Below are 111,093 nucleotides of genomic sequence, written 5' to 3'. Positions count from 1 at the left end.
ATTATAGCGTTTGCTAATAAAACTTAAATCTTGAACATAAAATACATTCTTCGTCTTTAATATAACACTTGAAGGTAACCGTAAGTCGAGGCTTTCATGCTCAAGGCTGACATACTGTTTAAAACGCCAAACCACTTTAACTGCAAACGGCGATGTCGTTGCGGTTTTAAATGAGCAATTGCTTCACATTTTAAGTGGCTGATTCGTAAAATGGATTGCGGTCTGCCATGACAATAGGCAAGGTGTTGAATAATACGAATCACTCATATAAGGCCATCCATGACAACAACTGGTCACGTGCATTTTTATATTGGCACTTACACCAACCCACCGAGTACGAGCACGGGCATTGCGCGTGTATCGCTGAACACTGAAACGGGTGAACTGACTCGGCTTGACGATGTTGTAGTTCAACGTAATCCGTCCTATCTCACGACCACCGAACACGGGCTGTATACGTTTAGCGAAATGGATAGAAATGAAGGTGCAGAGCTTGCGTTTTTTCGCGGTAGTGAATCCGTCTCTTTGCCGATTAATGGCGATTATCCGTGTCATTTGGATATCAAAGAACCGTTGTTGGCGGTTGCTAATTATGGCTCTGGAAATGTTAGCGTATTTCAATTGGATCGCGATGGTAAACCGCTTGGTTTATTGGCGGATTTATACGTTGATGGATGCGGGCCGAATTTAGAGCGCCAAACTTCTCCTCACGCTCATCAAGTCACGTTTTTAAAGCACAGTCATCAATTGGTTGTCGTAGACTTAGGCAGTGATAGCGTCCTTATTTATGATCACGATGCCCAGCCGCCGGATTTTTCACTGTCGCAAGTTATTCATTTGCCCGCAGGTTCGGGACCGCGCCATGTGGTGTTTAACCAACAAGAGTCGACAGCGTATGTGGTTTGCGAACTGTCAGAAACCATGATTGTGCTGGTTAAGCACCAAGATAAATGGCTTATCTCGAATCAAACAGAATTATTAGAAGGGGAAGAGAATCAGCAAGCGGCGGCGGCGATTCGTCTTTCGCAAGATGAAACGTTTTTGTATGTCTCTTGCCGAGCTCAGAACAAAATCAGTGTGTTTGATGTGTCTGGCGATACGCCGAAAAGGCGAGCAGCCATTCACTGTGAAGGGTTTTTTCCACGAGATTTTGTGTTGTCTCATGATCAAAAGTGGTTGTTGGTTGCCAATCAACATTCCAACAATGTGGTGAGCTTTCGTCGAAATCCTCAAACCGGTGAAATTACCCCAACGGGTTATGACTGTGAGATAGGCTCTCCAGTGTGTATTGTCGAACAACCTTTGTAACGAATAACGCAGAAGCAGCAGGAAATAGAAAAGCCTAGCGGGCGGCTAGGCTTTCAGGATAAAAACAGTTAACGCCAATCTTCAACGTACAGTTAGACGTAAATTTTGCCTTTCATATACAACACACCATCACCAGATACATTGACGCAATCCTCCTTGACTTTGCAGTACAGAACGCCACCTCGCGCTGATGCTTGATACGCCACTAAAGATGCTTTGCCGAGCTCTCGCGCCCAATATGGTGCTAAGCCTGCGTGGATTGATCCTGTGACAGGGTCTTCATCTCCGCCGTTCGCTGGCCAAAAGTAGCGAGATACAAAGTCGTATTGACTGCCTTTTGATGTGACGACGACATCGTAAGGAGCGAGTTGTTTCAGTTGGTCGGATCGATATTGAACATCGAAAACGGTTTGCTCATCTTCCACGATGACGAAGTAAGCTTGTGGGCTAAGCAGTACGTGTGTTACTTCGCAGTTTAATCCCTCAATCAATTGCGTAGGAATGGCGTCGACGGGCTGTGGTGCTCTTGTCGGAAATGTCATTTCAATCTTGCCAAGTGCGTTCTTAATTACGGTTAAGGTGCCCACTTTTAATGTGTGAAACTCAATACTTCCTGTAACGCCGAGTTGGTCGAACAACACCATGGAAGCGGCGAGCGTTGCGTGTCCACAAAAGTCGATTTCTGTAAGTGGTGAAAACCAGCGTATTTCATATTGATTCGTCCCAATCGTTTTAACAAACGCGGTTTCAGAGAGGTTGTTTTCTGTTGCAATGTTTTGCATCAGCTCTGGTTCTAACCACTCTTGCAAGGGTACGACTGCTGCTGAGTTGCCTTTAAATTGCGTGTCTGTAAATGCGTCAACGACGTAGATATCCAGTTCCATTTTGTCTTCCTTGTTCTCTGAGCAATTAGTTAGCATAAACCAGATGCAACTCAGAGAATAAGAAATTTATGCCTGAATCTTAAAGTTTCAAAATAGACGATGATTTTATATTTTGTGATACTTATTGATATGCCTTGGCTTGGTTTGATGAATAGACTTGAATTGAACTCACTGAAAGGAAGAAACACATGAAAGCGATTCACAATTCTGTTTTGGCCCTTAGCGTTTTGGTTATCGGCTCTGCCCATGCTTTTGAACTAACGAGCAAAGATATTCAAGAAGGTCATCCAATGGCGAAGACATTTGAATATTCAGGTTGGGGATGTGATGGTGCGAACCAGTCTCCACAATTAATGTGGAAAGACGTTCCAAAGGGTACAAAAAGCTTTGCGATTACCGCGTACGATCCTGATGCACCAACAGGCAGTGGTTTTTGGCATTGGATAGCGTTTGATATTCCAGCCTCAGTTAATGAATTGCCTCGTGGCGTTGATATTAGCAAGCTCGGCGGTAAGGAGTCTCGTATCGATTACGGTATTACTGGTTTTGGCGGCGCATGTCCTCCAGAAAAAGATGGTATGCACCGCTACCAGTTTACCGTTTGGGCCTTGCCAAGTGACAAGTTGAACTTGGATGAGAACACGCCAGCGGCGGTTGTGGGATTCACGTTGAATAGTGTCGCATTGGACAAAGCGAAGTTAACCGCCACTTACACACGATAATTGAATAAGAAAGGGGAGAAGATGAGCCACCAATATCAAGTCACGTTATTTCGTGCGGAGCAGCAGCAAAAGTTGCGTAACGTTCGGATTCATTCCCCGAGTATTATCCAGATCATTAAAGGGAGTAAGCGTCTGTTTTGGAAAGACGAAGCGTTCGATATTCTTCATCCTAATATCATGCTTTGTGAAGCAAACGCTTCGCTGAATTTTGAAAACCTTCCTCAGCAAGGGCGTTTTCTCTCTCGAATGTTCAGCTTTCACTGTGTACCGAGTGATGACATGCTGGAGCTGAGTATGAGCAATGTGCTTGGCGAAAATGTACCCGCGGTGGAGACAGATAAAGCGTTGCAAGCAACGCTGAATGCGCTGTTTTCTTTTGAGCAAGAGAGCTTGAGTGAAGCGACGCAACGTTATTGGGTGTTGGGGTTGTATCAGCAGTTAGCGGAAAGGGGATTATTGCATCGACTTTTTACCAGCTCGAACACCTCATTTAGCGAAAAACTCAGTCGCTATTTGTCACGCTCTCCGGGCGATGATCATCCTTTGGAACGGGTGGCTGAGCGTTTTGCTATGAGCCGAGCAACGTTGATACGCAAACTCAAGCAAGAGGGTACTCAGTATCGGGAAGTGCTGGCAGAAGTGCGCTTAAATCACGCACTCTACCTGATGCAAAATGGTTCATACAACGTTGCGTTGCTCGCGCAGTTGTGTGGTTATCAATCGGAAGGGCGTTTTAGCCAACGCTTTAAAGGCAAGTTTGGTTTAACGCCCAGCGAGTACATCAAAACCGTTGCCAGTTAGTACCTAGCATTGCTATTTGGCTCGGTCTCAATGTTTCCCATTTTAGCTTTTGTATTTGGTTTTCATCCGCAGTGCGACGTTAACCAAAGCAATCAGAACCGGAACTTCGATCAACGGGCCAATTACGCCAGCGAATGCCTGGTCGGAATTCAGGCCAAATACAGCAATGGAAACCGCAATGGCCAACTCAAAGTTGTTACCCGTTGCCGTAAATGCGATGGAGGCATTTTTATCGTAGGGGATGCCCATTCTCTTCCCGATAACGAAGCTGGCAAAAAACATCAATACGAAGTAGATCGCTAGTGGGACTGCCATGCGGAACACATCCATTGGCAGTTGTAAAATCATCTCTCCTTTGAGGCTGAACATCAGCACGATGGTGGCGAGCAAAGCGATCAAAGTAATGGGTGAAATTCGAGGAATAAACACATCGTTGTACCACTTCTCACCCTTTGCAGCGACTAACCACTTGCGACTGAGAAAACCAGTAAGGAAAGGAATTCCTAAGTAAATCAATACGCTTTCTGCAATGTCACCCATGGAAATATCAACCACAAAACCTTCGTAACCAAAGAACGGTGGAAGTACGGTGATAAAGAGCCAAGCCATAACGCTGTAAGTCAGAATTTGAAATGCGCTATTTAATGCCACTAAGGCCGCGCCATATTCTTTGTTGCCGCCGCCAATATCATTCCACACTAAAACCATAGCGATGCAGCGTGCAAGGCCAATCAAAATAATGCCAACCATGTAACCCGGATGATCACCAAGAAAGGTTAAGGCAAGAACGAACATCAGGATTGGACCGACGATCCAGTTCATAACCAAAGACAGTGTGATGGCCTTTTTATCTCTCGTTACCGTGCCCAATAGACCGTAGTTCACCTTGGCGAGTGGTGGGTACATCATCAAAATCAAACCAATGGCGAGCGGTACGTTCGTACTACCAACGGACATTGCTTCGTTCCATTCTGCTACTTGCGGGTAGACTGCGCCTATCCCCACGCCGATGGCCATTGCGACAAAAATCCAGACCGTTAAGTAGCGGTCAAGAAAGCTCATTTTTTCACTGGCACTATTTAAAACTTCAGTCGTCATAGTGGTCTCTATTCGTTTATCGTCGAAAGGCGATGTATTAAGTTATAGTTTATCTTTGCGCGCGTGGAAAGCGCGCAACGTGTCTTAGCTAAATAAACCGGAAAACTGAGCGTTAAACGCGTTCAGTTTTTCACGTTGAATACGGTAACAAACCTTTGGCGGGTTGGGTTCTGCACTGATAAACCCGGCCTGTTTTAGAATGCGTAAGTGTTCTGATACAGTCGATTGCGCTAAACCTAACTCAGAGACTAAATCGCTGTTTAAGCATCCACCCATGGTGTCTAAAGTGTGAAGAATATGCAGAATGCGTAAGCGAGCAGGATGAGACAGCGCTTTCGCTTGAGCGGCGAGTGCTTGTTCTTTATCGAGTTGTTGTTGCGTGGTTTCAAAAGCAATTTGGCACGTTTCGTTGCATTTGTTGCTCATGAGCAGACCTTTATAGTTAATCGTCGAATTGCGATTAAGTGTACGTGTGCTTTTTCTAAGGCGCAACTGTTGAAAGGAGAATTGAAGATAAGAGACGTCAAAAAATGGGAAGGGATGATGTCTCGCAAATATTTGGCGGACTAACAAAGAATTCGGTCAAATGGCAGCAAGTAAAAAAGCAGAACTTAAAGATACGACGAATTGGGGGTGTGGTATCAGGAGCTAAGTTCTGCTTGGGGGGTTAGGTTGTGAGCAATTTTCTATATTTCCTGCTAGCCAAATCAGTATGGTGAAAAAAGGGGAGGTAAAAAAGAGAGTAGATTTCTTCGCTTTATTCCTGATAAGACCAAATAGGTGGGTTTTCCCTACAATATAGGGACGAAATGCTAGTAAAAGGGGAACAAAGTGTTTGGAAGTTTTCTTATTTTATTGCCGCCAAGTTCAGTAAAATATGCCTATTCAATGACCTCCTAGAGTTAAGGTACGTGCGGTGTCTGATCTCAACTTATTTCGTTATTACCAACGCTTGCTCTCTTTTGGTGTTGGTAATGAAGCAAAAACTACGCTGCAAGAAATCGCCGATTTGTTGTTTACTTCGCCTCGTCATGCGCGCAGTTTGCTGGCGCAGATGCAAGAGATAGCGTGGTTAAGTTGGCGACCAAAACCAGGACGGAACCAACGTTCAACATTGTTGTTAAACGTTGAACTCAGCGCGCTGAAAGAAAGCCTTGCACTAGAGCGGATCAAGCTTGGTAAGTACGAGAAAGCGCTGTCGATTCTGGATGAAGATGAAGCCGCATTTGGGCGACTCCTCAAAACAACGTCGGGCGCATCGGTAAAAGAGGGGCGGCTCAATATTCAGCTGACCTACAAACGCATGTTCGAGCGTGTTGTTCCTCATCAATTGCAGCGAAGCAGTGAGCGCTTTTTGCTACGCCAAATTTATTGCTGTTTAGTATCAAGTGATTATTACGGGCGCGTAAAACCAGAGCTGGCGCACCATTGGCGATACGATGAGCAAAAATTCGAATGGACGTTTTACCTTCGCCCCGGGCTTACCTTCCATAATGGCAACCCAATCGATGCCGACACGGTGGTGAGTTTGTTTGCCAAATTGAGCTCACTAGAATACTACGAGAAAGAACTCGCGCATGTGGCAAACGTGACTGCGCCAAACCCTCTCAAAGTGGTGTTTACACTTAACCGACCTGACTTGGGTTTTGCTGGGCTTATTTCTGGCGTGAAATATGGCATTCAGCCCGTAAGTCAGGTGAACGTTGCGAACAACAAGTTGGTGGTAGGGAGTGGGCCATTTTCCGTCGTTGAGCACAGTGAAAACCGTTTGAAACTGCAAGCGTTTGATGGTTATTACGCGTGTCGAGTATTAACGGATTTGGTGACGATCTGGATCGTCAACGATGAAAAGATGGAGAACCCATCGCTCGCTGCGAATACTCTGCAACCACAGCCAGTCCTTGTTGATGACATGTGCGGTCACTACATGTCGACACCGAACAGTGAAACGTCCCCAGCGAGCAAACGCAGTCGAACGGAAGACGGTTGTTTGTTCGCACTGTTTAACCATCATGCGAAGCACGCTTTGTCTCAGGCTCAGCGCCGATACATCAGTGATTTGATTCGACCGGAGCAGTTAGCCGAAGTGATGAAGAGCGAAAAGATCAATTTTGGTAGCGTCGCTGCTTATAACTTGTTGCCAAACTGGAAACCAGTGTTGCGCCCCTTTGGAGATGTGGTCAAGTTGCCAAAGCTGATCACCATCGCAGGGTACAATTACACGGCGCTACGCCGGTGCGCGCGAGCGATTTCTTCGCGTTTAGAGCGTGCGGGCAGCCGAGTGGAGATCGTTATGTACTCCTACCGAGAACTGAGCGAGAAAGCCAAAAACGGCACGCTTGATGAGACTCTGGTTGTCACCAATATCAACTTGGACGATAACCGTCATGCGTCTGCGTTTAGCAACTTCTTTAGCAATGCTGTGCTTTACCACACCTTAGGGGCGCAAAATGCGGCGTGGTTGGATGCTCAAATGGAAAATGTCCGTGCATTCTCACCGCTTGAAGATTACTTGAGCGCGTTAGAGCCGATCGCGTCCACATTGATTAGCGAATATTGGATTGCACCGATGTTCCACCATACTCAGACGCTACGTTTTCAAGGGGTCTTGGAAGATGTCGCACTCACAAACTGGGGATGGCCAGACATTCGATCCGTTTGGTCTGCGGACTGATCAAAACCGCCTGAATGGCGGTTTTTTTGTGTCTGCAATTTGGTGAAAGCCAGTGACGTTTTTATTTCTTCTAGCCAACAAATGTGATGTTTATCTACGTTTGAGTGCGAGCCATCAAGAAATAGCTCGAAATGAACTTTGAAATTAATCACGAATTATATCGAGTCAATAGGTCTAATGTGATCTGGTTTAAATAATGTAATTTTAAGAATATTGTCGAGAAAGCGATTTTATTCAAAATTCGTCTATTGACTTGTTGCTCAAATAAAATTTGTAGATTTTTTACGTGTGGGATTTTTGAGCTCTGTCCATTTAAACAAATTGACAGGCTTTAAAGTGTGATTCGAAGCGTAAAAGTAGCTCGGTTGCGCGGTTGGGACTCTGTTATTGATAATTAACCCATCAGATGACGAACTGTTGATAGGGTTAAATATGCTGTACGAGTTAATCGACCACGAACTAGTAGATGTAATTAATGATCGCGCTTACCAATGGCAAGATGCGGTTAAAAAGACCACTCAATACCTAGAAAATAAAGGTTACGTCTCCCAGCACTATGCTGATGCGATCATCCGTTCAACGGAAGAAAACGGTCCTTACTATGTGTTATGCCCTGGATTGGCTATGCCTCATGCCCGACCTGAAACTGGCGTTTTAAAAACAGGCTTAGGCATCCATATTTTCCCATCACCTGTTGATTTTGGATCGGATCTCGGTCCGGCCAATATTCTTATTACCTTAGCTGCGAAAGACTCTGATACCCACATTGAGGTGATTCAAGCGTTGAGCGAGATGTTTGTGGATGAAGAGAACATTGCAAAACTGGCACAGGCCTCTTCCAAAGAACAAGTGCTAGACATAATAAAAGCATACTAAAAGGAACATAACGTGAAAGCAAACATGCGAGCCAATGTGCAAGCCTTCGGAGGTCATTTGACCGCCATGGTGCTGCCAAATATCGGAGCCTTTATCGCTTGGGGCTTTATTACTGCACTCTTTATTCCTACGGGCTGGATGCCAAACGAAGCCTTTGGCGAACTCGTGGGGCCAATGATCACTTACTTGCTGCCACTTTTGATTGGTTACACTGGTGGTCAGATTGTTGGTGAAAAACGCGGCGCGGTAGCGGGGGCTATCGGTACGATGGGCGTGATTGTCGGGGCTGACATACCGATGTTTGTTGGCGCAATGATCATGGGCCCACTGAGCGCTTGGGTTGTGGTGCAAGTGGATAAACGTATTCAACACCGCATACCTTCTGGTTTTGAAATGGTGGTCAACAACTTCTCGTTGGGTATCGTCGGTATGTTGTTGTGTTTGTTCGCCTACGAGATTGTTGGCCCTTCAGTCACCGCAGCAAACTTGTTTGTGAAATCAGGCATTGAAGCGTTGGTTGCAACGGGTTTCCTGCCTTTGTTAGCGATCATTAACGAACCAGCAAAAGTGCTGTTCCTCAACAATGCCATTGACCAAGGCATTTACTACCCACTAGGCCTGCAAGCGGCCGCAGAAACAGGCAAGTCCATCTTCTTTATGGTGGCGTCTAACCCAGGCCCTGGTCTTGGTATGCTGCTGGCCTACGCGAAGTTTGGTCAGGGTTTGTCTAAACGTTCTGCGCCAAGTGCCATCATCATTCACTTCTTTGGTGGTATTCATGAGTTGTACTTCCCATACGTACTCATGAAACCAATCATGATTGTGGCAATGATTGCTGGTGCGGCGACAGGCATCGCAACCTTCAACCTATTCGATGCCGGTTTGGTCGCGGGTCCAAGTCCAGGCTCTATCTTCTCTTACCTTGCTCTTACTCCGAAAGGTAGTTTCATCGCGACCATCGCAGGTGTGACAAGTGCAACGATTGTCTCTTTCTTAGTAGCAAGTGCGATTTTGAAAGTGAGCAAATCAGAAGAAAAAGAAAGCGAGTTTGAGAAATCAGTTTCTGACATGAAAGAGATGAAAGCGGAAGGCGCAGTTAAGCCAGTTGCAGCTGCGACGACGCAAGAACCGAGCAAGCCAATTTCATTTGTCGCATTCGCATGTGATGCGGGTATGGGCTCTAGTGCAATGGGCGCATCGACCTTCAAACGCAAGCTGGTACAAGCTGGGATAGATATTGAAGTGAAGAACTTTGCCATCGAGAAAGTCCCGAGTGAAGCCGATATCGTCGTGACACACGAGAGCTTAGAAAGCCGTGCAGTCAACGCGACAGGTTTACCAGTCGTAACGATCAAGAACTTCCTCAACGACCCAGCGCTTGACGAGCTGATGGATAAGATTAAGCAACAAACGGTCGCGACTGAGCAACCAGCCTAACAATGCAGTTTGGGGCGGCAGGTATCGCCCCAATTAGGAGAGAAATCATGGTACAAACAACGGCAGCGGTTATCTGTGGTGAGAAAAACGTTCAATTAAGAACCTTTGATTTACCAAACATTTCAGCCGACGAACTTCTGGTTAAAAACATTTCAAATAGCATTTGTCTATCCACTTACAAAGCAGCATTGTTAGGTAGCAAACACAAACGCGTTCCTGAAAACACTGACGAAGTGCCAGTGATGACAGGTCATGAATACGCAGGTGTGATTGTTGAAGTCGGTGAGAATCTAAAAGATCAATTCAAAGCTGGTGACTACTTTGTTTTGCAACCTGCCATGGGCTTGCCAACAGGTTACTCAGCGGGCTACAGCTATGAGACATTTGGTGGCAACGCGACGTATTCCATTATTCCTAAAATCGCTATCGACCTAGGCTGCGTGCTGCCTTACCACGGCGATTACTTTGCTGATGCGTCGCTTGCTGAGCCAATGTCTTGCATTATTGGTGCGTACCATGCGAGCTACCACACCACGCAATACGTGTACGAGCACGATATGGGCATCAAAGAAGGTGGTGCGTTAGCGCTTTTGGCGTGTGCTGGCCCAATGGGGATTGGTGCAATTGACTATGCGATTAACGGCCCTGTAAAGCCAAAACTGATCGTGGTGACGGACATCGACGCTGCGCGTTTAGACCGAGCTGAAAGCCTCATTCCGGTTGCAAAAGCTAAAGAGCAGGGCGTAGAACTGCACTACGTGAATACCGCTCAAATAGACGATCTGGTCGCGTATCTCAAAGCACTCAACGGTGGCAATGGTTATGACGATGTAATGGTCTACGCGGCGGTTGCTCAAGTGCTAGAACAAGCCGATGAGCTACTTGGCAATGATGGCTGCCTCAACTTCTTTGCTGGCCCAACGGATAAGAATTTCAAAGTGCCGTTTAACTTCTACAACGTGCATTACGAATCAACCCATATTGTAGGGACGTCTGGTGGTTCAAAGGGTGACATGGTGGAATCTATAGAGCTTTCCTCGCAAGGCAAGATCAACCCGTCTTTCATGATCACACATGTTGGTGGCTTACAAGCTGCGCCACATACAATTCTGAATCAGTTGGATATTCCGGGCGGTAAGAAGTTGATTTACCCACATATTGACCTGCCATTGACGGCGATTGATGACTTTTTATCGCTGGCAGACCAAGACCCGTTCTTTGCGGAACTCGATGCGATTTTGTGCGCGAACAACTATGTGTGGAACGCGCATGCAGAAAAAGCGTTACTTGAGTTTTATGACGTGAGCTTAACGGTTTAGTTGCAACGAACATGTGTGGTAGCCTTTGCGCTGCCACATAATGGAGAGGTCATAAGACGTTGTCACGTGAAGACGAATTACTGGAGAAATTGGATGAGTGTGAAAATGCCACTGCGTTTCTTCAGGTTTCTAACAAAATAATTAACCTCAAGTTAAAAGCATTACTTCCGAGTGTGTTCGTCCAAGACGACTTAGTGAAGGAGTATGCTGTGGATCCTTTATTGAGAGAAGATGGGCCATTGGTCACGACCGATGTTGTCTCCAAGTTGATGTTTGCGATGGGAAAAATCTCATTACAAACTTATGCAGACATTGGCTTGTACGATCAGGTATTGGAGTATGTGGTTACTCAGCCTGAAAAGATCGCGTTTACAGATGATGTGATTTATGACTTCATCAAAAACCAAGCGGTACTCTCTTCTCAGCAAGACTGCTTTTATCTTGAGTCGATCAATCAGCTAAAGTTCTCTTCGTTTGAGTCCTTTTCGCAGATGAGATACGAATCTCTCATCAAAACAGTGCTCAAGCTGTCGTGTGAAATGTTGATAGAAAGAATCGAAGAGGAAATCAATCAGTAAGGGTTCACCATGAAAGTGAATTTAAACGTCAGTGGCTTTGAAACCGAAGCAACCTTTCCCGATGCTGACGTAAAACGAATCCATCAGCCTCTTATCGAAAAATTTACTCGCCTCTATCATGAGAAGCAGGAACGCATAGTGGTGTTCTTGTGCGCACCTCCGGGCAGCGGTAAGTCGACACTCGCTGCATTCTGGGAATACCTGTCGGAACAAGATGAAAGCCAAGAGCCTTTACAAGTGCTGCCGTTTGATGGCTTCCATTATCCAAATGAGATCCTCGACAACAATACGATTGAACGAGATGGCGAGCTCGTGCCTCTGCGCAGTATTAAGGGGGCCTATCAAACATTTAATCTGACGGAGCTTATCGACAAGCTCAAACAGCTCAAAATGAAAGATACAAAATGGCCATACTACGACCGCAATTTGCATGATCCAGTCGACGACGCCATTTTGGTAAATCGGAATGTGGTTGTCGTTGAGGGGAATTGGTTACTGCTTAATGAACCAGTGTGGAATGAACTGCATCGTTTGGCAGACTTTACCGTCTTCGTCAATACACAGCCTGAGTTTCTGCAAGAGCGTTTAGTCAATCGTAAGATTCGTGGTGGTACAGAGCCAGAAGCTGCATTGGAGTTTTATTTGAACTCAGATGCCGTAAATGTAGATAAGGTTTTAAATCACTCAATTCCAGCGGATCTCACGCTGTTTCTCAATCAAAACGGTTCGTTCGAAATTCGATAACTCGTCCACAATTTAGGAGGTCACCATGGATATCGTCGTTGATAGCCACACCCATACTATTGCCAGTGGACATGCCTACAGCACCATTTTAGAGAACGCATTGGCAGCCAAGAATAAGGGGCTAAAACTTCTTTGTACCACCGATCATGCTCCCGAAATGCCAGGAGCCCCTCACTACTGGCACTTCAATAATCAAAGAATTTTGCCCCGCTTTTTGCATGAGGTTGGTATTCTCCGTGGCGTTGAAGCTAACACTTTAAACGTCAAAGGCGAGATCGATCTTCCGCTTTCCTCTGATCAACATCTTGATTGGGTAATTGCTAGCTTTCATGAGCCCGTTTTTAGACCCGCAACCGAAGCGGAGCACACTGCCGCGCTAATTAACGTCATTAAAAGTGGCAGAGTGGACGTGTTAGGGCACTTAGGTAATCCCAATTACCCATTTGATATGGAGCAAGTGTTGCGTTGCGCTAAATCCCACAATGTGGCGATTGAGGTGAACAATACGTCTCTCACAGGCAAGAGCCGAAAGGGCAGTGATGCGCGCTGTGATCAAATTGTTGCCTTAGGAAAAGAGATTGGCGTGTATTTCAGTACCGGCTCTGATGCGCACTTTTGCGAAGAGATTTCAAAACTGGATCTTGCCATCGAATTGCTGGAAAAACATGGCGTGGAGAAGGACAAAATCCTAACGACTTCAACCCGTCGTTTCTTGAAGTTCTTACTACTCAGAGGTAAACCACGCATTCCTGAGTTCGACGCGTTTTACTGATGTATGTGCATGAATAATCAAAAGTAGACCCCGCCAATCGGCGGGGTTTGTATTAGTTATGTACAAACTTGCTTACTTACAAAGGTGACTCAACGACTACATATTTACGATCTGCCCTAAGTGGCGCAAACCATGTGTCTTGGTATTTGAAATAGCTTTGCCCGTCTATCACTATCGTCTGCTTGGTGTGGGGAAGTGAGTCAACAATTTCGCCAAGCTTATAAGGATTTGGGGTTTTCTTAGTGATCGTTTTGCTTGTCTCTGTTGTCGTGGCGCTCACTTGGTTAGGAGAGGCAGAATCAGAGTTGGGTGAGGTTGTCACAGTACTTAAGCTCGTTGTTGTTGACGCTGAGTTAGGTAAAACATCACTACCACTGATGACCGTGTAATTTCCGGCTGGTGGGTTTTGGACATACACGTAACGACTGCCGCGCTGTTGATAATAGGCGTCTTGCACAATGGCATAGGTCACTCCAGCGAAAATCGCAAACGTAGCGATGCCAACCAGATCGTTATGGTAATAGTAATAACGACCACGATAAGGTGGATACCAATAACCAGGTCGCACATAAATGAAAGAGGAATGGTATCGCGGCGGTCTTATTACGACGGGTGGACGATGGTAGTAAGGCGGTCTGTAGTCGTGTGAAGGGCGATGGTGATGCGGCGGCCGAATCGGTCGCTCCGGACGATTTACAGGATGACTGTGGTGCTTATTGCCCGGTTGAGTAATGGGTTTCACCGAATGTTGCGGATGAGGTTTTGCCTGTAATGTTGTTGTGCCAAGTATCATGACAAACACACTGGTCGCAAGCCCTCTGAAAATTGATATGTAGTTCATAAAACGCCTCCCCTTGATATTGGAGAGTAGGGTGCTCAAAACATAAGTATAACAGAGCGAAACAATTAGGAAGCGTTAGGATCTGAGCGTTGTTCAAGTACTAGAGATAAGAGGCGCACCAGTAGGGACTGTGCTTCAGGTGATAGCAGCCGAGCAACCGTCACCAAATCTTCTGCGGTTACGTGTTCTATCCCTCTAATATCGAGCGCGATATCGAGGTCAGTCAGATTTAGAGAGCGCAAAATAGAGCGGTATTGCGAAAGTTTGAGATCCGATTCACCTCGCTCGATGCGTTGGTAAGTTTTGACGCTCATCCCCGCGATATTTGCCATTTGTTCACGCGACAAACCGTGCTCTTTCCGTCTAATTATGAGCGCTTCAACGATAGGGTCTACGTGCATGGCTTCTCCAGATAGGACAGTTTTGACCTAATCAACGCAAGAAGTGGACCACTTTAACCACCCTATCTTTACCCGATTTTAAAAAGGGTATAAGAATGGCGTTCTAATTAAATGTGCAATTATTTCAGTCAGTTCTTATAAAAATGGAAAAGCATCAGTCATATAAATCAATTACAGCAAAAGTTTCTATTCGCAAAATGCAACGCATTTTAGATCAGCTGCTGAATGAAATTGATGATAAACACCGCGCTTCAAAAGAGAATGTTGTGACATTGACTCGGCAGTCACAGCATCGTCTGATGAGCTATAAAGAGCTTTATCTTCACCGTGAGGCTATAGCCGAAAGTGAACTGCTGTTGGCGTATGAAAGCATGAGTGATACCGAGAAACAGATAGCTGATATGGGGCTATCAGAACTAACTTATGCCATTGAAGCGCTAGATAGAGCGTGCTAACGCATTGCACAATATCTTCAACGATTGGATTGTGTTGAATAAAGGGAATAATAAACAAAGAAGGGATGCAAATGCTGGGGAACCACACCCAGCATTCGGACACTCATTTACCTAAATTTTCGAACCGTAAATCAGTGTTTAGAGGTATGTGAACCGAAGCGAGTCGGTACGCAGCGAATAATAGCGATATTGTCTGATCTAGGCTACGTCCTTGGAATCTAATACCTTAACCTAAACTGTAAATTAATTTGTACACACTCCAATAATTGAGCGCTCCAGCACGTTCTTTTTCTCATTAAGCGATAAAAGACTAACTAGCGATGAAAATAGCAACATATCTATTGCTCCAGTAAAGGGTTGTTAAAATATATCGCTGTAAGACTGACCTTTTGCTTTTCAATCGTCCTAGTTATGCCTTACAATCTTTTTCGAACCAAATCCATTCATAAAGAATGGGGTTGATGATTCCAGATGAACGATTTTGCTTCGAACCCAAAGTTGTCACATCTCATCAGCCATTAACATCGCCCAAAACGACTCCCGATTCATTCATGTGCAATTGAACTAACCACCTTTTGCTGCATGTTTCTTGTGACAGGGGTTCTTGTATCCATTTTCTGGCTAAGAGAGAAGTAGGGTCGTTTTGTATCTGTGCTCTGGATGCAGCACAGCAGGCGAGAGATAAACGGATTGAATTTAGAGGTATTAACCGTGAACCTAAAACTTGTCGGCAGCTCCCTGATCGTTGCAGGTACTGCTCTTGGCGCTGGTATGCTTGCCATACCTATGGTGCTTGCTCAATTTGGCCTCCTTTGGGGCACTCTTCTTATGTTGTTCATCTGGGCTGGAACCACTTATGCCGCTTTGCTTCTACTCGAAGCGAGTTGCAAAGTCGGTGGTGGCGTAAGTATGAACGCAATCGCCCGCGAAACACTGGGTAAAGGCGGTCAGCTAGTGACCAATGGTCTGCTTTACGCGTTGCTTGTTTGTCTATTGATGGCTTACATCATTGGCGCTGGCGATCTAGTGCAAAAAATCACGGCATCAGTCGGCCTTTCTGTTTCCACTGTTTCTAGCCAAGTTGGCTTTACCATCTTAGTGGGTCTGATTGTTTCTGCTGGCACTGGTGTGGTCGACAAGCTTAACCGTGGTCTGTTTATCGGTATGATTGTTGCGCTTGTTTTAACGCTGTTTGCTCTTGCTCCTAGTGTTTCATTCGAAGGCCTAAACGAAGTCGTGAGTAGCGACAAAATGGCACTGATCAAAACCAGCTCTGTGCTATTCACCAGTTTTGGCTTTATGGTCGTCATTCCTTCGTTGGTGACTTACAACAAAGAAGCGAGCAAAACTCAGCTGCGCAACATGATCGTTGTCGGCTCTACGATTCCTTTGGTTTGTTACCTATTGTGGTTGTTTGCGGTTGTGGGTAACTTGCCGCCACATGAGCTGGTGCAGTACTCAAACGTCACTGAACTTATCTCGGTTCTTGGTCAACAGTACAATGGCTTGGAGTTTATTCTGTCCATGTTTACTGGTTTGGCGTTGCTAACTTCATTCTTGGGTGTGGCAATGGCGCTTTACGACCAAAACGCGGACTTGCTCAAAACCAGCAAGCCAGTGGTATTCGTCACCACATTTATTCTGCCGCTACTTGGTGCTGTATTTGCTCCGGAACATTTCTTAGCAATTTTAAGCTACGCAGGCATTATTCTTGTGTTCTTGGCAGTTTTTGTTCCATTGTCGATGACAATGAAAGTGCGCCGTGTACCTGTCGAAGACAACAGCGTTTACGAAGCTGGTGGCGGTGTGATGGGCATGAGTATGATCTTCCTGTTTGGCTGCTTCCTACTATTTGCACAAGCTGTGTAATACAAGCACATTGAATACATGAGCCGCCCGTTGAAAAACGAGCGGCTTTTTTAATGGCAATGACATAAGTTTTACGAGAGATGACGGCTTTGACGTCGTGCTGATAATTGTTCATAAGCTCTGACCGAGAGGTGATACTCCTTAGCGAACAACTGACATGTAGTAAGCAGATGCTGACTAATATAGTGATAGTTATATCGATAAGGGGAATCGTTGTGTCAAAGCAATTATCTGTTGCCATGGTTGGCGTTATGCTGTCTTTGGGTGTGTTCAGTGCGGAAGCGATGGCAGATCCAAAACACAGACACGGTCATAAACACGAGCATCATCATGACCATCACCACCATAAACGTAAGCACAAGCATAAACACCGACATCATGATGTGATTGTGGTGAACCCAAGGCCGCCAAGGCACCAATACTACTATTATGACCGCATTCCTCGTAATAGCACTTATATTCAAATTGGTAACTTTACGTATTTAAAAGTGGATGACCATTATTATCGTCGTTCAAGTGACCGATATATCCATGTAAAACTATAGATACAAAAACAGCGAGCTAGGCTCGCTGTTTTTGTTGATGAAAGGCCTAAACCGTAAAGCGATTTAGGATTTCATCCTGCTTGCGTACATTGTCGTGTTGAGATTGCATCGCTTCGTTAGTGCGGTTTGCAGAATCAGCAACTTGAGTGGAGAGGTCTTTAATGTTGACCGTGTTGTTGTTGATTTCTTCCGCGACAAGGCTTTGTTCTTCTGCCGCAGAGGCGATTTGTAAGTTCATGTCTGAGATCCGTTGAATCGCATCACGAATGCGTTGTAGCGCATCATTCGCCAAATCGGCTTTTTCTACCGCTTCTACAGCACTGCCTTTGCTTTGATGCATCGCGCTTGCCACTGAAGACGCGCCAGATTGTAGCTGTTCAATCATGCTGCGAATTTCTGTTGTCGATTCCTGTGTACGTTGTGCCAGTGTGCGAACTTCATCGGCCACTACAGCAAAACCACGACCAGATTCACCTGCGCGTGCAGCCTCGATTGCAGCATTCAATGCAAGTAGGTTGGTTTGGTCTGCAATATCGTTGATAACTTTAAGAATCGTTTCGATGTTTGCTGTTGCTGACTCTAACACCTGAACTTCTTCAACCGCCAAATCAATGCTGTCTGAGAGCATATTAATGGTTTGTGTTGATTCGCTCACGACTGATGAGCCTTCAATGGTTGCTTGATCGGCTTCTTTCGCAGCGCTTGCGGCGCCTTGTGCGTTGTTCGCAACTTCTGTCGCGGTGACAGACATTTCGTGCATTGCGGTTGCCAGTTGCTCCAATTCTTGAAGCTGAGTTTGAATGGCACCAGCGGAGTCGCGTGCGCCTTCTGCCGTGATTTGAGTGCCAGTAAGAATCTGATCAGAGATCGATTTCGATTCAATGATCTGCTGCTGAAGATTTTCCATGAAGGTGTTGAAGTTTTTCGCTAGCTCAGAAAACTCCTGATCGGTGTCAGTTTCTAGGCGTTGCGTCAAATCACCTTTGCCAGATGCGACGTCTTTAATTGCCGTGTTTAGTGTATCTAGCGGGCGCATTAGGGTTCTGATCAGAAGTGTTAATGCGATAACTGAAGCAAGTACAGCGATGATTGAGTAAATGATCGCGCTATTACGTAGCTCTCCAACCACTGAGTAAGCTGCTGTTTCATCAATGATTGCACCCACGTACCAGTTCTCACTTGGGATATGAGTAAGGCTAACCATGTAAGGATTGTTATCAACTTCGATGTGTTGAGTCGCCTTATTTAAGTCAACTTGCGGTAGGTAGCTATTGAGCTTTTCACCGTTGTACTTACTTTGCGGGTGCGCAATCGTCGTGCCATCGTCAGTGACTAAGAACAAGTAACCAGCATCAAACAGGTTCACTTGGTTAACTAGGTCGGAAAGGGTAGTTAGCTCTAGGTCGTAAAACATGCCCGCTAAGAACCGGCCGTTTTGTTTTACTGGCGTACCAACAGAGATGATCACATTCTTAGATGAAGCATCAACATAAGGGTCGGTAACCACCAAATCGCCTTTGTTTTTGGCTGCGATAAACCAAGGGCGTTGGCGAGGATCATAATCAGGCCCTGCATCCCAACCGTCGTCGTTTTCAATCACGAAGCCATTACTTTCGTAACCAAAACCAATCGCTAGGAAGCTCGATTTCGGAGTTGGCTTCTCAAGAATGTCTTTTACGTATGTGCGGTCGTTTGGCGATAGTTCTATGATCTCTGTGATCGAGCGTGCGAGATCTTTCTTCGCGTTCATTTCGGATTGAACGGTGTTGCTCACACTGGTCAAAATCTCTTTAACGCTTGAATTGATGTGCTCCTGAGTTTGAGAACGAATCGTCATAACTTGTTGCGTCGATAGTAGCGACACAGTAATTAGCAGCAAAATTGAAGAGGCGGTGACAACCTTATGTCTGAATTTCATGAGTTTTCCTCTAAGTCTCCCGGATAGTTTTCTTCTGCTTCCACCTCTTTTTTGGTTCGGGTGAATTCGGCAGAAAAAGAAACCTGTTGTGTTTGATTACTTTCTTATCGACATCTTTATCAAAAACATGAATCCATTTGTTGTCTTTTTTAACCAAAATTAAACAAAACGGTGATTTGAGTTAAAACTTGTGAGTTTGATCTGATTAGTGAGCCATCTTAATGAAAGCGTCATAATGAAAGGAATTGCTTAAAGAGTACTGTTGTTAACAGGTTTGATTGAGGAGTTTAGTAAAGTTTTATGTATTATAAATAAGCATTTATTGAGGTTTTTTCTTTGTAAATTATAGAGTTTACGTTGGGGGGCGAAGTTAAGTGGGGAACTAAGCCAAATTTTAGTTGTAAAAAAGGCCCCGACGGAGCGGAGCCTTTGTGTATGCTTTGATTTTAGAAAATCAGATGCGCAACACCAGCAATCACAGGAAGTGTAATCAGCGTACGCAGAATGAAGATAACAAACAGTTCTACGATGTTAACTGGAATCTTGCTACCTAGTAGTAGTGCGCCAACTTCTGACATGTAAATCAACTGAGTAACAGACATTGCTGCGATAACAAAACGAGTCATTTCATTGTCGATAGATGCCGCTAGAATCGCAGGGATAAACATATCTGCAAAGCCAACCACGATAGTTTGCGATGCTTGTACCGCTTCAGGAATTTGTAGCAACTCTAAGTAAGGAATGAATGGCTGACCAAGGATCTCAAACACTGACGTGTATTCAGCAATCACTAGTGCAACGGTACCCAAACCCATAACCACAGGCAGTACGCCAAACACCATATCGATAGCGTTGTGCACACCTTCTTTGAATACGGACTGAACAGATTTTACTTCTGCAGCGCGTTTTAGAGCTAAGTCCATGCCCCAAGAGAATGTCGTGTGACCTTCTGGCACTGCATCTACATCTTCTGCTGGCTTGCTGCCGTCAATGTAGCGGTCTTTTTTCAGGCTTAGAGGCGGCAAACGAGGAATGATAACCGCAGCCACGATACCTGCTAAACAGATAGCTCCGTAGAAAGGTAGGAACAGGTGTTCAAGTTGAACCTGAGCAATAACAACTAAGCTGAATGTGATCGATACCGCTGAGAACGTTGTACCAACAACTGCCGCTTCACGTTGAGTGTAGAACTTGTTTTCGTACTGCTTGCTTGTCAGTAGGATGCCCACACTGCCATCACCCAACCATGATGCCATACAGTCGATCGCACTACGGCCAGGTAGGTTAAATACTGGACGCATTACTTTACTTAATAGCGCGCCAAATAGCTCTAGAAGACCGAAGTTAAGTAGTAGAGGAAGCAGAAGGCCAGCAAAAATGAATACTGCGAATAGCGTTGGTAGAAGACCAGTTAAAACAAGGCCGCCGGTGTTTTCTTCCCAAATCGCTTTTGGACCTACTTGGAAGAACGTCATCAATACCGCAGCACCACCGATTAGGCGAACAACAAGCCAAAGTGGAGACGGGTTGAAAAGTCCGTTTAAGAAACCGTTACGAAGGATCGCTGCTGGCTTGAAAATTTTACAAAGAACAGAAGCGACAGCCATGAAAGCGATAATAGCGGTAACGATAGCAATAAGTGCATCGCCAAGTAAGGCAGGAATGACTTTTGCCATGACTGCAACAGGGATAGTGAGGTCGCCATTGTAAGAAATAGGCGCCATAAACAGTAGAAGACCGATTAGGGATGGAATGAAGAACATCCAAAAGTTGCCCTTAGGTGCTTCAGTAGCATTGGTGTTGTTATGCATAGTTTTCTCGTGTTACTACTAGTCAATACTCGCCATATTCCATGACATAAATATTCACTAAACATCCGTATTTAATCACAGTGATGCGGAGGGTACCCGCAAACTGCATCCATTGCAATACTATTCATTAAATACATGTAGTTATTCAGCCGATTTATCGGATAAATTGCCAAATAACGCCATTGTGTATATGAAAATGTTGCGTGTGTTAGAAAATTGTAGCACGAGAGGCGTGCTGTGCAGATTCTTATGGGGCGCAGTGTGACTGGAATAATAAAAAGACGGGCAAATGTGATTACGATCTCACGTAAATTACCTTGGTTTTTAGGCTTAACCTTAATAGAACTAAGGGCTATAGAAGGCTGTATTGAGTGTTATATAAAGAAAGTTGAGACAGTCGAAGGTGGATTGGAATGAAGCAGAGTCGCAACGGATTCATGCATTGATGGCTGAATCCGTTGCTTGAAATTAAGCGTTTTGGTTGCGACTGATGGAGTAAAGGTAAGCCCAGTAAATTAGCGCGATACCAAAGGCTAAAATTGCAGGAAATACCAGAGCATACAAGCCATAAGCCATAAATAAGGCAGCGCCGACGCTCCCGCCTAGTAAAAAACCAAAGAAGATGAATAGAAACAACTTAGCTTTACGGCGGTCAAATTGACGTCCTCGTAAGCTCTCACCAATCATAATGCCAAGGTCGGTAATGATCCCCGTCATGTGTGTCGTTCGGACAACTGCGCCACTAAAAGTGGTGATCATCGCATTCTGCAAACCACATGCTGCTGACGCTAAGTATTGGCCGTAGGAGTCGCCCTCGACCAAGAAGCCTAAACTTAACAGTAACAAACTCCCTTCAATACAAAGTGCCACACCATAGCGTCGGCCAAGCTTTAAAGCGCTACTCTCAATAAAGAAGCCGCTAAACGCAGAGCCAATCAAAAAGCTGAATACGATAAAGAGCAGGTGAATGGAATTATCCATACCTGTTAATAGGCTATTCCCTAGCTGAGTTACGGTTCCGGAAAGATGCGTTATCGCTTGATGTTGAAAGCCGAGAAGACCAACGGCATTGACGCAGCCCGCGAGAAGGGCAAGTAGAAACGCGCCATATTCCACCCAACGAGGAAGTCTGGAAATCACAATAAAACCCCACCAAATGTTAGGAGCAGATTATAACGCTCACACTGAGTTACGAAACCTTTTCCTGTTCAACTCGGTTGATCATTCTCAAAAAAATCTCATTTATAGAGCTTTTGCTCAGATAATAACAAGCCAATAAAGGGGGATTCCCCTCTATTGAATGTGTTCCATTGTGCACTCGAAACTCACCCAGCCATGTTTCCTTTGCTCATAAATCGAAACTTTTGGCTCATGAAATTCGGTGTTATTGAAAATTCCAACGGGAACAACAACGATTTCGGGAGCTGCGGATAACAACAGTCGCATCGTCGTGCCACAAGCAGGGCAAAATTCGTATTTCACTTCATTACCATCGTCGCTGATTCTGGTGTAGTTGGTCGTGTCACCATCTAAAATGACCTGCTCCTTATCGAATTTGGCCTGGACACCAAAAACGCTGCCTGTTCGTTTCTGGCATTCAAAGCAGTGACAAATAGAGGTTCGCAGAGGTTCATCTTTACAGCGAAGTTGAACTAAGCCACAGGCGCACTCTCCGGTGTGAATTATGTTTGTCATCGTTATTACCTATCGATTGCCCACTAAACAGTTTATACCTAAATCCGCTCGAGTGATTTCACGATACTTGGTTCATCGAGATTTGAGTGTATGCGGTGATCCTATTCGAATTGGTATATACTCCGAACACAATTTTTAGAACAAAAACAAGGAAGTCGCTATGGCTCGCAGCAGAATTCTGCCAATTCCACTCATTCTTCTTATTCCTATCGTGCTATTAGCGATTGTTATCATTGCTGGTGTGTATCGCTTTAGCTTGTCTGATGATGAAATCATGGCCAAGTTTCCGCAAGCAGAGGTGCAATCTAATCCTATCGTTGCCGAAGTGTTGGGAGTGCAAGCGAAGAATCCGTGGACAATTCAAGTACCAGAGCAAAATGCCGTCTCTTTTTTAGAAGAGTGGGACAAGGAGAATGGCTACCTGATTGGTCAGTATGATGCAGGCGCGACAAAGGGGCAGGTTTTGGTACCGACCGCGTTTATCGCTCAACGTAAAATCAACAAAGAATTTTGGATTGCGGCGCCGATGATTGTTACGACTCAAGGCTCAGGGGCATTTTATTATGTTGGGTTGTTTAAGTTTGATCCGATCCCGAGCCGAGTGGTGTTGCTAGACAGCGTGTTTATTGGTGATCGAGTTAAATTTGCTCAAATTAATTGGCAAACGGATACCAAAATCGCTATTTCATTCCTAACGCATGGCGAAAGTCAATCCATGGCAGATGAGCCAAATCAATCAAATTCAGCCACTCTAACCCGTGTAGGTAATAACCTACATATGCAACAGTGATGAATTTTTTTTGACTTCTGTAAAAATTAAGTGTTTTCTGCGCTAGATCTCGAAATTTCATAGTGATTTCTTATACGGGAATGCATAAGCTATGAGCCTTGTTTGAAAGGAGATAGTAATTCCCGTGTCTACAAATGAAATTACAAAACGGTTGCCGAATCTGACAAGTCGTAGAGCGCTACTGTTATACTCCTTGCCAGTTTTAGTTGCGATAGGTGTTTCTCACTCTCTCAAAGAGTCATCTTTAACTAAAACCATCGCATTAAACCTGCCAGAATCGCAGGTTGTTGAACGAATTCTTGATGCGACGACTGCGGAAGTCGTCACTCCACCTAATTTTGAGTATCAAATCCAAGCTGGCGATAATTTAAGTACTATCTTTAGCCAACTCGGTTTCGGTTACAGTTCATTAATGAAAGTAATGGAAACGGATTTGAACTACCTTGCACTTGATACCTTAAAGCCTGGTAATACGCTGCGTTTTTGGCGCAATGATGCCACAGGCGAGCTAGAAAAAATGGAACTGCAATTTTCGATTGCAGATAAAGTGGTTTACCAGCTGAACAGCGATGGTGGCTATGACTTTACCGATATTTCCATTCCTGGTGTTTGGCGTCAGGAGCCGCTAGTTGGCGTAATTCAAGGCAGTTTCTCTTCTTCTGCGAATCGTTTAGGTCTGAGTTCTGCAGAAATCAGCCAAGTGGTGAGCTTGCTAAAAGAGCAGGTGAACTTTGGGCGTGATCTTCGTGCGGGTGACCGATTTGAAGTGGTTCGTCGTTCACAAACTATCAACGGTGTTTCAACTGGCAAGAATGAAATCGAAGCGATCAAAATCTACAATCGTGGTCGTGAGATAACCGCGTATCTTCATACGGATGGTCAGTTCTACAACGCGAAAGGTGAAAGCCTACAGCGTGCGTTCCAACGTTATCCTGTGAGCCGTAGTTGGCGTATCAGTTCTGGATTTAACCCGAATCGTTTACACCCAGTAACAGGCCGTGTTGCACCGCATAACGGTACTGACTTTGCTGTGCCAACTGGCACACCAGTAGTGTCGACGGGTGATGGTACTGTGATTATGACCCGTAAGCACCCATATGCGGGTAACTACGTTGTTGTTGAGCACGGTAACAAATACAAAACGCGTTACCTGCACCTAAGCAAGATCTTAGTGAAGAAAGGCCAAAAAGTTTCTCGCGGTCAGCGTATCGGTTTGTCTGGTAAAACAGGCCGAGTTACTGGTCCACACCTTCATTATGAATTGATCGAGTACGGACGCCCTGTCAACGCGATGCGCGCGAATATTCCGATGGCGAGCTCTGTTCCTAAGAAGGAGATGGCAACCTTCATCGCGAATCGAGATGAAATGGATAAGCTGCTAAAAAACAAAGAGAAAGCGGTTTTATAGCTGTTTAGGCTCTTAATCGAAACAAAAAGACCAAGCAATTGCTTGGTCTTTTTTATGCGCGTTTGACTTGTCTATCGTTAATCATGTGTACCAATTCATCGACGTTGTGTGGGCGAGAATAGAAGTAGCCTTGAATATAATGGCAACCCATGTCGATAAGCTTATTTAACGCCCTGTCGTCTTCTACGCCTTCTGCAATTAAGTCGACATCCAACAGTTGAGCTAACTGGGCTATCAGATACACCACTTGCTCTGACGTTTTGTTCGAGAGCATATTGCGCACAAATGTGGCGTCAATTTTGATGCTGTCGATAGGGTAATTATGAATGTAATTTAAGCTCGAATAGCCAGTGCCGAAGTCATCCAGTGCGACTTTAAAACCAAGATAGCGAAGCGAGTTCAAAACCATCTGCTCGCGTCCACTTTGTGATAGCAAAACGGTTTCAGTGAGCTCTATAACAAAGTCCGAAGCATCGTGACCGTATCGCTCGAGCAAGGTTGTTAGGTGGTTGATGTAGCGGTTTGAATCGACTAGTTCGTGTGCAGAGCAGTTGATGGATAGCTTCACGGTATAACCGAGGTGAGACTCTAACTCTTGCTTCGCAATACATGCTAACTCTATGATTCGCTCACCTAATTCGATGATTAATCCCGATTGCTCAGCTGCTTCAATAAACTCCGCAGGGGAGATGTTGCCATACACACTGCTGTTCCAACGAGCGAGTATTTCAAAGTAATCCCAGCGATCATTGTTTACATCAACAATCGGTTGTAACACCACGTAAAGCTCATGGCTTTCAGTAATGCTCGTGCTTAATTGAATGCGCATCGCTTCAATCAGTTGCGTTTGACGATGATAAAGCGCACTTAAGTGTGTGTCGTAATGTTGAATTCGTGTGTCACGGTGTTTTTTGCAATCTTTCAACGCTAAGCTGGCATTTAGGATCAGTTCATCACTGTTGAGCATGTGAACAGGCGCACGTGCAATGCCAATGCTCACGGTAAAAGAAATACGATTGGATTTGTCACTGTAACCGGCTTCAATTTTATCGAGCACTTCCTGACATACAGCTACGGGATCTTCATCATAAGTAATAAAGGCAAACTCGTCGCCAGCAACGCGAAACGCGTTATTTGGGGAAGACAAGCTCTGTTGAATCGCATTTGCAGTAAACTTGATGATCTGGTCACCAATGTAGTTCCCGTTGATGTCGTTTATCGATTTGAAGTTGTCGATATCTAAATACGCCAGATTAAAAGGGCGGGTGGCTTGCTGCGTTAATGTTTCGAGCGTATCTGCCAAACAGCTGCGGTTCAACAAACCGGTGAGGTTGTCATGAGAGACTTCGTAGCTAAGTTGGTTTAGGAGTTTGTCCGAACGCTCGCTGACCCATTTTTCACGAAGGCTATGGATAATCACATTGGCATAAAAGCGATGAAGTTCGAGCACATCTTGTGCTTCTTTCGCGTGAATACTTCGAGTAAAAGTAGACAGCAAAATCCCAAGCACTTCGCCACTTTGTGTTTTCAACGGTAGGCCAAGGTAAGCTTGAACGCCATCATCCTGAAACATCTGGTCTTCAGGAAAGCGTTTATAGACCTGATCTTGGTAAAAGATATGCTCGCCAATGTCTTTCGCGACTTTTTCACATGGAGTGCCCGACAGGTGGTAACTGAGGTTATCTGAGATCTCTCCGCCACTTGCAAAGGAAATGGTGTGCGCAGCATGTTGAAGATGAGCCACTTCAACAACGCATGTACAATGACTCTTCAACTGTTGATGGATATCTAAAGTCACTCTGTTGAGCAGAGCGCTCCCATTGAGCTTCAATATTTCATCAAGCTTTTGGACACTGATTTGTACATGATCCATTAAACACGTTACCTAGCCGTTATTAATTTCATATCGTGCTTTGATAGTTGTGCGACACGACGACTTATAATTTGATATGCATCAAGTAAACTATCGTTTACTTAAGGAGATTTTTCAAACTTTGAATCCCAACAGACAAGGAATTAACACTAATAGGTGAGTCTAGTAAGACTAGAGTGTTATCAAAGTTTGAGGCATTAATTTCAAAGTAGTCGCTTACTCACACATTTAACAAGAAAACTATCAAATTAGATGCGTTTTTCTTCTTCTAAACGGGATTTTAGATAGTCGAGGAACAATTGGGTGCGTGTGTGTTGATAATCCAGTTTTGGGTAATACGCATACACCGTAGCTTCGTCGGCTGTAACATCCGGCAAAATAGGCACTAGCGCCCCGGATTTTAAATCGTCTTTGATCATTACGTTGTTGGTCATCAAGATACCCATTCCGCGTTTTGCACCATGAAACAGAGCTTCAGGATTGGTCGTTGCGAAGTTGCCGGACAAGCTCACTCTTTTCCCTCGGTTGGTTTTGATCTCTCTTGCCGGTTTTTCTCCCCAAATCAAAATATTGTGTTTTGTCAGCTCTTCAACATTTTGTGGCGTGCCGTATTTTTCTAAGTAACTCGGCGCTGCATAAAACTGAGCTTTGTGTTCGAACAGCGGGGTGGCTTTAAAGCTTAATGAATTGAGCTGTTCTAAATGACGACTGATGAAAAGATCCAAACTCAGTTCCGGCAGTTGACCGGGTAGCGTCGTGGTGAGTTGCAGAGTGATATCGGGGTATTTTTCTAGAAAATCATCAAGGTAGTGGACTAAAAACTTAGAACCTACCGCCAACGTTGCGCCAATCTTTAACAGACCGGCCGGAGACTGGTTTACTGAGCGAGTTTCATCTAACACGGACTGCCAAGAGTCAAGTTGCACTTTGGCTCGCTCGTAGAATAGGGCACCAGCTTCGGTTTGACTTATTGAACGAGTGGTACGCTTGAGTAACTGGACGCCAATTTTGTCCTCTAACCACTGGATACGCTTGCTGATGGCAGAGCTTGTCGTGTTGAGCTTCCGGGCGGCTGCATTGAAGCTGCCTTCTTCGATAACTCGAATGTAACTTTGTACACTTTGAATCCAGTCCATTAAGTCCTCCGAGGAAATAATTCCTTTCCAATTTAGCTGATTATCATCGTTGAGTATCAAATATACACTGTTTGCAATAAGTCTGTAATACAAGTGGGAGGGGACTAGTGCGTAAAACACCGTTGTTGCTTGCGATGATGATCATTGCTACTGGCCAGGTTGGCGTCAGTATCTATCTTCCCTCTTTACCGCTCATTGGCCATGACCTTAACTTGCCACAACCTTCGATTCAGAGTTTGGTGACATTATTTTTGGTTGGTTTCGGTGTGTCACAGCTATTTTACGGTCCGCTTTCTGATGCCATTGGACGACGACCGGTGTTTATTCTCGGACAAAGCATCTGTTTAATCGGTACCGTCATTTGTATCGTCTTTGGCGATAACATTTCTGCACTTGAGGCAGGGCGATTGCTGCAAGGATTAGGAGCCGGCAGTGCCTCTGTTTTAGGGCGCTCAGTGCTACGGGACAGTTATGACGGTATGCAGTTAACGAAAGCTTTGTCGTATATCTCTGTCACTGCTTCTGTCATGCCGATTGTCGCGCCTCTTTTTGGCGGATGGATTGCGTATCACTTTAGCTGGCAAGCGGTATTTGTCTTTGTGCTGCTTTATTTGTTGGCGATATTTATCCTTGGCTACTTGGTTCTGCCAGAAACGCTTCCGTATCCAAAACGCAAGTTCGAGGTAAGGCAAGTCATGGTGAATTACTACTACTTGCTAACGAACAAGCAAGTTATTGGGAGTGCCAGTTATAACTGGTTAAGCTACCTATCTGGCTTAGTGACACTGTCTTTATATCCATTTTTGATGCAGCAAGAATTGGGCTTAACCGCGGCTGATTATGGTTCTTTGATGATTATCCCATCAGCTGGTTTGTTGATGGGGAGCGTCGTCCTCAATTTGATCAATAACCGTTATAAAGCACAGCAAATACTGTTGATGAGCTTTGCGATTGTCGCGCTTTCTGGGTGTTTACTGTTGGTGACGCCGTTTACGGTTGCATCGTTACTGGTCGCATTCACGTGTTTGAGTTTTGCGCAAGGGATGTCTTTTCCGGTTTCGATAAGTTTGTTGTTGTCTCCGCATAAGCAGCAAGCCGGGGCAGTGTCTGCATTGTCAGGCTCAATTCAAATGTGTTTAGCGGGTTTGTTTGGTGGCTACTTGGTTGAAAAGTGGGTGACGGATCAGCATCAGCTAGGCATCTTTTATTTATTTATCGCTCTAATTTCTTGCATCGTACTGGTGGTTAGCCAATATCGAAGGGCACCTCGTCAGACTGCGCAACCGGAAGCTTCCAGTTGAATGTTCTAGCGAACGGAAATGTACTTGCAAGGTTAGTGGCTCCTTTCTAAAATGCGCAGCTAAATTAAGTCAGGCTTAGTGAATGACTTGAGTCAATCGCACTGAACTTGTTTCAATCAAGGGAACAAGGTTTGGCGCGGTACTTTGATTCAAGCTAGCGCAGTAGTTTCTGCAAACTGACAACTCGCTCTCCAATCGTTAGGTGAAAGAATGCAACAAAACGAATTTGAAACACTGGTAAAAGAAATTACCTTGCAAGAAAACATGCCAAAGGCGCTAGAACTACTTAAAGCGTGTGAGGAAGAAGAAGTTGCACAAGCGGCAGAATCCCTAACTGGTCAGTTTGGTCTTGCAGAAGTTGATGGCGAAAAACGTATTTACCACATCACTCTTCAAGAAGACGAGTCCGGTGTAGAGCAGGAATATGTTGAGCATGTCATGAATGAAGGCGACAACATGATTAAGTTTGCAGCTTGGTTTTTCGAAACTTTCTTTGAGATCAAGCAGAAAGACACCTACATGGCTGCAGGTAAAACTTACCAGCAACCGAAGCGATAAACAGGCTTTCTAAAAATCAAAAAGCACTTCCTGAAAGAAAATTACAAAATAAACGTGACGTGTATCTTGTTTTTGTCTTATTGTGGTGTAAAATTACAACATAGTTAAGTCAATACATTCAGGAGAAGGTCATGGGTAACGAAATTGGTGGTGCTTACATTGGCCAGATGATTGCAAAAGACGCGATGCACAAAGCGCTTTACGGTAAAGCGAAGAAGAAAAAAGCTTCTATTTTTGCTCGTGTTATGAAAAAACTGGCGAATTAATGCAGAAAAGCCCTGATTGAAAAATCAGGGCTTTTTGTTTCTATCAACCAAATATTTATACGGTCTTTATGCTAGTGCGATAACGACTATGCCGATTGGCTTGGTATTTCTACGACGTTATTCGGCACCTTGTCTAACCCCTTTGCGGCTAACCACTTTTCTAGGTTATCTGCGCCTCCGACGTATTTTCCCTCTAACCAAATTTGCGGCACGGTCACTGGTGTTTTCTCACCGATGATCGCTTTAACTTCTGGGATCATTCTATACAGGGCAGCGCTGTCTTTGACGACATCGTGATACTCGTACTTAATACCAGCATCGTCGAGTAACTGTTTAGCTTTGACGCAATACGGACAAGTGGCTTTTCCGTAAACGATGTTGCCTTTCAGTTCATCACGTTTTACCCACTCCGAAATGACCGATTGCACGAGCACTCCTCGGTTTAGCGCTTCCCCTTGGCTCACGACTTTACCTTCAACCAGAAGAATAGGGGCGTGCCATGCACCGACTTTCAAAGGTTCCCACCAGTGAGATAACCAATCTTTCACTTCGAGTTCGACTGGTACATCCGCCAATTCGTTCGCGAAGGTGTCCACTAAAATATCTTTGGTTAGCGTACATTCGCCGCATGGGATGTTCACTTTGAACGGCCCCCAGTTGCCAGCCCAGCGATAAAGTGTGATTTTGATTGGTTGTGTCATAGGGTGTTCCTCATTTCCTTTCCTGAAAATATAGAACTCAAAAGCTAGATTTTTCTTTCAACTAACTTTGTCTTTTTTGCTTCCCAGTGCGTGATGAATGCAATCGACGCCACAATAATCGCAGCGCCTAGCCACAAACGACCAGGAGGCACCCATCCAAAGACCATCCATCCAGCCAGCACATTTAAAGGCAGTTTAGCGTGATCGAAGGGCTGAACGAAGGAAGCGTCCGCAACTGCGTAAGCTTTCACAATCGCCCATTGCGCTAATGCTGTTAGTGCTCCAGCAAAAAGAAGGATCAGCCAAATAGTCCAGTCACTAGGCATGGTAAAGCTTGGTATCGCTAGCACAATATTGAAAGGCGTGATCAGTAACAACAAGTAAACCACCATGGTAGACGGTGGATCGTTTACCGACATCTTTTTCACCATCAAAGAATACGCCGCCCAAAAGAAGGCCGCCCCAACAGGCAGTAGAGTTGCCCAAGTGAAGGAGTCTGACCACGGTTCTAAGATGATCATGGCACCGATAAAGCCAGTTAGTGTGGCAAGCCAGCGTGCGGTGCCCACTTTCTCTTTCAAGATAAGCCCTGAGCCTACGGTCGCAAACAGCGGAGAAGTCATTAGCAGCGCAATGCCTTGCCAAATCGGAACAGGGTAAGCGAGCGCCCAAAGCCACAGTTGGATACCGATAACAGAAAGAAAAATACGAAAAGCGTGCCAGCCAAAATGTTGAGTTCTCAAAGAGCGTCGAATGCCTAGCGTTCTTAGATAAGGAAGAATAACGAACAACGCGATCGCGTATTGAAACAATGCAAAAGTGGTGGAAGACACACCAAAGTGGATGCTTGCGATTTGGGCAAAGCTATTCACGATGGCGAATGCCAATCCTGCAGTTAGCATCCAAGAAGCACCTTGAACAGGATGATGATTCAATTGAATATTTCCGGTTTGAAAGAGGTAGACGGATAATACGTCCTAAAGCTTTTTGCGCAAATAAAAAAATGCCTCCCAGAGGGAGGCGACATTACCAATTCAAAGGACGTGCCTGTCATTACAGGTACAAAGAACGAGAAGCACAAACGCTGCCATGCATTTGCATTTCTAGTATTGCAGAACACGTGCCAATTTTTATCTTTATGATTTATAAGTATTTTTATTTTATGGCGATGCCAAGGTTAGAAGGTATGCACTAAGTCAGTGATAAATTGCATTAAAAGAGGGCAGAAGTGGTGGCTCTGAGGCTCGTATTTTTTAGTGGAGCAGTGAAGGGGTAACAGAATAAAGATGAAAATTCATTGCTTTATCTGTGAGCACCACAAAAAATGGCCGACAAAAGTGCCGGCCAAGTGGACTCGCTCTTAGGACAAGAGTGAATTAGAAGTCGTAACGTACACCTAGGCGTAGCGTATCTTCGCCTTCAGTCACTAGACCAGATGTTGCGTCTTTCACTTCATCAAGTTGGTTGATGTAGTAAGAAAGGTAAGTACGGAAGTTACTGTTTAGTTTGTAGTAACCAACTAGCTCGATACCTTCAACTGAGTCGTATTTTGAGCCGTTGTCTGGATCGTTTTCTTGTGCAGTGTAAAGTGCTGCTAGCGTTACTTTGCTTGCTACTTTGTAGCTAGCAACCAACTCGTAAGCAGTAAAGTCTTCAGAATCTGTTAGTGAACCTTGAGAGTACGTACCCGCTAGGTATAGGTTATCGAGAGAGTAAGCGATACCACCTAGGATTTGGTCTTCAGAGTTGCTCTTATCTACGTCGCCGCCAGAGTAAGCCAGACCCAAATCTAGACCCATTGGCAGAGAGTACATACCAGAGATGCCGTATTTGTCTTGGCTATCACCAGAGTTTGCTTGGTAAGTTGCTTGAAGTTGTAGTGCATCAAACTCACCACGGTATGCGAATACGCTGTCTTGCTTATCAGAAGAAGAATCAATCACTTGCTGAACGCCAGAAAACTCAGTGATATCCGTCATGTCTGAGATGATCACGGCAGCCATGTCTTGACGGCCTACAGAGAATGCGCCAACGTCAGTATTTACACCAGCGTACATGTAGCGGTTTTTGAACTCGCTTTTACCTGTCTTTTGTTCTGCTTCGTACACACCGAATGCAGACATGCCGTTGCCGATGTCAGTTTTACCTTTAAGGTTAAGACGAGCGCGGCTTTGGTCTTCCATTGAGCCTTCTACTTCCGCACCATCTGAACCGATGAAGTCGCCACGAAACTCAACGCGACCGCCAACTTTTAGCTCAGTGCCGTCGTTTTTGTAAACTGTTGCTGCGAAAGATGGTGCTGATACCAATGCTGTTAGAATTGCAGTAGTTAGTGCTGCCTTTTTCATTTTCTTATTACCCTAGTTGTAATCGATGGGCTTACTTGCCCGATGTGTTGATGACGCTAAGGTAAACCGCGAAAATGAAAGATAGATTGCTATTAAGTTATGATTTTATTGCACTTTTATTTCTGGCGCGTTTAAACGCCTCTTTAGAAAAGGTGTATAACTAGAAGGGTTTTAGCTTTTTTTAGCTTTTTCGTGCTTGATTACTGACCACAATTTTTCCAAAAAGTTCCTGAAGGTGTTTTAAATTCGAAAATGTAAGCAAATATTTCTTAATCATCTAGCTCAATCATTTAAGTTTCAGAGGGTTATGAGATTTCGTGATCTTGCGCGTTACAAAACATTTCAATTTGTAAGGTTATCGATTGAATGAATGATAAGTTAGCAATCTAAACGTTTGCTTTCATTCGGTTTCTTATAATTTTTCACTCGGTTGCCGAAGGGTCTTCAAATAAAGTGGCGGCAGTTGTTGCGCAAAGGTAATTCAGTTTTGGCGGAAAAGATGCCCCAAAAAGCCTTTGTATACACTCGAAGCATTTGGCGTTTATTCGTACATAAATCCAAATGCTCAAGGTGCAAATCGACTAACCGACTAATAAATACATGGACTTAATAAATGAACAAAAAATTCCTAGCGGCAGCAATCGCAGCTGCAACATTCGGTACTCAAGCAGTAGCAGTGGAACTTTACAATAACGATGGCACTACGTTCTCTATTGGTGGCCATGTGTCTGTTAACCTGAACGGTTCAGAGCAAGGTGATACTGACGTAGGCACAAACTCTCCACGTATCAACTTCACAGCAACTCAGGATCTAGGTAATGGCTTTACTGCTGACGCTCGTGGTGAATGGGCACTTAACTACCTAGATGGCGGCGAAAACTCATTCAAAACTCGTCTTGGTTACTTAGGTCTGACTCACGATACATACGGTCGTGCAGTGGGCGGTACGCAGTGGGCACCTTACTACGACGTAGCTGGCGTAGCAGATATGCCAATTGCATTTGCGAACGACTTTATCTATGACGACCACGGCAACCTAGGCACTGGCCGCGCAGAGAAAATGATCTCTTACCGCAACGCAATCGAACTTGGCGAAGCAGGCAAAATTAACGTTGGTCTAGGTTGGCAAGGTACGAACGAAGCGACGGATACGCACACATACGATGACCGCGTACAAGTTGCAATTTCTTACGCGATCATGGGCGCAAAAGTGGGTTACACGTACAACGGTGGCGACTTCCAAGATTCAGCGTACATCGGTAAGCATTCAGCTGAATCTCACCTAGTCTCTGCGGCATACGGTTCTTACGGTCAAGGCTTGTACCTAGCAGCGGTTTACGGCTCGAACGAAAACATGAACTTCGACGGTAAAACTCGTCTAGCTGAAAGCGACGCGTACGAAGCGTTGATCGCTTATGCACTGCCTAATAGCCTAAATCTGAGCATCAACTACGAAATGGTTGAAGGCAAAGACGTGAAAGGCGCGAAGACAGAAACGGCTCGTGAAGAAATGGCGCTGCAAGCAGAATACAACTTCACACCTAAGTTTGTGGGTTATGTGGGTTACCAGTTTGACTTGAACGATGCTAACAGTCGCCAACCTGAATACAAAGCTGATGACAAATGGGCACTTGGTGCACGTTACTACCTATAATTGTCGTTACAGTTATCGATTCAAAAGCCAGCATGATGCTGGCTTTTTTTCGTTTTTTCGAAGAATCAACATGCGTTTCAAACTGATGACACAAAACATAAAACGGGCTGAATGTCTTATTTTCGATACTTCAGAGCGCGTTCTAGTGTTGTTCCATCAAAAGGTTAGATTATGATGATGTTTTTGTTTTGCAGGGAAGATCAATGAGCGTCATTCAAGTTGAAGAAAAGAAAGTAGAAGTTGGAAAAGTGCTGTGTGTTGGGCGTAATTACGTTGAGCACATCCATGAGTTGGATAATGCTATTCCAGAGCAAATGGTGGTGTTTAATAAACCTTCTACCTCTGTATCGACGATCTTACGCTCATTTCATCAAGAACCTTTGCATTATGAAGCAGAAATTTGCTTTCTAATCAAAGATGGTCAATACGCCGCCGTGGGTTTGGGGCTAGACCTGACGAAACGCGGCCTGCAATCTTCTCTCAAAAAGCAAGGCTTGCCTTGGGAGCGAGCAAAAGCATTTGATGGTTCTGCGGTATTTAGCCGCTTTGTGCCTCTTGAAGGCATTGATATTCATGACCTTAACTTAGAACTATTGATTAACTGTGTTCGTGTGCAAAAAGGCCACGTACAACAGATGCTGTATCCGCCATTTGCGATTTTGGATGAGCTAAGTAGCTACACAACTTTGCAAGACGGTGATGTGGTGATGACGGGAACGCCGCAAGGGGTTGGCGAAGTCCATCAAGGCGACGTCTTCCTTGGACGCTTAAAATGTGGCGACGTCACCTTGTTAGAAATTGAGTGGGTGGCTGATTAAAGCCAAACGCGCAAAAGAAGAAACGCCACCATACTGACAACCGTCGTTAAGAGAACGTTTTTTGTCAAATAGGCGATCAACGCAGCCAATGTCGCAGCCAATAAAAACGGGTTTTGTACGCTGACACTGAGTTCCCCTTCGGGGATGAAGACAATCGGCGCCCAGATCGCGGTTAAAACGGCCGGGCTTGCGTAGTTGAGAATCTTTTGTGTGCGCGTGCCGAGCTTTAATGGCAACTTCGGCTCGAGAAACAAGTATCGGCTTGTGAACACCAACAGCGTCATGAGTAAAATTGACAGCATAATCATTAGCGTTTCTCCTGTACTTGTTCGACAAAATAGCCTGTTAACATGGCTAAAATGCTCGAAATCATCAAACTTCCTTCCACTTGGTAATAGCTTAACGCGACTGAGCCTACCAAAGCCACTAAGACGCTAGAAAGTACCGCTGCATTTTTAATCGTGGGTACGACAATCGCGATAAAGGTTGCGGCTACTGCAAATTCCAACCCCATTTCATTCAGTTCTGGGATTAGGCTACCTGCCACGATGCCTGTCAGCGTCGCAAGGTTCCAGAACAGATAGAAGCTCAATCCGGCACCAAGGGCGTACCAGCGATTAAATTGTTCGTCAGAATGATGGCCTGCAATGGCAAACAGCTCGTCGGTTAACAGAAAACCAAGCGATAGCCGCCACTTAAGTGGAAGTGGAGCAATTTTACTGCGCATGGATACGCTGTAGAGAAAATGTCGTGAGGTGATGAAAAACGTGGTGAGCAACATAGTGGTTAGCCCCGCGCCCGCTTTTATCATTCCCATCGCGACGAGCTGAGCGGAGCCCGCGAAAAGAATCGCGGATAACGCTTGTCCTTCTAGCGGGTGAAGCCCTGTATCAATCGCGAACGAACCTGCTAAGAGTCCCCAAGGCAGTACGGCAATACTCAACGGCATCATTGCGAGTGTGCCTTGCCAAAATAAAGTGGCTTTTGATTCTTCTTGTAACGGCAAAGTGTTATCCATTGTTTGTTCTTAATTGTTTTGAAGTCAGGCTATCAACGTAACGTGGTAGAGACATCTCGCCTTGTACGATATTGCGGATTTAGCTAAAGCGAAGATATTGGCCCGGCGTGACGCCCATGGCTTTCTTAAAGTGTCGATGCAGGTGGCTTTGATCATGAAAACCACATTCTTGTGCGACATCAGAGATTCTCTGCCCTTGTTTGAGCAGCTTTTTCGCCATACGTAAACGTTGCTGGATCTGGTAAGCATGAGGCGGAAAGCCAAATTGCTTTTGAAATTCGCGCAGTAAGTGAAAAGGGCTCAGCCCAGCCAGTTTCGCGAGTTCTTCCAGCGACACATCGGTTTGTGGAAAGTCTTCTAAAAACTCCTTTACAAGCTGTAACTGTCGTTGCGCTTTGGTGGATTCTTTTAGTGGTGCGCGGTGAGTGCTGTGTTTACTCGCCAATTTGATCAACGTGCCGTACACCAAGGTTTCTCGCAGCAGTCGATTGTCCGATTTTTCTAGAGTCTCAAACACCAAGCGCAATTGGCTTGCCAGTTCGGGATCATAAACCACAGGTTGAGGGAAATAGGGCAGCGCGATATTGGGTGCAAGCTCTTGCCCCAAGGTTTGAAATTGTTCTGGCACAGGATACATTGCTTTGTATTCCCAGCCCCCCTCGGTTGCTGAATGGCCGTTATGCACTTCATCAGCGTTAACTAAGATAATGCTGTCTTGTGGTGCAATGTGGTTGCCGCCAGTGCGGAAAAATTGTTGAGCGCCTTTTTCGATCACACCAATGGTGTAGCCTTCGTGACTGTGCCGAGAGAAGTTCTGCTTTTCATACTTAGCATCTAGCAGCTCCAAGCCACCAAGTTCTTGAGCAATTTTGAATGTCGCGATTTCCTTATTCTTTTCTTTCATTGTTTCCAATCTGCTCGAGAAGTCCGTCATACGAGTGTAACGTATCCATCGTGTTTATTTTTGTACAAAATTGCTATTCAGTATCGTTAAAAAGGTTAATTGTTTTTATATGAGTGAATTGGCGATTTATCCTTTCTAAATATCGCTACATTTAAAGGTATTTAATCTGGTCGAGTTTGATTTATTGGTATAAGATTCGCCGCCTTGTTGTAGAAAACCTGTTCCATCATGATCGATTTAGCTGTACTTCCTATTTATCTCACGGCGGTTATCGCCTTATTGCTTTTGCCTGGCCCTGATATGTTGCTGATTGCGAGCTCAAGTATGAGCTACGGCAAAAAGGTTGGCTTATTTGCCAGTCTGGGGAACGCGACGTCTGGCCTTATCCTTACTTTACTTGCTGCGATGGGGGTTTCAACCCTGATTGCGATGAGCCCTGTGGCACTCAAAGTACTTCACCTTTTAGGTGGTGCGTACCTACTTAAAATGGGTTGGGATTGCTTGAGAGCAGAAGCTTCATCTGCTCCAGAGCTTGATCAAAAAAATAAGATGGCATCGACCTACTATCAACGTGCATTAATGAGCAATTTGCTCAACCCTAAAGCGTTGGTCTTTTTTGTGATGTTTTTGCCTCAGTTCGTTTCGAGCAATATTACCGCTTCATCCGGCGAGCAGATGCTGGCGCTTGGTTTGTTGTTGAACGTTCTTGGCCTTTTGTTCAACCTGTTATTGGTAGCGTTGGCTGGTACATTAGGGAAAGGGTTGCTGGAGAATGAGAAGTTCCGCACTTACCAGCACAAACTTATGGGGTTGGTGTTTGTGATCCTCGCTTTGTGGATGTTGAGCAGCTTCGTGCTATAAACCTATCAAATTCAATCGGAAAGCCAGCAATTGCTGGCTTTTTGTTTTAGGATGGAAACGTTTTCCAAGGAGAGGATGTATGAAACTTGAATTTTGTTTAAACCCAGACCAAGCTGCTCTTGATTGCGTTCGTGATGGCATTCGATCATATAACCGCAAGCACTTACCTGAAGGAGAAGTGAATGCGGTGGGTTGCTTTGCAAAAGATGAAGACGGCAAAATCATTGGCGGCCTTACTGGGGAAATGTTTAAAAATACGGTTTTTGTGGAGTTCTTGTGGGTGGACGCAGAAAGCAGAACATCGGGCTTAGGCAGTAAACTGATGGCAATGTTAGAGCAGCATGTGAAGCCGTATGGCGTGACTCATATTTATTTAGATACTTACAGCTTCCAGGCGCTCGATTTCTACCTCAAATTGGGCTTTGAAAAAGTAGGGCAGTATTCCGGTTATCCGGCTGAGGGAATCCACAAATACTTCCTCCAAAAAGAAATCGCAGAATAGTCGCTACTGATGTTTAGCTTGTTAGGAATCCAGTAAAAGAGGCGCGAACAGCGCCTCTTTTAGTATGTAGTCATGAGCTTTTCATGACAACTTGTTGAGAGAGTTACAAGCTTTTTTGGTGTGCGTCGATCAGCGCGTTCATTTTGGCTTCGGCAGTTTGTTGCGCTTGCTCGTAGCTCATGTCAGCAGGGAAGTCACTGATGACTTCGTAGTAACATTTCAATTTTGGCTCAGTACCAGAAGGACGAACGATTACGCGAGATTTATCTTCAAGATGATAAATCAGCACATCACTTGCTGGTAAATTAATCGTCTCTTCTGAACCATCCTCAAATGTACGAACGGAAGTTTTCAAGTCCTCAGTAACCGATACTTTCTTGCCTGCAATTTCGCTTGGTGGATTTGCACGTAACTTGTCACCAATTGGTGGTGAGTTTGGATCCAACGCAATACTACGCTGAGCGTTAAAGTAAAAACCGTGTTGACGGTAAAGCGCTTCCAACTTGTCCCACAGTGTTTTGCCTTGTGCTTTGAGCTTTCCGGTTAATTGCGAAAACGCAGCAATCGCGGACAAACCATCTTTATCCCACACCTTGTTGCCAACGGTGTAGCCGAGCGCCTCTTCGTAAGCAAACAAGAACGGATGTTGCTCGGTTTCTTGGCTCATCGCGACGTTGGTTAGCCATTTAAAGCCTGTTAGCGTTTGGTAATACTCTGCGCCATGCGCTTTTGCGATGCTGCTCAAGAGGCGAGATGACACGATGGTGTTACCGACCAGTGAGTTCGGCTGTTGCTCTAGCAAGTAATCACCAAACAATGAACCAACTTGGTCGCCAGTTAACATTTGGTATTCACCGTCTGGGCGTTTTACGGCGACGGCGAAACGGTCTGCATCTGGGTCGTTAGCACAGGCGATATCCGCATCTACGGATTTACCGAGCGCCATGACCATGTCCATTGCCCCTGCTTCTTCTGGATTTGGGAAGTTAACTGTAGGGAATGTGCCATCAGGTTCGCGCTGCTCCGCAACACTGGCCACTTTTTTAAAGCCAGCGTCAGCAAGTAACGTTTCTGCCATGTCTGCGCCAACACCGTGCATCGCAGTGTAAGCGATAGAAATATCGGTGTTGCTATCAGGAGTCAGCAGAGCATTTTCGTTCATGGTTTTACGGTAAGTTTGGTAGTAGTCATCTTCCAACCAAACCAGTAAGCCTTGTTGTTTAGCATCGTCTAAAGACATCAACGGCAGAGGCTTTGTGGTCGCTTCATCAATTTTTGCCGCGATGCCCGAGTCGTGAGGTGGAATGATTTGCGCGCCATTTTCCCAATACACTTTGAAGCCGTTGTATTCGGGTGGATTGTGGCTAGCGGTTACAACAACGGCCGCTGCAGCATTCATTGTGCGTACACCAAAAGCAACAATAGGTGTTGCCGCGACTTGGTAGGTTAGGTAAACCTTGATACCGAGTGCTGTTAAGACAGAAGCAGTATCGTGCGCGAACTGTTTAGAATCTGGTCGGCCATCGTAACCAATAACAACGCCGCGACTCGCTGCATCTTGCACTTGTTCAAGCAAATAGTGGCCGAGACCTGTGGCAGTTTCTTGAATCACCAAACGGTTCATTCTGTTTGGACCTGCGCCCACTTTGCCACGTAGACCCGCTGTACCAAAGGCAAGACGGGAGCCGAAGCGGTCAGAAAGTTCTTGTTCATTATTCGTATCAACGAGGTGCTGAAGCTCTTCACGAGTTTTAGGGTCAGGATCTCGCGCTAGCCATTGAGTAATTAGTGCTGTCATATCTTTCATTCCTTAGCAGGGGGAGCCTACTTGTTTGGACACTTTTTCTGAAAAAGTATCCAATGTTTTCTTTTACTTTAATGTAAATGGTTCTCAATTCCATTTCAAAGAGGGCAATCGATAAACCGAACTTATTTTTCCTGTCTGAACAAAATTTAATCACATTTAATTTCTTGAAGAACTTTGGAACTATAACTAGCCTTTTAACATAAATATAACAAACTGTGTCGAAATCGTATTTTTTGTGATTTTTCGTAAAGTTGTTCGATATTTGCAATGGGACGCAAGGAAGCTCGCGCAAGCGTAGCGGCTGAGCAGAGGAGAGATCTTTTGAAAAGATTAGCGACTACTCTAGCCATACCACTGAGTGTGATTTTAATCACATTCTCCTCCTACGGTTGGTCAAAGGACAATGAACTCAACATGACCAAAGGGGTCACGGCGATAAGCGAGCAAGTGTATGAATTACATATGCTCATTTTCTACATTTGTTGCGCGATAGCCTTAGTTGTTTTTGGTGTTATGTTCTATGCCATCATCCGTCATCGCAAATCAAAAGGTGCAGTTGCCGCGCATTTCCACGAAAGCACCAAAGTGGAAATTATTTGGACTGTAATCCCTATCATCATTCTTGTCGCGATGGCGATTCCCGCAACGAAAACTTTAGTCGCAATGGAAGACACTAGCCAATCGGATATCACCATTCAAATCACAGGTTCGCAATGGAAGTGGCATTACAGCTACTTTGGTGAAGATGTGGAATTTTTCAGCTTGCTCGCAACCAGCCAAAAGCAGATTGACGGTTTAGAGATGAAAGGCGCGCATTACTTGCTTGAAGTGGATAACCCGCTCGTGCTCCCTGTGAATCGTAAAGTTCGATTTTTACTGACCTCAGACGATGTGATTCACTCTTGGTGGGTACCTGATTTCGCCGTGAAAAAAGACACCATCCCGGGTTTCATCAACGAGGCTTGGACGCGAATTGATGAGCCGGGCGTTTATCGTGGTCAGTGTGCAGAGCTTTGTGGACGAGCTCATGGCTTTATGCCAATCGTAGTCCATGCCATGCCGGAAGAAGAATTCGATCAGTGGCTCTCGGGCAAGAAAGAAGAAATAGCGATGCAAAAAGCCGCGGCGCAAGAGGCGCTAACTCAAGACTTGTCGATGGATGAGCTCATGGCGCAAGGCGAAGCGATTTACTCGGCGCGTTGTGCTGTTTGTCACCAAGCTAATGGTGAGGGTATTCCGGGGGCGTTCCCTTCAATTAAAGGCAGTCCTGTCGCGACAGGTGATATCGCCGAACATATCGGCGTGGTTGTTGATGGCCGCGCAGGGACGGCGATGCAGTCTTTTGCTAACCAACTTAGTGATCAAGAAATTGCTGCGGTAATTACCTACCAACGCAATGCTTGGGGAAATGATACTGGCGATACGGTTCAAGCGGCCGACGTCAATGCCTTTAAGGCACAAAAAAGTGCCAAGGAGGAAATATGAGTAAGCCAGCAGACAAAGCCGTAAAGTCGGCACCCGTTGAAGCGCATACCGCAGCAAACGCAACAATTGCGCTAGACGACCACGATTCGCACGACGCGCCAAAAGGTATTGCTCGTTGGTTGTATTCCACCAACCATAAAGACATCGGTACGTTGTATCTTTGGTTTAGCTTCACCATGTTCCTAACGGGTGGTGCGATGGCAATGGTCATTCGTGCTGAGCTGTTTCAGCCGGGTTTGCAGCTTGTCGATCCGCAATTTTTTAATCAGATGACAACGGTTCACGGTTTGGTGATGGTGTTTGGTGCGGTCATGCCCGCGTTCACTGGATTAGCAAACTGGATGATCCCGATGATGATCGGCGCACCTGATATGGCGTTGCCACGTATGAATAACTTGAGCTTTTGGATTCTGCCTTTTGCGTTTCTCATTCTGTTGAGCTCGTTGTTCTTACCGGGCGGTGCACCGAATTTCGGCTGGACGTTTTACGCGCCGCTATCGACTACGTATGGGCCAGACAGTACTGCGCTGTTTGTGTTCTCTGTGCATATCATGGGTATCAGCTCCATCATGGGGGCGATTAACGTCATCGTGACGATTGTCAACATGCGCGCACCGGGCATGACATGGTTTAAGTTGCCGATGTTCGTTTGGACTTGGCTGATCACTGCGTTCTTACTTATTGCCGTCATGCCAGTGTTGGCGGGTGCGGTCACGATGGTACTGACCGATAAGTACTTTGGTACCAGCTTCTTTGATGCTGCGGGCGGCGGCGATCCTGTGATGTTCCAACACATTTTCTGGTTCTTTGGTCACCCAGAAGTGTACATCATGATTTTGCCGTCGTTCGGGATCATCTCTGCCATTCTTCCTGCATTTAGTGGCAAAAAGCTGTTCGGCTATCACTCTATGGTGTACGCAACATGCAGTATCGCGCTTCTTTCTTTCCTTGTGTGGGCACACCACATGTTCACGACAGGCATGCCCGTGTTTGCAGAACTGTTCTTTATGTACTGCACCATGTTGATTGCGGTACCGACCGGAGTAAAAGTGTTTAACTGGGTCGCAACCATGTGGCGTGGCGCATTGACCTTTGAAACGCCAATGTTGTTTGCGATTGCGTTTATTGTTCTGTTCACTATTGGCGGATTCTCGGGTTTGATGCTTGCTATTGTGCCGGCGGATTTCCAGTACCACGATACCTATTTTGTGGTGGCGCACTTCCATTATGTCTTGGTGTCTGGCGCGGTCTTCTCAATCATGGCGGCGTCGTATTATTGGTTGCCGAAATGGACGGGGAATATGTACGACCACAAGTTGAGTTTGTGGCATTTTTGGTGCTCAGTCATTTCCGTCAATGTCCTTTTCTTCCCGATGCATTTTTTAGGTTTGGCGGGCATGCCGCGAAGAATCCCTGATTACGCGATTCAATTCGCGGATGTGAACCAAATCGTATCCATCGGCGGCTTTGCCTTTGGTTTGTCGCAACTGATTTTCTTGTGGGTCGTGATCAAATGTATTCGTGGCGGAGAGAAAGCGTCGGCCAAGCCTTGGGAGCGTGCAGAAGGATTAGAGTGGACTGTGCCAAGCCCTGCGCCTCACCATACCTTTAGTACGCCGCCTAAAGTGGATTAACGGAACGAGAGGCGAAGAACATGGCAGAAAAATCATCCCACAAAAAGCTCACGATAAAGTTAGTGCTGGCCACTTTTGCCATGTTCGGGTTCGGTTTTGCGCTCGTGCCGCTCTATGACGTGATGTGTGATGCGTTAGGTATCAACGGTAAAACCAGTGATGTTGCAGCGATTCAACCTACGGGGATGCAACCCGATTTGAGCCGGACGATTCGTGTGGAGTTTATGGCACACGTCAACCCAGATATGCCGTGGGAGTTTAAGCCGAAAGTCATTTCGATGAATGTTCATCCAGGTGAGGTCGTGCAAACTGAATACTTGGCATTTAACGAAAGTGGACAAAGGCTGGTGGGGCAGGCGGTGCCTTCCGTTTCTCCCGGCAACGGTGCAGCTTACTTCAACAAAATAGAGTGCTTTTGTTTTACGCAACAGCCGCTGGATGGAAAGCAGCACGCTCAGATGCCATTGATTTTCTATATTGAGCCCGATTTGCCGGACTCAATACATACATTAACGCTGTCTTATACACTCTACAAACTTCCTCCTCCCACAGGCAGTTAGCCTCTCAAGGAGTGAGATACAGGCCAAATAGTGTCTGTAAGGAGAGAACTGATGAGTAATAAACCTGGAACCTATTACGTTCCTGCTCAAAGTAGTTGGCCGATCATTGGCGCGTTTGCTCTGTTTTTAGTCGCCGTCGGTGCGGGCATGACGGTGCAAGGTACTCAAAGCGATGGTGCGGTCGGTGTTGTTGGTCGTATTGTGCTTGCCGTAGGCTTTTTGTTTCTGCTTTACATGTTGGCAGGGTGGTTTAGTAACGTCATCACCGAATCGTTGACGGGCAAATACAGCGCGCAGATCACTCGATCATTTCGTCAGGGGATGAGTTGGTTCATCTTTTCAGAAGTGATGTTCTTTGGCGCGTTTTTCGGAGCGCTGTTTTACGCCAGAATGGTGTCTGTCCCTTGGTTAGGAGGGGCTGATAATAACCTCATGACCAATGAAGTGCTGTGGCCAAGCTTTGAAGCAATGTGGCCGCTCACGACAACGCCAAGTGGGGAAAGCACCCAAGCGATGCCTTGGCAAGGTATTCCGCTCACTAACACCATTATTTTGCTTCTCTCTTCTATCACGTTACACATGGCACACATCAGTTTGGAGAAAAACCGACGCACAGCGTTAGTCGTGTGGCTTGAAATCACCATCGTGTTGGCGGGCTTTTTCTTGTTCTATCAAGCCAAAGAGTACATTCACGCTTATCAGGAAATGGGGCTCACGCTTCAATCGGGGGTTTATGGCAATACGTTCTTTATGCTTACTGGTTTTCATGGCATGCACGTTTGTCTTGGCACCATATTCTTAACCGTATTGCTGTTTAGAATCGCGAAGGACCACTTTTCTCCTACTAATCATTTCGCATTTCAAGCAGGCAGTTGGTACTGGCATTTTGTTGATGTGGTATGGCTATGCTTGTTTGTTTTTGTTTATGTGTTGTAGTGACAGAGTCAGTAAGGACGTGGATTGGGCGCAAGCCAGCCCGAGCTCAACGCAATCAAAAGAAGGATGACCACTAACGCAGAAAACATCACACGACGACCGAGATAGTGGCTCATGGGTTTTGTTGGCTTGTCCGGATTATCTGGGTCTTCTCGAACCATTTCGATAAGCGCTTTTGCGAGGTTGAAGATAATGAAAAGCAGCAAAAGGACCAGCGTTAATTTGAATAGGAATACGGTGGACATAGTACCTCCGGTTTCTTCGTCTTGGTTATCGCACAAGTTATGGCTATCGAAGCGGTTTGGTATTGCAGTTTGCTTAACTGTGGTTGTGTTTTCTCTGTTGGTCAAACTTGGATTTTGGCAACTAGAAAGAGGTCAGGAGAAACAAGCGCTTGAACAAGCGATACTCGCTCGGGCTGATGCCCCGTATCAATCCCTCACTTCTGTCCTTGATAACAATGACTGGCGAGAGGAGAGCGTGATTGGTGTGAAAGTGCAAACGGAAGCAAAGCCAGAGCCGTTGCCAGTGGTTTTGCTCGATAACCAAACCTTTCAAGGGAAAGTGGGTTATCTCGCATACCAAGTGGTTTCTGTCGGTCAGGATCCAATAACCTTAGCGCTTTTAGAATTGGGTTTCGTCGAAGGGCGGCGAACTCGTGATTCTTTACCAACCGTAACGATGTTGAAGAGTCCCACAAACGTAACCGGACGTTTGTATCGCAAATCAATGAATCCGTTAAGCTCAGAATTGATGCCAGAAATGGGAGAGGGGATTAGAGTCCAAAACCTCAATATTTCCGAGCTCAATGAGTTGTTGAATGTAGAGCTGATGCCGGCTGTGTTGCAGCCAGACAACCTAGAAAACTGGGCATATCCATTTCCTTGGAATCCACTTCCACTGACGAGCGCGAAGCATTTTGGGTATGCCGTACAGTGGTTTGTGATGGCTGGCGTGTTCTTACTGCTCACAATGGTTGTGTGTATTCGATGGTTTAGAAAAGCGGCATCACAAGGAGGTGAGGCATGACATCTCAAGTTACAAAAGGGCGGTTTGTGCTGATCGCACTGATTTGCTTATTCGCCTTACCAGCGATTGTTGCAAAGTTGATTTTGGCGCAAGGCTGGTACGAAACGGGCGTGACAAACCGAGGAAAGCTCATCGAACCGTACACAACGTTAGCGCAGTTAGGCCAATCTGCTCCATCGGCGGTGCACGGTTGGCAACTGGCTTATGTGGTGCCTGATTCTTGCGACAGCCAATGTCAAAGACAACTCTATTTACTCAAACAAAGCCATGTTGCTTTAGGCAAGTATCAAGAACGCGTTGTGCCAGTTTTGTGGACTTCTACAACATCAGACACGATAGAAATGCCGATGGAAACCATGGCGATGAATGAGAACGTGGCGGCAAAAGTGCAACAAGGGCAAGTGCTGATTGTGGATCCTCTGGGGCAGCTGGTGATGTCGTACACCGCAGAGCCAAACGAAGATTTGGTCAAACTCAGCAAAGATATGCTGGCGGATTTGCGTAAGTTGCTCAAATTGTCGCGAGTCGGATAGGGAGCGTATCATGACGTTAACAAAGTTGGTTAGATTAAGTTTGTGCCTGACGTTAGTCGTCATCATGTTGGGCGCCTATACCCGTTTGTCAGATGCGGGGTTGGGGTGTCCTGACTGGCCGGGGTGTTATGGTCACTTTTCTGTACCACACCATGAAGACGATGTTCTGCGCGCCAACATCAATTTTCCAGAACGCGAGATTGAGCATGAAAAAGCGTGGCTAGAGATGATTCATCGCTATTTTGCTGGAACACTCGGCATGGTGATTTTTGCTATTACCGTTATTGCTATTCGAACTGAACGCGTGAACCCATCCATTCCTATTCTGCTCAGCTTTTTGGTTGTGGGGCAGGCGATGTTAGGTATGTGGACGGTGACTCTAAAACTGATGCCTGTCATTGTCATGCTTCATCTGCTTGGTGGGTTCACCTTACTCGCGCTGCAAGCGGTGTTTTATTGCCAACTGAAAGCGAGAGACAATCTTTATTTTTCCCCCTCCTCTCGGTCGGTTAGGTTGTTTTCAGTGTTTTCCTTGTTGGTTGTGTTCTCCCAAGTGTTGCTCGGCGGTTGGACTTCATCAAACTACGCGGCTTTGATGTGTACAACGTTGCCCATTTGCGAAGGAGATTGGATGAACTACTTGGATTGGAAAGAGGCGTTCTCTTTCTGGCAAACGGGGCACGACAATTATGAATTTGGTGTGTTGGAATACCCCGCGAGGATGACAATCCATGTCTCTCATCGAATCGGCGCGATGGTCACCGCAGTGGTTGTCCTGACGTATTGTGTGGTGTTGATGAAACAAGACTCGCACCATTCACAGAAAGTCGGCATGTGGCTTGGGATGGCGCTGGCTTGCCAGATTACGCTTGGTATTAGCAACGTGGTGTTTCAGTTACCGATTTACATCGCAGTGGCTCATAACCTGGGTGCTGCAATCATGTTGAGCCTGATTTGTGTCAGTCAGTTTTATTTGTGGCAAGGAAAAGCCGATTGGAATTATGCAGTGAAAGGAGTTCGCTATGAGTAAGGAAATTGCGTTAACACTCGATAGTCGAAAGCGTCTCGGCTCAACGTACTTAAAACTGACTAAACCTAAAGTTGTCGCGCTAATGTTAGTCACCGCCATTGTCGGCATGAGCTTGGCTCCGGTCACTGATTTCCCTTGGATTCAAGCATCCATCGGATTGATTGGAATAGGACTAATGGCTGGTTCTGCCGCGGCATTTAATCATCTTATTGACCGCAGAATTGATGCAAGAATGGCTCGTACTCATACGCGTCCTTTACCGTCGGGAGATACCAATCCCTTATCGGTTGCGATTTTTGCCGTGGCAATCGGCGTGGTTGGTTTTGTACTCCTATATGCTTGGGTAAACACGCTCACAGCATGGATGACGTTTTTGAGTTTACTGGGCTATGCGGTGGTTTACACCATGTATTTGAAGCGAGCAACGCCGCAAAATATTGTGATTGCTGGCATTGCCGGTGCGATGCCGCCACTCTTAGGTTGGACAGCGGTGACGGGTGAGCTGCATGGTAACGCTTGGCTATTGGTGATGATCATCTTCATCTGGACACCGCCGCATTTCTGGGCTCTCGCGATTCATCGAGTTGAAGATTACCGCAAGGTCGATATTCCTATGCTGCCGGTAACCCACGGTATTGAATACACCAAAACGTCGATCTTACTTTACACGGTATTGCTCACATTGGTGTGCGTGATGCCTGTATTGGTGGGGATGGTCGGTTTTATCTATCTCTTTTCAGCATTGCTGCTTAATGCAGGTTTCATTTATCACGCGTGGAAACTCAAGTTTGCACCCGAGCCTAATAGCGCGATAGAAACATTTAAGTTCTCCATTTATCATCTGTTGGCGCTGTTTGTTGCGCTCCTAGCCGATCACTATATTGGAATGGTGTTGCAGTAAGCGAATAACTTAATGGTATATCTGCTAATAAAAAACGCCGCGAAAAGTGCGGCGTTTTTTATTGTACGAGAGGAAAGATTACTGAATCTCTAACAACTCAACATCAAAAATCAAAACACTTGCAGGTGGAATTGGCCCCGTACCATTTTTGCCGTAGCCAAGTGTACTCGGTACAAATAGACGGATTTTCTCGCCCACAACCATGTATTGAAGACCTTCTTGCCAGCCTTTAATTACTTGGTTCAAACCAAATGTAATTGGCTCGCCACGATTTACTGAACTATCGAAAACAGTGCCATCGATAAGCGTGCCGTGGTAGTGCACTTTCACTTTACTTGTTGCGGTTGGGTGAACGTCACCTGTACCTTTTTCTAGTACTAAGTATTGAAGCCCGCTCTCTGTCGTGATCACGCCTTCTTTTTTCGCATTTTCTAGTAGGAAAGCTTGGCCTTTTGCAAAGTTCTCATCTGCCACTTTGTGGTTTGTCCAAGTGCGGTAAATGAAAAATGCAGCTAAAACAAAAATAATGATAGGAAACAAAAATTTAGACACGTTGACTCCTTGTCTATTTAGGTTGCTTAAGCAAATAGTTAATAGTTTCTGCCATTGCCTCAACGCTGTCATGGCCGCCAGTAATCACTTGGTACTTACCGTTTACGATAAACGCTGGCACAGAATTGATTTGGCCACGAGTAGTGATGGATTCAGCTTTAGTGATGTATTCAAACAGTTTTTCCTGTTGAGCTTCATCAAGATGGTATGGGCTGATCAAGTTACGAGATTCAAAAGCTATCTCTACCGCTTGTTGACGCTCTTCTGCTGTTGCATCTGCGCCCATTTGAACCGCTGCAAATAAATCAGCCATGAATGCTTTATCTGGTGTTGCGTCGAGCTGCATAACAGCAGTGTAGAAGATAATTGCGCTGATCTGAGCACTTTCATTGAAAGTCACGTGCATCTTTTCAACTTTTTGCTCTGTTAGCGATTCAATTTGAGGGACAAACTCTTCCATTGAACGACAATGGCCGCAAGTTAGGGCAAAAGCTTCGGTTAGTGGCGCCAGATTGTATTCTTGAAGAGAAACAGGCAACACTTCGTATTGCTTACCTTGTTGTGGCTGACTATTGCCGCTGTCACATGCTGACAGAGCCGCAATAGCGGCAAATAAAGCGACGCCTTTTGAGATAGTTTTAAACATAACAACGCTCTGAATGAGAAATTTACGGTAGTTTATCGGTTAACGATAGCGACTAAAACCATTAAATAACAATAAAGTGAGACGATTAGTAACAGATTGGTGTGGATATAACCGAATAGTGACATGGTGTTAGCAAATTGGACGTTTACTGTTTTGCAGCATAGGCGACAAGCTCGAACTGAGAATGGCACGAACGGTGCATATAAAACAATCAAATAGCGAAAAACACTAAAGAATATGTGTTTTTCGTCGACATAGTGAACAAGAATTCTTTCTACGTTGGTAACGGTATGAAGCATTGGTTTTTCATTGTCTGTGGCATTCTTAGTGGGTGTAGCAGCCTTAATCCAGACATGGTTCCGGGTGGGAATATGTTGGATACAGCCCCAAAAACAAACACCGAGCTGAGACACCCTGAGTGGGGATATGCGAGTGCATCTCACGTTTCGACGGCTCCACGTGTCAACCAGACAGCGAGGGCGGCCGAAAAAAAGTCTAACAACGTGACCTCACTAGAAATGTTCTTGGATAGACACAATATCCCGCATGAGACGATCGGTGGTGGTCACCTTATGATTCGCTTAAAAGAGCAAGTTCACTTTCAGACAGGGTCGGCGCAATTGTCGTCAAACTCACAAGATTGGTTACGAAAGCTGGGGCACTATTTAGCAGGCAGAACCGATGTGGATGTGGTGATTGATGGCCATGCCGATAGCACTGGTGCGGCGAGTTTCAATGATACGCTCTCCGAAAAACGAGCTCGTGAAGTAGAAAAACAAATGCTAGCGAGTAGCATTCCGCGTCAGCGCGTTTTCTCTCGCGGATTCGGCGAATATGTGCCGCAATGTAGCAATGCCACATCAAGCGGTAAAGCGTGTAACCGACGTGTTGAGTTGATGCTGATTGTCGATGAGTAGGCCGCCAGTCGGTTTCGAAGCAAAAACATCAAAATAGAAAAGAGGCACCAAATGGTGCCTCTTTTACATCCGCCAATGTTCTTAGGGGGAACTAGGCAAATTCTTTTTCAAGATAAGCGACAATGTCTGATGACTCATAAAGCCATTGCGTTTCGCCATCTTTTTCAATACGAAGACAAGGCACTTTCACGCGACCGCCACCTTGTTCAAGTTCAGCGCGGTGAGTTGGGTCATTCTTCGCATCACGTAATTCGATATTAACGGATTGTCGTTTCATCGCACGTCGTACTTTGACGCAAAAAGGGCAAGCTTCAAACTGATATAACGCGTATTGCTTTGCTTTGTCATCGACGTTGCTCTGCGCTTCGTTAGTGCGTTTGATGCCACGAGGAGAAAAGACAGCGTTCAGCAATAAAATGACTTTGCCTAAAATCCAACGGATAAACTTCATAATGATCCCTTGATGCTCAGTGGATGAATGTCCTTAACAATGCAAACATGATGCTTGTTGCATTGGAGACGCAGTCTATCAGTTGTTTCGGATTGATAAAACCATGTATTTTATGAGGAAAAGAGTCGCTTCAACCAGCCGAAAAAGCCATTTGATGCTGTTGGGTTTGCCTCTTTACCTAAATAGAAGCTTTGCATTAGCCCTGTTCTGAACGCGTCAACATCAATACGTTTAATCACAAGTTCGTGCTGTAATGTGTTTTGTGTCTGCTCCGCGTGATCGTGCGCTAAGCTAAAATCCATGTTCAGATAGCCTTGAGTGAAGAGCCACAAATGGGTGATCAGAACAAGATCTTCTGCCGATTGATTGGTGAATTTGTCTGCTTGCTCATCCCCAAGCGTATCTGCCAAGACCTTTTGCATTTGCTGTGTCGAATGAGCGTGTTGTTCATACAACGCACTTGCTTCGATATGGGATTTCGTCAGGAGCCCGAGTAGGTGAAGCACTGGATTCGTTGCTGGCTTGTTTTCACATACGCGTGCAAACAACGGAGCTTGTTCTTTCAACCAACGCTTCTTGGCAGCTTTATGCTCATCAACGAAGGGAATCTTTTTGATTCCCATTTGTTTAATCAGTTCACTAAGGGGCGTCATGACTTTGCAGTTCCTTCACTGTTACTTCGACGTGTTGATCGTTCACATCAACAAAAATAGAGGTGCCGGTAATCATAACAGAAAGGTTTGTACCACGGTCAAGGTGCTGACAAATCATATCGATAGCGTCGTAGTCAAAGCTTTCTACGCTTACTGGAAGCATTGAAAACTTACCTGACATTTTCTCCCACCACACCGGTGCTTTAGTATTGTACGTATAGACCTTGACCTGCTTGGCTAGGCGAGAGGCTTTTTTGATTCGATCTGGTTCGGGTTCGCCGATCTCAATCCAATGCGTGATGCTTTGGTCATCTGCAACATGCCATAAATCTGGCTCTTCCGTGGTTGAGAGGCCTTTGGTAAATTCCAAGTCTTTTTGGGCATTGAGGCAGAAAGCCAAGATACGAGCCAGCATGCGTTGAGGTTTTTCAGAGGGATGCAGAGCGATAGTAAGGTTCTTGGAATCGTAGTAATCGTTATTCATATCGGAAAGAGCGATACGAAATTTATAAATGGTTGGTTTTAGAGCCATGGGTTTATATCGTTTTTATGGGCGAAAATTTGCTTTGGGCAAAAAAATAGCCAGCTTAAAAGCTGGCTATCATATCAAATTCTTTAAGAATTAAAGTACTTTGATTTGCTCTGCTTGAGGGCCTTTTTGACCTTGAGAGATAACAAATTCTACTTTCTGGCCTTCAACTAGAGTACGGAAGCCGTCACCAGTGATTGCAGAGAAGTGAGCAAATACGTCAGGACCGTTTTCTTGTTGGATGAAACCGAAGCCTTTAGTTTCGTTGAACCACTTAACTGTGCCAGTAGCTGTGTTAGACATGTCTATTTCCTAAATATCTAAATTTGTGTAATCTTTCGCCTCAACGGCGCTTATAGCGTGGAAAAATAAATTGCTATTGCGTACCACAGGACGACGGAGTTACAAGAAATCCAACGAAATGTGAAAACAAAGAACTTTCTTTCTAGCCGTGTTTGAGTCTAGGTTAAATCCTGTAGGAGTCAACATATATTAGTGCTTTATGGAGAAATATTTGTATTTAGTCACTATTTAACCGGCATGTTTTTGATTAAATTTCAAATAAATGACGTAGAAGTGAAGTTTTTAAGCATAAAATACGAGGAATTCTACAAATTTGACTTCTTTATATAATTATTGTCCAATCTGGTTCGACCATTAAGGAGGATTTATGGCAAAAGCAAAATGTAATCCTCAGCCGAATGAATTTAACAAAGACACCGAATTCGGCAGAGGCGAGATTAAAGACAATGCGCTAAAGGCAGTTGTTACCAGTCAGTTGTTCAGAACCCGAGTCGTCAAAGCGAAAAAAGGTAAAGGCAGCTTCAACCGTAAAATGAAGCACCGAGGCAAAGAGCCCTATTCAAAGTTCTCACCAAAGTGGATTTTGAATAGGGCTTTTTTCTTGCTCAGAGTCAAAGAATTGTTTGATCGAAAAGTTTCTGTTCAGGCCTATTGCTCATAAAAATCAATACTTAGCTGTCAAGTTTGCGCTAACCATTTGATGCTGAATTCAAAGGGAGATTAGTATCCTGATTGACGATAGCTCTCAGCGCGCTGATCGACTCAACTGTTAGGTGTGAACCTTCATCGATTGATTTCATAAACTCGTCCACTTCCAATAGTTTCGACATCGAACTGAGAAAGCCTTGGTTGATGACTTCGATAAATGAGCGAGTTTCGGTCGTTAGGGATTGGTTGCTCAGAACTACGTGGTTGATTTCATCAATCGACGTGCTGGTTCGAGTTGCTAAAGTTCTCACTTCATCCGCAACCACTGCAAATCCTCGTCCATGTTCACCAGCTCTAGCTGCTTCAATCGCTGCGTTTAGAGCTAGGAGATTGGTTTGTGAGGCGATGCTGTCGATCACTTTGACGATTTCAGTGACTTGCTGCGAGGTTTTAAATAGCTCTTGAACTTTATCGTCACAAGCGGTGACGGCTCTCAGTACTTCTTCAATCATGGTGCGAAACTCATTCAGAGAATGTTCTGCGCCGCAGACGTTTGATGTGGCTTCCTCGCTGGCGTTTCTTGCGATAAAAGAAGAGTCGGCTATCGCTTGAGAGATGTTTAAATCCCTTTGAACTTTATCAGTGATGTCAGATGCAAATTTGACGACTTTGATGACTTTGCCCAACGGATCGAAGATGGGGTTGTAAGTGGCTTCAATGTACACTTTGTCACCTGAAGCTGAACGCCTTAAAAATTGTCCGGACTTAAACTGGCCGGCGGCGAGATCTTTCCAAAAGCCGGGATTTTCTTGGTAAAAATCGTCAAAGCAAAATAGTTTGTGATGTTTTCCTTGAACATCGCTCAACTCGTATCCCAAGGTTTTTAAGAAGTTTTGGTTGGCGGTCAGAATGTATCCTTCACGGTCGAACTCAATCGTGGCTAGAGACAGATCTAACGCATTCAAAATGGCTTCTTTTTGCTCTGATTCTAGCCTCTGTTGTGTCACGTCTGACGCGATCTTGACTACTTTTTCAATTTGTCCGTGTTCAGATTCAATGGGAAAGTAACTGGCTTCAAGTACCAGTCTTTCACGTTGCGAGGTTAGACGCTCAAACGTACCGCGTTTATGCTTACCCATTTTTAAGTCATCCCAAAATTGTTGGTATCGAGGGGACTGAACATAGCCTCGGTCACAGAAAATCGAATGATGTTTTCCAACAATCGCTTCTCGTGTGTATCCAACACAAGAAAGAAATAAATCATTCGCATTGAGAATGATGCCTCTCGTATCAAACTCAATCATTGCCATACTATCGGATAAGCCTTTGATGAAGCGGCTGTATTCACTTTCTGCTTCTTGGTTTCGAGTTCGCAAGCCAAACATTTTGAATTCCTTTTCTAAATGAGCTTTTCAAGAATTTAGTTTTCGCTATTTGTTCGATGTAAGTATTTGTAAATAAAGTTGTCAGTATGTAAATTTAGGCGTACATGTGCATAAAGCAAATGGCAGCAGAGTCAATTTTGTCGCGTTTTTGGCGAATGTTTGATGGCTTTGATTCGCGTTTGGGAAATAACTGTATGCAAAACAAAGGGGTGGAAGGTCACTTCTTCACAAGATGTATAGAAAACTTCTTTTTAAGAAATTGTTCAATTGAGCTTATTAATGAAGTGTATATAAACAAATTAGTGACTTCGTATTCAAAGTAAGAATAACAAAAAAGTACCAAATTTGTATTAAAAAGTACTAATTTAGATTCATATCAATAAGCATCTCATTTCGTTATTGATAGGTCTGCTATATCTTTATTCGAATCAAACAGCAGACATTGTTTTCAAAAAAAGACTGGTGAGTAGTGGGTATGGCATCAACAAGTTTTAGTACTTATGGTTACAAGTGCACTAGGGCGTGTACTTCGTTGTTATTACTATGGCTTGCCATGTGTTCGTACAGTTTCGCTCACCAAACTAAAGTCGATACATTGATTGTCACCAATTCTAAGGCTTGGAAGCCGTTCTCATATGTCTCACAAGATGGTGAACCCAAAGGCATTCTGATTGACTTCTGGCGAGAGTATGCCGAAAGAAATCACGTTCGTGTTGAGTTCCTGCTGCTCGATTGGGAAGAGTCTTTGCGTGCAGTTAAGGAGGGGCGTGCGGATGTTCACGCTGGTCTGATTTACTCTGAGGCTCGCGATAAGTACCTTGATTTTGGTGCGGTTATCATGCCTATTCAAACCAAGTTGTACGTCAATAAAGATATGCTAGCCGTTGATATTAAGGGCGTTCTTACTGGAGAGGTAGAGCTTCCTATTGGCTTGGTAAAAGGCAGCTATGAAGCGGAATTTGTGCGTGCCAACTACCCTAGAGCGTCGCTAGTGGAATATTTAAATAACGATGCGATGCTCCGAGCTGCCGTCGAGAAAAATATCTTGTACTTTGTCGCCGATTTGCAAGTGGCTAACTTCCACATGGCGACAACACCAGATGCAGGCATGTTTGTGCCTACCCTCAATCTGTACAGCAAAGATCTGCGCATTGCGACAGGCGAGCACAGTTCGATTCCAGTGACGAAAATCTCCCACGACTTTGAAAAAATCATCGACTCAGACAAAGAACGGATCCTCAATCGTTGGAGTTTGGTCAAAACGGTATATCCCATTTACCTGTTGCCAATTGCCATTTTCATCATGGTTATTGCCACGCTTTACCATATCTTCGCCCTTAAGCGAATGGTGACTCTACGAACAAAGCAGCTTACCTTAGCAAATCAGCAATTGCTTGAACTGACGCTGACGGATCCGCTCACCAAACTTTATAATCGCAGGCATTTGATCGAGCGTTTGGCAACGCTGAGTTCATTGCAAAAAAACGTAACCGTGATGGTGTTTGATATTGATGACTTTAAATCTATAAACGACAAATACGGCCATTTAATCGGTGACCAAGCGATTGTCGCTGTTGCCGACACGGCAAAATCGCTGACTGACGAACGAATAACCTTAGCGCGAATCGGTGGTGAGGAATTTGCGTTGGTGACTGCCTCTCTATCTGAAAAAGAAGCTGAAACGCTTGCAAAGGCGATTTGCAGCTGTGTTTACGATCGACCTGTTTTACTCAATGGGCAAGCGATCCATGTCAGCGTGAGTTTGGGTTGCGCCTATTATCGCGAGTTCAAAGGCATCATAAACTTGCACGAAGCCGACCAACTCATGTACTGCGGCAAAATGAATGGTAAAAACTGCGCGATGTTCAAAGTGATCGATAAAAGCAAAGTTGAGCCTCTTCTTCGTCAGGTGCCTTAAGTTTTTGCGTAGTGAATCGCTATTTCGATTTTTCCTCTTGCTATACTCAATTGAATTTCAAGTTTTTATTGCCGCTTTTCGTTTCTGAGATTAGCTCAAAGACTTAGAGGAAAGTTATGCCAAAAGCTGTCGCCGCTCTGTTTTTCCTGCTCTTCACTTCACTTTCGTATGCCGAAAGTGCTTTCGATATTGTCCAAAAATCAGACCAAGCAATGAGGGGAAAATCCAGTTATAGCGAGGCAACCATGGAGATCGTTCGTCCTGATTGGACACGCTCTATGACGATGAAAAGTTGGACAAAAGGCACGGAGTTGTCGCTCGTGTTGGTAACCGCACCAGCCAAAGATAAAGGCAGCGCATCGCTAAAGCGTCATAGAGAAATGTGGAACTGGGTGCCGAGTATTGAGCGCGTAATTAAAATCGCGCCTTCTATGTTGAGCCAATCTTGGATGGGGTCGGATTTTACTAATGATGATCTGATCAACCAATCATCAATCGTTGTGGATTATCAACACGCTTTACTCGGCAATGACAGCTTTGAGGGGGATAAAGTCTGGGTCATTGAAGCGACGGCTAAACCTGATGCGCCTGTTGTTTGGAACAAAGTTACGTTGTGGATTTCTCAGTCGACGTATTTGCAACGCAAAGTGGAATTTTATGATGAGTTCGATGAACGGGTGAATGTGTTGACGACTTACGACGTTAAAGAGTTAGGCGGTAGAAAGATAGCGACGCGAATGGAGATGAAACCCGTCGATAAACCGGGGAATAAAACCATTTTTACCACGCATCAGGCACAGTTTGACTTCGATATAAATGATGACTTTTTCTCACAGCAGCAAATGAAATCCCTGCGTGATTAACTTGCGGTAGAGACGAACAAAAGAGAGGGGTGAGAAGCGGATGCTCATCAAACTTGCATGGCGCAACTTATGGCGGCAAAAAAGGCGGACGTTACTGACGGCCACTGCTCTCGCGCTAGTGCTTTTTCTCTCCTTACTCACCAGAGCGTTCCAAGAAGGTAGCTACAGTTCCACCATCAAAAACGCAGCAAAGTTTTATACTGGGCTTATTCAATTGCAAAATCCTGAGTTTGGCGACTCATCTAGCATTGATGATGTGCTTCCTCAAACCGATACTTTTATTTCAGCATCTAAAGCGAACTCTGATATCGATGTCATTCTTCCGCGTGTTGAATCTTTTGCCTTAGCGGCGAAAGGGGAGCGTTCGAAAGGTGTCATGGTTCTAGGCGTTGATCCTGAATCGGAAAATGCGTACTCCCACATTAGTGACAAATTGGTTCAAGGTGAGTTTATCGCCTCTGGGCAAAATGCGGTTTTGGTCGGTGGCGGTTTAGCGCAGTATCTTCGTTTGAAGATTGGCGATGAGTTGGTGTTGTATGGGGCTGGGTATCGTGGTCAGACTGCTGCGGGGTTGTATCGTGTCGCGGGAATTTTGCATTTCCCGTTACAGCAGTTGGATTCCCAATTGGTTTATATGCCTCTCGATACAGCTCAGACATTGTATTCACTTGATAAACAAGTGACGGCATGGGTGCTCAATACTTCAAATTTACGCGTATTGCCCAGTGTGATTGAGCAATTAAAGCGAGATTACGGCAATAGCGTCGCCGTAAAAGGCTGGCAGGAGTTATCGCCGGAGCTTTCTCAACAAATCGCATTAGACAAAGCTGGCGGGATCTTCCTCATCTACATTCTGTATGGCATCGTTGGCTTTGGTCTATTCGCGACCATTTTGATGACGACGTTAGAACGCCAGCGTGAATTTGCTGTGATGTTGGCCACTGGGATGCTCAGGAGCAAGCTGATTGGTTTAATTTCAATTGAATCGCTTTTCATCGCCATTATTGGCATTGTTTTGGGTTTGATCGTCAGTGCACCTGTGCTTGGCTACTTCTATTTTAATCCCATTGAAATCACTGGAGAAGCCGCTCAAGTCATGTTGGAAAGTGGTTTTGAGCCCATTGTGCCAGTTTCTCTCGATCCTCACTTGCCGCTTAACCAAATTATCGTGGTTCTCATCATCTTATCCTTGTGCCTTGTCTACCCGATGATTCGTCTCCTTCGTTTACCTATCGCCAGTGGGCTGAAAGGGGGCGCGCATGTTGATTAAATTGGCTTGGCGTAATCTTTGGCGGAACAAACTAAGAACGTCCATCATGCTTGGCGCGATGGTGTTTGGTTTGATGGGTGTTGTCGCCATGATCGGATTTATGAATGGTTTAGTGGACAGCATGATCAAAAATGCGATTGCTTGGCAAACCAGCCATTTGCAGATTCATCAAAGTGCTTATCTCGTTAATCCTGAACTGAAAGACATCATACCTGACTCGCAAAGCATCGTGACAACGTTAGACAAGCATCAAAGTGTGAAAGCCGTATCGGAGCGGTTTCTCGCCGATGGCATGATAGCTTCTGCTCGCAGTTCTCGCGGTATTCGTATTAATGGTATTCATCTTGAACAAGAGCAGAAGATAACGCCGCTTTCTGAGCATATCATCGATGGTTATTGGTTGGATGAAGAGGGCCGGAATCCCATTCTTGTATCGCAAAAGACGGCGAAAAGATTGAAGCTACGGGTCGGTTCAAAAGTCATTCTGACGCTTTCCGATATCAATGGGGATGTCTCTGGCGCTGCGTTTAGAGTGAAAGGCATCTTCAAAACACCGTCCACGACCTTTGATGACGGCAATGTGTACGTCCGTAAAGCTGACCTAGAGAAAATTGCAGGGATAGCAGGGGCGCATGAAATCGCCATTTTGCTCAACGCCAATGATGACGACGTGTTGCAAAATATCGTGTCGTTTACCCGAACCTTGACCGACGATGGTTCAGGAAAGCCGTTAACGGTAAGAACATGGCTAGAAATTCAACCCCTGCTTTCAACTATGATGAGCTCGATGGATATCTCCAACCAAGTCATGCTGGTGGTGTTCGTGTTGGCTATGACGCTTGGCATCATCAATATCATGCTTATGTCGGTGTTTGAACGAACCAGAGAATTCGGCGTGCTGATGGCAGTGGGTATGCAGCAACACAAAATTCGTATTTTGATCACGTTGGAAACCATGTTCCTTGGTTTGACGGGATGTGCTTTAGGGTTATTTGGCAGCGCTGCCATGATAAAGCTTCTCAGTGTGACGGGATTGTCGCTTGGAGGGCTGGCCGATGGTTTAGGTGCATACGGCGTCGATACTCTGCTTTATCCCCGTGTTTCGTTTTACGAATATCAAATGATCATTGTAGCGATTTTTATGGCCAGTCTGTTTGCGGCTCTGTATCCCGCACGACAAATTCTCAAGCATCGACCGGCTGATGCCATGGGGGAGAAGACCTGATGACAATTAAACTTGAGCGACTGACGAAAACTTATAATCCAGACAGTGATTTCCCTGTGCATGCGGTACAACACGTTGATTTAGAAATAAAACAAGGAGAATTTGTCGCCATCATGGGGCCTTCTGGCTCAGGTAAAACGACATTGCTCAATATGCTTGGCGGTATTGATGCTCCAACTTCAGGCAGCGTTGAAATCGATGGGTGTTTAATTTCAGAGATGTCGGAGAAAGAGCTGATCGCCTATAGACGAGACAATATTGGTTTTATCTTCCAAGACTACAGTCTTCTTCCTGTTTTGACCGCGTTGGAAAACGTCGAGTTTGTGATGCAGTTACAAGGCAAAACGGAACGAGAATGCCGAGAGCGTGCCATGTCTCTCCTTGAGCAAGTTGGTTTAGCTCAGCAGATGCACAAGCGTCCGAGCAAAATGTCGGGTGGTCAGCAACAGAGAGTCGCTGTCGCACGGGCACTTGCACCTAAGCCTCGCTTTGTCATGGCAGATGAACCGACCGCCAACTTAGACGCAAAGAGTACTTCGGAGTTACTCGACATCATGGAGCAACTGAGCGAACAAGAGGGCACGACATTTATTTTCTCGACTCACGACCCGAGGGTCATCAAACGAGCCCATCGTATTATTGTGTTTGAAGACGGACGCCTCGTGAGAGATTTCGCCAACATCGGTAGCACGGCAGAGAAGTTTCATGCGTAGCGGCTTACACATTCGTTTTTCTCCGCCATGGATGGTGGTTAGTCAGGCATTAAGCCTTTCCTTGCTTGGCTTTTTCAGCTTTTGTGCTGTTGCCAATATCCCTGGTTTACAACCTCAAAAATCTTGGAATTTTGATGGTTATATTAAGTATATGGCGACATACAGCATGCCAGATGATCAAAGCAATACGCTCGATCATCTGCTGCACAATCGTCTGAATTTTGAATACCGTTTTTCTCCAAACTGGCGTGTTAATGTTGGCTTGCGAAACCGAGCTTTATGGGGCGACGCGTTAGACATTCTTCAATATCCCGAACTTGTCGCGCTAGATAATGGCTACTTTGATTTGAGCAAAAACTGGCGCGAAGACGACGTTATTCTGAATTCTCAATTTGACCGATTGTATGTGAGCTGGAAGAGCGACGATTGGAGTGCCAGTGTCGGGCGTTTTCGTATTAACTGGTCCATGAATACCATCTGGAACCCTAATGACGTTTATAACGCGTACTCGATTTACGACTTTGATTATGAAGAGAGAGCGGGCACCGATGCCATTATGGTCAGCAAAAAACTTGGTTTTGCCGACGGCTTAGATTTGGTGTTCTCTCCTTCACAAGAATCTGGGCAAAACAGTGCTTCGCTGCGTTATTTTTCAAATGTTTCTGGGTGGGATTATCAAATTATCGCAGGTCGAGCACGGACGGATTACATTCTTGGAGCTGGATTTGCGACCGATGTTTACGATGCAGGGCTGCGAGGTGAGTTAACTTGGTTTGATCCAATAGACGCTGAATATCAAGGTGAGCCAACGCATAATAACACTGTAGCGAGCTTAGAAGCGGATTACAGTTTTGGTGGTGTTCGTAACTGGATGACAAGAGGGGCTTGGCTGTTTATCTCGAAACCTCAAGATGCCAACAGCGCGCTTGCCTATCTCAACTTGCCGCTGAACGCTAAAACCCTGAGCTTTACTAAAAATACCTTCTATGCCGATGTGAGTTTTGATTTAACCGCATTGAATCGTTTCACACTGTCAGCTAGCTACTATGACGATGGTTCTTACTTTGCAGGCTTATCAAGTAATTATTCTTTAGCTACCGACTGGCAACTGCTCACTGTATTACAACGTTTTTCAGGCAGTGGAGACAGTTTGTTTGGCGAAACACCAGCCACTTTGTTGTTTGCGAATATTCGATACAGCTTCTAGCTTTGCCATGTGACCAGTCGTTGTCTCTGAATACGTTTATCAATGGCGAAGAATGCCTCGTTTTTAAATGCATTTTGATACATTGATTTAACATTTACGCAAATGTCGTTATATTTAAGGCTCATCGTTGTCAGGAGTTTATGGATGAACCTTACAATATCAGGGAAGTTGCAGCTCAGTTTCGTGCTGTTAGCCGTCGTATTTATCGCATCTGCGATTTTCACTTACCGTAATATCAACATAGTTGAACAGCATGCATCATCGTTATTGAGTTCCGATTTGCCGACTGTTGATACTAGTCGTGGAATTCAGCAATCGGTTCAAGCTTCGTTGTCTTCAATCCGAGCGTACATGTTATTGGGAAGTAATGAAGCCGAAGGTTTGCGTTTGAGTCAGGAAGTGCAAAGTATTATGGTATCAACGGACGATGCGTTGCCAACCTTACAAGCTCTGATTTCGGAGTCAGATTTCCAGTCGATTCATCAGCAATGGGAAGCGATGAAAGTGTCACTTTCTCAACTTATTGAGTTGAGCCACAGCGCGGAAAATCTGCCAGCGCATAATCTGTTTATTAACGAAGTTGCACCCATTGCTGAAGTCGCGCTCGACCAAATTCAAAGCCTAATTAATGAAGAGTCAGGCAATGAAATGGGCGGTGAGCGTAAGCGTTTATTTAAAGTCTACGCAGACAGTTACACTTCTCTAGCTAATGCGCTCTCGGCACTGCGTGATTTCCTGTTGTACGGACAGCAAACACATCTGGAGAAGTATCAAGACCTGATCAAATTCCACAACCAATCGGTCGCAGAAATCGACGCTAAACTGGATATGTTGTCAGACAACGACCAATCACTATGGTCATTGTTTAAAGAAATGCAACAGATGTATTTCCCCTTGGCTGATCAAGTGATTACGCTGCGTCAATCAGATGAATGGAACAAAGCAAATTTGCTAATGGCAAATGAGTTGTTACCCGCGGCAAACGCGTTAAATCAAAGCCTAGAAACGATTGTGTTGGCTCAGCAAGCTAAAGCAGATCAAAGCGGTGTTGGCATCAGTCAATCAATCAAAAATGTGCTTACGTCGATGCTGGTGGCAGCATTACTGGTCGTAATTGCGGCGATTGCGATTTCAAAATACATGGGAAATACCATTGGACGCAGAGTCCAGCGATTATCAGAACGAGCGAAGATTATAGCCTCTGGCGATGTTTCTCAACCACCATTGAACGTTGTTGGCAAGGACGAGCTGGCTGACCTTACGAGCTCTATCAATCGTATGAACGAGTCACTGGCAGGCATTGTTGCAGGTGTAAATGGCAAAGCGAACCAAGTGGGCACCAGCATGGGTGCGCTTCTCGAATCGGCACAAGTTACATCCAATAACGTTGAACAACAACAATCCAATATCTCAGAAATGGGGAGTCAACTCGAAGAGATTGCCTTTGCTGCGAGTAATACGTTGGATCAAGCTAATCAATCGGTGCAAAAGTTGTCAGATTCAAAAGATGAGATAGAACAAGGTCGTGACGCACTTGAGCAAAATAAAGCGACCATGGAAAGTTTACACAGCAGCATAGAAAGCGCCAGCACCCAAGTTACACAGTTAAGCAAAGAGAGCGAAGCAATTGGCCGCGTGACGGAAGTGATTGAAGGGTTAGCAGAACAGACTAATTTGCTGGCACTCAATGCGGCAATTGAAGCGGCGAGAGCTGGTGAACAAGGGCGAGGTTTTGCTGTGGTTGCCGATGAAGTGCGTATGTTGGCGACTAGAACCACGCAATCGACGACAGAAATCAACGGTATAATTAACGCAATTCAGCGTTCAACTCACACGGTGGTTCAGGAAATTGAACACAGCCAGTCGTTGGCAGAGCAAGGTGCTGAGCACATCGATAATGCCGTAACGAGATTGGTTTCAACGACAGAGCAGATCGGTTCTCTAAACGAGCAAATGGCAGAATTGGCCGCTGCTGCCGAGCAGCAATCTCACGCGACGCAGTCCATAAATGGGTTAATGGTAGGTATTACACAGTCGGTCGAAAAGGTGGCGAGTAACAGTCAGCATGCTTCTGAGACGTCGTTGCAAGTGAAGCAACAAGTCACCGAGTTGAATCAACAAATGGCCATGTTTAAAACGGCTTAGAACCCCCCCAATGAATGCTCCTCGACCATGAAGAAATACAATGGTCGAGGGTTTCGACTATTCTACTACTCACATAACCTAATTGCTCATTGAGTTTAGTTATTAAATCTATAGCTAAAACCAAATTTCCTTCCTCACCGCTCAGATCTAATATGACTCCATCGGCAGCAAACACTGCAAAAGAATTTTTAAACTTTACTCTCCAAGGAGCAAGATTATGAGCAAACAAGTAAGCTTAATTGGTCTAGATCGTCAACAATCAGAACAACTAGCACAACAACTGAATCAGCTACTTGCCCACTATCAAGTGCTGTACATGAACACACGTGGTTATCACTGGAACATCAAAGGCCACCAGTTCTTTGAATTGCACGTAAAATTTGAAGAGATCTACACAGATCTTCAAACCAAAATTGATGAACTTGCAGAACGTATTTTAACGTTGGGTTACACACCAGCACACGCGTTTAGCCATTACTTAGAATCAAGCGAAATCAAAGAGCATCAAAACGCGACAGCGGGTGAAGAGTGCGTGAAAGGCTTGGTTGATGGTTTTGGTGTTCTGCTTGTTAAACAGCGTGAGATTTTACAAAACGCTGGTGAAGCAGACGATGAAGGTACTGCGGCACTGATGGGTGATTACATCCGTGAGCAAGAAAAACTGATGTGGATGCTTAACGCTTACCTACAAGGCTAAGTTCAAACATTTACATACGATTCGGGAATAAGCCAAAGGAGCACATGAGTGCTCCTTTTTTTGTCTCTGAGAATTGGCAACCTAATTCGCTGAGCTTTTCGGACAAAGGGATCAGTGCGCTGATTCAAAGTACGCCAGCAAATCGGACAGTTCTCTCACCGCAAGTGACGCCGAATTTTTAAATTGTTCGGTGATGCCGTGATGCACTAAACAAGACGGCATTTGTGCATTGTACGCAGCTTGTAAATCGTAAAGGAAGTCACCGACATACAGCACTTCATTTGGCATCAAACGCCACTCCTTGGCGAGCACTTGTAGCGATAAAGGATCGGGTTTTGGTGGATAACATTCACGCGTGATCACTTGCTCAACGGTGATTTGGTTATGTTCCAATTTTCTTTGTGTCGCAATTAGGCAGTTTCGCGTCACGATGGCGGTTTTAATCGCTTTTTTCTCCAAGTAGTTCAGCAATTCATGACAACCAATCATCGGGCTAGATTGTTCAGCATCGGAAATCTCGTGGTCAAAAATGACATTATGTGCATGCTCTTTGTGATGCGGGTGATCGATGCGCTCTACGAAATCCAATAAATCTTCTGTTTGAGGGCAACCGAGTTGCTGACGAAGATCTTGAAAGTTCATATCTGAACTGACGAGCGTGTTGTCTAAATCGAAAATGACGGCTTTTATTCTTTCAAGTTCTAGTGGGAAGGGAATCATAGTGGCCTCGTACAACTTAACCAAACTATCGTTATAAAAACAAAAGGTTATTGTTAAGTTTAGATTCTTCTGGCTAAGTTGTACGAAAATAAATCACTGATGCATCACAAATCGAAAAAGCGTTGCACAGTTCTTATTGCTCGGTTAAGCGGAAGATTTTGCCGCTGTCGGTAGAAAAGTAGATATAGCCATCGGGGCTTATCGTTATATCTCTGATTCGTTCTCCAAGCTTTTCCAGTAAGCGTTGCGATTCTGTGAGCTTGCCATCGTTAATGCTGACGACATTGATATGAGTGAGCTTTAACGCTCCAACTAATATTTTGCCGTTAAGTTCTGAGTATTTATCCCCGCGATAGAGCACCATATTGCTTGGAGCGATAGAGGGAATATAAACCAATTTGGGGTCTTCCATTCCTGGCAGTGATTTCGCTTCACCCACATCAAGTGGGCCCCAATATTCTTTCCCTTGTGAGACTCTTGCCCAACCGTAGTTCGCCCCTTTTTTAATTAGGTTAATTTCGTCACCTCCACGCGGCCCATGTTCAATCGACCAAAGTTGATCTGTCTCTTTGTCGTAGAACAAACCTTGTGGATTGCGATGCCCGAAACTCCATATTTCAGGCTTTGCCTTGGAGGAAGTAAAAGGGTTATCTGTTGGCACCGAGCCGTCTAAATTCAAGCGTAGTATTGAGCCCGCATGTGTTTGAGTATTTTGCCCGTTGTCTCGTTCACCGCGATCGCCAATCGTGAAGTAGATCTTGCCATCAATAAACGCGATCCGACTGCCAAAATGACGGCCAGTATCGGTGATGGCATCGGTGATGAAGAGATCTTTCCAGCCAGTTAGTTGCTCGCCATTTAGCGTTGCGGTGGCAAGTGCGACGGTGTTTCCTTTCTGGGTTCGTTTGCTGTAGGTGAAATACAGCTGTGGATTTTTCTTATCGGTATTTGGGGCGAGTGCGACATCCAGTAAACCGGCTTGTCCACTGGTGTTAACATTCTGAGCACTATGAATTTTCTGGCGTTGACCTGTCATCACATTGAGCAATGAAATGGTGCCATTTTTCTCGTTCACTACTACGCGTTGCGAATCGATAAATTCAATGCCCCAAGGGACTTGAAACCCATTGGCAACCTCATCAGCTTGGTATCGCGCAGCATGAAGTGAAAAAGATAAACAAGCGAGCAGGGCGATGGTTACAATTCTCATGGGTCCTTCCATGTTGAAGTGCGTGGATGCTTAAAAGCTAACACTAAATGGCGAGATCCCCAAATGCAGACAAGCTGCAGCGAGCGGTGTATGAATATAAAAATCCCCGATACCAGATCGGGGATTGAGTTAAGGTGTTAGAGATGAATCTGTCTTTCTGCGATTACATTGCCGCTTCGAAGATTGCAGAAATCTCTTCGTGAGTTGCTTGTTTCGGGTTAGTGAAACCACACGCGTCTTTTAATGCGTTGTCTGCTAGTGTTGGGATGTCTTCTAGCTTCGCACCAAGCTCTTTAATACCAGCTGGAATACCAACGTCTTTTGCTAGCGCAACGATAGCGTCGATCGCTGCCGCAGCACCTTGCTCTGCCGACATACCTTCTACATCCACACCCATCGCTTTTGCGACATCACGTAGACGCTCTGGACATACTTGCGCGTTGTAGCGTTGTACGTGAGGAAGCAAGATTGCGTTACATACACCGTGTGGTAGGTCGTAGAAACCACCTAGCTGGTGCGCCATAGCGTGCACGTAACCTAGAGATGCGTTGTTAAACGCCATGCCAGCCATGAACTGCGCGTATGCCATTTGCTCACGAGCTTCTAGGCTTTCGCCGTTTTTCACTGCGGTGCGTAGGTGCGCCTGAATTAACTCGATCGCTTTGATTGCAACAGCGTCAGTAATTGGTGTTGCCGCTATAGATACGTACGCTTCAATCGCGTGAGTTAGCGCGTCCATACCTGTTGCTGCCGTCAAAGACGCTGGCTTAGCAAGCATTAATTCTGGATCGTTTACAGAGATAAGAGGCGTTGTGTGTTTATCAACGATTGCCATCTTAATGTGACGCTCTTCATCAGTGATGATGCAGAAACGGGTCATTTCAGATGCAGTACCTGCTGTGGTGTTGATTGCGATTAGTGGCAGCATTGGTTTTGCTGATTGATCCACGCCTTCGTAATCGCCGATTTTTCCGCCGTTAGATGCAACCAGTGCGATGCCTTTTGCACAATCGTGTGGTGAGCCACCACCAAGTGAAATTACGAAGTCACATTCGTTCTCTTTTAGGAGAGCTAAGCCATCATTAACGTTGGTGATTGTAGGGTTTGGTTGAGTGCCATCGAACACAACGGTTGCTACGCCGCGTTCAGTAAGAAGATCTTGAACCTGTTTTACTACGCCGATTTGGTTAAGGATCTTATCCGTAACGATCAAACCTTTCTTAAAGCCTTGAGATTGGATGCTGTTTGCTGCGTCTTTTAGGCAGCCAGCGCCCATTAGGTTTACCGTAGGGATAAAAAATGCACTTGTCATATTGGATTGCTCCGTTGTTATTATTAATAATCTTTCATAATTTGCCATTTAACTGTCGCACACCCCTTTCTAGAACGAAATTGATCCAGAGCAAGTTTACCCATTTAGGGGTACTTTAAAGGAGGAAACTGTGACAGCGATCTTGTTGCACAGTGTGGAGGTGCAACACAAATACAACGTAGCCCAAATATGCAACTATTGACGCAAACGATTGGTAAAAATTGAAATCTGATGATGATTTATATCTCAATTAGACTAAAGTATAAAAAATCCCCATTGATATTCGATCTATCAATGGGGATTTAAAATTGAGTTTTAAGTTATCTATCAGTAATTAGGCGATTTCGACCAATTTTGATACCAATTTATCGATTCCTGAAGCTGCTTGCGAGATATTCTGCGCTAACATGTAAGCTGGCGTAGAAAGCACATTGTGTTTCTCGTCAAACACATACTCATCTACGTTACATTCAACGTGCTCTCCACCCATTTGGTGAAACGCGGCTGCGGTTGCGTCATCATTACCTATTGTGCCTTTTACGCCATGTTCGTAAATCATAGGAATAATGACAGGGGCAATGCAGAGGTAACCGGCAGGCTTGTTAGCATTTGCGAACGCACGGCAAGCTTGTGCAACGTGTGTATTAATCGAGCATTCTGCACCAGAAACGGCAAAGTCAGTCAGATTTTTTGCTGCACCAAAGCCACCTGGTAACAATAGCGCATCAAAGTCTTCAACGTTCAGTCTAGCCACATCCTCAATGTTTCCACGCGCTATGCGTGCCGCTTCAACGAGCACGTTGCGTGGCTCATCCATTTCTTCGCCAGTAAGATGATTGATGACGTGTAATTGATCAATGTTTGGAGCGAAGCAATGCCAAGTAGCACCAGCTTTTTCGATGGCGTGCAGGGCTAGCACGGCTTCATGTAACTCTGAACCATCATAAACACCTGAGCCACTCAAAATAACTGCGACTTTTTTCATTTTAAGATTCCTTTAGTCTGATATTTCCGTTTGTTGCTCTTTTATATTTGGGGATTGAGATTGAGCATTTGCCTTAGTTTCGACGATTTCTTGATCGTCTTCTTCTTCATCATAGTAGCGGACCACAAAAGGTGTCAGCATGACGCTCGATGGTAGAAAGTGTTTCATATCGACTCCAAACGCATAACAGAATCATTTTTATACTGAAATTTATAAAACAGTACGTTGAAGCGGATCATTTTTGAGTTAAGCTGAAGTTTCCTTTGGCATTCGTGAGTAGTAGGTCACATGAAATCCGTGCAATTTCGCTTCACACTTTATGGCTGCATTGCCATCCTCTCTTGGAGTTGCTTACTGGGTATTGCAAGGCTCGTAACCGAAAGTTTAGGGCCAGTAGGTGGGGCGGCGATGTTGTATTCGCTAAGTTCAATCTTTTTATTGATTGTGGTGGGCATCCCAAAGTTGTCTTACTTTTCTCCGAAGTATCTGATAGTTGGCGGCGCAATGTTTGTTTGCTATGAGATCTTTCTTGCGCTTGCTCTTGGGTATTCGAATTCGCGAGCTCAAGCGATTGAGGTATCTATCGTCAACTATTTATGGCCCGCACTGACGGTGTTGTTTGCTGTGTTGGGTAGCAACAAAAAGCCAAATTGGCTGTTGTATCCAGCAGTAACCCTCGCGTTTATTGGTGTGGCTTGGACGGTGAGCGGCGATAACGGTTTATCCCCGACGCAAATCATCTCGAACGTAAGCAGCAATCCGCTGGTGTACTTCATGGCGTTCACTGGCGCGGTGATTTGGGCGGTTTATTGTAATCTCACACAGCGACAGCAATCGAAGCACAATGCGATCACGTTGTTTTTTATCGCAACGGCGGTTTCGCTTTGGGTGAAGTACGCATTTGCGGATGAGCCTACAATGACGTTCTCATGGTCAGCTCTTGGATATCTGTTCGCATCGGCAGCGTTGATGGCGGGTGGTTATGGCTTATGGAACATCGCCATTGTTGGCGGGAACATGGTCTTTTTGGCGACTTTGTCTTACTTCACGCCGATTTTCTCTGCGCTGTTTTCGTCGCTTATCCTTGGTGTGACGTTGAGCAACGGTTTCTGGCAAGGCGTTATTATGGTGACGGTTGGGTCACTCTTGTGTTGGTTGGTAACAAAAGAGAAGCGAGAAGCTGCTGGTTAAACCCACATTATCTGAGTGATTAATGACTGGTTTGTGGCTTCTCCGGTTCTTGTCGGTGTTGATGGAGGCCTGCTCGAGCCGTCATCGTGTTATCGAACATGTCACCAATCATTTTCCAAGAGCAAGCATCAGTCACCAAGCTGAGATAGGTGTGGGAAGGTAAGTCGCATCATGAGATGCGATGTCTAACTTAGGCTTCGTTCCAGTTTGGTTCTTCTAACGCTGGCCAGAGCATCAAATCATCAATACCAACGTCCTTAAAGCCTATCTTTGAGTAATAGCTTTTAAGCGCTTCTACGCTTTCCTCTGAGCGATCTTCTAAAGGAAGAGCCTTTAGACCAATGATGTCGTAAATCGATGTAAAGCGTTCAATAAAGTCCTCAATTAAGGCTTTGGAATACTTATTTCCTCGATGCTCTTTCTTTACCTTTAGTTCGTGAATCACAATGAGACGATCTGGTTCTGGACAGATTCCCCAACGCATTGTTTCGTTACGTTTTGCGATGCTTTCTTTTAGCAAGTAATCATCATCAAGAATTTGGATAAAGTGGGCAATGCTGGCGTTAATGTTCAATAATTTATGACAGCTGATAGTACTCGAGGCTCTGGATAAATCTACGATGTAAAAGTCACACGTAGCGACTTCGGTCTCTTCTCCTTGGTCGACAAGAGCAAACATACTCGCTGTCATTACGTTGATACATGATTCAATATCATTTGAATAAGGAGCAGTTGTCAGGGCGTAGTTTATGATCATTGTTCTGTTCCTTTTCACTCGCTACTAGCACAACGTCGTTTAATAAACGTGACGCGAACACTTAATTTGATGAGGTGTAACAAAGTGACCTCCCTCAGATACTTTAATTAATTCATCGGGCTGTGTTGGCGGAGTGTTGACTCCCGCAATCTTCATACTCACCCCTTTTAAACTTTTTTAAAATGTTTACAGAGCCAGTATTACTTACAGATATTGGGAGTCCATTTCTTATTATGGTTAGCGTTAATCGGATGGGTGAGCATTCCGATAACGGCCAACTGACAGCGCAGGATTTTTCACATTTTCCCTATCTAAAACAGTGATCTATTGCACATTTTCATTACCATTATTCCAGAAGTTTAGAATTTTAATGTCGAGTAAAAATGCAAATAAACCGCGTTCTCCACACGACCAAATTTTTCTATTATGTGCAAATTAAAAAAGTGATATATGTCAAAGTTTGCATATTAAGTCGCATTGATAATCGCCATCCCTTAAAGTTTTGACTTAACAACAAAAGGAGTAGATATGTTTGGCTTCTTTAAACGAAAAGCTTTAAAAAAAAGAGCCTTTAATCTATACAAAGAACTGGTATTTGGCAGGCTATATGAAGGCAACCGTTTCGGGCTAAATGCAGAAGACTTATGCAAAACAACAGGGCTTAATCTATTCTCGACCCTCAATTTAATTCATAGACTTATAGCGACAGGATTGGTGGAGGAGTATGAGCTTGTTGATGTCGTTTGCTACCGAGCGGTGAACGTGCCAATTTATCTAGATGACACCTCTCCGCCAAGTATTATTACCGATTATGTAAAACGTGCAATTGGCCGAGTTGATTTTAAAGGACTGGCTTAACCAACACTTTTTAAAACCGCCCCAAAAGGCGGTTTTGTCGTTTTGCACTGTCATTGCGTTTTCAACCATCAAGGCTGTATTGGATGTTTACTAAAAATTTGGAGTAATCCCGAGCGCCCGAGACAGGCTTGATTTGAGGGTTGAGAAGAAAACTGAATATGTGACATTTTGACGTAGCTAAGAAAAGGTTATGTATGCTTGGTTTATTAAATAGAAAGACTTTGAAAAGCATGGCTATGAATCTATATCACGAACTGGTACGAGGTCGTATATATGAGGGTAAGCACTTTGGGCTCAATGCAGATGATATTTCACAGAGAACAGGGCTCAGTATACATGTGGCTATTGCTCTCATTCATCGGCTTATAGACAACGAATTGGTGGAAAAGTATGGCTTTAAGGACGATGTTAGCTATCGAGCAGCGAACATTCCGAGCCACCTAGACAAAACATCTGCTCCAATGAGCATTTTCCAGTACGTAAACCGCTCAATTGGCCGAGTAGACTTCAAAGATCTAGCTTGAACCACAAAGAAAAACCGCCGTTACTGGCGGTTTTTTCATTTTCGTAAAGACTGAACACTCAATTTACGTGCTTTATGATAGAAATACCTGACTTTTGTTTCGTGTTCTAACAATTCGCTACGTTTAAGTTCAGTTGCAGTTTGAATCTGTGCTTCGACAGACGCGTGGTTAGCTGTTTTCGAGTTTGTTCAAGAGTGTCGAGTTCAATCATGTCATCATCAACGTGTAGATCAATGTTCACGCGAAGCTCTTGACCAACCTTCGTAATGCCAGCCAGTTTTAACTGATGATCAGATACTTTTTCAATTTCTAAAACGTCGTTACCAACAACCTGACAAAGCTCTTTGCTTGGTGTCATCATTAGTAACTCACGTAATGCGCCACACAACATATCAAATGGTACTTTTAGGAAGTAGAAGCCCATAAGTAGCATCATCATTGGGTCCGCGTAGACTGCGTAATGCGCGAATGGGGTAAGAGATACTAGCCATGCAGCGATAAAACCAACAGTAACTGCCACGCTTAATAGCGTATCCATTTGCCATTGTTTTTTCTCCGCATCGATCAGACCTGATGAGAAACGACGACTTTTTTTCGCCATAAACCACCAAGCGTAACCACAACCGATAACGTTCACGAGACCAAAGATAGTCGCGATTGAGGTATCAACCTCACGACCACCCGTCATCAATGCAGAGATCGCTGAGTAAAGCGAAAAACACACAACAACAAGAATCACGGCCGCTTTAATCGCAATAACGATAGGTTCGAGTACCGCTTTACCAAATGGAAATACAGATTTTGATGGCTTGCTGATGTAGGAAGATGCTGCCAGTGACAATAAAGTTAACAGTAAACTGACTAGCGAGTAAACACCGTCAAAAACGATGACAATCGACCCAACAAGCAAGCCAAGTACCATACCACCAGCTGCAAACCCAGAAGCTAAAAGGGCTGAAATGGTTAGAATACGGTTTTCGTTTTTGCTTGTCCTGTCACACATAAAAGATGCCTTTTGGTTTTAATACCTTACTATTCTTCTCTTCTGAGGCATTTTAGGCAACTACAAACTGAGTGGAAATTAAACGAGAAAGCGATCGTTTTATTATTTTTCTTTAAATACAATGGTTTAGTGTGTTTTTGTGGTGTCAAATATATTGACGGTCACTGCCTTTTATTTAGAAGTCAAATAAATATTCGCTTAATTTATCTGCTAACCAAGTCATCGCTGGGTGTTCAATCTGACCGTTTGGGGCAAACATACAGTAGTCTTCTTGAGTCAAACCGTAAGTGTGTTTGATGACGGCAAGTTTTTGTTGGCGCAAGTAGTGGCGAATGAGCGGCTCTGGCAATACACCCCATGCGTCTTCTTCCAAAATGGTGTTGAGCATGTAATCGAAACTTGAGAAGCCAATGTATCGAGTTGAGAACGGCTGTAAGCCTGGGTTGTCTTTCTCGTTGAGGTAAACCATCAAAGCCTGCATTTGGCTGCGTAGATCTTCATCGGATACGCGACGCATCTTACTTAAGCGATGATCAACGCTACACACCGACATCATTCGGATTTTCCCCAGCGGTTTGTAAACAATGTGCGGGTCATCAATGCGTTCATAGTCGACACCGAACGCAAAATCGACTTGATGAGTACTGACTAAGTTAGCCAAGTCACCACTAGAGGCCAAGATGAGGTTAAACGTTGTAGAAGGGAATCGATTGTTGAGTCGGTGAGACAGTTCTTGCCACAAATCGTCTGGCAGCGAGTCATCACGCGCCACCCAGACTTCGGCGTTGAAGCCTTCGGAGATTTGCGCGCATGTTTTTCTGATTCGTTGAGCTGTGACCAACAAATACTCGCAATCTTTGTAAATTGCTTTTCCCGCTTCCGAAAGCGTCAGTTGGTTTCCTGTTCTTGTGAACAACTCAACATCGAGCTCTTTTTCTAATGCCTTGATCGACATGCTGAGTTTGGTGCGGTTACAGTCTAACTGCCGCGCAGCTTCGGAGACTGAGCCACACTCTGCGATAGTGCAGAAAGCTTCTACCTGAGTTAAGTTCATGATTTGACACAACCAATTAAGAATTTGCAATAAAGTAGGGCACGATAGAGATGTGCTCCCAAAGCTGTGAAAGATTATCGAAAAAAATAGTAATTCGCCAGATAAGTCTATGGTCTTTTAGCGGTTTTGCGGTACCCTATAGCCTATTAATTTCAAAATGCGCCAACTGCATTTTGATGTCACATAGTGATATGTGGGCTATAAGAAGTGAACATGGAGGCCACGATGGCACAAGATTGGGACGGCTTAGCAAAGAACTGGGAATCGAACCCAGCAACAGAGCAATTTGCGCAGTCGGTGTTTGCACAGTTACAACAGCTAACTCAGCTTGATGGCATTAAAGTTTTAGATTTTGGATGCGGCACCGGACAATTAAGCCAATTGTTGTCACCCATTGTTAAGGATATTGTGGCGTTAGATGCGTCTGAAGCCATGATTGAAGAGCTCGACAAGAAAGAGTTACTCAACGTTGAGCCAGTCGTAGATGCATTATCACGAGGTTTAGTGGCGCAACATCCTGCTTTCCGCGGACAATTTGATCTTGTGGTTGCGTCTTCTGTCCTTGCTTTTGTCGATGATGTGGAATCGTCGTTAGACATTGCCCATTCGTTGCTAAATGAAGGTGGTTACTTCGTTCATTTTGATTGGGTTGCAGAATCTGAGCAAGACGGCTTCACCTTAAGCCGCTCCGAGAATGCATTGAGCAACGCTGGTTTTGTCGATGTTGAAGCGAAAAAAGTGTTCGATATCACCTCTGATGGACAAACCATGTCGGTATTAATGGGCGCTGGTCGCCGTTAACTTACCAAAAAGATTAAAAAAAGCGAGCCAAGGTGCTCGCTTTTTTGTGGATGGAATCTAAGCCGATATCGCGGTTTGAATCTCTTGCAGTATCTCTGGATTGGCAATTGCGCCTAAGTTTTCAACTTGTCTACCATTGACTACTTGCTTGACGGCAAGTTCTACCAGTTTGCCTGATCGCGTTTTCGGAATATCGCTGATGGCGAAAATGGCACTCGGCACATGGCGTGGTGAACAGGCCGATTTCAGCTGCGCTTTAATGCTGCCGATTAACTCATCATCCAACTCATCTTGGCTTTCTAATTGAACAAAAAGCCAGATCTGTTCATTTCGATCCACTTCTTTCCCAACCGCGATGGAGTCGACGATGCCATCAATAGCATTCACCTGTTGGTAAATTTCTGCGGTACCAATTCTAACGCCACCTGGATTAAGAGTGGTGTCACTACGGCCATAAAAGACAAAACCGCCAACCTCACTTTTTTCTACATCGTCGCCATGATGCCAAACATTATCGAACTTATCCCAGTAAGCGCGATGGTAACGCTCGCCTGAATCACGCCAGAACCCAGAAGGAAAATTCGGCAGTGAATTGGTGCAAACCAGCTCACCTCGTTCACCCACGACACTGTGACCTTGTGGATTAAATACTTGCACATCAACGCCTAAACCTGCAGATTGACACTCGCCTCGATAGACTGGTGATATCGGATTGCCTAATACAAAACATCCGCAAATATCTGTACCCCCAGCAATGGACGCTAAATGTACGTCTTCCTTTAAGTGCTCGTAAACGTAATCGAATTGCTCAGGATAAAGTACAGAGCCAGTTGAGCAAATCGTCTTGAGGGCGGGGAAAGCATCGGCTCTTTTCGGTGAGAACTGCGCTTTTTCAATCGCTTCTAGATATTTAGCCGACGTGCCAAACAAGGTCACGTCAGCATTTTGAGCAAGGTTCCACAGCACCTTGTGAGAAGGATAAACAGGGCTACCGTCAAAAATGACTAAGCACGCTCCGCTTGCAAGGGCGGAAACGTGCCAATTCCACATCATCCAACCACAGGTCGTGTAGTAAAAAACTCGATCGTTCGGTTGAATATCGCAGTGCAGTTGATGTTCTTTGACATGATTCAGAATGGTGCCACCGACCGAGTGCACGATGCATTTGGGTTTACCTGTCGTACCGGACGAATACAACACAAAGAGTGGGTCATTGAAGTTAACGCGAGTGTAGGTGAGGGGCTCGGGTGAGTATTGATTGAGCACGTTTTGCCAATCTTGGGTACAAACATCACATTCAAAGATGTGAGGCTTGAGATAGCTGATTTGGCACACTTGTTTGAGGCCATCGAGATGATCGGATATATGTTGGTTTTTCTCCGCCATGTCGAAAGTTTTGCCATTGAATGTGTAGCCATCACAAGTGAACAAAATTTTTGGTTTTACCTGTCCAAAACGTTCCAGCACACTTTCTACGCCAAAATCTGGCGAGGTTGACGTCCATGTCGCACCTAAGCTGGTGGTTGCCAACATCGCGATGGCGGTTTGAGGAAGGTGCGGTAAGTAACCAGCAACAACATCGCCTTGTTTGATGCCACAATCCCTAAGCCACTGTTGAACACTCGAGACTTCATCACACAGCTGTTGCCACGTATAGGTCTGTCGTTCGTCACGCTCATTTTCAAACCAGATGGCGAGCTCATGTGGTTTTTGATAAGCAAAGCTCAATAAGTTTTCTGCGTAGTTAATATGAGCGTCAGGAAACCAACATAAATCGCGATTGAGTACTGGTTGTTGCCATTTGCTCTCGGCTTGGCTTTTTACTGTCTCACCTGCATTACCTATTACATCGCAAAAAAGCCAGACTTCTTGCCAAAACTGCTCGTTATCATCCAAAGACCATTGGTGCAGGTCTGCGTAGTTTTGTAGGTCAAAACCTTGTCGATTAATGTGTTCGATAAACTGAGTAATATTGGCTTCTGCGATACGACTTTCGCTCGGTTGCCATACTTTGTTGCTCTCGCGCATAGGTCCCTCTATAACAAAGTGATAACAGTTTCAGTCTGAGGGGGAATGCCAATAAAGTCAAACTTCCGATTCAAAGCTTGTTGTTTTATAAATCATGATGTTACGGTTTGATGTAAACAATATGTTACATCAAACTTTGATTGAGAAAATCGATCAGGGATTGGAAGCTCTTAAGACTCCAGATAGGCTTAATGTAAAGGATTTGTTAATGGAGATGAGTCATGACTCAATATCGTTCAAAACCCGTTAGCCAGGATGGAAGGGTAGAATGGAGCCACGAAGAAGATGCCATTTGGAGTGACCTTGTCACGAGACAAATGAGCGTGATCAAAGATCGTGCGTGTGATGCTTATCTACGTGGTTTGGAACTGCTGAACTTACCTCAGGATCGCGTGCCTCAGTTGCCGGAAATCAATCGAGTCTTAATGGAAACAACAGGATGGCAGGTTGAGCCTGTGCCTGCTCTGATCGATTTCGACCGATTTTTTAATTTGTTGGGTAACAAACGTTTTCCAGTCGCGACTTTCCTAAGAACCCGAGAAGAGTTCGACTATTTACAAGAGCCGGATTTTTTCCACGAAATTTTCGGCCATTGTGCCATGCTCACGCATCCAGAGTTTGCTGCGTTTACGGAACATTATGGTCAGCTCGGACAAGCGGCAACACCAAAACAGAGAGCTTACTTGGCTCGTCTTTACTGGTTTACCGTTGAATTTGGTTTAGTGAAAGAAGGCACGAAAACCAAAATCTATGGCGGCGGTATACTCTCTTCCCCAGGAGAAACCATCTACGCATTGGAAAGCGAAAGTGCAATTCGTGAGTCCTTTGACCTACAAACGGTATTAAGAACACCATATCGCATCGATATCATGCAGCCTAAATATTATGTGATCGATGATTTCTCCCAGCTTTTCCAAATTAGCCAACTGAATTTATTGAAACAAGCGGATCTAGCGATAGATGCTGGATTGCTTCCACCACTTTTTGAACCTAAGGAACCTGCTCATGCTGAATGAACAAAAATGCGAAGCTTGTAGCTTTGATGCCATTGCCCTGACGAAAGAAGAACAGCAATCTCTATTGCTGCAGCTGTCCGATTGGCATCTCATTGAAAGGGACGACATTCCGCAACTTGAGAAGGTCTATAAGTTTAAGAACTTTAAACAAGCGTGGGCGTTCAGTAATAAGATTGCGGAATTGGCAGAAGAAGAATTTCATCACCCGTCAATTTTGCTTGAGTGGGGCAAAGTCACCGTGACTTGGTGGAGCCATTCCATTAAAGGTTTGCATAAGAACGATTTCATCTGTGCGTCTAAGTGTGATGCGTTGGTGTTGAGCGAATAAACACGAATGGACAGCCGTTGTTTGCTATTCATGCTCTGAAAAGCATTAACACACTTGACCGTGAATAAAAAACGCCCGAACTGATATTCGGGCGTTTCCTATTTAGCACTTCTGTTTTATGGCCACGGTTTTAGCGCCACAGTTGTAGACACTTAGAGATACTACTGTTTTTAGATTTCGATACGAAAAACTGAGGTTGTGCCCGATACCTCGTTACCGACGGCAATAAAATGTTGTCCGTTACGAGCAAAGTAGTTGATTGACTCGGGCGCTAGATCGCCCGCTTTAGGATTGTAAGTGTCATTTGCGCACTCACCGTCTTCTACCAACGTACATACTGGTTGGGTGTAATCGCGGTGGTTTACATAATGCAAGAACTGCGCTTGTTTTGGCTCGGTGATGTCGTAAACCATAATACCGCCTTGGCGCTCTAAACCGATAAATGCGTAGTATCGCCCATTGATTTTCGCTACTTCGATGGCTTCTGGCTCGATGCCTTTATCATCACTTCTGTCATCACCGCTACTGTTGCTGTCGTTTGTGCTGTTGAAGTATTTGCCTTCGTTCAAGAGGGCAACCGTTGCGAAGTCGTCCCCACTATCAAAAACTAGCTCACCACTTTCATTCCAAATTGAGAATGAACGCGCGCCAAATGCTTGAACATTTTCTTCTGTGTTTAATGTGTGGTTTGGTTTGATAACTTTGAGTCTAGCTAGCTGTTTGTTGTCTTTCAGAGCTTCAGCAAGAGGGTGGTCGGTCGTAACTTTGAGTTTTTTGCCACGGACTTCGTCGATATGGCTCAAACAGGTGCCTTTGACATTGGTGTAATCTGGCGTACCTTGATAGTCATCCTCGTCCCACATGAATCCTGCTTGATCACATTCAGCTTGAGTGGTTTTAAAACCATATTCGCGACCATCCCCTTCATTGGCCGAAACAATGTAGGTTTTGCCATTGACAGAGTAACTGTCTAGCGTGTCGGGCATGTACAAGCCAACCAGCTGCGGATAGCTTTTCAAATTGCCGATGATCTTATCTTTATTTGAGGCGTCCAGCTTTGAATTCGACCAAGACTTTTCCCCTAAATCGACAATTTTTTCTACCGAGTGGTTTTGCGGATCAATAATCGCCATCGCGTTATTTTCCTGCAAGGCGACATAAATTTTACCGTTGTCGGCAAACGTCAGGTATTCCGGTTCAAGGTCTTGAGCAATTGAGGCATTAGGGCCGGAAATACGTACAGCTTTTGGCAATTCATCTGAGCGCACTCCATCAAATTCGCCAAAGCCAATTTGCGTAACGTCAGCATTGTTAATACCTTTGCTCAAATCGACCAACGTCACGCTACCTTCGGGATCGATACTGTAATCGGAGTTCGGTTCGCCTTCGTTTGCGGTGGCAATGTAACGACCATCTTTAGAAAAACCAACCATATCTGGCAGCGCACCGGTTTTGAAAGTGGTGATTAGAGAAAGATCATCCGAGCGATACAGCGCGATCAAGCCATCTTCCTGCTTATTATTGTTTTCAATCGCGACGGCGACTAAGCCATTAAACACAGCAACACTGTTGGCCGCGCCTATTTCAATCCCTGCGGAAATTCCCGCATCGGTTAGGTCAATAAAATCGGTTTGTGAAGGCGCACTGCTTTCGTTGAGCGACAACACATCCACACGTTTGGCTTGAGCATTGACCACGTAAAGTTTGTCCGTGCACGCATCATAGTTAACGATTTCTGCGGCAGAAGTATCAAACGGCGCATCGGCGATAGATGACCCAACAAACGTCAAACCTTGGATTGAGGTTTCCCCAACAGCAGGTGAACTGATCGGCTTACATTGTGCACTGAAAGATGCGATAACATCGTTCTGTTGCGATGAACATGCGATGGCGAGCGTCGATAACGCCATTGCACCTATTACCTTAATTGGGGTGGTCATGATATCTCCTTATCAATCCGATATACTGTCGCTCAATGCATGATTTTCAGATATCTATTCATTCACTGCAGTGGACGATAATAGAACATTGATTGACGTGTGATTTGGTAAGGCTCTGAATATATGTATGATTTATGACTCTTATATGGGCTTTTTATGAAACAAATGTGTCATTGGCGAGATTGCGATGGCATTAGGATTTGGAATGAAAATGGAACTACAACAATTTCTGGATGCGCTGGCATCGTCACCTGAAAAGATTGAATTTGAAACGACGATGGCGGTGATTGAAGACAATTACGATTTTACGCCCGCTGCATTTACGAATGGCAATACGCAAAATGACGCGAATGAAAACAACGGTTCGTGCAAAATTTTTGCATTCGGCTTATTGAACGCTCTCGATAAAGAAGCGACGTTGGCGTGTTTTGGTCGTTTCTACCGCGAGGACGTACTGCTTCACCCAGAAAACAACGATCACCAAAATATCCGCAATTTCATGGTGACGGGGTGGGAAGGCATTCAATTTGAGACTTCTGCGCTTACCGCGAAATAGTTATCATTTTAGAATCGCGTTACATGAAGAAGCCAGTCGTATTATGCGACTGGCTTTTTTTCTAAACACTTGCGGCATAAACAAAGCTGATCGGACTCCGGTTTAGGCAAGTCACGAGGCTCAATACCAAAACACCAACACGTTTCTTTTCCTGCTGCAATATCGCAGTGAGCTTGCGAATCGCATTCAGGACAGCGGTGGGTGGAATCTTCTCCGGTGATTTGCTCGATAATGGTTTCTCGTTGGAGTTCGGTTTTGTCTTTCCATTGGATGATTTCATCCATCGTTCGGTGACAGCCAGAACAAATTCCAGCGTTATTCTTACAGGCTGCTCTACATGGTGACTTCATTGCATTCTCGTTCTAATTTTTAATGTCGCGTACTCTAGCACAAAGCAACTCAAAGCCGTCAAAATAAACCGCCCTAACGATCGTTGAGCTTCTTGCCTTATTTGGTCCTTTAACTGGTGAGGGAGCACCGCTGGTGGTACTCTTGCGTGAGATGTCTTAACCGCGCTTCATTTATGTTAGAAAAAGAAAACCTGATTAAACTGGCAAGAATGCAAATGCCATTTGGCAAATATGCAGGCAGAGTACTTATTGATTTACCTGAGGAATATTTGCTGTGGTTTGATAAAAAAGGCTGGCCGAGCGGCGAGTTGGGTGACCTATTAAAGCTGTGTTTAGCGTTAAAAATTGAAGGGCTAGACAGCGTCGTGAAACCTTTGAAAAGGATGTAACCTGTCTCTGTAACCCTATTTCCCACGATACAGTGTGTTTTACTTCTAAAGAGTCAGACTGCCTGACTCTTTTTTCTTTAAAGTGAATTACCACTGGCCCCATAAATGGTTGTTTATCATGAGGGGATTCACGAATATTAAGCAAAGAGCATTCCTGACCTTTATAGCGCTGCTCCAAACCACCTCTGTTTCGCGCATTATCGCTAACATCCTCGTGCTAAATAGCATAAGATACTCGGCCTTTACCCAGTACTGAGCCTCTCATCGTAATGACAGATAAAACACAGCAAGCGACATTTGCCGATCTTGGCCTGATTCCAACCTTAGTCGAGCGACTAGAAGCGTTAGAATATAACCAACCAACACCTATTCAATCTCATGCTATTCCTCATGTGCTTGATGGCAGGGATATGATAGGCGGAGCCAATACGGGCTCAGGTAAAACCGCCGCTTTCTCGCTGCCAATTCTGCAGAAAATTCTTCAGCAAGGTGAATCAAATGATCGTCGTGGTAACTTCGTTTCTCATCTGATTTTGGTTCCTACTCGTGAGCTGGCGTCGCAGGTGGCTTACAACGTTAAATCTTACTCATACCATCTTAGAGATAAGATCAAAACGGTTGCCGTATTTGGTGGCGTATCCGTGAACCCGCAAATGCTAGCGCTGCGTGGTGGCTGTGACATCATTGTTGCAACGCCGGGACGACTACTTGATCTGGTATCGAGCAATGCGATTAAGTTAGACCAAGTAAAAACGCTCGTGCTCGATGAAGCCGACCGTATGTTGAGTTTAGGATTTACCGAAGAGCTCAATAAGATTCTTGCCTTACTGCCAGAGAAGAAACAGACACTACTATTTTCTGCTACTTTCCCTGAGAAAGTCACGACGTTGGCTCAGCACTTACTTAACGATCCTGTTGAAGTTCAGTTACAGAGTGCAGAAGCCAGCACTTTGGTGCAGCGCGTGTTTAGTGTTAATAAAGGTGAAAAGACGGCGGTACTCGCACATCTAATCAAACAGCATCAATGGCGCCAGACTTTAATTTTTGTGAATGCTAAGAATGCCTGTAACCACCTAGCTCAGAAACTGTCAAAACGCGGCATCACTGCCGAAGTTTTTCATGGCGATAAAGGGCAAGGCGCTCGTACTCGCGTTCTTGATGGTTTTAAGTCTGGTGAGATTCAAGTACTGATTGCTACCGATATCGCAGCGCGCGGTCTCGATATTGAAAAATTGCCAGTGGTGATTAACTTCGATCTTCCGCGTAGTCCTGCCGATTATATGCATCGCATTGGACGCAGTGGCCGTGCGGGGGAAGTGGGTCTAGGTCTATCTCTTATCGATTACGATGACTACCACCACTTTAAAGTGATAGAAAAGAAAAATAAGTTCCAGCTTGAACGCGAGCAGGTAGAAGGCTTTGAAGTGGAAGACGACCAAAGTGAGGCCTACTTTTTACCGATGAAGCCGCGCGCAAAGCCAGCAGGAACGGGTAAAAAGAAGAAAAAGCGTAATCAGTAGAAGACGTAATCTACAAGTTAGTCGAATTACGAGAGTTTCTTGGGCGGAGATGAACCAGTTGGGCACTCGCTGCCGTTAACCCTTTTAAAGAACAATAGAGCCTTACTGGATCTGTCAGTAGGGCTCTAATTGTTTTCCAAGGAAGTATACTAGCGACGTGTCGGACGGCCACGAGATGAGCGTTTTTTAAATGAGGATGCTGCTTTCGCTTGTGAATTGAGAATAGAATCAACGGTTAGCGGCATTGGCTCTTTAGGCTCAAGACCGTGAGGGAAAGTACGGGCTCTTGGTGGCAAATTGTATTCTTCTTCACTTGCTCGTGGCATGCGCTTAAAGCGATAAAGATAAAAGTTTTCTAATTTTTCTCTCGCCCATTCAGTTTTCTTTAAATACTTCACGCTACTTGCAATCGAAGGCTTGGTATTAAAGCAATTAAAACGCATGGCTGTATCTAGAATGTCCCAGCCATAAAAATCTACCAACTCTTGCAACATAGTCTCTAGCTTTAACCCATGCAGTGGGTTGTTTTGTTGCAGTTCGATTCTTTCTTCGTCAGTCATCATTTTAGGGGCCTTACTCATCAAAGGGCGGAGTTTAGCAAAGTATACATTACAGAGATATCTATAGTTAGGCGGCGATGGTTTGAATAGAAACGCCAGAAGGCCTAGGCAGCGTAGTTAAGCCACTAAAGCAAAGGTAAATTGAGAGAAAACTACAAAGCCACCTTGTTTTAGGTGGCGTTGCTTTTGTCTGCGCGTTTCGATTAAACGTAACTCAGCTCAGTGTCTAGCAGTTAGATAAGTGACTCAATACCGTATTTTGCTCCGTAGTTTTCAACCACAAAATCGATGTCTTTGTCGCCTCGACCTGAAAGGTTGACAAGAATCGAACCTGTTTCACCTTGTTGTGCCAGTTTGATTGCGTATGCGACTGCGTGGGAAGACTCGATAGCAGGAATAATTCCTTCTTCGCGAGACAACTCAAAGAAGGCGTCTATCGCTTCGTCATCGTTGATTGAACCATAGTTCACGCGTCCGATGTCTTTTAAATAACTGTGCTGTGGGCCTACCGATGGGTAATCCAATCCACTGGCGACGGAGTGTACCTCTTGTGGTTCGCCTTGCTCATCTTTAAGCATGTAAGACTTAAACCCGTGCATGATGCCTGGCTCGCCAAGCGTTAGGGTGGCTGCGTGTTCACCCACTTTGTCCAAAGATCGTCCAGCAGGCTCGACGCCGTGGATCGCGACGTTTTCATCTTCTAAAAATGCGCTAAACAACCCCATGGCATTTGAGCCGCCACCCACACACGCGACAAGATTGTTCGGCAATTTGCCCGTCATTTCTTTGAACTGAACTCGCGCTTCGTTCCCGATGATGGATTGGAAATCGCGAACCATTTTAGGGAATGGGTGAGGGCCAACCACGGAACCAATGGCATAAAGCTGAGTTTCTGGATCTTTGAGGTACGCTTCAAAGGCAGCATCAACGGCTTCTTTCAGCGTTTTACGTCCGTGCGTGGCAGGAATAACGTTAGCACCAAGGATTCTCATACGGACAACGTTCGGATGCTCTTTGGCGATATCGACTTCGCCCATGTAAATGTCACATTCTAAGCCAACTAAAGCGGCAGCAGTCGCCAATGCCACGCCATGCTGGCCTGCACCAGTTTCCGCAATCAGTTTCTTTTTGCCCATTTTCTTCGCAAGGATGGCTTCACCTAAACAATGGTTAATTTTGTGAGCGCCAGTATGGTTCAAGTCTTCTCGCTTTAGATAAATGTCGGCACCGTATTTCTTAGATAGATTCGCTGCATGAAAAATAGGGCTAGGTCGACCGACAAAGTGTTTATAAAGGCGAGCTAACTCGTCTTTGAACTCTGGATCTTGGCAACATTCTTCATAAGCGGCGTTAATATCTCGCATGATTTGCTCAAGCTCTGGCGGGACAAAGCTGCCACCATATTCGCCAAAATATCCTTCATTGTTGGGCATGTTGTGGTCGAAAGAATTTTTCATTAGTTACGTCCTAGTAAATGAGTGTATTGATACTTTTATACCCAAATTCTCAAATAGGTTGTGTGATCAGTTGCTTAAATCGTGATACTGCTATCGTGAACTAGTTAAATAGTACGAGATTGGTCTTGTCTGGAGGAAAATGTGAGTAAGAGGAACAAAAAGGTCCCGAAAGACTCCAGGCTGTCACAAGGGTCTTTCGGGACAAACAGAGTACAAGGAAGTGTACTCTGCGATGGTGTCTGAAAACGAAAGTTAGATTCGCTTCCGTTGGCAGATGTTAGGGATTTCAAACCATGTTATGTCAGCGAAATGTCACAACTCTTGAATTAACTCAAAAGCTTATTTTTTATTTTTGAACAATGGTTTACGAAGCTTTCTTGTTTTTGGGATTAAAGTTATTTAGAGGGTTTTAGTTATAAAAAAAGCTTGCTAAATAACAGCAAGCTTATCTCTTTTTAGCATACGTGGATGCGCAGAAATCAGTGTTTACGTGCTGAGCCGTTTCTAACGATGTCTTTACCGTTGTCGTAAACATGTTGTGAAACCCAACGGCCCAACAAAAGTTGGTGTTTGTCGCCTAGAACAGCAACAAAAGGACGGCCGTCAGTGTTTGTTGTCGCTAGTGCAACGCCAGTTACCCCTTCCAAACCTAATGCACCGCTCTCGACTAAATGCAGAAAAGCTTCTAACTCTTCAAGACTTTCAATGACGTGGTTATCAATGTTCATGGTATTCGATCTCTTTGAACTGCCGATATTTTGTGGTCGCGTACTCTACATAAGTTAGGCACAGAAACCAAGTTCCCGCTGAGTTATGGTAGGTTCTGTGCTGATTCATTTATTGTTGGGGAGCGAAGGTTAGAGTGGATTCACACAAAACAATGTGGCTTGGTTGCAAGCTGACTTTATGGTTGGAGAGTGAAAGAGGCGATGCAATAATCGGCGAAACAATTTCTCTTTGAAGGTTGCGATGAAAAAGGTTTTGATTACTGGTTTTGAACCGTTTGGTGGTGATGCAATAAATCCTGCGTTGGAGGCTGTGAAAAGGCTAGAAGAAACAAGTCTTGACGGTGGCATCATTGTTACTTGTCAGGTGCCTGTGACGCGTTTTGAGTCCATCCGTGCTGTGATTGATGCGATTGAAGCGCATCAACCAGATTGTGTTATTACCGTTGGTCAGGCCGCGGGTAGAGCGGCAATAACGCCCGAACGCGTTGCAATTAATGTGGATGACTTCCGAATTCCAGACAACGGTGGCAATCAGCCAATCGATGAGCCCATCATCGAACAAGGCCCGGATGCGTATTTTTCGTCTTTGCCAATCAAGCGTATTGCTCAAACGTTGCATGAGAGTGGCATCCCTTGTCAGGTTTCTAATAGCGCGGGGACGTTTGTGTGCAACCATCTGTTTTATGGAGTACAGCATTATCTGAGGGACAAATCGATTCGGCATGGATTTGTGCATATTCCGTTGTTGCCAGAACAAGCGACGGATGGCAGCCACCCGTCAATGAGCCTCGATATGATCGTGGCTGGCCTAAAGTTGGTGGCACAAGTTGTCATTGAACACGAAAGCGATGTTGTGGTGAGTGGTGGAAAAATTTGTTAGTAAGCTACTGAAATAACTAATAAGTTACTAATCATATGTTCTGTCAAATGTTAACTTGCTCAAATTTTGCTTACTTCGAAAGGAGTAGCATTAGAGTGTCGGATTGAAGGTGTATGACTTTCGTTCGGTGCCCTTGTCACAGGAGGTGTCAGGGGCTTACTCTCAAAAAAGGCGAGTTATCATGAAAAGCAACAAAAGTAAGGCTATTGCACTTATCTCTGTCGTTGTTTTCGCTTTGGCTATCGCTGCGCTTAAATTCGAAAACACGCTCGGAATCCTTCCAATCTTAGTCGCGATTATCGCATTCTTTACCTGTGTCATTCACACCAGTATGTACCTGTCGAATGTGAAACGTGCAGAGGCGGTAAGTCATTCTGACTATTCTCAAAACTCAAACCGTCACACATTAAATCAAGACATAAACGAGCGTGATAAAAAGCGTTGAAGCAAGTCACATTCTCCGTATACTTTGCCCCAGCACTAATGCACGACTGTGTCGGAGAAAAACATGTCAAATCGAGTACCTACCAACATACTGACCGGATTTTTGGGTGTCGGTAAAACGACCACGATTTTAAATCTTTTAAAGAACAAACCTGAAAATGAAAATTGGGCGGTGTTGGTCAATGAGTTTGGTGAGATTGGCATCGATGGTGCATTAATGACCGACCAAGGCGCGTTGATTAAAGAAGTGCCGGGCGGTTGCATGTGCTGTACCGCAGGCGTTCCTATGTCTGTTGGTATTACGGCATTATTACGCCAAAAGCCAGATCGTTTGTTGATTGAACCAACAGGCCTTGGTCATCCAAAACAAGTGATTGCGACGCTGACATCAGAGCAATATCTGCCATACGTTGATTTAAAGGCGACCATCGCGTTAGTCGACCCTCGTAACTTGAGCGATGAAAAATACACGTCTAATCAAAACTTTGTTGATCAGCTAGACAGTGCCGATGTGGTGATTGGCAGCAAAGTCGATCTCTGTTCAAACCATGATATTGATGTGTTCAACGATTGGGTTACCGATCAAACGCCAGCTAAAGTGTTCAGTAAGTTGATTCATAACGGCGAGCTGCCGATTGAAGTTCTGGATATTGAACGCGCACACGGCAGTGCTTCTTCTCATATCGAAACGCATCACCATGAGCATGCACACCAAGAGCCTCAGTTTCAGTTACCACCGGGTGAAGCTTTCATCCGTAAAGAGAACAAAGGGCAGGGCTATTTCAGTTGTGGCTGGCTATTTGGCGCTGAATACAAGTTCGATTTTGATAAGCTGTTCTCGATGTTGTCTGACCTAACCGCCGAACGTGTGAAAGCGGTAGTCAACACCAATCAAGGGTGTTACGCATTTAACGTGGCAAATCGCGTGGTATCGGTCAACGAAATCAGCTTAGAAGGGTTTGAATCACGACTTGAAGTGATTGATTCTCAGCTTCTTCCTTGGGATGAACTAGAGCAAATATTACTGCAACTTGCGGGTATTGAAGGATAGGGCATTCGTCATTCTTCGCGCAAATGTTGGAATGAAACGGTGAATCGACTGCATGGCAGGGTTCACCGTTTTTTCTTTTATCGAGTTTCAGTGAGAAAAGTGAGATAAATCACTCAAATTCGGGTATAGTGCACGGCTAAATTTTTAAAGCTATTTTAAGTGGTTTGTTTAAGGAATACGCTCAATGTCATTTTCATCTCAAGGTTTTGCGCCAGAAGTGGTTAAAGCACTGGCAGAATGCGGTTATGAAAAGTTAACGCCAATTCAACAGAAGGCGATTCCAATGGCTCGTAAAGGCCATGATATTTTCGCTACAGCACAAACAGGTACTGGTAAAACTGCAGCGTTTTCATTGCCTATGATTCAACAGCTGCTAGACAGTGGTCGTACTGCTTCTCGTAAAACCGCCCGTGCACTTATCTTGGCACCAACGCGTGAACTGGCAGAGCAGATTGCTGACAACATTAAAGCGTACACTAAGTACACAGACCTATCAGTTGTGGCTGTATTTGGTGGTCGTAAAATGTCTTCACAAGTTTCTGCTTTAGAAAACGGCGTCGATATTCTGGTTGCAACGCCAGGCCGCTTGGAAGAGCACATAGAACAAGGCAACGTTTCTGTTGCGAACCTTGAGTTCCTTGTTTTTGATGAAGCTGACCGTATTCTGGATATGGGCTTTATTCATGCTGTTCGTAAGATCATGTTGGACGTTGATACTGATCCGCAAATCATGATGTTCTCGGCAACGACTTCAAGCCAGCTAAATCTGTTAGCGAAAGACATTTTGCGTAAACCAAAACGCATCGAAGTAGAGCGTGCAAACACTACCGCGCACACTGTTGCTCACGTACTTTACCCAGTCGATCAAGAACGTAAAACAGAACTGCTTTCTGAACTGATCGGTCGCAAAAACTGGCAACAAGTTTTGGTGTTTGTAAACTACAAAGAAACCGCAAATGATGTGGTGAAAGAGCTGAAACTTGACGGCATCAAAGCAGTAGTTTGTCACGGTGACCGTGCTCAGAGTGCTCGTCGTCGTGCGCTAGAAGAGTTCAAAACGGGCAAAGTTCGCGTCATGGTAGCAACGGACGTGGCAGCGCGTGGTTTGGATATTGAAGATCTACCTCACGTAGTGAACTACGATATGCCTTTCCTTGCTGAAGATTACGTTCACCGAATCGGCCGTACCGGTCGTGCGGGTAAGCAAGGTCATGCGGTTTCGTTCGTAAACCGAGATGAAGAGCTGACGGTTGTTCAAGTAGAAAACCTCATTCAGCAACGCATTCGTCGTATCGAACTTGCGGGTTATGAGCCAAAACAGCGTGAATCTTACATCGAGAAATTGAACTCGAAACCGGCGTTTAAGAACCGTCAAGGTCGTCGTAATAACCCTAACCAGTCTGCGACAGACCAAGGCTCAGCAGAGCGTCGTCTTGCAATGGTGAAGCGTTTGAAAGCGCGTCGTGGCACGAACTAAACACTGTTAGATAATTACATTCGTTTGTAACGAAAGAGCCCCTCAATGAGGGGCTCTTTTTATTTGCCGTCTAGTGTTGGTTTAAGATGCTAATTTAAGCCGAGCATATTCGGCTCACCACGATAGATAATGCGATCGTTTCCACGGTGAATACCAAACGTGACTATTGTTGGCGGGTTTTCTTCTTCGGGAGTCGAAGTTTCCCAGTCGTATTTGAGCCAAGGAAGTTGGTTGCCTGAGTGATCTAGATTTAGGCTGAACTGAATTTGTTCTCTTGCCGCGTCAATTTGGCCTGCAATGATGTCGTTGGTTCTGCCAACACTCATCTTAGCAACACCAGATAACTGGGCGTTATTTACCGGCGCGTTCGACCAAATAGGCGTGCTGGTGTAGTACGCACCATTTGCGGTTGTCGAGTTGTCATCGAAGTTTGTAACAAATCTACCGTCTTGCCACACCTCTACGTCCAATGGCACTTTGATCTTCATGCCCTGATTTCCGCCAACATCCTTAAAGTTCAAACGACCAAAACGAATGTCTGGTTGCTTCGTCAGAATTTCACCGCCATCGAAGAAGTTCACCTCATCAACCACGTGAGTAGTCACTAAGCCAATTTTACTGCTCTTGCTGTTTGCACCGCGGTTGAACGGGCCATCAGGGTAATGGCCTTTAGTTATATCTTTCTCCCAACACGGGCTGTTGTGACACGTTGCATTTGTAGATGCTTTTTCAATGACAAACTGACCGATACTGGCATCGCCGATGCGCTTCCATTCTGCCTTTTGTGGTGCTGGTGGCACAAAACGATCTTGGTATCCGCCAAGCTCTCCTAAGTAAAAATGCTGTTGTAAACTTGGCGCAAAATGGGCGTAGTTTTTTACGTCCTCTTTGTTTGCGTTTAGCGCAACCACATCGTAGGTAACTTTCTCAAACGGTTGATTCATGTATACAAAGCCTTGGTTTTCAGGGTAAGTCCAATCTTGACTTTGCACTTTGAAGTACTTCGGATAGAAACGTCCGATATGGCGATAACCTTCGTTAACCTTCATGCCAAAGTACGTACTGTCGAGGTTTGCTTTCACTTTCAAGCTGCCGACTTCTGCCCAATACAATCCGTTAAAAACGAAGCGATGGTTCTTGGCTGATTGGTGTCCTTGAGTTAACGCATAATTACTTTTCAACAGCGTCGAGGTTTGGTTTGCCGTGTCTAAAGGCGAGTGTTGCTCGCTCGACAAAACAACCGATGCTGCTGGTGCGCCATCATGCATAAAGTTGGTCGTGACCAAAGCATCACAATAAGCTGATGAGTCGATAGGATCACTGATAGAACCCCCTTTTTGCCAGATGACGGGTTTCACCGTTAACGAGAAGTGTTCGCCAGCGGCAATGAACTTATCACCTAGTTCGGATGTGCCTGAAGGCAAGGTGTTTTGGTTCTCACAGATTGCCAAGGTCCATGGTCGCGAGTACACATTAAACTTGCCTGTTACTTCAACTGTGCCGTCGTCCGGACACTCTGAAAATCCTTTACATTCGAATTGGTCAGATAACGTCACCTCGAACAGTCCGGATTCGTTAGTAATTAAGCCATGTTCCGATAATCCGTCTTTGAACTCAGCAGAATAACTAAAATCACCTTCGCTTCCACCGAGAGGTTTAATCAAAGGGTGAACTACTTTGGGTTTACCATTGTAATTGCTGGCAACGACGGGTTCTCCTGTGGAGGCACAAGCGAGCAGACGTGTATGAACATTTTCTGGTTTACCAGCGATGACGCGAATTTCATTCAGTGTCCGTCTTTCATTTGAATACGCTTCGAACATAAACGGCGTAAACATGAAGTTGACTGTTTGCTCCTTAGCGGAGTCTCCGACCATCGTGAAAGTCAGATAGTAATTGGCGTCTAATGCGATCTTATCGATGTCGTTTGGAATCACACGAACAACGAGCTCACCACTATCGTTAGATTGAAACTGGTTTTCAGTTGAGGTCGGTTTCCCTTTCACCACCTCTAGCGTGAACAAGTCGGGATCAGACAACATTGCCATCACGGGTGCGCTGACTACTTCATCGTTGTTGGTTGTGATCGCTGTGAATTGCGGGAGATCGTCACCGCACATCAACGCCATGTCATCAGATGGTGTCACCGTCAGGCCCAAGTCATCGTTACTTGGAGGCAACATGCTACACTCAGGCGGCGGAGTTGCGGTGCTCGGACAAATGGAGCTCGAGTAATCGCAACGTGATTGGCCAACACCGCAGAACTGAGAATACTTGCCAGTTAAACTATGAGGGTGCGAACTTCCCGGCGTTTGTTGGATTTCGCCGCAAACCTGACTTCCAACACCTTGATTAAAGTTTAATGTCTGGAAGTACTTAATCGCAGTATCTTTCGCGTAGAACGAACCGTTCAGTGCGGCAGATGCACCTTTGGACTCCGTCGTGCCGTAAACCGCCATATCATCAATAAGCAGAGAACTGTGCGCCACAATATCACCGACGACGAAATGTTGTTGGAAAGGGTGATTCGTCTTGAGATGCAATTGATGGCCTTTTGATTCAATGGTGCCACAAACGTTAGCATTGAATATATCGGTCGTACTGTGAGTCAAAATTTTACCAATAATGGTGTTGTACTTACCGTCAATATGAAGCGTCGACCCCGTTAGCACTATATCCCCATCGATGAGAACATTATGCAGTTTTGTTGGGTAGGCCGACAGAAGGTCACCATAAATAACAGTGTGTTTGTTTTGGTAATCTTCAATGCTCGAAGCTTGCTCATTGTTAACCTTCAACTCGACTGAAAGCGAGCGAAGTGAGATGCGTTTATTCGGCTCACCAATTCGGTTATTGCCCTCTAAAACAATGCCTTGATGAGCTTCTAGTATGACTTCGTTCTCAGGTGAAGAGGAGATGATGGAATCACCAGCGGGTAATACGATCTTGCCATGGCAAAAAAAGGTAGTGTCTGTTCTTTGAATATCAAAAGAACTATGAGTTGAGCATATTTGGTTTAGCTCAGATGGTTTCGCAACGTCATAAACCGTTGCTTGTGCTGTTAACGGCATCAACATGGCCGTAGCAATAACGCAGTAAAGACGCATCATTAAGTATCCTAAATCTCGTGGAACTGAATGACATCAAGCGAGAGAAAATAAGTGTCTCAGAAAAATAGCGGCTAAATATTATTAGAAGAACCGCTTAGTTATTGAACTATGGGGATTTTTATTTCGTATGTCATACCATAGTGATGTAAGGATATTAGAACTTAGATGGGTTGTTTGTTCAATAGATAAATGTGACATATGTCGCATTGATGGTGTAAGTATTTGTTAGTAAATGATAATAAAAGGTGAGGCTCTACCAGAATAAGGCCAAGTGACGGCCTTATTCTGTACAATTATTCGCTACGCCGCGTGGTCGAGCAGGGGAGCCATCTGATACAACTCCTCAAGAATGGCTTTGGTTTGTCGTGAATACACCAATCGGTCACGGTCGCCTACAAGTTGAATCGCTTTTACCTTACCAGATACCAAACAAAGCCTTAGTGTTCTCAGTACCATTTGAATATCCAGCGATGGCGTACCTTCAAGATTGTTTTTCGTTGATAGTGAACCTAAATCTATCGTCACAATGATTTGGTCACAGTGATCCAAATAATTGCTGATTTGCTGCTTTACGTGGTTGCGATGTCTGAACGTAAACTCACGATCCGTTACCCAATCACAGCCTTGATCTTCGGCGTATTCCAAGGTTTCTTGTTTCGTGTCTTGCTCGCTTACGCCAGCAAAAAATAGCCGCACATTTTGATAGCGAGAAAGGGCAAAGTGAAACGCTGAACCCATGCGAGGTTCAAGCGTCGGCTTTAGGCTCATCTTATGGCCGATATTCACAATGCCCACTTCATCGCGGTACGACACAACGACAGGAAGCATCGATAAAATGGCTTCCGTGCAGTTAGAAACCAACACAGGGATTGAGTGGCGAGAAAGCGATAGGCTCAATGCTTCCTGAAATTCACCACTCTCTAATTTTGAGTGAGAAAAATGACCGAAATTAGCTGCTGTCGCGTGATCATGTTGTTGATACAACCATTCGCTCGCGTTTTCCAAACTTTGGTCTGCTAATTCAAACGCACCTTTAGACATAGGGGCTAAGTGTTCGCAAACCGTCATAAAAGAAAAAGGATAATGATGCGGCTGCTTTGGTGTGTGATGAAACTTATAGCGTTTGAAAAAGCTTAACATGTTGAATTACCTTTCTGGTGGTAGTGCCCTTGCCGCCTGCAACACATGCAAAATAATGCGCTGCTTATCCTTTTCTACTCGGTGTGCCGGAGCCATAACCGAAACTGCGCCAACCAGCTTACTTCCTTTCATGACTGGCGCACTGATACCAGAAACACCAGGGTCAATCTCGGAGGTACTTACGGCATAGCCGTTCTTTCGGATTGTGGCGAGCTCTTTTTCCCATTCGTCTAAGCGATGATCTTGGCTAAAGTAACGTAAGATCTTTTCGCAACGACTTTGAGGCATAAAAGCCAGCATCACTTTAGATGAGGCGCCACGAAGCAGGGGTTGACTTTGACCCTGGACGAAGCTGCATCGTAGCGCCTGCATACTTTCTTTTTGTCTGACACAAAGCGCTCGATAACCCGATGGCACCATGTACGCCGCCATTTCCCCCGTTTGCTGCACCAAGCGCGCCAAGATGGTTTCAACCATATCAAGGCCGTGCTGAGCGGTTTCATAGCTGTGCATCAACAGTAAGGCTGCTGGCCCAACAACAAACGTCTTGTCGTGTACACTTTCTTCAATCAAGTTCCATTCTTTCAGCAGTTTTAGATGTCGATACAAACTGCTTAATGGAACGTTCAATTGTTCGCTGAGTGTTTTCGCAGAGACTGGGAATTGGCTTACCGCAACTTGCATTAATAATTGCAGTGCCTTTTCGTTTACCTGATTAGCGTTGGCTTTGTTTAATGTCATGAGAGAGTTGTAACGTGTTAAAAGATATAGGACAAATATAATTCTTAATCACTGAGAAAAGAAAAATAATTTTTATGAGTAATTCTCACTTAATGAGAAAATGGCAGTGAGCGGTTAAATATTGAAGAAAACTTGAAAAGTGGATGTCTCACCTTTGAGTCTCTTGCCACTAAATTGGAACTTAAACAATTCAGATTTTGTTTTATTTGCGAGAGTAGGAGGTGTCTCGCATACTCAATAAATCTAATGAATAATATTGTAAACGTGAGTTGCTGGTGGGTATCGTTTTCTCGATACCATCTGAGTCAATCGGTTTATAAAAGGTCGCTTTTATATGCTGAATAAAATGCTTCTTAAGAAAGCTGCTATCTTTTTTCTGCCACTTCCTTTGGTATTTGCGGAGGTTTTGTATTTGGCACACGAGAGTGTGCAAAGTAACCTCGATCACTTGCTCGAAAAGAACATACAAATCGCGGATGAAATTCTCTTTCAAATTGAGACTGAAAACCGAACTGCGCTTATTCATCCAGAACGGTGTGAGCAGTTGCAGCAAAACTTGATGTTTGAGCGAGACATCGATGAAATGCTCATTGTCAAAGGCGATGAGATCATTTGCTCATCGAAGCTTGGACACTTATCCAAACCGCTTTCTGAATACTTAACCTTCACGCCCAATCATGCCTTAACCTTCGGTCAGATAAACGGTCTAGATGAGCCATTGCTGCTAGTGGTGACACAAGGGCAGCAGACATATAAAGCCATCACCATCATTGATAGAGACTATTTTGGCGCGACAATTGGATTTAACAACGATTTACGCCTCAAGCGGTCAGCTTTGTTTATTCATGACGACGTGGTGCCCGCTGGCGCATCCAGAAAAGGTACAAACCCGATTGCTTTTAATGAATCTAAGGTATTTGAATACCAAGCACTCGCTGAAGCTAGCGATTTATTTGTCGAGCAAAAGTTGATTTCTTACATCATCTATTCAGTGCCTATTATCGCGATGATTTATCTTTGCCTATACGCGTTAAACAAGTTTGTCGATCCGCAAAGAAACCTTCTTGCAGAACTAAAAAAAGCCCTGAAAAAAAACGAGTTAACCTTGTATTACCAACCTCAGATTGATGTTGAAAGCGGACGCGTGTTTGGTTACGAAGCGCTGATACGCTGGGAGCATCAACAAAAAGGTTTTATTGCTCCAGATGAATTTGTTCCTGCGGCCGAACAGAACGGGTTAGTATCGTTGCTGACCGACTACGTTTTAGAAAAAGCTGCGGACGATTTTTCCAAACTGACGTTTACTCATCCGGTGCATCTTGGTGTCAATGTGCCACCTGGCTACCTTGTCGGTTCTCATGTAATAAGAAAACTGCAACTCATCCACAGAAAGCTAAGTGAGAATAATGTGTCGCTCGGCATCGAAATTACGGAGCGTCAGTTGATCAATGGGGAAGCAAGGAAGCATATTGCAGCGTTGCGTGTGCACGGAATTGATGTACTGATTGACGACTTTGGAACTGGGCAAACGTCGTTAGCATTTTTGCAGCACATGAAAATTGATTATTTGAAGATCGACAAGTGTTTTGTTGAAACAATAGGCATTCAAAGTGTGAGTGCATCCGTATTGAATGCCATCGTTCATTTTGCGGACGAGCTGCAAGTGAAGTTGATTGCGGAAGGCGTCGAAACGCCGGCGCAAGCAGAGCATTTGAAAAATATGGGAGTGCAATACCATCAAGGCTACCTGTATTCCAAACCTTTACCATATTCCCTGCTTGCGCAGCAGCCGATTTCCTAGCTCTTGTTACGCATTACCAGTGATGAATTTGAGCGCGATAACACTGCGCTTCGTCATCGAAGACAAACTCAAGATCGTTTTTGATGCTCTCAAGGCTGTCTTCTTGGTAATGGGAGACGTAAAGCAATTGGCTGAGATTTTCACGTGCAATCAGTTCCAACGTGTTTTTTACCAAGCGTCGTCCTAAAAAGTCGAGACCTTGATAAGGCTCATCCAAAATGAGTAGCGTTGGCTGCTTCACTATAGCGCGCGCGATCAACAGCAAACGTTGCTGACCGTATTCCAACTGTTTGAAAGACGTCTTTTCGTAGTGACGCATGTGTAAGATATCAAGCCACTCTTTAGCTACGTCAATCTCTTTACGCGAAGGCTGATTATACAAGCCAATCGAGTCGTAGAACCCAGACAGAATGACCTCTAACGCGCTGCAATTCACTCGGTATTGAAGATGCAGTGCAGAGGAGACCATGCCAATATGCTGTTTTATCTCCCAGATGCTTTCGCCAGAGCCTCGTTTCTTGCCGAAGATGTGGATGTCGTTACTGTAGCATTGTGGATGATCGCCAAATATCAGCCCCAATAACGTACTTTTACCACAGCCGTTTGGCCCTTTAACTTGCCAGTGTTGTCCTTTATCTATGCGCCAATTCAGGTCAGTGAAAATACGTTTTTCAGTGTATTCAACTTGGCCATTTTTTAGTTCGAAAATAGGATCATCGAAGTGTGTAGAGTGTTGGTGACGTCGTATCAACCCCATCATCTCTTCGCTTTGTTTTTGGGATTGTGACTTGATTTGTTCGATTATCGGGTGGTTGTCCCAACTCTCTTTATTCATTGTGCTGTCAAGACTGCCGGCATTAAATAGCGCCACATGATCTATCCATTCTGGCATGTCGGACTCGCGAGAAAACGTAATCAACATCTGGACGGATTGCGAAAGCGAGTGCAAATAGGTTGCGAGTGAAGCGCGGTGGGCAACATCTAGACCGACAAAAGGATTATCCAGAAGCACAAGGTCAGGTTGGGTTGCCAACGCTCTAGCGAGCATGACTCGTCTGGTCTCGCCAGTCGATAAAACACGAAAACCGCTCTGTTTTAAATGGTGAAGGTCGAGCTCTTCAAGCAGTCTTTCCGTTGTTGCTGCATCTTGGCAGCACTCAAAAATCAAAGCATAAACGGTACTGCCTTGGTCGATACGATCGAGAAAATCGGTGTCGTCCTTTTCTAGCTCACGTTCAAGTAGTCGTTGTTGCTCTGAAAGCGATACTTGCGCGACTTTCAATTCACCAAGATCCAACGTCCCTTGTGTGGGTTTCAGTTCACCACAAAGCAGATCGCCTAGCAGGGAGCCGATGTCGCCTTCTGCACTGAAGATGCCCCAAGAGTCATTGTTATCGATTGTCCATTCATCAATGGAAAGTGTGGTGGTATGTCCTTGTACAGCAAGCTGACTAAAGCGAATAGCCATTGTGTTTGTCTTCCTTGTTATTGTTGTATTGGACTAGTTATAACAACTAACCAAGGGCCTAAGGAAGGGGATGTCAGTATTAATTTTAACCAAAGCAAAGATTGTTACGACCAGAAATGAAAGACTTATGTAACGAATCTTCTGTTGAATAAGTCGCGGGAATATTTCTATATAGTCATCATTATGCGTATGGATATTATGCTGCTACACTCATATGTGGCACTTATTTATTAAATGTAAGGATACATGTATATGAGTGAAAAGGAATACGATTATCCTGCGAGCTACAGTCTCGTTTCCATAACCGACCCATCAAGTTACATCAAATATGCCAGTGCGCATTTTAATGAAGTTGCTGGCTTTGAAGAAGGAGAGTTGATAGGAAAACCACATAACGTTGTTCGCCATCCAGATATGCCTAAACAGGCGTTTAAAGACCTCTGGTCTCATCTCAAAGCTGGGAAACATTGGATGGGAATGGTGAAAAACAGACGAAAAAATGGAGGATATTACTGGGTGGATGCGTTTGCATCGCCAATCAAATACAACGGTGAAATTGTTGAATACCAATCTGTCCGTTTTAAACCAGAACGTATTTATGTCAAACGCGCAGAGAAAGCTTACGCGAAACTGCGAAATGATAAAAAACCGCTTCAACTTTACCTACCTCGTACACGTCTTTGGATGAGAGCTGCCTTTTTCCTTTTTATTTCGAACTTTTTGGGCTTGTTACTTCTAGAGATGAATCAATCACCAATGGTGGCTTTCAGTGCAGCAGCGTTACTTTCGGCATTATCCATCTACATGTTGACCAGACCAATTGAGAAGCTGGCTAAACAAGCAAGACAGGATTTCAATAACCCGTTGATGGAATATATATACTGCGGGAAAGTGAATGATCTTGCAGAAATCGAACTGGCTATGAAAATGAGGAAGCAGTTCGCGAACGCCTTGTTAGGCAGAGTAGGAGTTTCGGTAAAAGATTCCTGTGAAGAGACGAAAACGAATGCCGATAGCGCGGCGGACAACAGTGAGCGTGTTACTGAAAACCTAAGCGCGCAAAAAATCGAAATTGATTCTGTTGCAACCGCAGTGAATGAGATGCAAGCCTCGTCTTCAGAGATATCTCATAATGCTCAAGCAACCGCAGATGCAACGCTGAAAGCGCAAAACACCATGACCGATAGCCGCAATGTTATCGATAACGTTAACCATTCTGTTCTCGATCTTGTTGGCGAGTTGGGTGAGATTTCGAAAGTGGTGATGCGTTTGAATCAACAAACGGATCAAATAGGGACGGTTATTGAGGTGATTAATGGCATTGCCGAACAAACCAATCTTCTGGCATTGAATGCTGCGATAGAAGCGGCAAGGGCAGGCGAGCAGGGTCGTGGTTTTGCGGTAGTCGCGGATGAAGTGAGAACGCTTGCCAAACGAACTCAAGAGTCCACAACAGAGATCAAATCTGCGATTGAGAGCATTCAACATGGCAGTAAGTCTGCGGTTTCTGCGTTGGAGAAAGGCAACGAGATGTCTACAGGGACGGTGACTTTGCTTGGAACGGCGCTTGAGAGCATTCAGCAACTAGAGTCGTTGATCCAAGATGTTGTAGAAAGAAATCAACAGATAGCTGTCGCCATCGAAGAGCAGGTCTACGTCACGGATGAAATCAATGAGAACATCCAATCGCTCAATTTGAAATACAGCGAGTCGTATGATCTGATGACAGAAACCAACCAGATGAACAGCAGAGTGCAAAACTGTACGAATGAACTCTCTGACATGATAAAAAAATTCGCATAAGCAGCGGAAGGAAATGGCTTAGTGCTTCTCTAAATAAAGCATAGGGTAGGAGCAAATATGGTTACGCAAAATACCAACTTTTCCCCGGAGCAACCAAAACATGAAAAAGACGAGCAACAGAATGTAGCAATAGTTGAATTCAATAGCAGTGTGCTCAGCAGGCAATCGACAGATTTTTTGACTCATGAAGAGTTAAAAATGTTGGAAGCCGTGATAGGTATCGCTTTTTAGCTTTTCTCATCAATCGGTTGTATTAAAGCAATGAAAGTGAAAAGAAAGCCGTTGATGAACAACGGCTTTTTTGTCAATAAAATCTGTTGAAAAGTAGGGAGGAATCAACTGATTAAATGATACGTTGTTGACCTTCTAATACTTTAGATTTTATCAACGCTCGCATCGCTCCATGCCTTTTACAGTTCACTTTTCGTTGGTGGTATGCGATTTGATATTGAATAAAGCAAGCGCCCAAAGGGGAAGTAAAATGCTTAATATTAAAGGTTTTCCCCCATTTCTTTGCCAAAGATAGCGGAATGACTCCGATGCAGTCGTTTTGAGCTACGTGGGTGAGAATACCCAAATAGTTAGATGCGATAGAATCGATATTGTTTGATTTGACGATTAAGCCCAAATGTTTTTCAAACTCAGTATCAAAACTCCATTTACTGGCAAGTACGCAATGTTTTTCGTCGCTTAACATCTCGGTGGAGATGTGCTCGTCAATCCTTGGGTGACCGTTTCGACATATAACAACACAAGGCTCTCGACAAACGTCTTCCACTATAATTGACGCTTCTCTGCTTTCAATATCCCCCAGTAGTAAATCCGCTTCATTACTGTAAAGCAGAGAGAATAAATGGTTTTCGCTTAATGTTGACTCATGAAAAAAGACATTTTCAAGCTTGGATTGCTGAGCCGGATAGATATTTGAACAGTAAACATTGTAGGGAGCAGGTTGGGTGATCACGCTATCGATTACACTCAGCGCTTGTTGTAGTTGAGGCAGCCATCTCTGGGCCGTGCTGGTTAGCTCAATATTTCGCCCTCGTTTCGTAAATAACTTTGTGTTTGTTGTGCGCTCTAGTCGTTTAATGGAAGCACTTATCGCTGGCTGAGTTACACCTAATTTATCCGCCGCTTTCGTATAAGAAAGGCACTCGGTCACCACAATAAATGTATTGATTAAGTTTAGGTCAATGGCTTTGGACATCTTGAACTCGAGTAATGAATTGTTGGGGAAATCAACGGGAGTGCGAAGTGACTCCTGAGCCACTATTAACATAATGACTCAGGAGATTTATCGCTATTGAACGATAGAGGTTGTGACCTGTTCAATTTTTTGATTGAACTCGAATGGTGCTTGGTAGTCTTTACTCACCGCGCCACCTTCATCTTCACCAATACCCACGCCATCGTCGAGCGAGAACAAGCGGCTGTTTGTGTTAGGGATAAGTTTCTTCTCAACAAGCTTATCGTTCACGTAGAGATAAACGTTACCGCCTTTACCTCTGCCAGCTGCGTTACCTTTACCACCTTGGCCGTTCTCGTCGTAACGGAATGCCACTTTAATCTCGTTCTTGCCTTCTTTTAGTTTAGAACCAGAGACTTTAGTGTACTCGTAGGTTAACCAGTTATATTCGAAGGTTGGGACGCCGTTTTTCACATATAACGTCCAACCACCGAAGTTACCGCCTTGCGCGATAATCACACCGTTAGTCTTTGACGCATTGTCTGTTGAAATGTCCGCAATAATATCAAACGATTTATTTTTGATATTTAAGAAGGAGTTTTCAGGGATGCCTCTTGCGCCTTCATAAAGCGTTAGGCTCTTCTTACCAAACAGAGCATCAGGTCGGCCCGCAATTTCTGCGTTCACACGTTCCATTGTGCGATCATCGATAGGGTAGACATGGTTTTTCTCTGCTTCTTTATCGAATAGCTTCTTCAGCTCCTCAAGCTTTTGAGGGTTAGATTTTGCTAAGTCGTTGGCTAAAGAGAAATCTTTCGTTGTGTCGTACAATTCCCATTTATCATCTTGTAGGTCTCTAAACTTAGTTGACCCCTCAGTTAAAGCCCAGTGAGTAACACGCGCTAGCCATCCTTCGTGATAGATGGCACGGTTACCTCCCAGTTCGAAATATTGAGGTTTGTGTCGTGTTTGTGCTTTTGTTTCCTTAAATGTATTAGTGAAGCTCACGCCTGCCATCGGGATTTGCTCAACACCATCGACTTCTTTTGGAGCTGGTAAATTGGCGGCTTCTAGTACTGTCGGAGCAATATCTACAACATGAGACCATTGATCGCGCAAAGGCTGGCCTTTGTTATCGATTCCCGCAGGCCAACTCACGACCATACCATTTCGAGTGCCACCAAAGTCTGAAGACATTCCCTTTGTCCAAGTAAATGGAGAGTCACCCGCTACGGCCCAGCCTGAAGCGTAGTGTGGGAAGCTATCTGGCCCGCCTAGCTTATCGATGTTTTCTAACACGCGGTTAGGATCTTCCGTGATGAGGTTATAGAACGCTAGTGAGTTGAAGCTACCGTTACGGTTGCCTTCTGCGCTCGCACCGTTATCGCCAACAATGTAGAAGATTAAGGTATTATCGAATTCACCATTTTTCTTGAGTGTGTCGATGACTCGACCGATCTCATGGTCAGTGTGTGCTAAGAAGCCTGCATAAACTTCCATTTGGCGTTCGAAGACACGTTTTTCATCAGATGAGAGAGAATCCCAACGAGGCACAAAGTCTGGCATTGGTGGCAAAACCGTATCTTGTGGAATAATGCCTAACTTCTTCTGACGTTCAAACGACTCTTGTCTTAGTTTGTCCCAGCCCATTGAGAACTTGCCTTTGAACTTATCAATCCATTCTCTTGGGGCCTGATGAGGGGCGTGTGCGGCACCCGGAGCATAGTAAGCGAAGAACGGTTGGTCAGCATTGTAGCTGTGCTGCAAGTTCAACCATTTAATAGTTTGGTCGGTCATATCTGCTGTGAAGTGATAGTTCTTTTTACGTGGCGTTTTAATGCGCGTATTACCGTCAATCAACACGGGTTGGAACTGGTCGGTTTCACCACCGAAGAAGCCGTAGAATTTGTCGAAACCCACTTCAGAAGGCCAAAGCGTTTGGTTACCTGCGGGCCCTGTCTCCCAAGCTGGAATTTCGTGGTTTTTACCAAACATTGCCGTGCTGTAACCGTTATATTTCAAAATTTTTGGTAGGGCAGCGATGTAGTTTGGTCGAACGCTTGTATTGCCAGGGAAGGCCGTCGATGTTTCGGCAATCGAACCCATATTATTTTGGTGATGATTGCGGCCAGTAAGCAAGGCAGTTCGAGTTGCAGAGCTTACTCCTGTTGTATGGAATTGGTTATAGATAAGACCTTGTTTAGCTAACGCATCAAGTGTCGGCATATCAACTGCGCCACCGAAAAGGGATGACTGACTAAAACCGACGTCATCTAACAAGATAACAAGCACGTTAGGTGCATCTTTTGGTGCCGCGATTCGGCGAGTTGGCTCGGGGCGCTGAACATCTCGCACGTCGAGTTGAGTGTAAGTTTGGGGCTCAATGTCAGGAATTGGGAGCTTTGTTCTGTCTACCGTTCCTGCCGCAACCAAACACGGAGCGAGCGCTCCGGTGATGGTCACCGTTGTTTTCAAAATATCCATTTATTGATTACCTTTTATTAGAGGGTGTAAGGATTAAAGGGCCGTCTAATGCTTGCATGACATAGCTTGCTGGATAGCCATGAGCTAAGAGCGTCGTCATTGCTTGCAAATACTTTTGTACTGAGCTGAAAAAATAGAAATAACCATCACAAAGGACGTTTTCATACTCACCAGTGTCGGATAGATAGCGATGTTTTGGGCAGCCGCCGTTGCAGAGAGACAAGAACTGGCATTGTTTACATCGCATAGATAAGCGGGATTCTTTATTGAACTGAAGTTCGTGATTCAACGACATCTCGTGTAACGATGTTTCGAATACATTGCCGAGTTTCGACTCCGGGTAGGCGACATGGTCACAGAAATAAACGTCACCATTTGCTTCAACGGCATAAGACGAGCCGCATTTTTTTGCATGAATACAGTTTGGAGAGGGGTTGCCAAGATATTGTGTTAATGCCTGTTCGAAGTTCGAAATGAAGACTTTTCCCACATCTTGAGAAACCCAAAGATGAAATACGTCGGTGAGAAAACGTCCGTATTCTTTGGCATCAACAGACCAAGCGATAGGTTCGTATTTCTGAGGATCTGTATGGTGTTTGTCTGTCGAGAAAATCAGATTGCTACCAAAGTGTTGGCCACGAGCTTGCTCTGTTTCTAACGGAGAAGATTCGACAAGAGGTGAGAACTGAATATGTTTCACCTTGTTCTTTCGGAAAAATGAATAGATAGCCTCCGCATGTTTGCAATACTCTTTGGTCACACATGCCAAAACGTTGTATTCAACATTCATTTTTTGTAGAAGCTTTAATGCAGAAAAGCTTTCTTTAAAAGCACTTTTTCCTTGTTTGGTTCGGTATTTTTCTTGAAGCCACTCAGGACCATCTAAACTTAATCCAACCAAGAAGTTATTTTCTCGAAAGAATCTGCACCAATCACTGTTTAATTTAGATCCATTGGTTTGAATTGTGTTCTTTATTAATTTTCCGTTAGCATATTGCTTTTGAAACTCAACAGCCTTTTCAAAAAAATCAATGCCTATCAATGTAGGTTCTCCACCGTGCCATGCGAACTCGACAATAGGCGTATCTTGGCTAGAAATATAATTTTTAATATAAGTCTCTAGCGTTTCTATATTCATTGATTTTTTAGATTTTAAGAGCAGGTCCTTCTCTAAATAAAAACAATATTGACAATCATAGTTGCATTTTGAGCCAACAACTTTCACTGTAGTATGTAAACCAGCCATAAGGGATTCTTCTACTCCAACCAAGATGGAACTAGTTTAATTAATATGTTCTTGTCCACAATTGATAATAGTGATACTTGATACTTATCAAAATTGATATTATGTTTTTAGGGAGTGTTGTGAGAGAGTTTAGACATGATATTTAACTATAACTTACTGAAACCGTTGGCGTTGCTGTTGGAAACAAAAAGTATCACAGCAACAGCAAACCAAATGTCGACAAGTGCTTCTGCGGTGAGCCGAACTCTAAGAAGCTTAAGGGAAATATTTCAGGATGAATTACTTACCAGAAAAAACGGCAGGATGGAGCTAACGCCAAAAGCAATCTCCATACGTGCCAAACTCAATAATATTATTCATGATATTGATGAATTAACTGAGGATATGTCTTTTGATCCATCGACCTCAGATATAAAAATCAATATAGCGATGAATAGCTACATCGCATATTGGCTAGCCCCAGAAATAATTCAATACTTTTCAGAGAACGCGCCGAATATAGAATTAACCATTGAAGATTGGAATGAGTTAACGCCAGATCGAATTAATAATCAGCTCGTTCATTTTGGAATTCATTATTTTCCATTAAATTTAAATAAAAACTTGGTCCAAAGAAAAGTCGGAAAAGATATGTCGGTTATGGTCTGTAGAAAAGATCATCCAATTAATAACGAGTCAATATCCTTGGAGACAATCGCGTCTTATCCTCTGGCTATCCACTTGCAAAAGCATTGGAATGAGCGGCAAGATAAACTCTCAAGATTGCTGTTAAGTCACGGTATTGACTTCAAAGTAAAACTTAAAACGACGCATATCAATGTCATTATTAATGCCGTTGAGACGACAGACTTATTGTTTCCTTGTTCAATCTATATAGCAGAACAGTTGGGTGAAAAATTTAGCTACATTACTTCGAGCGATGAGGTGTTTTTACCGCTGCAAGAAAAAGAGTTTGGCTTTATATACGACAAGGCCTACAAAAACGATCCTATGATTGTGTGGTTACACAGTACCATTTCTAAGCTGATGAATGACTTTCTAGATGTGTATAACAAGAAGTTTGACAGTAGATACGAAAAAAGCCGTTGATTATCAACGGCTTTTTTCTAAATGTGGCGGAGAGATAGGGATTTGAACCCTAGATACGCTATTAACGTATGCCGGTTTTCAAGACCGGTGCTTTCAACCACTCAGCCATCTCTCCGTTGCGGGACGTATAATAGGGAGTGGAGTAGTCGTTGTAAAGCACTGAATTACAATTGAAGTGCCGTTTGATGATTTTCTAGACGCCGATGCAATAGTGAGCAACACTGAAAGTGAGTGAAAACAACGCGAAACGCACCTAAATGTAGAGTTTTTACTTTATCCTAGTGCTAATCAATAAAATGGTGTTTTATTGTTATCTTTATGAAAAATAACAAATTATAGGCTTTGAGGATACATGTGTTCGCCCGAAAGTGTTTGCAACAGTTTGTGAACTAATTCAAAATTAACTGGTATAGCCAGTTGTGCTTAATTTTTCTAAGGGTGTTTATGAAGGTCACAAATCTATTTAAAGACAAAGTTGATGCGATTTCTGCTCATCAATCCGAGTTTATGAATTGGATGTCTCCAACGCTACGCGATTACTGGAGTGACTTTTTGGGCAAGGCGCAAAACAGCTTTTTGTTTTCTAATGTGCGCGACCATAATCAGCCTGCAGTAAATGAAGAAGTGGCTCCTCAACCTGCGCCGATTGTTCTTCAGCCAGAAGCTCAAAAACTGTATGACGAGTTAAGCGGTAAGATCGGTGAAGTGATCCATACGGGTGATTGGGTTCATGTATCTCAAGAGCGTATCAATCAATTTGGTGCGGTAACAGAAGATATGCAATGGATTCATACTGACCCAGAGCGTGCATCTGTTGAATCACCTTTTAAAACAACCATTGCGCATGGTTTCCTGACGTTGGCTCTACTGCCTAAACTGACGGACTCAGTTGATGCGGATAAACCATTATTTCCGACAGCGAAATTGGTTGTGAATCTAGGCTTGAACCAAGTACGTTTTCCTTACCCAGTTAAAGCTGGTAACAACGTGCGTGCAGTAAGTACACTGACTAAAGTAACGCCTATCAAAAAAGGTTTAGAGATCGAGCGTGAAATCAAAGTGGAAATTGAAGGCGTAAGACGCCCAGGTGCGGTAGTGGTATCTGTGATTCAATTGCACTTCTAAAAACATATTCGAATCAATAAAAAAGAGAGCATTTCAATGCTCTCTTTTTTGTTTTTACTGGTTAAAGTTTTTAACCGGTATGTACCCGTAGTCAGCAATGGTTTTTTGTCCCGCTTCCGATTTTAGGAACGCGACAAAGTCTTTGCCTGCTTGATCTAGCGAGTCGACTTTGTAAAGCACCAAGAATGGTCGAGCCAGTTTGTATTTGTGATTTGCGATGTTCGCTGCTGTTGGTTCAATACCGTTAAACTGAATCGCCTTCACAGAAAGGTCTACAGACCCCACCGAAATAAAACCAATTGCACGTGTGTTATGGTTCACAATGGTTTTAACCATGCTGTTGCTGTTTACAACTAAGTTGTTTGGGCTGATATCAGAAACAAGACGGTCGTTAATGATTTTGGTGAGACCCAACAAACTTTCAAAGCTGTAGCGCGAGCCAGAAGATGCTTCTCGCGTGACAACTGCTATCGGTTGATCCGCGCCGCCGACTTCTTTCCAGTTTTTGATTTCGCCTTTGTAGATGTCAAACAGTTGTTGTGCTGAAAGGTTAGTCACAGAGTTTGTACGGTTCACAACAACGGCAAGGCCATCGTAAGCAATTGGAAACACATTCAAGTCTTCGCCTTTTTCGCTTTCTGTCAGATAGCGAGAGCTCATACCAAGTTTCACGACACCTTTGTTCACCATGGTGATCCCCGCACTAGAACCAATGCCCTGTACAGCGATGTAATTATCTGGGTGTGTCTTATTGTATTCTTCGGCGAGTACGTCCATCACGCGAGCAACGGAAGTTGAACCTGAAATGTTGACTTCTTTCGCCATAGCAGAAGGAAGGGAGACAGCCATGGCTAGTAAAGTTGCCACAGTAAAACGTAACATATTTAAACTCCATATACGGTATAAAGCAGCGCTTATGATATTGCGTTCAGGTTACACTTTTGTGAATCAGAAAAGATTGTTCGAATGTGAAACAGCAGCGTGTTTATCACGTTATTTGAGCAAAGTGGTGATGTGCGTAGTGTTTCCTCGGAGAGTGAGATGGTAATCTCTGAGAAGTCTGTAAACGGAACGTTGGTGAAGTCAGCCTTAAATGGCGCTTGGGTGTATACTAAAAACTACCTATCAGGAGAACGTCATGTCTGTTTCTCAAATGGCAACCAGCCGCTTATATAAACTGGTTCAGATTCTTTGTTCGGCGCGCAATGCTAATTTGCCGGTAGAGCAAGGAAAATGTCTTTATGAGCCAATTGAAAACGGCGTTGAACTTCACCATGCGCATTTCTTGCTAGATTCACAACATAGTGAATACACCTCGCCAATTGCAAAAATTCTATTTGATTCTCAGACTCAGCTTTGGCGCTTTTATGTTCCCGCCTCTCGCTCAGAAGAAATTCGATGGATCCCTTACAAAAAGTTGCCGCATAGTCACACGCTTGAAGATCTCCTTGCCGAACTTGAAAGCGATCCTCAAGCGTGTTTTTGGGAGTAGGGGATTAACCTCTTACTACCTGATTACGAAAGTCTTTAGGGGTGATGTTGTAAATGGATTTAAACGCGGTACTAAAGTGAGCAGCGCTCTTAAATCCAGATTCAAATGCGATTTCTGTTATCGATTTTTGTGAAACGCGCAATTGTGTTGCCGCGTAGTTAATACGTTTTACTTTTAATATCTGAGAAAAAGAAAGGTTTTCAGCCGCAAGGCGGCGTTTTAACGTCGCGATAGACATGCTCATGTGCGCCGCTAGGCCTTCTAACGTTATATCCTTCTCAATGTTCTTTTCGATGTACTTAATGGCCTTTTGAGACGCTGTTAGGCTGCTTGCATCGTCAATGATCGAAAGAATGTCGGGCTGAACTTCCACCATAAGAGAAAGTAGCGCCATTGCGATATGGCTCTGAGTGTAATCAGGAGCATTGCGACTGGCTAAGACCAATAACGTATTCTTAAGCTGTGTGATTTCTGAATTGGATTCTGGCGAGAAAGGGTAGAAGCGTCGGTGTTCTGCTTCTGAATGCAATCCAGGGTGTGCTTTCTTAAACTCGCAAAATAGGCTGATGTCAAAGACTAGCGCTACAGCTTTAAAGCCATTCTCGCCAGGTATGGCTTCTGCACTTCTTAAGTCAGAAGAGTTGTATAGGGTAAAGTCGCCAGCTTGTAGTTCAAATTGTTCGCCATTTGGCTGGTGGACGACTAATGCGCCTTCTTCTACGACATATAAGCCGTTATGGGTGGCGGTGTAACGTTCACTTTTGCGAGCAGTGAAGTGGCTAAAGCGAATGATCTCAATGTTCGGCATATTCGTTCTTATCGTTTTCCATGACAAATAAAAAAGGCGCTCATTCGAGCGCCTTTAAACTTCATTCGGTATTATTCTTCACTTACAGTTTGTTCTGTTTGTGCTGCTGGTTGATCAGCAAATACCTGTGTTGGCTTTGCAACTAAACTGCGGTTTTCTTGGTTAACGTCCGCAAGAACGATTTCCAATGTGTCACCCAGCTTGTACACCACCTCTTTATCGATAGAGATTGTGCCGTTGTCGCCATTGCACTCAATTCGTTCTTTATTATCAAGAATCAGGGCACCAGGAATAAAGGCTGCTGCTCCATTTTCGAGAAGTCGAACACGTGCACCAGCACGATTAATATCGAAAATCTCACCTGTGAAACAAGTTTGCTTGCTTGGTTCATCTGCAAGAGTGCGTGCGTATAGCCAATCGGACACGTTACGCTCTGCAATTTTGTGGTGCTTGCGGTGCAGTGCCAGTTCTTCACCCACTTGATCGTCAGGTTTTTGTACTGGTTCTTTATCTAGAATCACCGCTTTTAGCATACGGTGGTTGATCATATCGCCGTATTTACGAATTGGGGATGTCCAAGTCGCATAAATGTCTAGACCCATCGCGTAATGAGGAAGAGGTTGGTTACCCACTTCACTGTATGCTTGGAACTTACGAATGCGGTTGTCTAGGTAAGATGTCTCTTGAACCGCTAACCAACGACGTAGAGCCGCAAAGCCTTCAAGCGTTGCAATCGATTCTGCTGTGAATTCTAGCGTACCCTCAGGGTTAACGAGTTGCACAACTTCTTCGATTTTCTCTGGTTTCAAACCTGCGTGAGTGTTGAATACGCCAGTTTCAAATTTTTCACGCAGTGTACGGCCTGCACAGATGTTCGCTGTGATCATCGATTCTTCAACAAGACGGTTTGCACTGCGGCGCATATCAGCGTGAATAGCGATAACGTCATTGTCTTCACTTAGCTCAAAACGGTAGTCAGGACGGTCTGGGAATACGACTGCGTTTTTCTCACGCCATTCTGCGCGAGCTAGAGAAAACTCGTATAGATCACGTACGATAGTTGCGATTTCTTCTGAAGGTTGCCATGCGTCAGAGTTGCCGTTTTCTAGCCAATCAGAAACGTGATCGTATGCTAGGCGCGCGTGTGACTTGATGTTTGCAGCGAAGAATTTGATATCGTCACCAATCACACCGTCTTTGCTCACTGTTACGGTGCAGCAGATTGCTGGGCGGATTTCGCCTTCAATTAGAGAACATAGGTTGTCCGCTAGATCGCGAGGTAACATCGGGATGTTACGGCCTGGTAGATAAATGGTGTAACCACGCTCACGCGCGACTTTATCCATTTCGTCTTCAGGTGTGATGTACGCAGTTGGGTCAGCAATCGCGATAGTTAACTCAAAATCACCAGATTCTGTTTTCTTCGCGTACAACGCGTCATCCATATCTTTGGTTGATTCACCATCGATTGTGACGAAAGGAACATGAGTCATGTCGATGCGCTCTAGATCGGCGTCATCTTTTAATTCCCAGTTCTC

General features: G+C 44.6%; 109 protein-coding genes and 1 tRNA gene (1 of these 110 running past the window's edge). 59 read left to right on the top strand and 51 right to left on the bottom strand.

Annotated features, from left to right (window positions below):
- The first annotated feature begins 279 nt into the window (after window positions 1-279).
- A complete protein-coding gene (locus BIW15_RS09635) occupies window positions 280-1,308 on the top strand; it encodes a lactonase family protein (RefSeq protein ID WP_077280912.1) in 1,029 nt (342 codons plus the stop codon).
- A gap of 92 nt (window positions 1,309-1,400) precedes the next feature.
- On the opposite strand, the gene BIW15_RS09630 is transcribed toward BIW15_RS09635, so the two are convergent.
- On the bottom strand, window positions 1,401-2,192 hold the full coding sequence (locus BIW15_RS09630; protein ID WP_077280911.1) for a PhzF family phenazine biosynthesis protein: 792 nt from the start codon (window positions 2,190-2,192) through the stop codon (window positions 1,401-1,403).
- 188 nt (window positions 2,193-2,380) lie between these two features.
- On the opposite strand from BIW15_RS09630, the gene BIW15_RS09625 reads away from it, so the two are divergent.
- Both BIW15_RS09625 and BIW15_RS09620 read left to right on the top strand, forming a co-directional pair.
- Entirely contained in the window at window positions 2,381-2,914 is a 534-nt protein-coding gene (locus BIW15_RS09625) for a YbhB/YbcL family Raf kinase inhibitor-like protein (RefSeq protein WP_025816555.1), read from the top strand.
- Window positions 2,915-2,935: 21 nt separating this feature from the next.
- Window positions 2,936-3,715, top strand: coding sequence for a helix-turn-helix transcriptional regulator (locus BIW15_RS09620; protein WP_025442931.1), 780 nt, complete (start codon window positions 2,936-2,938; stop codon window positions 3,713-3,715).
- A 42-nt stretch (window positions 3,716-3,757) separates the two neighbouring features.
- On the opposite strand, the gene arsB is transcribed toward BIW15_RS09620, so the two are convergent.
- Window positions 3,758-4,813, bottom strand: a complete 1,056-nt coding sequence (arsB, locus tag BIW15_RS09615) for an ACR3 family arsenite efflux transporter (protein ID WP_077280909.1) — start codon at window positions 4,811-4,813, stop codon at window positions 3,758-3,760.
- An 84-nt stretch (window positions 4,814-4,897) separates the two neighbouring features.
- Window positions 4,898-5,239, bottom strand: a complete 342-nt coding sequence (locus tag BIW15_RS09610) for a helix-turn-helix transcriptional regulator (protein WP_005482591.1) — start codon at window positions 5,237-5,239, stop codon at window positions 4,898-4,900.
- A gap of 490 nt (window positions 5,240-5,729) precedes the next feature.
- Between BIW15_RS09610 and BIW15_RS09605 the strand changes: the two genes are divergently transcribed.
- From BIW15_RS09605 to BIW15_RS09570, 7 genes are all read left to right on the top strand, one after another.
- Window positions 5,730-7,487 carry an SgrR family transcriptional regulator gene (locus BIW15_RS09605; RefSeq protein WP_005482583.1) on the top strand — a complete coding sequence of 586 codons (1,758 nt, stop codon included), beginning with the start codon at window positions 5,730-5,732 and terminating at the stop codon, window positions 7,485-7,487.
- A gap of 432 nt (window positions 7,488-7,919) precedes the next feature.
- A complete protein-coding gene (locus BIW15_RS09595; RefSeq protein ID WP_005391226.1) occupies window positions 7,920-8,363 on the top strand; it encodes a PTS sugar transporter subunit IIA in 444 nt (147 codons plus the stop codon).
- 12 nt (window positions 8,364-8,375) lie between these two features.
- On the top strand, window positions 8,376-9,800 hold the full coding sequence (locus tag BIW15_RS09590) for a PTS mannitol transporter subunit IICB (RefSeq protein WP_005487804.1): 1,425 nt from the start codon (window positions 8,376-8,378) through the stop codon (window positions 9,798-9,800).
- A gap of 47 nt (window positions 9,801-9,847) precedes the next feature.
- Window positions 9,848-11,119, top strand: a complete 1,272-nt coding sequence (locus BIW15_RS09585) for a zinc-binding dehydrogenase (protein WP_077280908.1) — start codon at window positions 9,848-9,850, stop codon at window positions 11,117-11,119.
- A gap of 59 nt (window positions 11,120-11,178) precedes the next feature.
- A complete protein-coding gene (locus BIW15_RS09580) occupies window positions 11,179-11,697 on the top strand; it encodes an MltR family transcriptional regulator (protein ID WP_005462031.1) in 519 nt (172 codons plus the stop codon).
- Between the two features lie 9 nt (window positions 11,698-11,706).
- Window positions 11,707-12,441, top strand: coding sequence for a nucleoside/nucleotide kinase family protein (locus BIW15_RS09575; RefSeq protein WP_077280907.1), 735 nt, complete (start codon window positions 11,707-11,709; stop codon window positions 12,439-12,441).
- Window positions 12,442-12,466: 25 nt separating this feature from the next.
- Window positions 12,467-13,213, top strand: coding sequence for a phosphatase (locus BIW15_RS09570; RefSeq protein ID WP_005482669.1), 747 nt, complete (start codon window positions 12,467-12,469; stop codon window positions 13,211-13,213).
- 76 nt (window positions 13,214-13,289) lie between these two features.
- Here the strand turns inward: BIW15_RS09570 and BIW15_RS09565 are convergent, their stop codons facing one another.
- Both BIW15_RS09565 and BIW15_RS09560 read right to left on the bottom strand, forming a co-directional pair.
- Window positions 13,290-14,054 carry a hypothetical protein gene (locus BIW15_RS09565; RefSeq protein ID WP_179115258.1) on the bottom strand — a complete coding sequence of 255 codons (765 nt, stop codon included), beginning with the start codon at window positions 14,052-14,054 and terminating at the stop codon, window positions 13,290-13,292.
- Window positions 14,055-14,119: 65 nt separating this feature from the next.
- The gene (locus BIW15_RS09560) at window positions 14,120-14,455 is read right to left on the bottom strand and encodes a helix-turn-helix transcriptional regulator (RefSeq protein ID WP_005462056.1); all 336 of its coding nucleotides are present in this window, start codon (window positions 14,453-14,455) and stop codon (window positions 14,120-14,122) included.
- A 143-nt stretch (window positions 14,456-14,598) separates the two neighbouring features.
- On the opposite strand from BIW15_RS09560, the gene BIW15_RS09555 reads away from it, so the two are divergent.
- The 3 genes from BIW15_RS09555 (at window position 14,599) to BIW15_RS25100 (ending at window position 17,324) form a co-directional block, all read left to right on the top strand.
- Entirely contained in the window at window positions 14,599-14,910 is a 312-nt protein-coding gene (locus BIW15_RS09555; protein ID WP_179115257.1) for a hypothetical protein, read from the top strand.
- Window positions 14,911-15,621: 711 nt separating this feature from the next.
- A complete protein-coding gene (locus BIW15_RS09550; protein WP_005462067.1) occupies window positions 15,622-16,779 on the top strand; it encodes an amino acid permease in 1,158 nt (385 codons plus the stop codon).
- A 215-nt stretch (window positions 16,780-16,994) separates the two neighbouring features.
- Window positions 16,995-17,324 carry a hypothetical protein gene (locus tag BIW15_RS25100; RefSeq protein ID WP_020835034.1) on the top strand — a complete coding sequence of 110 codons (330 nt, stop codon included), beginning with the start codon at window positions 16,995-16,997 and terminating at the stop codon, window positions 17,322-17,324.
- 46 nt (window positions 17,325-17,370) lie between these two features.
- Here BIW15_RS25100 and BIW15_RS09540 read toward each other — a convergent pair whose 3' ends face one another.
- The 4 genes from BIW15_RS09540 to BIW15_RS09525 form a co-directional block, all read right to left on the bottom strand.
- Window positions 17,371-19,242 carry a methyl-accepting chemotaxis protein gene (locus BIW15_RS09540; RefSeq protein ID WP_023584650.1) on the bottom strand — a complete coding sequence of 624 codons (1,872 nt, stop codon included), beginning with the start codon at window positions 19,240-19,242 and terminating at the stop codon, window positions 17,371-17,373.
- A gap of 446 nt (window positions 19,243-19,688) precedes the next feature.
- Window positions 19,689-21,053: a YjiH family protein gene (locus BIW15_RS09535; RefSeq protein WP_005462024.1), complete on the bottom strand. Its 1,365-nt coding sequence runs from the start codon at window positions 21,051-21,053 to the stop codon at window positions 19,689-19,691.
- A 468-nt stretch (window positions 21,054-21,521) separates the two neighbouring features.
- Complete coding sequence (locus tag BIW15_RS09530; RefSeq protein ID WP_015313010.1) at window positions 21,522-22,193, bottom strand: YoaK family protein; 672 nt, start codon at window positions 22,191-22,193, stop codon at window positions 21,522-21,524.
- A gap of 153 nt (window positions 22,194-22,346) precedes the next feature.
- Window positions 22,347-22,748 carry a GFA family protein gene (locus tag BIW15_RS09525; protein WP_005487761.1) on the bottom strand — a complete coding sequence of 134 codons (402 nt, stop codon included), beginning with the start codon at window positions 22,746-22,748 and terminating at the stop codon, window positions 22,347-22,349.
- 160 nt (window positions 22,749-22,908) lie between these two features.
- On the opposite strand from BIW15_RS09525, the gene BIW15_RS09520 reads away from it, so the two are divergent.
- Together BIW15_RS09520 and BIW15_RS09515 are read left to right on the top strand one after the other, a co-directional pair.
- A complete protein-coding gene (locus BIW15_RS09520) occupies window positions 22,909-23,538 on the top strand; it encodes a hypothetical protein (protein WP_005482728.1) in 630 nt (209 codons plus the stop codon).
- A 124-nt stretch (window positions 23,539-23,662) separates the two neighbouring features.
- The gene (locus BIW15_RS09515) at window positions 23,663-24,946 is read left to right on the top strand and encodes a peptidoglycan DD-metalloendopeptidase family protein (RefSeq protein ID WP_011106286.1); all 1,284 of its coding nucleotides are present in this window, start codon (window positions 23,663-23,665) and stop codon (window positions 24,944-24,946) included.
- Between the two features lie 52 nt (window positions 24,947-24,998).
- Here the strand turns inward: BIW15_RS09515 and BIW15_RS09510 are convergent, their stop codons facing one another.
- The gene (locus tag BIW15_RS09510) at window positions 24,999-26,819 is read right to left on the bottom strand and encodes a bifunctional diguanylate cyclase/phosphodiesterase (protein WP_005498356.1); all 1,821 of its coding nucleotides are present in this window, start codon (window positions 26,817-26,819) and stop codon (window positions 24,999-25,001) included.
- A gap of 248 nt (window positions 26,820-27,067) precedes the next feature.
- Complete coding sequence (locus BIW15_RS09505; RefSeq protein ID WP_005498358.1) at window positions 27,068-27,955, bottom strand: LysR family transcriptional regulator; 888 nt, start codon at window positions 27,953-27,955, stop codon at window positions 27,068-27,070.
- Between the two features lie 107 nt (window positions 27,956-28,062).
- Between BIW15_RS09505 and BIW15_RS09500 the strand changes: the two genes are divergently transcribed.
- From BIW15_RS09500 to BIW15_RS25310, 3 genes are all read left to right on the top strand, one after another.
- Window positions 28,063-29,256, top strand: a complete 1,194-nt coding sequence (locus tag BIW15_RS09500; RefSeq protein ID WP_025546017.1) for a multidrug effflux MFS transporter — start codon at window positions 28,063-28,065, stop codon at window positions 29,254-29,256.
- Window positions 29,257-29,466: 210 nt separating this feature from the next.
- Window positions 29,467-29,814: a hypothetical protein gene (locus BIW15_RS09490; protein ID WP_005461912.1), complete on the top strand. Its 348-nt coding sequence runs from the start codon at window positions 29,467-29,469 to the stop codon at window positions 29,812-29,814.
- A gap of 131 nt (window positions 29,815-29,945) precedes the next feature.
- Window positions 29,946-30,080 (top strand): hypothetical protein, encoded by a 135-nt coding sequence (locus BIW15_RS25310; RefSeq protein ID WP_005461920.1) that lies wholly within the window; start codon window positions 29,946-29,948, stop codon window positions 30,078-30,080.
- A gap of 86 nt (window positions 30,081-30,166) precedes the next feature.
- Here BIW15_RS25310 and BIW15_RS09480 read toward each other — a convergent pair whose 3' ends face one another.
- The 3 genes from BIW15_RS09480 to BIW15_RS09470 form a co-directional block, all read right to left on the bottom strand.
- Window positions 30,167-30,781, bottom strand: a complete 615-nt coding sequence (locus tag BIW15_RS09480; RefSeq protein ID WP_005461975.1) for a glutaredoxin domain-containing protein — start codon at window positions 30,779-30,781, stop codon at window positions 30,167-30,169.
- A 44-nt stretch (window positions 30,782-30,825) separates the two neighbouring features.
- A complete protein-coding gene (locus BIW15_RS09475) occupies window positions 30,826-31,683 on the bottom strand; it encodes a DMT family transporter (RefSeq protein ID WP_005491704.1) in 858 nt (285 codons plus the stop codon).
- 474 nt (window positions 31,684-32,157) lie between these two features.
- On the bottom strand, window positions 32,158-33,129 hold the full coding sequence (locus tag BIW15_RS09470; protein ID WP_025521991.1) for a porin: 972 nt from the start codon (window positions 33,127-33,129) through the stop codon (window positions 32,158-32,160).
- Window positions 33,130-33,742: 613 nt separating this feature from the next.
- On the opposite strand from BIW15_RS09470, the gene BIW15_RS09465 reads away from it, so the two are divergent.
- Both BIW15_RS09465 and BIW15_RS09460 read left to right on the top strand, forming a co-directional pair.
- A complete protein-coding gene (locus BIW15_RS09465) occupies window positions 33,743-34,783 on the top strand; it encodes a porin (RefSeq protein ID WP_069537707.1) in 1,041 nt (346 codons plus the stop codon).
- Window positions 34,784-34,986: 203 nt separating this feature from the next.
- Window positions 34,987-35,601 carry a fumarylacetoacetate hydrolase family protein gene (locus BIW15_RS09460; RefSeq protein ID WP_005461913.1) on the top strand — a complete coding sequence of 205 codons (615 nt, stop codon included), beginning with the start codon at window positions 34,987-34,989 and terminating at the stop codon, window positions 35,599-35,601.
- On the opposite strand, the gene BIW15_RS09455 is transcribed toward BIW15_RS09460, so the two are convergent.
- From BIW15_RS09455 to BIW15_RS09445, 3 genes are all read right to left on the bottom strand, one after another.
- Window positions 35,598-35,909 carry an AzlD domain-containing protein gene (locus BIW15_RS09455; RefSeq protein WP_015313014.1) on the bottom strand — a complete coding sequence of 104 codons (312 nt, stop codon included), beginning with the start codon at window positions 35,907-35,909 and terminating at the stop codon, window positions 35,598-35,600. The genes BIW15_RS09460 and BIW15_RS09455 overlap by 4 nt on opposite strands.
- Window positions 35,909-36,619 (bottom strand): AzlC family ABC transporter permease, encoded by a 711-nt coding sequence (locus tag BIW15_RS09450; protein WP_020842318.1) that lies wholly within the window; start codon window positions 36,617-36,619, stop codon window positions 35,909-35,911. The genes BIW15_RS09455 and BIW15_RS09450 overlap by 1 nt, the downstream gene beginning before the upstream one ends.
- Before the next feature lie 79 nt (window positions 36,620-36,698).
- Window positions 36,699-37,523 carry an AraC family transcriptional regulator gene (locus BIW15_RS09445; RefSeq protein WP_023624710.1) on the bottom strand — a complete coding sequence of 275 codons (825 nt, stop codon included), beginning with the start codon at window positions 37,521-37,523 and terminating at the stop codon, window positions 36,699-36,701.
- Window positions 37,524-37,751: 228 nt separating this feature from the next.
- On the opposite strand from BIW15_RS09445, the gene BIW15_RS09440 reads away from it, so the two are divergent.
- Window positions 37,752-38,384, top strand: a complete 633-nt coding sequence (locus BIW15_RS09440; RefSeq protein ID WP_005498379.1) for a LysE family translocator — start codon at window positions 37,752-37,754, stop codon at window positions 38,382-38,384.
- Between the two features lie 79 nt (window positions 38,385-38,463).
- Window positions 38,464-38,886, top strand: coding sequence for a GNAT family N-acetyltransferase (locus BIW15_RS09435; RefSeq protein ID WP_023584657.1), 423 nt, complete (start codon window positions 38,464-38,466; stop codon window positions 38,884-38,886).
- Between the two features lie 103 nt (window positions 38,887-38,989).
- On the opposite strand, the gene BIW15_RS09430 is transcribed toward BIW15_RS09435, so the two are convergent.
- Entirely contained in the window at window positions 38,990-40,684 is a 1,695-nt protein-coding gene (locus BIW15_RS09430) for a phospho-sugar mutase (RefSeq protein ID WP_077280903.1), read from the bottom strand.
- Window positions 40,685-41,014: 330 nt separating this feature from the next.
- On the opposite strand from BIW15_RS09430, the gene coxB reads away from it, so the two are divergent.
- Genes coxB through BIW15_RS09410 form a run of 4 tightly spaced genes read left to right on the top strand, consistent with a single transcriptional unit; the run spans window position 41,015 to window position 45,308 of the window.
- Window positions 41,015-42,178 carry a cytochrome c oxidase subunit II gene (gene coxB, locus BIW15_RS09425; RefSeq protein ID WP_025587657.1) on the top strand — a complete coding sequence of 388 codons (1,164 nt, stop codon included), beginning with the start codon at window positions 41,015-41,017 and terminating at the stop codon, window positions 42,176-42,178.
- Window positions 42,175-43,812: a cytochrome c oxidase subunit I gene (gene ctaD, locus BIW15_RS09420; protein WP_021450720.1), complete on the top strand. Its 1,638-nt coding sequence runs from the start codon at window positions 42,175-42,177 to the stop codon at window positions 43,810-43,812. Before coxB ends, ctaD begins: the two co-directional genes overlap by 4 nt.
- A gap of 20 nt (window positions 43,813-43,832) precedes the next feature.
- Complete coding sequence (locus BIW15_RS09415) at window positions 43,833-44,372, top strand: cytochrome c oxidase assembly protein (protein ID WP_005498389.1); 540 nt, start codon at window positions 43,833-43,835, stop codon at window positions 44,370-44,372.
- Between the two features lie 51 nt (window positions 44,373-44,423).
- Complete coding sequence (locus BIW15_RS09410; protein ID WP_015313021.1) at window positions 44,424-45,308, top strand: cytochrome c oxidase subunit 3; 885 nt, start codon at window positions 44,424-44,426, stop codon at window positions 45,306-45,308.
- Window positions 45,309-45,316: 8 nt separating this feature from the next.
- Here BIW15_RS09410 and BIW15_RS09405 read toward each other — a convergent pair whose 3' ends face one another.
- Window positions 45,317-45,553, bottom strand: a complete 237-nt coding sequence (locus tag BIW15_RS09405) for a DUF2909 family protein (RefSeq protein ID WP_005482739.1) — start codon at window positions 45,551-45,553, stop codon at window positions 45,317-45,319.
- Here BIW15_RS09405 and BIW15_RS09400 point away from each other — a divergent pair.
- From BIW15_RS09400 to cyoE, 4 genes are read left to right on the top strand one after another with little or no spacing between them, the layout of a single operon-like run.
- A complete protein-coding gene (locus BIW15_RS09400) occupies window positions 45,501-46,337 on the top strand; it encodes an SURF1 family protein (RefSeq protein WP_051395193.1) in 837 nt (278 codons plus the stop codon). The two genes, BIW15_RS09405 and BIW15_RS09400, sit on opposite strands and share 53 nt — an antisense overlap.
- Window positions 46,334-46,870 carry a hypothetical protein gene (locus BIW15_RS09395; protein ID WP_005482681.1) on the top strand — a complete coding sequence of 179 codons (537 nt, stop codon included), beginning with the start codon at window positions 46,334-46,336 and terminating at the stop codon, window positions 46,868-46,870. Before BIW15_RS09400 ends, BIW15_RS09395 begins: the two co-directional genes overlap by 4 nt.
- Before the next feature lie 10 nt (window positions 46,871-46,880).
- Window positions 46,881-47,900, top strand: a complete 1,020-nt coding sequence (locus BIW15_RS09390) for a heme A synthase (RefSeq protein WP_077280901.1) — start codon at window positions 46,881-46,883, stop codon at window positions 47,898-47,900.
- Window positions 47,893-48,801 carry a heme o synthase gene (cyoE, locus tag BIW15_RS09385; RefSeq protein ID WP_015313023.1) on the top strand — a complete coding sequence of 303 codons (909 nt, stop codon included), beginning with the start codon at window positions 47,893-47,895 and terminating at the stop codon, window positions 48,799-48,801. Before BIW15_RS09390 ends, cyoE begins: the two co-directional genes overlap by 8 nt.
- A gap of 78 nt (window positions 48,802-48,879) precedes the next feature.
- Here the strand turns inward: cyoE and BIW15_RS09380 are convergent, their stop codons facing one another.
- Both BIW15_RS09380 and BIW15_RS09375 read right to left on the bottom strand, forming a co-directional pair.
- A complete protein-coding gene (locus BIW15_RS09380; RefSeq protein ID WP_005461979.1) occupies window positions 48,880-49,353 on the bottom strand; it encodes an FKBP-type peptidyl-prolyl cis-trans isomerase in 474 nt (157 codons plus the stop codon).
- Window positions 49,354-49,366: 13 nt separating this feature from the next.
- Window positions 49,367-49,999 (bottom strand): thiol:disulfide interchange protein DsbA/DsbL, encoded by a 633-nt coding sequence (locus BIW15_RS09375; RefSeq protein ID WP_025536384.1) that lies wholly within the window; start codon window positions 49,997-49,999, stop codon window positions 49,367-49,369.
- 290 nt (window positions 50,000-50,289) lie between these two features.
- Here BIW15_RS09375 and BIW15_RS09370 point away from each other — a divergent pair, with 290 nt between their 5' ends.
- Window positions 50,290-50,916, top strand: a complete 627-nt coding sequence (locus tag BIW15_RS09370) for an OmpA family protein (RefSeq protein ID WP_005482692.1) — start codon at window positions 50,290-50,292, stop codon at window positions 50,914-50,916.
- A 91-nt stretch (window positions 50,917-51,007) separates the two neighbouring features.
- On the opposite strand, the gene BIW15_RS09365 is transcribed toward BIW15_RS09370, so the two are convergent.
- The 4 genes from BIW15_RS09365 to BIW15_RS09350 all read right to left on the bottom strand — a co-directional run bounded on the left by BIW15_RS09365 (window position 51,008) and on the right by BIW15_RS09350 (window position 52,852).
- Window positions 51,008-51,367: a glutaredoxin gene (locus BIW15_RS09365; RefSeq protein WP_005482613.1), complete on the bottom strand. Its 360-nt coding sequence runs from the start codon at window positions 51,365-51,367 to the stop codon at window positions 51,008-51,010.
- A gap of 110 nt (window positions 51,368-51,477) precedes the next feature.
- Complete coding sequence (locus tag BIW15_RS09360) at window positions 51,478-52,020, bottom strand: hypothetical protein (protein WP_077280900.1); 543 nt, start codon at window positions 52,018-52,020, stop codon at window positions 51,478-51,480.
- Window positions 52,007-52,552 (bottom strand): YaeQ family protein, encoded by a 546-nt coding sequence (locus tag BIW15_RS09355; protein ID WP_005482675.1) that lies wholly within the window; start codon window positions 52,550-52,552, stop codon window positions 52,007-52,009. Before BIW15_RS09355 ends, BIW15_RS09360 begins: the two co-directional genes overlap by 14 nt.
- Window positions 52,553-52,642: 90 nt before the next feature.
- Window positions 52,643-52,852 (bottom strand): cold-shock protein, encoded by a 210-nt coding sequence (locus tag BIW15_RS09350; RefSeq protein WP_005375625.1) that lies wholly within the window; start codon window positions 52,850-52,852, stop codon window positions 52,643-52,645.
- 367 nt (window positions 52,853-53,219) lie between these two features.
- Here BIW15_RS09350 and BIW15_RS09345 point away from each other — a divergent pair, with 367 nt between their 5' ends.
- Window positions 53,220-53,513, top strand: coding sequence for an alternative ribosome-rescue factor A (locus BIW15_RS09345; protein ID WP_025500927.1), 294 nt, complete (start codon window positions 53,220-53,222; stop codon window positions 53,511-53,513).
- A gap of 28 nt (window positions 53,514-53,541) precedes the next feature.
- Here BIW15_RS09345 and BIW15_RS25420 read toward each other — a convergent pair whose 3' ends face one another.
- The gene (locus tag BIW15_RS25420; RefSeq protein ID WP_077280899.1) at window positions 53,542-54,885 is read right to left on the bottom strand and encodes a PAS domain-containing methyl-accepting chemotaxis protein; all 1,344 of its coding nucleotides are present in this window, start codon (window positions 54,883-54,885) and stop codon (window positions 53,542-53,544) included.
- 475 nt (window positions 54,886-55,360) lie between these two features.
- Here BIW15_RS25420 and BIW15_RS09330 point away from each other — a divergent pair, with 475 nt between their 5' ends.
- The 8 genes from BIW15_RS09330 to BIW15_RS09295 all read left to right on the top strand — a co-directional run bounded on the left by BIW15_RS09330 (window position 55,361) and on the right by BIW15_RS09295 (window position 64,923).
- The gene (locus BIW15_RS09330; RefSeq protein WP_077280897.1) at window positions 55,361-56,803 is read left to right on the top strand and encodes a diguanylate cyclase domain-containing protein; all 1,443 of its coding nucleotides are present in this window, start codon (window positions 55,361-55,363) and stop codon (window positions 56,801-56,803) included.
- 116 nt (window positions 56,804-56,919) lie between these two features.
- Window positions 56,920-57,666 carry an outer membrane lipoprotein-sorting protein gene (locus tag BIW15_RS09325; RefSeq protein ID WP_005487829.1) on the top strand — a complete coding sequence of 249 codons (747 nt, stop codon included), beginning with the start codon at window positions 56,920-56,922 and terminating at the stop codon, window positions 57,664-57,666.
- Between the two features lie 40 nt (window positions 57,667-57,706).
- On the top strand, window positions 57,707-58,936 hold the full coding sequence (locus tag BIW15_RS09320) for an ABC transporter permease (protein WP_077280896.1): 1,230 nt from the start codon (window positions 57,707-57,709) through the stop codon (window positions 58,934-58,936).
- Entirely contained in the window at window positions 58,926-60,161 is a 1,236-nt protein-coding gene (locus tag BIW15_RS09315) for an FtsX-like permease family protein (RefSeq protein ID WP_025624755.1), read from the top strand. The genes BIW15_RS09320 and BIW15_RS09315 overlap by 11 nt, the downstream gene beginning before the upstream one ends.
- Complete coding sequence (locus tag BIW15_RS09310; protein ID WP_077280895.1) at window positions 60,161-60,874, top strand: ABC transporter ATP-binding protein; 714 nt, start codon at window positions 60,161-60,163, stop codon at window positions 60,872-60,874. Before BIW15_RS09315 ends, BIW15_RS09310 begins: the two co-directional genes overlap by 1 nt.
- Window positions 60,867-62,081 carry a hypothetical protein gene (locus BIW15_RS09305; protein ID WP_077280894.1) on the top strand — a complete coding sequence of 405 codons (1,215 nt, stop codon included), beginning with the start codon at window positions 60,867-60,869 and terminating at the stop codon, window positions 62,079-62,081. The genes BIW15_RS09310 and BIW15_RS09305 overlap by 8 nt, the downstream gene beginning before the upstream one ends.
- Before the next feature lie 144 nt (window positions 62,082-62,225).
- Window positions 62,226-64,226 carry a methyl-accepting chemotaxis protein gene (locus BIW15_RS09300; protein WP_179115256.1) on the top strand — a complete coding sequence of 667 codons (2,001 nt, stop codon included), beginning with the start codon at window positions 62,226-62,228 and terminating at the stop codon, window positions 64,224-64,226.
- 217 nt (window positions 64,227-64,443) lie between these two features.
- The gene (locus BIW15_RS09295; protein ID WP_005461991.1) at window positions 64,444-64,923 is read left to right on the top strand and encodes a Dps family protein; all 480 of its coding nucleotides are present in this window, start codon (window positions 64,444-64,446) and stop codon (window positions 64,921-64,923) included.
- 111 nt (window positions 64,924-65,034) lie between these two features.
- Here BIW15_RS09295 and BIW15_RS09290 read toward each other — a convergent pair whose 3' ends face one another.
- From BIW15_RS09290 to BIW15_RS09270, 5 genes are all read right to left on the bottom strand, one after another.
- Window positions 65,035-65,643, bottom strand: a complete 609-nt coding sequence (locus BIW15_RS09290; protein ID WP_025526254.1) for an HAD family hydrolase — start codon at window positions 65,641-65,643, stop codon at window positions 65,035-65,037.
- Window positions 65,644-65,776: 133 nt separating this feature from the next.
- The gene (locus BIW15_RS09285) at window positions 65,777-66,853 is read right to left on the bottom strand and encodes a PQQ-dependent sugar dehydrogenase (RefSeq protein ID WP_077280892.1); all 1,077 of its coding nucleotides are present in this window, start codon (window positions 66,851-66,853) and stop codon (window positions 65,777-65,779) included.
- Between the two features lie 163 nt (window positions 66,854-67,016).
- Entirely contained in the window at window positions 67,017-68,165 is a 1,149-nt protein-coding gene (gene yiaY / locus BIW15_RS09280; RefSeq protein ID WP_077280891.1) for an L-threonine dehydrogenase, read from the bottom strand.
- Window positions 68,166-68,499: 334 nt separating this feature from the next.
- Entirely contained in the window at window positions 68,500-69,150 is a 651-nt protein-coding gene (gene elbB / locus BIW15_RS09275; RefSeq protein ID WP_005482741.1) for an isoprenoid biosynthesis glyoxalase ElbB, read from the bottom strand.
- A 12-nt stretch (window positions 69,151-69,162) separates the two neighbouring features.
- Window positions 69,163-69,318: a hypothetical protein gene (locus tag BIW15_RS09270; RefSeq protein ID WP_005461930.1), complete on the bottom strand. Its 156-nt coding sequence runs from the start codon at window positions 69,316-69,318 to the stop codon at window positions 69,163-69,165.
- Between the two features lie 120 nt (window positions 69,319-69,438).
- Between BIW15_RS09270 and yddG the strand changes: the two genes are divergently transcribed.
- On the top strand, window positions 69,439-70,341 hold the full coding sequence (gene yddG / locus BIW15_RS09265; protein WP_021452567.1) for an aromatic amino acid DMT transporter YddG: 903 nt from the start codon (window positions 69,439-69,441) through the stop codon (window positions 70,339-70,341).
- Window positions 70,342-70,531: 190 nt separating this feature from the next.
- Here the strand turns inward: yddG and BIW15_RS09260 are convergent, their stop codons facing one another.
- Entirely contained in the window at window positions 70,532-71,098 is a 567-nt protein-coding gene (locus BIW15_RS09260) for a hypothetical protein (RefSeq protein ID WP_005482595.1), read from the bottom strand.
- Between the two features lie 528 nt (window positions 71,099-71,626).
- Here BIW15_RS09260 and BIW15_RS25095 point away from each other — a divergent pair.
- Both BIW15_RS25095 and BIW15_RS25295 read left to right on the top strand, forming a co-directional pair.
- Window positions 71,627-71,956, top strand: coding sequence for a hypothetical protein (locus BIW15_RS25095; RefSeq protein ID WP_017448068.1), 330 nt, complete (start codon window positions 71,627-71,629; stop codon window positions 71,954-71,956).
- 230 nt (window positions 71,957-72,186) lie between these two features.
- Window positions 72,187-72,480 carry a hypothetical protein gene (locus BIW15_RS25295; protein ID WP_050551424.1) on the top strand — a complete coding sequence of 98 codons (294 nt, stop codon included), beginning with the start codon at window positions 72,187-72,189 and terminating at the stop codon, window positions 72,478-72,480.
- A gap of 106 nt (window positions 72,481-72,586) precedes the next feature.
- Here BIW15_RS25295 and BIW15_RS09250 read toward each other — a convergent pair whose 3' ends face one another.
- Both BIW15_RS09250 and BIW15_RS09245 read right to left on the bottom strand, forming a co-directional pair.
- Entirely contained in the window at window positions 72,587-73,483 is an 897-nt protein-coding gene (locus tag BIW15_RS09250) for a cation diffusion facilitator family transporter (protein ID WP_005462012.1), read from the bottom strand.
- 175 nt (window positions 73,484-73,658) lie between these two features.
- Window positions 73,659-74,537 carry a LysR family transcriptional regulator gene (locus BIW15_RS09245; protein ID WP_005461877.1) on the bottom strand — a complete coding sequence of 293 codons (879 nt, stop codon included), beginning with the start codon at window positions 74,535-74,537 and terminating at the stop codon, window positions 73,659-73,661.
- A 225-nt stretch (window positions 74,538-74,762) separates the two neighbouring features.
- On the opposite strand from BIW15_RS09245, the gene BIW15_RS09240 reads away from it, so the two are divergent.
- Complete coding sequence (locus tag BIW15_RS09240; protein ID WP_025592962.1) at window positions 74,763-75,338, top strand: class I SAM-dependent methyltransferase; 576 nt, start codon at window positions 74,763-74,765, stop codon at window positions 75,336-75,338.
- A 57-nt stretch (window positions 75,339-75,395) separates the two neighbouring features.
- Here the strand turns inward: BIW15_RS09240 and BIW15_RS09235 are convergent, their stop codons facing one another.
- On the bottom strand, window positions 75,396-77,366 hold the full coding sequence (locus tag BIW15_RS09235) for an acetoacetate--CoA ligase (protein WP_077280889.1): 1,971 nt from the start codon (window positions 77,364-77,366) through the stop codon (window positions 75,396-75,398).
- 221 nt (window positions 77,367-77,587) lie between these two features.
- Between BIW15_RS09235 and phhA the strand changes: the two genes are divergently transcribed.
- A complete protein-coding gene (gene phhA / locus BIW15_RS09230) occupies window positions 77,588-78,382 on the top strand; it encodes a phenylalanine 4-monooxygenase (RefSeq protein WP_025635916.1) in 795 nt (264 codons plus the stop codon).
- Window positions 78,372-78,710 carry a 4a-hydroxytetrahydrobiopterin dehydratase gene (locus tag BIW15_RS09225; RefSeq protein ID WP_005482617.1) on the top strand — a complete coding sequence of 113 codons (339 nt, stop codon included), beginning with the start codon at window positions 78,372-78,374 and terminating at the stop codon, window positions 78,708-78,710. Before phhA ends, BIW15_RS09225 begins: the two co-directional genes overlap by 11 nt.
- A 170-nt stretch (window positions 78,711-78,880) precedes the next feature.
- On the opposite strand, the gene BIW15_RS09220 is transcribed toward BIW15_RS09225, so the two are convergent.
- On the bottom strand, window positions 78,881-80,650 hold the full coding sequence (locus BIW15_RS09220; protein ID WP_179115255.1) for a choice-of-anchor I family protein: 1,770 nt from the start codon (window positions 80,648-80,650) through the stop codon (window positions 78,881-78,883).
- A 211-nt stretch (window positions 80,651-80,861) separates the two neighbouring features.
- Here BIW15_RS09220 and BIW15_RS09215 point away from each other — a divergent pair, with 211 nt between their 5' ends.
- Complete coding sequence (locus BIW15_RS09215) at window positions 80,862-81,206, top strand: HopJ type III effector protein (protein ID WP_021451084.1); 345 nt, start codon at window positions 80,862-80,864, stop codon at window positions 81,204-81,206.
- Window positions 81,207-81,247: 41 nt separating this feature from the next.
- On the opposite strand, the gene BIW15_RS09210 is transcribed toward BIW15_RS09215, so the two are convergent.
- Window positions 81,248-81,556: a cysteine-rich CWC family protein gene (locus BIW15_RS09210; protein ID WP_017448075.1), complete on the bottom strand. Its 309-nt coding sequence runs from the start codon at window positions 81,554-81,556 to the stop codon at window positions 81,248-81,250.
- 173 nt (window positions 81,557-81,729) lie between these two features.
- Between BIW15_RS09210 and BIW15_RS09205 the strand changes: the two genes are divergently transcribed.
- Window positions 81,730-81,945, top strand: coding sequence for a DUF3820 family protein (locus tag BIW15_RS09205; RefSeq protein WP_005375557.1), 216 nt, complete (start codon window positions 81,730-81,732; stop codon window positions 81,943-81,945).
- Window positions 81,946-82,214: 269 nt separating this feature from the next.
- Window positions 82,215-83,465 carry a DEAD/DEAH box helicase gene (locus BIW15_RS09200; RefSeq protein ID WP_015313050.1) on the top strand — a complete coding sequence of 417 codons (1,251 nt, stop codon included), beginning with the start codon at window positions 82,215-82,217 and terminating at the stop codon, window positions 83,463-83,465.
- A gap of 149 nt (window positions 83,466-83,614) precedes the next feature.
- On the opposite strand, the gene BIW15_RS09195 is transcribed toward BIW15_RS09200, so the two are convergent.
- The 3 genes from BIW15_RS09195 to BIW15_RS09185 all read right to left on the bottom strand — a co-directional run bounded on the left by BIW15_RS09195 (window position 83,615) and on the right by BIW15_RS09185 (window position 86,210).
- On the bottom strand, window positions 83,615-84,028 hold the full coding sequence (locus tag BIW15_RS09195) for a VF530 family DNA-binding protein (protein WP_005462112.1): 414 nt from the start codon (window positions 84,026-84,028) through the stop codon (window positions 83,615-83,617).
- Window positions 84,029-84,258: 230 nt separating this feature from the next.
- Window positions 84,259-85,482 carry a tryptophan synthase subunit beta gene (gene trpB / locus BIW15_RS09190; protein WP_017448076.1) on the bottom strand — a complete coding sequence of 408 codons (1,224 nt, stop codon included), beginning with the start codon at window positions 85,480-85,482 and terminating at the stop codon, window positions 84,259-84,261.
- 479 nt (window positions 85,483-85,961) lie between these two features.
- On the bottom strand, window positions 85,962-86,210 hold the full coding sequence (locus BIW15_RS09185; protein WP_005462100.1) for a hypothetical protein: 249 nt from the start codon (window positions 86,208-86,210) through the stop codon (window positions 85,962-85,964).
- Window positions 86,211-86,451: 241 nt separating this feature from the next.
- Between BIW15_RS09185 and pcp the strand changes: the two genes are divergently transcribed.
- The 4 genes from pcp to BIW15_RS09165 all read left to right on the top strand — a co-directional run bounded on the left by pcp (window position 86,452) and on the right by BIW15_RS09165 (window position 90,062).
- On the top strand, window positions 86,452-87,090 hold the full coding sequence (gene pcp, locus BIW15_RS09180) for a pyroglutamyl-peptidase I (protein WP_077280888.1): 639 nt from the start codon (window positions 86,452-86,454) through the stop codon (window positions 87,088-87,090).
- 181 nt (window positions 87,091-87,271) lie between these two features.
- The gene (locus tag BIW15_RS09175) at window positions 87,272-87,535 is read left to right on the top strand and encodes a hypothetical protein (RefSeq protein WP_047123341.1); all 264 of its coding nucleotides are present in this window, start codon (window positions 87,272-87,274) and stop codon (window positions 87,533-87,535) included.
- Between the two features lie 63 nt (window positions 87,536-87,598).
- A complete protein-coding gene (locus tag BIW15_RS09170) occupies window positions 87,599-88,585 on the top strand; it encodes a GTP-binding protein (protein ID WP_077280886.1) in 987 nt (328 codons plus the stop codon).
- Between the two features lie 184 nt (window positions 88,586-88,769).
- Window positions 88,770-90,062, top strand: coding sequence for a DEAD/DEAH box helicase (locus tag BIW15_RS09165; protein WP_005482719.1), 1,293 nt, complete (start codon window positions 88,770-88,772; stop codon window positions 90,060-90,062).
- 89 nt (window positions 90,063-90,151) lie between these two features.
- On the opposite strand, the gene BIW15_RS09160 is transcribed toward BIW15_RS09165, so the two are convergent.
- The 3 genes from BIW15_RS09160 to BIW15_RS09150 all read right to left on the bottom strand — a co-directional run bounded on the left by BIW15_RS09160 (window position 90,152) and on the right by BIW15_RS09150 (window position 95,053).
- Complete coding sequence (locus BIW15_RS09160) at window positions 90,152-93,172, bottom strand: DUF6701 domain-containing protein (RefSeq protein ID WP_077280885.1); 3,021 nt, start codon at window positions 93,170-93,172, stop codon at window positions 90,152-90,154.
- 300 nt (window positions 93,173-93,472) lie between these two features.
- A complete protein-coding gene (locus tag BIW15_RS09155; RefSeq protein WP_005482584.1) occupies window positions 93,473-94,312 on the bottom strand; it encodes an arginase family protein in 840 nt (279 codons plus the stop codon).
- A gap of 6 nt (window positions 94,313-94,318) precedes the next feature.
- Entirely contained in the window at window positions 94,319-95,053 is a 735-nt protein-coding gene (locus tag BIW15_RS09150) for an IclR family transcriptional regulator (RefSeq protein ID WP_005462094.1), read from the bottom strand.
- A gap of 334 nt (window positions 95,054-95,387) precedes the next feature.
- Between BIW15_RS09150 and BIW15_RS09145 the strand changes: the two genes are divergently transcribed.
- Window positions 95,388-96,854 carry an EAL domain-containing protein gene (locus BIW15_RS09145; protein WP_025536949.1) on the top strand — a complete coding sequence of 489 codons (1,467 nt, stop codon included), beginning with the start codon at window positions 95,388-95,390 and terminating at the stop codon, window positions 96,852-96,854.
- A gap of 13 nt (window positions 96,855-96,867) precedes the next feature.
- Here the strand turns inward: BIW15_RS09145 and modF are convergent, their stop codons facing one another.
- Window positions 96,868-98,322, bottom strand: a complete 1,455-nt coding sequence (gene modF / locus BIW15_RS09140; protein ID WP_005498459.1) for a molybdate ABC transporter ATP-binding protein ModF — start codon at window positions 98,320-98,322, stop codon at window positions 96,868-96,870.
- A 252-nt stretch (window positions 98,323-98,574) separates the two neighbouring features.
- On the opposite strand from modF, the gene BIW15_RS09135 reads away from it, so the two are divergent.
- Window positions 98,575-100,125, top strand: a complete 1,551-nt coding sequence (locus BIW15_RS09135) for a PAS domain-containing methyl-accepting chemotaxis protein (protein ID WP_005487868.1) — start codon at window positions 98,575-98,577, stop codon at window positions 100,123-100,125.
- 57 nt (window positions 100,126-100,182) lie between these two features.
- A complete protein-coding gene (locus tag BIW15_RS09130; protein ID WP_005482667.1) occupies window positions 100,183-100,356 on the top strand; it encodes a hypothetical protein in 174 nt (57 codons plus the stop codon).
- 112 nt (window positions 100,357-100,468) lie between these two features.
- Here the strand turns inward: BIW15_RS09130 and BIW15_RS09125 are convergent, their stop codons facing one another.
- From BIW15_RS09125 to BIW15_RS09115, 3 genes are read right to left on the bottom strand one after another with little or no spacing between them, the layout of a single operon-like run.
- Window positions 100,469-101,404, bottom strand: coding sequence for a LysR family transcriptional regulator (locus BIW15_RS09125; protein ID WP_179115254.1), 936 nt, complete (start codon window positions 101,402-101,404; stop codon window positions 100,469-100,471).
- 21 nt (window positions 101,405-101,425) lie between these two features.
- Window positions 101,426-103,795, bottom strand: a complete 2,370-nt coding sequence (locus BIW15_RS09120) for an arylsulfatase (RefSeq protein WP_021821495.1) — start codon at window positions 103,793-103,795, stop codon at window positions 101,426-101,428.
- A 7-nt stretch (window positions 103,796-103,802) separates the two neighbouring features.
- Entirely contained in the window at window positions 103,803-105,041 is a 1,239-nt protein-coding gene (locus BIW15_RS09115; protein ID WP_029795377.1) for an anaerobic sulfatase maturase, read from the bottom strand.
- A 135-nt stretch (window positions 105,042-105,176) separates the two neighbouring features.
- Here BIW15_RS09115 and BIW15_RS09110 point away from each other — a divergent pair, with 135 nt between their 5' ends.
- The gene (locus BIW15_RS09110) at window positions 105,177-106,130 is read left to right on the top strand and encodes a LysR family transcriptional regulator (protein ID WP_021452586.1); all 954 of its coding nucleotides are present in this window, start codon (window positions 105,177-105,179) and stop codon (window positions 106,128-106,130) included.
- Window positions 106,131-106,154: 24 nt separating this feature from the next.
- Here BIW15_RS09110 and BIW15_RS09105 read toward each other — a convergent pair.
- A tRNA-Ser gene (locus BIW15_RS09105) sits at window positions 106,155-106,245 on the bottom strand.
- A gap of 329 nt (window positions 106,246-106,574) precedes the next feature.
- Between BIW15_RS09105 and BIW15_RS09100 the strand changes: the two genes are divergently transcribed.
- Window positions 106,575-107,255 carry a MaoC family dehydratase gene (locus BIW15_RS09100; RefSeq protein WP_005462115.1) on the top strand — a complete coding sequence of 227 codons (681 nt, stop codon included), beginning with the start codon at window positions 106,575-106,577 and terminating at the stop codon, window positions 107,253-107,255.
- Between the two features lie 54 nt (window positions 107,256-107,309).
- Here the strand turns inward: BIW15_RS09100 and BIW15_RS09095 are convergent, their stop codons facing one another.
- Window positions 107,310-108,137 carry a phosphate ABC transporter substrate-binding protein gene (locus tag BIW15_RS09095; protein WP_005462121.1) on the bottom strand — a complete coding sequence of 276 codons (828 nt, stop codon included), beginning with the start codon at window positions 108,135-108,137 and terminating at the stop codon, window positions 107,310-107,312.
- A gap of 256 nt (window positions 108,138-108,393) precedes the next feature.
- Here BIW15_RS09095 and BIW15_RS09090 point away from each other — a divergent pair, with 256 nt between their 5' ends.
- A complete protein-coding gene (locus BIW15_RS09090; protein WP_005462123.1) occupies window positions 108,394-108,747 on the top strand; it encodes a DUF3024 domain-containing protein in 354 nt (117 codons plus the stop codon).
- Window positions 108,748-108,751: 4 nt separating this feature from the next.
- On the opposite strand, the gene BIW15_RS09085 is transcribed toward BIW15_RS09090, so the two are convergent.
- Both BIW15_RS09085 and rnb read right to left on the bottom strand, forming a co-directional pair.
- On the bottom strand, window positions 108,752-109,555 hold the full coding sequence (locus tag BIW15_RS09085) for an AraC family transcriptional regulator (protein WP_053048019.1): 804 nt from the start codon (window positions 109,553-109,555) through the stop codon (window positions 108,752-108,754).
- 71 nt (window positions 109,556-109,626) lie between these two features.
- Window positions 109,627-111,093: the 3' portion of an exoribonuclease II gene (gene rnb, locus BIW15_RS09080; protein ID WP_077280884.1), read on the bottom strand. The gene runs 540 nt beyond the window's last position; only the last 1,467 of its 2,007 coding nucleotides appear in the window; its start codon lies beyond the right edge, outside the window; the stop codon is at window positions 109,627-109,629.

The organism is Vibrio sp. SALL6 (assembly GCF_002002385.1).
Taxonomy (GTDB): Bacteria; Pseudomonadota; Gammaproteobacteria; order Enterobacterales; family Vibrionaceae; genus Vibrio; species Vibrio parahaemolyticus.
The sequence above is the reverse complement of the archived record's forward strand: the minus strand, read 5'-3'. Positions and strand labels throughout refer to the sequence as shown.

Coding starts and splice junctions, on each gene's coding strand:
- BIW15_RS09635 (WP_077280912.1), top strand. CDS start 280: ATGACAACAACTGGTCACGTGCATTTTTATATTGGCACTTACACCAAC.
- BIW15_RS09630 (WP_077280911.1), bottom strand. CDS start 2,192: ATGGAACTGGATATCTACGTCGTTGACGCATTTACAGACACGCAATTT.
- BIW15_RS09625 (WP_025816555.1), top strand. CDS start 2,381: ATGAAAGCGATTCACAATTCTGTTTTGGCCCTTAGCGTTTTGGTTATC.
- BIW15_RS09620 (WP_025442931.1), top strand. CDS start 2,936: ATGAGCCACCAATATCAAGTCACGTTATTTCGTGCGGAGCAGCAGCAA.
- arsB (WP_077280909.1), bottom strand. CDS start 4,813: ATGACGACTGAAGTTTTAAATAGTGCCAGTGAAAAAATGAGCTTTCTT.
- BIW15_RS09610 (WP_005482591.1), bottom strand. CDS start 5,239: ATGAGCAACAAATGCAACGAAACGTGCCAAATTGCTTTTGAAACCACG.
- BIW15_RS09595 (WP_005391226.1), top strand. CDS start 7,920: ATGCTGTACGAGTTAATCGACCACGAACTAGTAGATGTAATTAATGAT.
- BIW15_RS09585 (WP_077280908.1), top strand. CDS start 9,848: ATGGTACAAACAACGGCAGCGGTTATCTGTGGTGAGAAAAACGTTCAA.
- BIW15_RS09575 (WP_077280907.1), top strand. CDS start 11,707: ATGAAAGTGAATTTAAACGTCAGTGGCTTTGAAACCGAAGCAACCTTT.
- BIW15_RS09570 (WP_005482669.1), top strand. CDS start 12,467: ATGGATATCGTCGTTGATAGCCACACCCATACTATTGCCAGTGGACAT.
- BIW15_RS09565 (WP_179115258.1), bottom strand. CDS start 14,054: ATGAACTACATATCAATTTTCAGAGGGCTTGCGACCAGTGTGTTTGTC.
- BIW15_RS09560 (WP_005462056.1), bottom strand. CDS start 14,455: ATGCACGTAGACCCTATCGTTGAAGCGCTCATAATTAGACGGAAAGAG.
- BIW15_RS09555 (WP_179115257.1), top strand. CDS start 14,599: ATGGAAAAGCATCAGTCATATAAATCAATTACAGCAAAAGTTTCTATT.
- BIW15_RS09540 (WP_023584650.1), bottom strand. CDS start 19,242: ATGAAATTCAGACATAAGGTTGTCACCGCCTCTTCAATTTTGCTGCTA.
- BIW15_RS09535 (WP_005462024.1), bottom strand. CDS start 21,053: ATGCATAACAACACCAATGCTACTGAAGCACCTAAGGGCAACTTTTGG.
- BIW15_RS09525 (WP_005487761.1), bottom strand. CDS start 22,748: ATGACAAACATAATTCACACCGGAGAGTGCGCCTGTGGCTTAGTTCAA.
- BIW15_RS09520 (WP_005482728.1), top strand. CDS start 22,909: ATGGCTCGCAGCAGAATTCTGCCAATTCCACTCATTCTTCTTATTCCT.
- BIW15_RS09510 (WP_005498356.1), bottom strand. CDS start 26,819: ATGGATCATGTACAAATCAGTGTCCAAAAGCTTGATGAAATATTGAAG.
- BIW15_RS09505 (WP_005498358.1), bottom strand. CDS start 27,955: ATGGACTGGATTCAAAGTGTACAAAGTTACATTCGAGTTATCGAAGAA.
- BIW15_RS09490 (WP_005461912.1), top strand. CDS start 29,467: ATGCAACAAAACGAATTTGAAACACTGGTAAAAGAAATTACCTTGCAA.
- BIW15_RS25310 (WP_005461920.1), top strand. CDS start 29,946: ATGGGTAACGAAATTGGTGGTGCTTACATTGGCCAGATGATTGCAAAA.
- BIW15_RS09480 (WP_005461975.1), bottom strand. CDS start 30,781: ATGACACAACCAATCAAAATCACACTTTATCGCTGGGCTGGCAACTGG.
- BIW15_RS09475 (WP_005491704.1), bottom strand. CDS start 31,683: ATGCTAACTGCAGGATTGGCATTCGCCATCGTGAATAGCTTTGCCCAA.
- BIW15_RS09470 (WP_025521991.1), bottom strand. CDS start 33,129: ATGAAAAAGGCAGCACTAACTACTGCAATTCTAACAGCATTGGTATCA.
- BIW15_RS09465 (WP_069537707.1), top strand. CDS start 33,743: ATGAACAAAAAATTCCTAGCGGCAGCAATCGCAGCTGCAACATTCGGT.
- BIW15_RS09460 (WP_005461913.1), top strand. CDS start 34,987: ATGAGCGTCATTCAAGTTGAAGAAAAGAAAGTAGAAGTTGGAAAAGTG.
- BIW15_RS09455 (WP_015313014.1), bottom strand. CDS start 35,909: ATGATTATGCTGTCAATTTTACTCATGACGCTGTTGGTGTTCACAAGC.
- BIW15_RS09450 (WP_020842318.1), bottom strand. CDS start 36,619: ATGGATAACACTTTGCCGTTACAAGAAGAATCAAAAGCCACTTTATTT.
- BIW15_RS09445 (WP_023624710.1), bottom strand. CDS start 37,523: ATGAAAGAAAAGAATAAGGAAATCGCGACATTCAAAATTGCTCAAGAA.
- BIW15_RS09440 (WP_005498379.1), top strand. CDS start 37,752: ATGATCGATTTAGCTGTACTTCCTATTTATCTCACGGCGGTTATCGCC.
- BIW15_RS09435 (WP_023584657.1), top strand. CDS start 38,464: ATGAAACTTGAATTTTGTTTAAACCCAGACCAAGCTGCTCTTGATTGC.
- BIW15_RS09430 (WP_077280903.1), bottom strand. CDS start 40,684: ATGACAGCACTAATTACTCAATGGCTAGCGCGAGATCCTGACCCTAAA.
- ctaD (WP_021450720.1), top strand. CDS start 42,175: ATGAGTAAGCCAGCAGACAAAGCCGTAAAGTCGGCACCCGTTGAAGCG.
- BIW15_RS09415 (WP_005498389.1), top strand. CDS start 43,833: ATGGCAGAAAAATCATCCCACAAAAAGCTCACGATAAAGTTAGTGCTG.
- BIW15_RS09410 (WP_015313021.1), top strand. CDS start 44,424: ATGAGTAATAAACCTGGAACCTATTACGTTCCTGCTCAAAGTAGTTGG.
- BIW15_RS09400 (WP_051395193.1), top strand. CDS start 45,501: ATGAAAAGCAGCAAAAGGACCAGCGTTAATTTGAATAGGAATACGGTG.
- BIW15_RS09405 (WP_005482739.1), bottom strand. CDS start 45,553: ATGTCCACCGTATTCCTATTCAAATTAACGCTGGTCCTTTTGCTGCTT.
- BIW15_RS09395 (WP_005482681.1), top strand. CDS start 46,334: ATGACATCTCAAGTTACAAAAGGGCGGTTTGTGCTGATCGCACTGATT.
- BIW15_RS09390 (WP_077280901.1), top strand. CDS start 46,881: ATGACGTTAACAAAGTTGGTTAGATTAAGTTTGTGCCTGACGTTAGTC.
- cyoE (WP_015313023.1), top strand. CDS start 47,893: ATGAGTAAGGAAATTGCGTTAACACTCGATAGTCGAAAGCGTCTCGGC.
- BIW15_RS09375 (WP_025536384.1), bottom strand. CDS start 49,999: ATGTTTAAAACTATCTCAAAAGGCGTCGCTTTATTTGCCGCTATTGCG.
- BIW15_RS09370 (WP_005482692.1), top strand. CDS start 50,290: ATGAAGCATTGGTTTTTCATTGTCTGTGGCATTCTTAGTGGGTGTAGC.
- BIW15_RS09365 (WP_005482613.1), bottom strand. CDS start 51,367: ATGAAGTTTATCCGTTGGATTTTAGGCAAAGTCATTTTATTGCTGAAC.
- BIW15_RS09360 (WP_077280900.1), bottom strand. CDS start 52,020: ATGACGCCCCTTAGTGAACTGATTAAACAAATGGGAATCAAAAAGATT.
- BIW15_RS09355 (WP_005482675.1), bottom strand. CDS start 52,552: ATGGCTCTAAAACCAACCATTTATAAATTTCGTATCGCTCTTTCCGAT.
- BIW15_RS09350 (WP_005375625.1), bottom strand. CDS start 52,852: ATGTCTAACACAGCTACTGGCACAGTTAAGTGGTTCAACGAAACTAAA.
- BIW15_RS09345 (WP_025500927.1), top strand. CDS start 53,220: ATGGCAAAAGCAAAATGTAATCCTCAGCCGAATGAATTTAACAAAGAC.
- BIW15_RS25420 (WP_077280899.1), bottom strand. CDS start 54,885: ATGTTTGGCTTGCGAACTCGAAACCAAGAAGCAGAAAGTGAATACAGC.
- BIW15_RS09330 (WP_077280897.1), top strand. CDS start 55,361: ATGGCATCAACAAGTTTTAGTACTTATGGTTACAAGTGCACTAGGGCG.
- BIW15_RS09325 (WP_005487829.1), top strand. CDS start 56,920: ATGCCAAAAGCTGTCGCCGCTCTGTTTTTCCTGCTCTTCACTTCACTT.
- BIW15_RS09320 (WP_077280896.1), top strand. CDS start 57,707: ATGCTCATCAAACTTGCATGGCGCAACTTATGGCGGCAAAAAAGGCGG.
- BIW15_RS09315 (WP_025624755.1), top strand. CDS start 58,926: ATGTTGATTAAATTGGCTTGGCGTAATCTTTGGCGGAACAAACTAAGA.
- BIW15_RS09310 (WP_077280895.1), top strand. CDS start 60,161: ATGACAATTAAACTTGAGCGACTGACGAAAACTTATAATCCAGACAGT.
- BIW15_RS09305 (WP_077280894.1), top strand. CDS start 60,867: ATGCGTAGCGGCTTACACATTCGTTTTTCTCCGCCATGGATGGTGGTT.
- BIW15_RS09300 (WP_179115256.1), top strand. CDS start 62,226: ATGAACCTTACAATATCAGGGAAGTTGCAGCTCAGTTTCGTGCTGTTA.
- BIW15_RS09295 (WP_005461991.1), top strand. CDS start 64,444: ATGAGCAAACAAGTAAGCTTAATTGGTCTAGATCGTCAACAATCAGAA.
- BIW15_RS09290 (WP_025526254.1), bottom strand. CDS start 65,643: ATGATTCCCTTCCCACTAGAACTTGAAAGAATAAAAGCCGTCATTTTC.
- BIW15_RS09285 (WP_077280892.1), bottom strand. CDS start 66,853: ATGAGAATTGTAACCATCGCCCTGCTCGCTTGTTTATCTTTTTCACTT.
- yiaY (WP_077280891.1), bottom strand. CDS start 68,165: ATGACAAGTGCATTTTTTATCCCTACGGTAAACCTAATGGGCGCTGGC.
- elbB (WP_005482741.1), bottom strand. CDS start 69,150: ATGAAAAAAGTCGCAGTTATTTTGAGTGGCTCAGGTGTTTATGATGGT.
- BIW15_RS09270 (WP_005461930.1), bottom strand. CDS start 69,318: ATGAAACACTTTCTACCATCGAGCGTCATGCTGACACCTTTTGTGGTC.
- yddG (WP_021452567.1), top strand. CDS start 69,439: ATGAAATCCGTGCAATTTCGCTTCACACTTTATGGCTGCATTGCCATC.
- BIW15_RS09260 (WP_005482595.1), bottom strand. CDS start 71,098: ATGATCATAAACTACGCCCTGACAACTGCTCCTTATTCAAATGATATT.
- BIW15_RS25095 (WP_017448068.1), top strand. CDS start 71,627: ATGTTTGGCTTCTTTAAACGAAAAGCTTTAAAAAAAAGAGCCTTTAAT.
- BIW15_RS25295 (WP_050551424.1), top strand. CDS start 72,187: ATGGCTATGAATCTATATCACGAACTGGTACGAGGTCGTATATATGAG.
- BIW15_RS09250 (WP_005462012.1), bottom strand. CDS start 73,483: ATGTGTGACAGGACAAGCAAAAACGAAAACCGTATTCTAACCATTTCA.
- BIW15_RS09245 (WP_005461877.1), bottom strand. CDS start 74,537: ATGAACTTAACTCAGGTAGAAGCTTTCTGCACTATCGCAGAGTGTGGC.
- BIW15_RS09240 (WP_025592962.1), top strand. CDS start 74,763: ATGGCACAAGATTGGGACGGCTTAGCAAAGAACTGGGAATCGAACCCA.
- BIW15_RS09235 (WP_077280889.1), bottom strand. CDS start 77,366: ATGCGCGAGAGCAACAAAGTATGGCAACCGAGCGAAAGTCGTATCGCA.
- phhA (WP_025635916.1), top strand. CDS start 77,588: ATGACTCAATATCGTTCAAAACCCGTTAGCCAGGATGGAAGGGTAGAA.
- BIW15_RS09225 (WP_005482617.1), top strand. CDS start 78,372: ATGCTGAATGAACAAAAATGCGAAGCTTGTAGCTTTGATGCCATTGCC.
- BIW15_RS09220 (WP_179115255.1), bottom strand. CDS start 80,650: ATGACCACCCCAATTAAGGTAATAGGTGCAATGGCGTTATCGACGCTC.
- BIW15_RS09215 (WP_021451084.1), top strand. CDS start 80,862: ATGGAACTACAACAATTTCTGGATGCGCTGGCATCGTCACCTGAAAAG.
- BIW15_RS09210 (WP_017448075.1), bottom strand. CDS start 81,556: ATGAAGTCACCATGTAGAGCAGCCTGTAAGAATAACGCTGGAATTTGT.
- BIW15_RS09205 (WP_005375557.1), top strand. CDS start 81,730: ATGTTAGAAAAAGAAAACCTGATTAAACTGGCAAGAATGCAAATGCCA.
- BIW15_RS09200 (WP_015313050.1), top strand. CDS start 82,215: ATGACAGATAAAACACAGCAAGCGACATTTGCCGATCTTGGCCTGATT.
- BIW15_RS09195 (WP_005462112.1), bottom strand. CDS start 84,028: ATGATGACTGACGAAGAAAGAATCGAACTGCAACAAAACAACCCACTG.
- trpB (WP_017448076.1), bottom strand. CDS start 85,482: ATGAAAAATTCTTTCGACCACAACATGCCCAACAATGAAGGATATTTT.
- BIW15_RS09185 (WP_005462100.1), bottom strand. CDS start 86,210: ATGAACATTGATAACCACGTCATTGAAAGTCTTGAAGAGTTAGAAGCT.
- pcp (WP_077280888.1), top strand. CDS start 86,452: ATGAAAAAGGTTTTGATTACTGGTTTTGAACCGTTTGGTGGTGATGCA.
- BIW15_RS09175 (WP_047123341.1), top strand. CDS start 87,272: ATGAAAAGCAACAAAAGTAAGGCTATTGCACTTATCTCTGTCGTTGTT.
- BIW15_RS09170 (WP_077280886.1), top strand. CDS start 87,599: ATGTCAAATCGAGTACCTACCAACATACTGACCGGATTTTTGGGTGTC.
- BIW15_RS09165 (WP_005482719.1), top strand. CDS start 88,770: ATGTCATTTTCATCTCAAGGTTTTGCGCCAGAAGTGGTTAAAGCACTG.
- BIW15_RS09160 (WP_077280885.1), bottom strand. CDS start 93,172: ATGATGCGTCTTTACTGCGTTATTGCTACGGCCATGTTGATGCCGTTA.
- BIW15_RS09155 (WP_005482584.1), bottom strand. CDS start 94,312: ATGTTAAGCTTTTTCAAACGCTATAAGTTTCATCACACACCAAAGCAG.
- BIW15_RS09150 (WP_005462094.1), bottom strand. CDS start 95,053: ATGACATTAAACAAAGCCAACGCTAATCAGGTAAACGAAAAGGCACTG.
- BIW15_RS09145 (WP_025536949.1), top strand. CDS start 95,388: ATGCTGAATAAAATGCTTCTTAAGAAAGCTGCTATCTTTTTTCTGCCA.
- modF (WP_005498459.1), bottom strand. CDS start 98,322: ATGGCTATTCGCTTTAGTCAGCTTGCTGTACAAGGACATACCACCACA.
- BIW15_RS09135 (WP_005487868.1), top strand. CDS start 98,575: ATGAGTGAAAAGGAATACGATTATCCTGCGAGCTACAGTCTCGTTTCC.
- BIW15_RS09130 (WP_005482667.1), top strand. CDS start 100,183: ATGGTTACGCAAAATACCAACTTTTCCCCGGAGCAACCAAAACATGAA.
- BIW15_RS09125 (WP_179115254.1), bottom strand. CDS start 101,404: ATGTTAATAGTGGCTCAGGAGTCACTTCGCACTCCCGTTGATTTCCCC.
- BIW15_RS09120 (WP_021821495.1), bottom strand. CDS start 103,795: ATGGATATTTTGAAAACAACGGTGACCATCACCGGAGCGCTCGCTCCG.
- BIW15_RS09115 (WP_029795377.1), bottom strand. CDS start 105,041: ATGGCTGGTTTACATACTACAGTGAAAGTTGTTGGCTCAAAATGCAAC.
- BIW15_RS09110 (WP_021452586.1), top strand. CDS start 105,177: ATGATATTTAACTATAACTTACTGAAACCGTTGGCGTTGCTGTTGGAA.
- BIW15_RS09100 (WP_005462115.1), top strand. CDS start 106,575: ATGAAGGTCACAAATCTATTTAAAGACAAAGTTGATGCGATTTCTGCT.
- BIW15_RS09095 (WP_005462121.1), bottom strand. CDS start 108,137: ATGTTACGTTTTACTGTGGCAACTTTACTAGCCATGGCTGTCTCCCTT.
- BIW15_RS09090 (WP_005462123.1), top strand. CDS start 108,394: ATGTCTGTTTCTCAAATGGCAACCAGCCGCTTATATAAACTGGTTCAG.
- BIW15_RS09085 (WP_053048019.1), bottom strand. CDS start 109,555: ATGCCGAACATTGAGATCATTCGCTTTAGCCACTTCACTGCTCGCAAA.